This is a genomic window from Grimontia hollisae CIP 101886 (assembly GCF_000176515.1).
Classification (GTDB): domain Bacteria; phylum Pseudomonadota; class Gammaproteobacteria; order Enterobacterales; family Vibrionaceae; genus Enterovibrio; species Enterovibrio hollisae.
In genome coordinates this window covers 576,244-691,586 of record NZ_ADAQ01000011.1, presented here as the reverse complement: position 1 = coordinate 691,586, position 115,343 = coordinate 576,244, and the positions used below count along the sequence as shown (strand labels likewise).

The window sequence follows — 115,343 nt, the reverse complement described above, 5'->3', positions numbered from 1 at the left end:
GTGCTGACCGTGCTTGATGAAATGGACTAGCCCATAACAGCAAGCCAAACGGAAAAAGTGCCACGTCAGATAGCACTTTTCTGGTTTTGCCTGTTACTCGGCTGATGCAATAGCCATGGGGGTGTTTTCGTCTCTTTTCGTGATCACAGTGCCTGTTTGGGTAGCCGCACCGGCAGCGAGTTGTACTTGGGTGGCAACCAGACTTTCTACGATCTTCACCAGGTTGGTCCACGTCACTTTTTCTTCTTTTTTGAACAGGGACTCGAAGCTATCCGGCGTCCAGGCAATAAAGTGTCTTGGGTCCAGCGCGCGGCCCAGAAAACGGACCTCATAGTGAAGGTGAGGGCCGGTAGAGAGGCCGGTATTGCCTGACCAACCAATCAGGTCGCCTTTTTTAACGAACTGACCGGTATTAACGTTGAACTTGTCGAGATGTGCGTAAAGCGTCATAAAGCCAAAAGCATGGTCGATTTTCAGAAGGTTGCCATATCCTGTTTTGCGGCTGGGGCGCTTGTATTCCACTACGCCATCAGCAGGGGCATAGACCGGTGTGCCAATGTCTGCGGTTAAGTCCAGACCCAGGTGAAATTTTTTGTTGCCGGTAACAGGGTGGGTTCGCGAACCATAGCCTGATGAACGGCGATAGCTTTCAATCGGCTTACCGCTTGGGATCAGTTGCAACATAGTGGCACGTACAGCGGAGTTGATAGCAGCGACATCCAGACGCTCGGCAAGCGGCAGTGGTCCATCACTGTCTTGTTCCAGCCCCAGTACTTCTTCCACCGAAGAGACGCGTAAAGTGAGGTAGCTCAACTGACTGTCTTTTTCCTCGATGGTTTGCGCATATTCTTCTTCTTTGTTGTTGATCAGTTGCTCAAGTTGTTGTCGCTGTTGTTTCAGATCTTCTAACTGACCGACGAGCTCAGAGCGCTTCTCCGCCATGTCTTTCAGTGTTACTTCGGCAGTGGTTGAACGGTAGTTGAGGTAATAAATGGTGGCAATACTTGCCACAATGCCCGCCAACAGGGTAACGAAAAGTGAAAGCAACACTTTTTTCAGTGATGGGGAAAGTACAAAGTGGCGGGAACCATTTGTATGGGAAACAGCAATTCGGATGTTGTGAGGCATGGTACGACTACTTCATGTCTATGCGCGTTGTTTGCTCGCCGGGCTATACGGTATCTTTCAGGTCTGTCAGCTGCGCCAGTTCACGATGGAGCAAAGTGTCATTGCCGACGTTGAGTTCAACCAGACGTTTAAGGTGGCTGGCACTGTCGATATCGATGTGGTCTATCTGGAAACTCAGGTATTCACCTCTCTCCTGAACAAGCTTGAGATCCATCTCTAGCTCGATATCCGATTCATGCAGCCTAAAGCGCACATCGTAGTCTTGATCGTTTCCCGCTTCCCAGTCTTTTGGCATAGCAAGCAGTGCCCCTTTCAGCGAAAGATCGAGTACGTTACTTTCCCATGTTTGGTTTCCCTGACTGATAGTGGCCGGTGTGCGGTACACCACGCGGGAATATCTACGACGTTCTGCCATCTCATTTATCCTTAAATCCATTTACACCAAGTGTAGGAGAGTCGGCGATATATCTCTACTTCGACGTTTCGTCTCCGTGATGTTTTGCGTGTCTTAGCGGTGAGTTATTTGCGGTAAAGTTATAAGTTGATGATTTTTAAGTAAGAAAGGGTCGTGTGAACCGACCCTTTCTTCAACCGGAGTCCGTGATTATTTGGTCACGCGTTTGTACTTGATACGGTGTGGTTGAGCTGCCGCTGCGCCCAGGGTTTGTTTCAGCCACTCACTGTATTCTGCGTAGTTACCTTCGAAGAAGTTCACTTTACCTTCGTCACGGTAGTCCAGAATGTGAGTTGCGATACGGTCAAGGAACCAACGGTCGTGCGAGATAACCATGGCACAGCCAGGGAATTCAAGCAGCGCTTCTTCCAGTGCACGCAGGGTTTCTACGTCCAGGTCATTGGTTGGTTCGTCAAGAAGCAGTACGTTACCGCCTGCTTTAAGCAGCTTCGCCAAGTGGACACGGTTGCGCTCACCACCGGACAGCTCGCCGATACGTTTTTGCTGGTCACTGCCTTTGAAGTTAAAGCGTGAGCAGTATGCACGGGCAGGGATCTCAAAATTGTTGATGCGGATGATGTCGGCACCTTCAGAGATTTCCTGATACACAGTGTTGTTGTCATCCATATTGTCGCGGAACTGATCAACGGAGGCCAGCTGAACGGTTTCACCCAGCTCGATGGTACCGCTGTCAGGCTGTTCAGTGCCGCTCAGCATCTTGAACAGGGTAGATTTACCGGCACCGTTAGCACCGATGATGCCGACAATCGCGCCTTTTGGCACACTGAATGACAGGTCATCAATCAGTACACGATCACCGAATGACTTGGTCAGGTTTTTCACTTCGATTACCTTGTCACCCAGACGGTTGCCTGGCGGAATGAACAGCTCGTTGGTTTCGTTACGGCGTTGGTATTCCGTGGTGTTCAGCTCTTCGAAGCGCGCCAGGCGGGCTTTTGATTTTGCCTGACGGCCTTTGGGATTCTGACGAACCCATTCCAGCTCTTTCTCAATGGTTTTCTGGCGGGCTCTTTCAGACGCCGCTTCTTGTTTCAGGCGCGCTTCTTTTTGTTCCAGCCAGGAAGTGTAGTTGCCTTCCCATGGAATACCTTCACCACGGTCAAGTTCCAGGATCCAGCCAGCGGCGTTATCCAGGAAGTAACGGTCGTGCGTAATGGCAACCACGGTACCGCTGTAATCGACCAGGAAGCGCTCCAGCCAGCCCACGGATTCGGCATCCAGGTGGTTGGTCGGTTCGTCCAGCAACAGCATGTCAGGTTTTTCAAGCAACAGGCGGCAGATAGCGACACGGCGGCGCTCACCACCGGACAGGTGTTTGATTTTTGCATCCCATTCTGGCAGACGCAGTGCATCGGCGGCGCGCTCCAGCGCATTATCAAGGTTGTGGCCATCTTTCGCCTGGATCAATGCTTCCAGTTCACCTTGCTCTTTTGCCAGCGCATCGAAGTCTGCGTCAGGCTCTGCGTATGCGGCGTAAACGGCGTCAAGGCGCGCAAGGGCGTCAACCACATCAGCCACTGCTTCTTCGACGGTTTCACGCACGGTTTTCTCTTCGTCCAGTTTCGGTTCCTGAGGCAGGTAACCCACTTTGATGCCCGGTTGGGCGCGGGCTTCACCTTCAATATCGGTGTCGATACCCGCCATGATGCGAAGAAGGGTGGATTTACCTGCACCGTTCAGACCCAATACGCCGATTTTGGCTCCAGGGAAAAAACACAGGGAGATGTTTTTCAGGATCTGACGCTTCGGTGGCACAATTTTGCCAACGCGCGACATGGTATAAACGTATTCAGCCATTCTGCTCGCGTTCTCTTGTCACTAAATGGAAATAATCAGCCCATTATTCTACCTGCTTCGCTGGCGCATTGTAACAGTGCAAGCCCTCAGTACTCACTGGATGTGGTTGAAGTATAGTTTTTGGGAACCATTTGCCAGGAAGATAAACAAAAGGGAGAGAGCTGTGTTTCAATATCCTATACCTAATGTCCGGATTGTTACTTTTTGTCCGTGCTTCAGGGAGGAAACATAAAAGGATGGGTTATTTGACGGGGGATACCCCTAAATTCCGGTCGAATCAGGCACATTAGGTATAAGAAGCTTTACCCTAACCGCAAAGGTCATCAGGACCTTTTAGAAAAACCAATAACGAAGAAGTGTATAAAAAGTCAGTGGATAGAATTTACCGTTCAGTGCCCATCGGTGTGGCGTTGCTTCTTGGCAGCATTGCGCCGGCATCTGCGCTCTCGGTTGATGAGCAGCGCACCCGTTATGAAAAAGCCATAGCCGCTATTGAAAGAAATGATTTAGCCACCTTTTCCCGTTTGAAGTCCGACGTTACTGATTACCCGCTTTATCCGTATCTCGACTATCGCGATTTCATGCGTGACATTAACAATGTCAGCAGCGAAGAGGTGAATGCGTTTTTGGCGAAATATCAAGACTTGCCTTTTACCAGCACGGTCAGGGCTCGGTATATCAGTGCGTTGGCATCAAAGGGGAAATGGTCGCAGTTGTTGGCTTTCCAACAGAATGTACCGCGTGGTGAAAGTTATCAGTGCCATTATTATTATGCCCACAGTCAGGCTGGAGATAAGGCGCTGGCGCTTTCCGGGGCAAAATCCCTCTACCTGTCAGGCTCTTCGGTTGACAGCGCATGTGACAAACTCTTTGAATACCTCGATGATAACGGCAAGCTGACCGATAACCTGATCCTGGAACGCATGCTGCTGGCGTTTGAGAAGCGAAATAGCACCCTGATGCGTTATCTTGAAAAGACATTGGGCAGCGCATCCGCCAAGCGCCAGGCTAAAGATGTGATCGCGCTGTATGACAAACCACAGGGCGTGGCGGACTTTTCCAAAAAAAGCAAAGTGACGGCGTTCAACCGCCATCTGACCAAAATCAGTTTTGAGCGCCTGGCCAACAGTGATCCCGAAGAAGCCGTCAGGCAGTTTACGCGCACGGTGGAAGGGCAACATTACGACAGCCATGAGCGTCAGAAGATGGCGGATTATCTCGCCGGCCGTTTGATGTCCACTGATGACAACACACTGGCTGCATGGCGGGACAAGCAGCTTAAGCAGTCGGTGAACCCATCCCTGCTTGAACGCCGGGTAAGGGCGAGTCTGGTAGAAGCGGACTGGGATGAAGTCGGCCGCTGGATGGCGGTGATGCCTGAGAAACAACGCGCTCAACTGAAGTGGCGTTACTGGCAAGGGCGAGTGTTATTAGCACAAGGCAAAACGTCGCAAGCGAATGCTTTGTTTGAATCTATGCTGGGGGCGCGTAATTTTTACAGCGTTGCTGCTGCCAGACAGCTGGACCGGCCTATCGATATTCCCTATCAAACTACGCCCTTGAATGTTGATGTCCTTGCGCCATTTAATGATGCCCTGATGCGCGTCGGTGAACTGTTAAAGCAGGACAAGCTGACTGCCGCTAAACGGGAATGGCATTACATGCTCCAGCGTGCCAATCTGGCACAGAAAGCAAATCTTGCGGCTTATGCGTCTGATAAGCGGTGGTATCACTTGTCTGTGCAGGCGACGATTGCCGGTAAGCTTTGGGAGCACCTGGAGTATCGCTTCCCCGTTGCACACCGTTGGTGGTTTGAGTTTTTCAGCAAAGAGCGTGAGTTGCCCCTGACGACATTGCTGGCTCTCTCTCGTCAGGAAAGTGCCTTTTACACTGGTGCAGTGTCTCCGGTGGGGGCCCGTGGCCTGATGCAACTGATGCCGGCTACCGCCCAAGAAACGTCCCAAAAACTGGGTGTTCGCTACTTGGGGATACCGACCCTGCACGATCCAGGGGTCAACATCCGCCTCGGCAGTGGTTATTTGCGTATGCTGCTAGATGAGTTTGACCAGAACCGTATCCTGGCATTTGCTGGGTACAATGCTGGCCCACACCGCGTCAGGCGCTGGTTGGAAGAATCTGGCGGTAATCTCGATGCCATTGCGTTTATTGAAGCGATTCCCTTCCGGGAGACCCGTGGTTACGTCCAGAATGTGTTGATGTATGACATTTACTACCGGAAGCTGCTAGGGTTGCCATTGCAGTTTCTGACAGAAAGTGAGGCCAACCGTCGCTATTAGCACACGAAAGCTAAGACTCTGACGTAGATGGGGTATAATGCGCAGGTTGAGTAAACCTGATCCCCATGAGGTGACCATGAAAGCAACGCCGGAGTATTCGAACTGGCAAGACGTGCTGGATTTGATCCACAGAGCAAGTGAAACCGGGCGCGAAGCTGAATTGCTGAAAATGCTGCTGACCCAAGACGAACGTAATGCGTTGATCGCACGGGTAAACATCGTTAATGAGTTACTGAAAGGGGACATGAGCCAACGCCAACTCAGCCAGATGCTGGGTGTGGGCATCGCCACTATCACACGCGGGTCGAACGAGCTGAAACAACTGGATGATGCGCAAAAGCAATGGTTGCAGAAGCTGTTGGACAAGTAAAGTGCAGGAAGAGAAGGCCCTAGGAAAAGCAGGTCCTAGGGAAAAGAAAAATGCGGCAACTGTCTATTAGCAGTGTCGCTTTTTTATTCAATGTCGTCTGCAGGACCCAGGACCCAGGACCCAGGACCCTTGAGGTCTATTAGTGCTCTTCCGTTGGAAACAACCCCGGATTCATAAAGGGAATCAAGGCCAGGATCAGCGCCTGATGGTAGACTGAACTTCGGGTCAGCAGGTGACCGGTTAACATGCCAATAGCCCCGCCTTTCTGTTTTACGTTCTGTTCATTGAACATTTCATCCATCACATCGCCAAGCTCTTTTCCTTCTTCCAGCATTTTCAGGGCGGCCGGTGGCAGGGGAACTGACGCTGAACGTGACTCACCCACCCGGTTGGCTGATTCCACCACCACCCAGGCAAACGTGTAAGGGGCGTCTAAACCTGCTTCGACACCGACATAGAAGTTGCCGTCTATGACCTGTTTGGCGTTATGAACACGGTTACGTGCGCCTGCCAGCGTCTCTTCGCTGGTCATGGGCTGGTCGGCAACACCGCTGGGTACTGACACGCCTTCGAAGGTCATGTCATTGTTGGGAAACACGTCTTTGAAAGCAGCTTCAACGGCGGCGATTTTGGCCGGATTCAATGACGTGACGATCACTTTAGTCATGGGATTGTTGTCCTGATTTTGCGTGTTGTCCGTTTTTCGGGGAATGGCTGAATAGCCGAAAAGGCAGCACTAGCAAACCTGTCAGCCACACCACATGTTTTTCTTCCCGCTGGCTTTTTATGCCAATGGTCATGCCGTCGTGGCCGTCTTTGGGCTGTGCGCGGTAAGTGTTAAACAACCTGTCCCAGACAGCAAGATTAAAGCCGAAGTTGGAATCGCTCTCGTAACGATGGATAGAGTGGTGCACCCGGTGCATGTCAGGCGTCACAACTACTTTCCTCAGCCAGCGATCAACAGAAAGGGGCAGGGCGACATTGGCGTGGTTGAATAGCGCCATGCCGCTTAAAATGACTTCAAACAGGATCACCGCCACCGCTGGCACCCCCAGTATTGCGATGGCAGCAAATTTGATGACCATGGAAAGCAGGATTTCGAGCGGGTGGAAACGGGCGCCGGAGGTCACATCCAGATCGCGATCGGCGTGATGAACGGCGTGAAGCCGCCACAATACCGGAACAGTATGGAACAGTTTGTGCTGGAACCAGATCAGGCCATCCAGCAATACCACACTGAGGATGGCTGACAGCCAGAGAGGGAGTGAAATCCGATTAAAAAGGCCAATGTCCTGGTGTGTGCACCAGGCAGCAAAACTGGCTGCCGCCACTGGGAAAATGAGGCGGACGGCGGCGGTATTTAGCATCGTCAGTGCAAGGTTATTCAACCAGCGCTTTGCCTTACTGACCGTCAGGATACGTTTGGGAAACCACCATTCGGCACCTGCCATCACACCAAAAAGGATAAGAAAGGTTAACAGCCTGAAAACAGCTTCGTGTGATTCAATAAAACTTAGCACGGATGTACCTGCGTTTGGATATATTGGGCAGCTTAACACAGATACAGGAACGGAAAACAAAACGGGCACTTTCGTCCGTAGTGTTGGTGATTTTGACAGCGATATTGCCGACATGCGCAGTGAATGCGGAGCCCATTCCCCATCAGAGAAGTTCGTTTTTCATTTTTGCGCTATTGGGTCTGGTTGCTATCTAAGCCTTCTTGGAGACACGTCAGCTCAACATGGGTGACGACACGGTTCCGGCCCTGTTTTTTCGCCAGATATAGGGAGGAATCTGCAGCCTCTATCAGTGCCTCGACGGTGTCAAACTCCGGAAAAGTGGCTATCCCGGCGCTGAGTGTGGCGTAGAATGTTTCTGGGCCATTGGAAAACGGTGTTTTTGAGAAGGTGTTACGGAATTCATCAATCAGGCGCAGGGCGATGTCTGCTGGAGTGTCAGGCAAGATCAGAGCAAATTCTTCACCGCCGTAGCGGGCACTGGTATCGGTTTTTCGGAAACGGTAGTTGAGCAGACGGGCTACCCCTTTAATCACTTTGTCACCAACCGGGTGGCCGTACTGGTCATTGATTGATTTAAAGTGGTCAATATCAATCATCACAAAGCTTATCGGTTTTTTATGCCGGCACGCACGGGACAGTTCCCGTTCAAGCGCCATTTTCAGGTTGGAGTGATTCAATAATCCGGTCAGGCTGTCCCTGTCCATCATTGCACTTAATGCACGGAACCGGCGTACCCGGATAGAGACAGCCTGGGCCAGGTGGAGGTCATTGATGGGCTTGGTGAGGAAGTCATCAGCCCCGACCTGTAAGGCTTTCATCTGTAGTTTCAGATCTGTTTCGCCGGAAAGGTACACAATAGGCACATTGGTGTGTACGGCATGCTGGCGTATCACACTTGCTGCTTCCACTCCGGAGCAGGTCGGCATGTACAAATCCATCAGCACCAGATCGGGTTGGAATTCACTAAGCGCATTCAGCAGGTGCTCCGGATGGCTGACAACGCTGGTTTTTATACCAGCGCCTTGCAGCACTGTTGCGTAATGTTCCGCCAGTATGTGGTCATCCTCCACAATCAGCACCCGGTACTGCTCGTTGTGGGTGTCCCAAAGCGAGTCGAGAATGCTCAGTATGTCATCGTATTCCACCGGCTTTTGGAAGAAGGTAAATGCCCCTGCACGTGCTGCCTGGAGACGACATTCCCAGCAATCATTGGCACTCAACACCACCAGCGGAATACCGCTGCTTTTTCGCCACACCCTGGTGACGGCATCAAGCAGGGTGAAGTCGTCCAAATCCACAATCAGGACGGAAGGCAGTACCTGGTCGAGTGCCTCTTTGAGCGCCTCGGCGCTGTCCAGAAGCAGTACGTCGTAATCGATATATTGCAGTTGCTCTGCCATTTCCCTGGCATTGGCAGGGGTTTCGGCGACCACATAGATACGTTGCCTGGCGCGTTCTTGCTCATGGATCAGGTTGACTTCGCCATAGGTGAGATTTTCCGGGTAGTTAGGTTCGATTTTCGCAATGTCATCCATACTGTTAACCAGTCGGGTGATATGGCTGGCTTTCTTTGGATGAATAGGTAAACCGTTGTCTTCGATATGCGGTTTCAGCAAGACTTCAATATCACGGCTACATTCGCCAAGGTCGACAAACCCAAGGGTGGCGGCGGTGCCAGCCAGCTTGTGGGTTTCTATCAACAGCGCTTCAAGTGCATTACTGTGGGGATCGTCAGGGTATTGGATTTTTTGCCATAAAGTTTTGATCCGATCGGTCCGTTTGGTCACTCCCCGGGCAAACTTGGCTTGCTGGTTCTGAAACTTTTTTATCTGGGATGGTCTCATACACTGTGCCCTGCCATGAGGTTTCTAATGTCTTCTGCCAGTGACATAGGATCAAACGGCTTGCTGATTACGCCGATGGCACCGCAGTCATAGTATTCCGCCATTTCAGAGGATTGCACTTTTGCTGTCATGAAAATCGCCGGTGTGCTTTCAAGGTGTGGTATTTCCCTGAGGTATTTCAACGTGGTGGGGCCATCCATGTCCGGCATCATTACGTCCAGCAATATCAAATCCGGGGCCGAGAGTGCCGCCTTTTCGATGGCCTCATTGCCACTCACACAGGGCAGCAAGACGAAGCCTTCGTCTTCCAGTGCCATTTCGGCAATGTCGCGGATGTCTTCGTCATCTTCCACGTAAAGCACGGTTATTGGTTTATCCATCACATTGCCTTTCTGGGAACTTTTTTCTTAATTATAAGACGGAGTTCTGACTTGAGTCGGTTAAAGTTAAGTGTTTGTTTTTCGTAACAGGCCATCACAATATCGGGCAGTGAGATATCTATCTCCTGATCGGTGAGTAATACCGTGGGTATCTGCTTGTTCTGCAGATGATCCAAGGGATTTTTCACTGATTCAACAAAGGGATATTCAACGAAGGCGACATCAAAGGTCTGTTGCGTCATTGCGTGTTTGGCTTGAGAGAGGGTATCAACCCCTACAATATCTGCATGGTGACTGAACTGTGTTCTGAGCATTGCCAGCAGTGTGTCATCTGTACCAATAAAAAGGATTTGTTGTGCATTGAACGTGATGGTGCCTTCTGGCCTTATCTTTTCCGCTGCGTGGTTCTCATTCGGTACGGTGAAGAAAAACGTTGCGCCCTGTTTGGGGACAGAAAAAAAGTGCAGTTGTCCTTTATGTGCCTCAATGATGGATTTTGCGATGGCTAACCCTAATCCTGTCCCGCCTACACGGCGAGTGTCTGAGCTGTCAGCCTGAGAGAAGCGGGTAAAAAGGTGTTCATGAAACTCGGGGGGAATACCGGCGCCGTGATCTGTGATCTCAACGCGAAAACTGCTCCCGTTGTTCTCCAACGTGACGTTAACCTCTCCGCCGGACTTAGAGTATTTAATAGCATTAGACAGTAAATTAGCCATCACCTGTTGCATGCGCGTGGAATCAGCGTTGATATAGGCTGTTTCGGTGTCGCTCTCAAAGGTGACTGTGATCTGGTGATGTTTGGCATACCCGGTATTGTCTTCGATAGAGCGGGCAATGATGGAGTAGAGGTTGCAACGGTTAAAGTGATATAGCATGGCGCCGGATTCCAGCTTTTCGATATCGAGGATGTCGTTGATAAGCAAGGTCAGACGTTCACAGTTACGCAGTGCCAGGGTCAGCATTTTCTGGGTCTTATCCGGTAACTCCCCGCTGAATTTTCCGAGGATGATCCCGAGCGCTCCACGGATAGAGGTTAAGGGGGTGCGCAGTTCATGGCTGACGGTCGCAACGAATTCATTCTTCATGGCTTCGTCTTTTTTACGCGACGTGATGTCACGAATGATGCCAGTGAACATGGGGTTCCCTGAGACCCGCATTTCACTGACAGACAATTCAGCGGGAAAGATAGACCCATCTTTTCTCATGCCAACCACTTCACGACCGATCCCGATAATTTTTGCCTGTTTGCCATTCATAAAATTTTCGAGGTAACTGTCATGCTCGCTGGCAAAGGGGGGAGGCATCAATATATTGATTTTCTGGCCAATTACTTCTGTTGCGCGATAACCGAAAAGGCCTTCTGCGGCGGGGTTGAAGGTGGCGATGTAGCCATGGGCATCAATCGTAATAATGCTGTCTACAACAGTGTCAACGATGGCCTGTACCTGGCTTTGGCCTGAGAGGCGCTCCTCTTTGATGTTCTGTTCATTGATACGGTTTATTTCCTGTGTCGCCTGGTTGAAGGCATCAGCCAGTGTGGCGATCTCCTTATCAGCCTGCAGTGTGTTGATAGGATAATGTCCTTCTTTAACTTCTCTTGCCAACGCGACAATTGGCCATGCCATCTTGTTTCCAAGGCGACGGGTGATAACGACAGCAGGTATCAGGGCAATCAGGGCCAGAATGCTGAAGCTGGTCAGCCAGGATAAAGTTTCTTTCAGCAGGGCGGAATAGGGTTCGCTGAGTGTAACGGAAATACCAAACGGGCTTATCATCAGTCCGTCGGGTGGTTGTTGTGATACCTGAATGCCCGGTTTCGTCATGTCGCCACCTGATACCATCCAGCTCTCATTGATTACGATTTGGTAGTTGTGGCCGATACTTTCCAACACTGGGGCCGTGAGGGCCGCCATGTTGACTCTTGCGATAATTCCTCCTTGCACGGCACCGTAATAGACAATGGGCTCAACAATGTAGAAATTGTCATTTTGGAGCATGATTTCACCGGTTCCCATCGACAGGGTATTTGAGACCATCAGGGCATTAAACCAATCGGCCGGTTGAGCGCTTTGGGAAAGGAAATTTCCGGCGTAATCGAAGAGGTGAGCCTCTTCAATGGCAGTATGCAAGGTGAGATCTTCAAGAGCATGTTCGAAGTAGTAACCGCCACCATTAATATCAATCAGGCTGTTAATTGATAACTGGCTTTGTGCTGTGCGTGAGACAGCACGTTGCTGTGTTGAAAGTTGAAAGTTGAGTAACTGTAACGTATTGGAGGCATCGGCATTCAGATCCTGTTCGAGCTGGCGCTGAATCCGAAACAGCTCTATCACCGTTGTTGCCCCTACAACCAACAACAAAAAGATCACCAAAAGTGACAGGATAAGTTGTGAAAAGCGTGTTGAGATGCTTTGGTTGGCCGACATCAGCGAGAGGACTCCAGAGGATGTAACGTACCGTTTTTATAAAACGCAAACAGGTAGTCATCCTTAGTCAGCGCATCCTGGGTGCCTTTAAACGGAGAGCGATAGGTTTTCATCACCCCTTGGTAATACTCAAGCTGGGTCATTTCCTTTTGTATCGCAGCCATGTCCGTTGAACCGGCCTTGTTGGCTGCGATGGCCAGCATGTGCATCAGGTCGTAAGCATGCGCGGTGCCGGATGGGGCAAAGATATCTGTGCCTTTCGTCGTGCCATAGCGGTCGTGGTAGCGCGCCATTAATGCTTTAGCGGCAGGGTTGTCATTGCCGATAAAGGAAAAGGTTTGTAATACCCGAAGATCTATCTTTTCTAGGGCATTGGCAGAGCGTTCTGCAAACGTTGAGCCGGTGATCCCCCAGTGGGAATAAACCACCGGAGGATTTTCATACCTGGCTAATGCCGTCACAAATTTTTCTCCTTCCACGGCATTTCCCACAAAAATAATGGCCTTGGCACCTCTGTTAATCAGGTTTCGTATTTTGGTTTCCATGTTCTTTTCTCCCCAGTCGAACCACTGGACTCCTGTCGGCTGGTATTTTCGTTTTTCCATCTCCTTTGAAAGCCCCTCGAAATTGCTGCGTCCCCAGCCGTTATTGACTAAGAAAAAACCCACTTTGTCAGACGCTTTTAAGGCACCTTCAAGTAAAAACTGCGCGGCATATTCGTCTCTTACTGAGACACGAAAAACAAAATTGGGGGCATATCCATTACTGACAATTGGGGTTGCTGCAGCCCAGGGGACAAGCATCAGCATTTTTTTCTCATGCAGAAGATTGAGCTCGGCCAATACCACAGGGCTGCTGATGCCGCTGAATACCGCAAGCACATTGGGGAGCTTGGAGAGCAGCGCAATGTTGTCGAGGCCACGGGAAGGAACCATGGAGTTGTTTCTGACCATCAGCCGGACTTCCTTTCCGAGAATACCGCCTTGCTGGTTAATCTCTTCTAAGGCGAGTTCAATACCTCGGCGGATAGCCAGTCCTGATAAGGCAGCGCTGCCAAACATGTCGGCATCAAGGGCAACAATCAGGTTGTCCGGAGGGAGGTTTTCCCAGTCTGTTTTTGCCTGAATGACTTGCTCTAGCATCGCAGTGCCAAACTGCATTCTCTGGTGCTCAATCACATGGGCAGAGGCGGTTTTCATCCAGGCCAGCAGTGCGTTGGAGGGGACATTGATGACACCGTCTTCCCTCAGGCTGAGCAGTGCCAGTTTTTCTTTCTGGTACGCGATATCGTACTGGAACGTTGATGCAGTCTTCGCGGCACTGTCGATAATATGAATCAGCTGTTTGGGAAGTCTGTTTTTCGTTTTGGCAGACATCATCAGCAGAAGCGTTTGGTGCCCATGGCGGGTCAAATTCACCTGCAGATTTGACCTCCGATGGGCGGACAGTTGGGACAGCGTCATTTCCTCGCCATCTAAATCCCCATTGGCATAGGCTTCGCTGACCCTTGCTGTTGAAATGGGTAGGGTAAGCCCGCCCCAGCTCTTGAACTGCTCACGAAGCACGGTACTTTCCACGATCCTGAAGCGTTTGTTCAGAAACTGATCTTTGCTGCTGAGGGGGGCGTTGGTGACGAGTTGCTTGAATCCACCGTCCCAGAAAGCCAGCCCAACTAGGCCGTAATCCTGAAGTTTGGCCAGCATTTGGCGGCTGGCGTTACTGGCGTAGACACGTCGAACTTGATGATGTTCGGTGAAGAAAAAAGGCAGATCAAACAGCTCAATGCCCGGATACAGGTGCGACACCTTGGCGCTGGGGACGACGGTGAAATCAATGTCCCCTTTCTTTAGTGCAGCAACCCGTTCACGCTGGCCCAATGTTGCTTTGCCGTTCAGCACATTGAGGACAAGTTGTCCGTCGGATTGTTTTTCTATCAGTGACGCAAAATAGTTGACGGCTTCATATTCGGCAGCGGCGGAAGTAGAGGATAACGCAATGGTTAATCTGTGCTTGGTAGGCAGTGCTTCTGGCGTGTTTGAGCCCGGTTTCGTTTGACCATCGCAACCTGTTAATAATATCAACAGCGTGATCAGGGTGAAGGTGTATTTCCCCACGGCGATGTTTTTCATCCCATACCCTCTGATGGTTGCGTACTGGAAGTTGTTCAATCTTTTATCAAAGATTAGAAATGAGACAGGTGTTTTTCCAGTGAGGAGAATTGAACGCGGTACGGTATAAATTGTTGCTGGCTGGTGTTTCCATATATTTCCTGCATGGCAGGTGCATCCCGTGTCGCAAACCTGTGAACAGTGAGATCTGGGCTAGTATGTAAATGGGTGGTTAGTCATTAACCCATGGCGACAGTGAAATCACCCTTAGTCAGATGAAGGGGTGATGTATGCTTTACCAACTGAATGCGACTTACATGGATGCCATTAAACCACTGAACTCTTGGGTGAAATTCATCCGAGATGTGAATGCAGCACCATGGAATATCCTACGGACATCTTCCGTTACCCGCACACTGGATGCGTCTATGGAGCTGGTGGAACGCCTCACAGATTGCTATGACGAGCCTGCCTGGGAGCTGGATACCACGGTCATCAATGGCGAAAAGCTGGCAATCCAATACAATGTCATTGCCAATAAGCCTTTTTGTAACCTGCTGCATTTTCGCCGCAGCAAAGCCCAACCTAACCAGCCTAAAGTCTTGTTTGTGGCACCACTTTCCGGCCACTTTGCCACTTTGCTGCGGGGCACCATCGACGCTTTTCTGCCGGATCATGATGTGTATGTGACAGACTGGCGAAACGTTCGCGATGTGCCGTTATCGCAAGGGGAGTTCCATTTTGATGATTATGTGGATTATCTGGTGGAGTTTTTGGAACTGCTGGGGCCGGACACCCATGCCATTGCTGTTTGTCAGCCCTGTGTGCCACTGATGGTAGCCACCGCTTTGATGTCGGCAAAGAATAATCCTGCTGTACCGACGACCATAACCTTGATGGGTGGGCCGATAGATACCCGCATCAATCCGACTGACGTGAACGATTATGCCAGCGGTAAGGATTTGGAATGGTTTGAGTCCAACGTGATTTGTACTGTGCCGGAACAGTACCAAGGGGCAGGACAGCTTGTTTATCCCGGCTTCGTTCAATTATCCGGTTTTATGTCGATGAACCTGGATACCCATGTGCAAAAGCACTTTACGTTTTTTGGTGATCTGGTGAAAGGGGATGGGGAGAATGCCGAAGCGCACAGAAAGTTCTATAACGAGTATCTCGCGGTGATGGATTTGCCTGCCCACTATTACCTTGACACCATTCGCAAGGTGTTCCTCGAACACAAGCTTCCCAACAAAACCATGCTGTACCGTGGGGAACCTATCGATTTGGGTGCCATCACCCGCACCGCTATGTTGACCATTGAAGGTGAGCTAGATGACATCACAGGACGTGGGCAAACCTCCGCGGCACTGGATCTTTGTACCAGGCTGTCGGCATCGAAAAAAGTCCATTATGAGCAGAAGGGCGTGGGGCATTACGGCATCTTCAATGGCCGCCGTTACCGGGAAGCCATAGCGCCTAAAATCAAAGGTTTTATCAAAAAGTACAATCCAAAGGTGGTGAAGGCGGCATAGCCTATTTTCGTCTGCCGGTGGGGAAAACACTTTTGCTTCAGGCGTGATTCTGTTCCTTCCTGATCGTCGTTATAAAGAAACGAAACGGTTAGAGAAGGAACAGCGAATGTTACGAAAAATACTTCCCGTCATCGTGATGCTGACAGGCTTTGTTGGTATATCTACGGCCAATGCCCATGGGCCATCAAGACTTAAAGTCTCCGAGTCTGTCACCATTAATGCATCGGCAGACAAGGTGTGGGAAACGGTGGGCGCGTTTGACAGTCTTTCCTGGCTGCCACCGGTTACTAAAGTTGTTATGGAATCGGGAAATCCAACCGAAAAAGGTGCGGTTCGTGTGGTGTATGTGGGCGATCAAAGTGTGACGGAAGAGATCAAACGCTACAACGCTGATGCCATGATGATCAAATACAAAATCACCAAAAACAATACGGCCTTGTTGCCTGTTACCAATTACCAATCCACGATCAAGGTGAAGCCGGAGGGCGATAAGAGTGTGGTGACCTGGAATGCGGGTTTCTACCGTGGCTACCCTAACAATGATCCGCCGGAAAACCTCAATGATGCTGCTGCGATTGCCGCAATCTCTGGCCTCTACAAAGCCGGGCTGGATAACCTGAAAACAGAAATGGAAAAGTAGCGCTCACCCAATCTAACCCCATCCCGGCCTTCCTTTTTCAAAGGCGTCGATAACAAACCTGTCTTGGCGCATTGTCTTTTAAAGGGAAAGGCGAGGAAGGGGATAACTTTACACGTAACCTGACATGGATCCTGTCAGCTCAGTTCTTGCGAACCGCCACCGCTCACTGTCAGTACCTGACCGCTCACCCATGCCGCCGCTGGCGAGCATAGAAACAGTGCGGCCATGGCAATGTCGTCAGTTTTGCCAAGACGCCCAAGCGGCGTGTGTTTCAGCATCGCGCTTTCGATCTCCGGTGTCAGCACTTTCTCAAGAGCGGCGGTGCGGATGGCGCCCGGTGCGATGGCATTGACGCGGATGCCTTTGCTGCCAAGGTCAAAAGCCACGTTACGGGTCAGGTGGTTAACCGCTGCTTTTGATGAGCCATAAGAAGCCATCATCCAGTTTTTGTTTTCTCCCGCCATGGAGCTGATGTTCAGCACAGCACCGCCCCCGGCTTTTTCCATTTCCGGCGCGCAAAGCTGCATCAGACGGAATGGGGCGAAGACATTGAGCTGGTATGCCCATTCAAAATCAGACATTGGCATGTCAAACGGCTTGGGACCGCCGCCCCCGGCGTTGTTGGCAAGGATTGTGACTTTTCCGAAAGCAGTAATTGCCTGCTCTACCAGCGCAATGCGATCGTCTTCTTTGGTCACATTGCAGGCCACGGCAATGGCGTGTTGCCCAGTGGCGTTGATGGCAGAAGCCACCTCGTTGGCGGCGTCCAGATTCAGGTCACTGACCACAACCTTGGCACCGGCTTCGGCAAACACTTCTGCGATACGGCGGCCAATGCCTGCTGCTGCACCGGTCACGATAGCTACCTGATCTTTAAGGCTGAATTGATCAAGAATAGACAAGGGACTGTCCTCCTTCAGTTAAGATGGAATGAGCCTAGTTGCACCTACAACTTAACGCTGGTTCTTTCTTGATACAAGATTAAATAATGCATAGCGGCTTATAAAAACCGCGATATATTAATGAGTTAAGTTAATGAAGTGTTAACTGGCGTAGCGGAAGTAATCCAATCCTTCGACATTGCTGGTGATGTTGTTACCGATGATTTGCGCCAGTAGGTGACCGGAACCACAGGCCATGGTCCAGCCCAATGTGCCGTGTCCGGTGTTGGTGAACAGGTTGCTAAAGGGCGTTTTACCGATCAGCGGTGTGCCGTCTGGCGTCATTGGCCGAAATCCCGTCCAGAACTCTGCCTTGTCGAAATCCCCGCTGTTTGGGAACAAGTCTTTGACCACCATGGAAATCGTCGCTTTGCGCTTTTCCGGGATTGATGGGTCGAAGCCTGCCAGCTCTGCGGTGCCTGCAACACGGATACGATCGTCAAAGCGGGTCAGCGCGACTTTGTAGGTCTCATCCATCACGGTGGACGTCGGCGCTTGTGTTTCGTCAGTGATTGGCACCGTCAGTGAGTAGCCTTTTACCGGATAAACCGGGATGCTGAGACCAAGATCTGCCATAAATCGGGTGGAATAGCTGCCCATAGCGACAACGTAAGCATCAGCTTCCAGCTCGCCTTTGTCTGTCACCACGCTGACTATGCGGGTGCCTTCGCGTTTTACGTTTTTTACCTCGGTGTCGAACATAAATGTTACACCGTGGGCTTTGGCAAGTTCGGTCATTTGCTGGCAAAACAGGTAGCAATCCCCGGTTTCATCATCTGGCAGGTACAGACCACCGGTGAGCTTATGGCTTACTGCGGCAAGTCCTGGCTCCTGCTTAATGCAGTCTTCGACCGTCATGCGCTGGTAACGGGTGCCGCTTTGCTCCAGCAGGGCGATGTCTTTTTCCACTGCATCAAGCTGTTTTTCATTGCGGAAGATTTGCAGCGTGCCTTTCTGGCGACCCTGATATTCAATATTGTGTTTGTCGCGAAGCGCGATCAGGCACTCTCGGCTGTGGTTGGCAATGCCCAGCATGCGGGATTTATTGATCTTGTAGCGATCAAGCTGACAGTTTGACAGCATTTGTGTCGCCCACTTAATAAGCTGCGGGTCGAGGGACGGTTTCACTTTCAGCGGCGCATGTTCTTCGAGCAGCCAACGCACTGCTTTTTGTGGAATACCCGGCGCAGCCCAGGGGGATGAGTAGCCATAGGAGATTTGCCCGGCATTGGCGAAACTGGTTTCCTCGCCGGCTTTTGACTGACGATCCACAACCGTGACTTGATAGCCTGCCTGCTGTAAATACCAGGCGCTCATCAGGCCAACCACACCACTTCCCAACACCAATGCTTTCATGTTTGCTCTCCCTGTCATTAATGGCGTGAGTTTGCGGTGTTTACATAATGCTAACAATCGATATAAATTAATCGCTGTATGTAGAATTTCTAAAGGCAAATATGCAAATACTCAAAGGCCAGCACCTTGGCGCACTGTATACCTTCGCAGAAGTTGGCAAGCACAACACTCTCACCCATGCGGCTAAGGTCCTGCACCTTACGACAGGGGCGGTGAGTCAGCAGCTGCTACAACTGGAGCAACAATTAGGTTTTACTTTGCTTGAGCGCCATTCACGGGGTATTCGCCTGACTGAAAAGGGAAGACAGCTTCACCAGAATGTGAGTTTCCATTTAGCAGAGATTGATGCAGAAATCGCCAGTTTGCAGAAAGGAAGCGGAAAGAAACAGGAAATCCGCCTTAAGCTCACGCCTTCATTTGCGTTCAAATGGCTGGTGCCAAAGCTCGAAAGCTTCCATCAGGTTTACCCGGATATTCAGGTGCAGATTTTTGCCGAAAGCGCATTGGTGAATGCGGATACGCGGGATTTTGACCTTGCTATCGACTATCGACCGCACCCTTTCAAACACCCGAACGCCGAACTCTTGCTGGATGAATACCTGCTGCCGGTAATGAGTCCCAGGTATCTGGAACGTCACCCCTGGTTGCAAAATGACGCCGGGAATACGGCGCACTGGCAGGCTGTCACCCTGCTGCACGATGCCATGCCATGGGAAAAGGCCGGGAAGGACTTGGAATGGCGAAATTGGGCAAAGGAAATGCAACTTTCACTGCCGATTGAGCGCGGCCATTTTTTCAACCGTACCGACATGGCGATGTCTGCTGCTGAAGCAGGTGTCGGCATTGCCATGGCCCGTATGGCGCTTATCGACAATGAACTGGAAACCGGAAGGCTGGTTTCGCCGTTCTCGCCAATCAAAGCCAATGCTGGGTATTACCTTATCAGCAGTACCCAGAGTGACAGCAACGAAAAGTTCGTGGGCTGGCTGAAGCAAAATGCGTGTTCCCAAGCCTGTTGAAAATCAGGGGGCAGGCCGCGTATTCCCAGCACCTATAAAAACAAAACCCAAGGGCTTCCTTGGGTTTTAACGTTTTAGAAGGCCTTCATCAGCCGTTTGTATTCTGCGTCGTCCTCATACATTTTATGGAATACCCTGTACTTGGCATCGTAGAATTTTTTAATTTTCTCTGTTTGTGGCATCACGCTCTTGCTGATCCGGCTCATGGCATCCATGGCATCCGGGATATCACTGTAGAAACCGGCTGCGACTGACCCCAGCATTGCTGAACCCAGCAATACCGCTTCGCTTTCTTCCGGCAGGAGGATCATACAACCTGTGGCGTTGGAGTGCTCTTGCAGGAAGACGCTGTTTTTCGTTCCCCCACCGCATGCCATGATGGTGTCAATTTCATACCCGGATTCATTCATCACTTCGATAATATGGCGGGTACCAAGGGCGATTCCCTGGATTGTTGCCAGGTATTGCAGCGCCATATCATCCAGCGTTTTGGTCATTTTCAGCCCAGTAATGGTGCCGGTTAAATACGCATTTGCCCGCGGCGAACGGTTGCCATGGAAGTAAGGCAACACATGGATATCTTTAGTGAGAAAAGCGATGTCTTCCTTGCTTCCTGCCAGTGCCAGAAGATGGTCGTTTAGCAACTGGTAAACGGTTTTTCCCTGCTTATCTGCCAGCTCTTTTACGCCTTCATACAGTGGGTGGGAGGTAATAATATGGTCAATGAGCGCCCCTGTCGCTGACTGGCCACCTTCATTGAGCCAGTAACCCGGGATCATGGCGCTGTAATACGCGCCCCAGACGCCATCAATGAAGCGTGCCGTTTTGGAGGCAGCCATGTGGCAGGATGACGTTCCGCCGATCAGGGCCAGACGCTTATTGAAATCGGCTTTCTCGCCGGTCAGACCGGATGCACCGAGTACGCCGATACCACCGGCGTGAGCATCAATGATTGATGTGCCGACAGCCGTGCCAGGTGTCAGTCCCAGATCATTGGCTGCGTGAACCGTCAGGCCGTTTCCTACCGGCTGGCCCATCGGCAGTATCCGGTCACCAATGGTTTTGGCGTTGTTTTCCAGCAGCTCTTCAAGGCCAATCAGTTCGAAGAAACCTTTGTCCCATTTGTTTTCATGACCGAGATACGTCCACTTACATACTGTAGAGCACAAAGAGCGGCTGGCATCAAAGGTGGCTTTCCAGGTAAGGAAATCTGGCAGATCGAAAAAATAGCCAGCCTTGGCCCAGGTATTGGGCATGTTTTGTTTCAGCCAGAGCAGCTTGGGTGTTTGCATCTCGGGGGAGATACGGTTGCCAACGTAAGCCAGAACAGGGTGCCGGGTTTTGTTGATCCTGTCTGCCTGCGCGGTGGCACGGTGATCCATCCACATCACTATATTCTGTTCGCTGCGCCCTGTGGGGCTGACGGTTAATGGCTGGCCGCTTTTATCCAGCACAACCAGTGAACAGGTGGCGTCAAAACCGATACCTTTCACCTGAATAGGGTCGATATTGGCCTGTGACACGGCGTCTTTGACCGCAAGACAGACACTTTGCCAGATGTTGTCTGAAGATTGCTCGACGAAGTTGGCCTGGGGTTTGAACATCAGGGTGTCGCGTTTGGCTTCGCCGACTTTGCGACCTTCTGCGTTAAAGACGCCGGCCCGTGCACTGCCGCTGCCCACATCAACGCCGATAAAATAAATACTCATATGCCACTCCGTTAAGCCTTATTCTTTTGTAAGAAGATAAATAAGATCAAGATGCCGCCCCACAGCGCCATAGTGAGATAGCTGCTCACTCCCAGCAAATTAAGACCACTTTCCAGTGTCTGTAATACGATAAGCGCCAGGGCAATACCGATAATGCGTCCAAAGCCACCGTCTGGATTGATCCCGCCGAGCACGGAAGCAAGAATGGCAATAAGGAGGTAAGATTCACCGTAGCCTGCCTTGGCCGAGTTGAATTTTGCCATCATCACAATGGCGGCCACCCAGCAAAGCACTGACGAGATGATGTAAACGTACAGGGTGGCTTTTTGGGTGTTGATACCGGAAAAGCGGGTTGCTTTTTCATTCGATCCCATCAGGTAAATGGTCCTGCCCAATTGGGTGTGTTCCAACAGTGCCCACAGGCCGACGGCAAAGCCGGCAAAAAGAACCAGCGGCATGGGAATGCCCAATACCGAGCCATTACCCAGCGCCAGCAGCGCACCGGGGAAGCCGGAAATCACACTGCCGCCGGAGATCAACACGTTCAAACCGTTGATGAGGGTCATGGTGCCCAATGTTGCCAGTATCGGTGAGACACCGACGTAGGCAATCAATGCACCGTTCAGCCCCCCAACGATGGCGGCGGTAACCAGCCCTCCCAGCAGCGCCAGCATCAGCATGGCCGTAGAATCAGGGGCCTGTGTGATGATACTTGCCATCACCAGCCCACAGGCGTTGGTGGTTGCAATGATGGAAAGGTTTATCCCCCCGGTCAGCATGCAAACTGCCATGGCGAGAGCCAGCAAACCCAGCAGCGGCATCTGTGACGACATCGACTGCATGTTGTCTACCGAGAAGAAAGCCTGTCCGCTTGTGAATGCCATCACCGCAAGGATGCCAACCAGAATCACCAACAGGTAACGGATATTCCTGTCTGTGGGCAGTTTTAAACTGTTCAGTACGTCTCCCATCCTTATGCTCCCCTTAGCGCTTGTTTTTTCTCGTTAATCGCTGTCATGCTGATGCTGCAGACAATGATTAAGCCGGTCACGACGGTGTGCCAGTAAGACGGTACGCCAAGCAGTGTCAGACCGTTTTTGACCACCGCCAGCAAGATGACACCGAGCACGACACCAAACAGGGTGCCTTTTCCGCCTGTCATGCTGGTGCCGCCCAGCACCACAGCGGCGAGCACTGTGAGCTCGAAACCCATCAGCGAGTTGGGCGCGACTGATTGGGTGATTTGGGTTTGCACCACAGAGGCAATGCCGGCAAGGGCCCCCATGTAGCCATACACAAACAGGTTGATGCCGAAAAGGTTGATACCGATACGGCTCGCTGCATCCGCATTGCCGCCCACCGCATAAATCTGGCGGCCAAGGCGGGTTTTGGACATCAGGAATGCCGTGAGGGCAATCATGGCGATCAGGGTCAGGATGGGGAGTGACAGCCCGTAGTCGTACCCGTCGCTGCCGGTGAAAGTAAACAGTTCAATACCGTCCATAAACCAGTCGGGGAAGCCGTACAGCCATTCACCATTGCTGAAGTAAATCAGCAGCCCAAAGAAAACGTTCAGGGTGGAAATGGTAATGATGATTGCCGGCACTTTGAGTTTGTACACCAGCGTGGCGTTCACCATACCGAGCAACACGCCCACGACAGTGGCGATAGCAAATGCGACGATAAAGTTACCGCCCTCCGCCAGGATATAGGTCGCCGCGACATATTGTGCGATAGCTGCCGTGGCTGGGAAGGAGATATCAATGCCCCCGGAAATCAGCACCACAAACAGGCCGCAGGCCATAATGCCAAGCAGTGCGGAGCTGACTGACATATCGAAAATGTTGCCAAGGGTCAGGAAATCTTCTGAGATAACCGCGAGCACACTCACGATCAGCACAATGATCAATGAGAGGTAGAACTCATGGCGCTTGGTAAAGGAAGACAGAGAGCAACGAAACCGGTTAAGCATTGACTGCCTCCATGATCGCTTGCTCGGTTGAGTGAGCGGGTTGGAAGTCATGGGTGATACGTCCTTCTTTCATCACAAGCACGCGGTGGCTGTTATAAAACACTTCAGGGATCTCATCGCTGACCAGAATGATTGCCATCCCTTTTGCCGCGAGATCTTTGGCAATGGTGTAAATCGCCTCTTTGTTGGCGACATCGACGCCAACGGTCGGTGAATCCAGGATCAGGATTTCCGGTTCTACGGCAATCCATTTTGCAATTGAGATGCGCTGGGCATTACCGCCAGACAAACTGGTTACCGGTAATTTGGGGTCTGCCACTTTGATTGACAGGGAGGAAATCAGCCGATCGACCAGTTTGTTGGCTTTAAGGTGATCAAGAAACCCTGACGGTTTTTTTAACCGGTTCATTACCGATGCCGTGATGTTGTCCTGAATGGTCTGATCCATCACAAGGCCCGTCGACATCCGGTCTTCAGAGACATACCCAATACCTTTGGCAATCGCATCCCGGTTAGAATGGAAGGATACCGGCTCACCATTAATACGTATCACGCCGCTGTCAGGCTGGGTCATCCCAAACAGCGCCATACAAAGTTCAGTGCGCCCTGCACCAAGTAAACCCGTGATAGAGACGATTTCACCTGCCCTGACCTGAAAGGAGATATCCTCAAACTCCCCGTGTTTAGACAGCTTTTCGACTGCCAGCTTTACGTTGCCCTGCTGGTGGTAACTGGCAAGAGGGGTGAAACTGAAGCGCTGGCCGGTCATCAGGAAGGCCAGCTCGTCGCTGTCGACATCCTTTGCCTGATAGGTGCCGATTGTGCGGCCATCGCGAATCACGGTGATCCGGTCAGAGATTTCCATCACCTCATCAAGCTTATGGCTGACGAAAACGACGGTAACGCCTTTGGCTTTTAAATCTGCCACCACCTGAATCAGGTGATTCACTTCGGTGCGGGTTAATGACGCGGTAGGCTCATCCATGATCATCAGTTTCGCGTCTGAGGCCATCGCCCGGCAGATAGCCACAAGCTGGCATTCAGCGATAGAAAGCTGTTCCACGCGTTTATCAAGGGGCAGCGTTACCCCTACTTTTGCCATGGCTTGAATCGCAATATCCCGAATGCGCTTCTGCTGGACCAGCCCTTTGTGCCATTCCACATGATCCTGAATGGCAATGTTTTCCGCGACGGTCAGGTTTGGAAACAATGAGAGATCCTGATAGATAACCTGAATGCCGTGCTCTATGGACTGTTGCGGCGAGAGGCGGGAATAGCGTTTACCATCCAGTATGATTTCAGCCCCTTTTTCCGGTGCGTGAACGCCGGAAATGACTTTAAACAAGGTGCTTTTTCCACAACCATTTTTACCGGCGAGGCAATGCACTTCACCCTGATTGAAAGTGAGGTTGATATCATCCAACGCCTTAACGGAGCCGAAGTGCTTCGACACCTGTTTGAGGGTTATAAAAGGAGTACCAGGCATGACAAATTCCACAATGACAGGGCGGCATTGCGCCGCCCAATTTCGAACACAAAGCGCCGGTTTTAGAAACCCAGCTGACGGGCGTTGGTTTTATCGACTTCCAGAATCTTGTTGAATTTGATCACACGATTCTGTGTATCGATTTCTGCTTCGCCAAGGCCTTGGACGTTGACGCCTTCAGAGATGTCTTTGCCATCCAGCATTTGTTTGGCAACAGCGACCAGCGCGTATCCTGCATCGGCCGGGTTCCACAAGAAGCCTTTGTCTATTTCACCACGGGCAAGGTAAGGTGCTGCCTGGCTTGGCATCATGATGCCGACCACGCTGATTTTATCTTTCGCACGTTTTTTCTTGATGGCTTCCCCGGCACCAATACCGCCCAGCGAACCATAAGAGACAATACCGGCCATATCCGGGTGCGCTTTCATCAAATCGTTCGTTGCCGCATAAGACTGATCGATACTTTCAGCAACTGGCATACGGCTTGTTACTTCATACATCTCTGGGTAGGTTTGTTTCTGGTAATCAATAGCAAGGTTTGCCCAGTTGTTGTGAAGAGGCACCGTCAGTGAGCCAACGTAAACCACGTAACCCCCTTTCTTATCCATGTTCTTGGCCAGTTCATCCATGGTTGCTTTCGCATAGGCTTGGTTATCAATGGTTTCGATATCCCAATCTGCGCCATGCCCATCTGGAGATTCATGGGTTAACACAACGATGCCTTTCTCACGTGCTTTTTTAAACACAGGCTCAAGCACCGTCACATCGTTAGGGACAACCGTGATCGCATCCACGCCTTTGGCGATCAGATCTTCAATAATTTTTACCTGCTGTGCCGGGTCTGGTGTTGAAGGACCCAGTTGGCGGGCATTCACGCCGAAATCTTTTGCTGCCTGTTCAATACCCTTATCCATTTGATTGAACCAAGGTATACCAGACACTTTCACCACGTTTACGATTTCATAGTCTTTCGCTTGAGCGCCTACAGCAGCAAGGGCGAACGTTAAAGCCGCCGTTCCTAATAAGACCTTTTTCATCTTCATCAATCCTTTATTCATTATGAGTAGGGGTAAGGTGAGTCGACAAAATTATCTTAAGATGCATTTCAACCATTAATTGCCCATCAGTTGTTAAACTGTGATAGCGGCACATTGATGAAACCAGACATGATCATTTGTGTTAATTATTTGTGATCATGGAATGTAAGCGTAGTTTTAAGGTCAAAAAGAAGTCTTTAAAGGCACCAATTGTTTACATGTGGATCATTTATTTGACATTTTAAGTGTGCGAATTGTCTTCCTTACAAGGTTAAGCATCCTTAATGAGCTATTTGTTGATAGATGTTTTAGGTTGATCACGATTTTGGCGAAGATTCGACGTTTGCGCTTTGTGCTCTGGTGGTAAACGTCATCACGAGTTTGTCCTGAATCCAGCATGAAGCGCGTGGGGGTGTAATTAAATGACGAGGTTTTTGGGGCTTTAAGCAACTGCGGGTCGATTGAAAACTTAGGCACATTTATTTGAGTGTTGTCTCACTAAATGTTTGTTGATAAGAGCGTCATACTGCTGTTTTTAAGAAGTTTGAGATATCATTCAGAAATGAAGCTAATTATCTCGGGTATGGAATTTTGGACTTCAAACAAGCCCTCAGCATTCTCTCTAAATCCTCACCCTATGCGGTCAGTACAGAGAGAGAGCAAAATCAAGATCATCTTACTGAATACAAACGTTACATCTATATCAATACAGATATAGAGGCGGATTTTAAAAAAGCGCTGTTATCAGCCAAACCCAATCAAATCATATTCCTTTGTGGAAGTAGTGGTGATGGTAAGTCTGAGATCTTGACGCAGTACAGCCAAAAGCATAAAGCAACGCATGATTTTCATCTGGATGCGACGCACAGTTTTGACCCAAGCCAAACGGCGGTTCAGGCTCTTGACCAGCGTTTTACCGAATTCAAGCAAAGTGCAAAGCCACTCGTTGTTGGTATCAATGTGGGGATGCTGGGTAACTATGCTGAAGAAGGCTCTGAAGCGCATAGTGACATCAAAAAAGTGGTTAAAGACTTTCTATCTCGTCATCGCTCGGCGATCCCTGAGCAGTACATATTCTTGGATTTTGAAGACTATCCAAAATTCAGGTTTGATTCAGAGGGCTGTGCATCTGATTTTACAGAAAAGTTTCTTAAAAGGTTGACAGCACAGACCCTAGAAAACCCGTTTTATGCGCTTTATGACAGAGCGCTAAAGTCTCAAGGTCACACGAGGCTGACGGCAAACTTTGCCTTGTTGAGCCGCCCAGCAGTGCAGAAAAACCTCATCGGTTTACTGTTGAAAGCTCGTTTGATCAAAGATCAGTTTTTAACCGCGCGAGCGTTGCTGGATTTCATATTCCAATTGCTGGCCGCGGATGGTTATTTGTTTGATAACTTGTTTGCTGGCAGCGATAACGAGCTGTTATCCCGCATCCAGAGCTTTGACCCAAGCAACTTGCATACGCGCACAGTCGATGAGTTTGTGCTTCAGCACAGCTTAGGTATTGAACATGAAGATTTTGCGGCGTTTAAAGTCAAGATCAACTCGCTGGGAATTTTTGAGGTCACCGAAGCCACATCATTTCTACGCCTTTTCTACGTGCTCAGTGGCGACGATGAGCTCAGCAATGAGTTTGTAACGCCTATCCAAAACGAGTTTACAAACAATCTGGTAGAAACCTATGCATCTGTTTGGATGCTACATCGTGATTTCGATGGTTCTGGAAAGATGCGTAAAGAGCTTGGCAGTTTCTATAAGGAAACCCTGATCGCAGCGCTTCACCGCTATTGCAACCGTCATGCCCCAACACTCGATAAAGATGAGTATTTAGTCTCTGAGCTTAATGGCTACAAAACGGCGGTGTCTCTTGAAGTTAAGCCAGATTTTTCAGCAATACAAAACAGCGCACTCGAAAAAATAGGCACCTTCAATGCGTATTTGAAAGTCGATGATAAATCGCTTAAGCCAATGCCGATTAGTGTCAGGCTGCTAGAGCTACTCGTGAAAATTGGTCAGGGGTACCGCCCCAACAAGCATGACAAAAATGCTGTTCTCTTACTTGATGAAGCACTGGAGCAGATGCTGACCGTCGCTAAGCAAAAAGAGACCTTGTTTATCCTGAAGGGTGATAAGCGCTACAAAATCGTGAAAGAAGAAAGTGACTATTTTGAAGTGAGTGGTATGCGCTAATGACGACCGATAATTTTACATTACCGATAAAGGCTGGTTTGCCACAAACTGCCACTGATAAGTTCCAGAACAAGAATACACTGAACAGTTACATTCCCATTCGAACCAAAGGCAACGACTTTGATTGGTCTTCTGTTGTGGGGTTGGTGCTTCGCGGCTTACTTCGTAAAAAAATCGAAAAGTATACCTACCTAGATTTCGCGGCGGATTGTAAAGCCAACTTACAAAGCAAACTGGGCGAAGAAGATTTTTGGGAAGTACTGGAAGATATGTACTTCACCAATAACGCGATTTTCTCTGTAAGCCCTGAGTTTCTGTTATTTAAGAGCCAGAAAAGTGAGTGTAAAGCTGGCGATCTACGTGTGGCATCTCTCTTTATCAACCTGTTAAATGGTCGACAAATTGAGCAGTTTGATGCCAACTTGAACTTCATCGAACAAGAGCTGTTAGAAACCCTGCGTTCCAAAACCAAGCCAGATACTGACAAATCACTTCGTGCTTCGGAAGCGCCGTATTTGCCATACATGGCCGAGGCATTTAAACGTGATCTCGAATTTTTAACCACATACCCCAAATACCTGCTGGATGAGTTTGAACAATTCTTGGCATTTTACGGGTTTGCTTATACCGCCCAGCTAAGTCTATCGCTATCTGATTGGAAAACCGGTGAAGCCCCCAAAGCAAAACCGCTCTATTTCATCATGGATCATGAACGCGCCAGCGGTGAGCGAATTCACGTGAAAAAACACGGCTACAAGCTCTTTAGTGAGTCTTCTTTCAAGCTGTTTCCCGTCCTTTCTATGCTGGAAAACCTCCAGCCCAATCCGGACGAAATGAAGAAGCCGTTATGGCAGCTGGCGAAAAATATTGAAAACTCGCAAAGAAGCGATCTGGCTGAGCAAATTAAAAACTACGCGCTCATGTTCCGAGCTAATCGCAAACTGGATACCGAGATCCCTGGCGATGCAGTAACGGCCATTGATTGGTTGGAATACGCGCTAAAGCTAGCAGAAGAGCAGTTCCGGGACCCGAAAACAGACCGACCAGCCATTATCAAAAAGTACATGACTGAGGTTGAGAAGAACATGGCCGCTGACTTTGTGCAGGCTCGCGGTCGTTCAGGCCGAGTGCTTGTCCTTACACAGGACCACATTATTTTGCTGACAAACCTGGTGGTAGGCAAAGAGGAAAAACTTCGCTTCCATGAGCTAATTCTCGGCTTTCAGGATAGGGGAATATTTGTTGATAAGCAGACAGAACAAGAGCTTATCAAGTTCTATGAGCGAATTGGTAACGTTGAACGCATGAGTGATAGTGGAGATGCAGTGTATGTGCGCAAAACAATTTGAATCGTTTCTGGTTGAGCAGTTTTTACTGCATGCGAAAGGAAACATACGCGCAGGCTATCGCTATCAGTTTAACTCTCCTGATCATGATAACAGTCAGCGCTTGTTTGATGCGTTAATCGATCGTAAAGACGGTGAGATTGTCGTTGGTAACAAGGTGGCGTTGAGCTATCTAAGTGTTGAAGGCTGCAAAGTGGTTCCTGTGCTTCATGGCGAAGAAGACGGAGAAACCGGGTTTACCGAGAACTACATTTCTCACCTGCGTGATGAAATCGCAAGCCAAGAAGGTGCTCTGAAGGGCTGTGCGCTGGTGGTCATTCACAACAGTCGCCTTGATACCCTTATCAACTCAGCGGAAGACTTAGGTCAGCCTGGGCAAGTTTGGAGCCCAGAGAACATCAAAGTCGCACTTAGCGGTTTTATTGAACAAACTGACAAATCCCGAGATGTGTCGCTCTGCCTGCTGGATGACCAGTTTGACGCGATCCTAGAAGATGGCGCGACCATGTTTGGCTTCGAATCGCTGTACAAAGCGGTCGAAGATGGCGAGCTTTGTTTTAGCGAACTGGGAATGTTCGATGATCCTTTTGTCGCGGAGTTATCGGGTAATAAAAAACAGATCAAACAACGGCTGGAAGAAAACCGCGCGCTTTACCAAGAGTTGTCGTTTGAAGTCGAGCACTTTGGTCAGCAACTCGAAGAAAGACTGAAAGGCTTCAGCAGTAAGTTTATAAAAGAACATTTTTCTGATGATGGTTGGAAAGATGTGGAGTTTGAAACTTATCGAGAAGAGATAAAAAAGAACAAAATTCAGAACCTTAAGCACGAAAGTGAAGAAGAGCTTAACAATGCAGAGGTAATCGGCCGCTACCCAAAAGAAACCAAAGCGGGATTGCGTGACCGTCACCTGATCATTGCCCTTGAGGAAGGACAAAGTGAGTTTGAACTTAAACTGAGCTTTTCTGGCACCAGCGATTTAAGCAAAGAACAGTTTAAAGTCTCGCCAGCGAATGCACTAGGCAAACAAGAGATCATCAGTACGCGCCTAACCAGTAAAGGGGCGAATGCCACCCTAGCGGCCAGTTACGCGAATGAGCCTTTGTTTTTCACGCTGGCATTGAAACGTGACAATACCTCGGAAAATCATAACTTCCGTTGCTTGGTTGTCAGGAAAGGCGAGTTTGACCTCGAAGCATTCAAAAACATTTTCGTCGTTGAGCCTTCGAAAAAACGTCTTACTCTGCAAACAGAAGACAACAGCCTGGTTATCAACCCCGCGCTAACTGCAAACCGAAGCCTGGATGATGTCGGTGAAGTGGTTGACCGCGCAGAATTTGGTGTTGTCGATTTTGAAGCTTTGGCTAACGAGTCAGAAGATATCGGTTTTGTGGTGAAATCAGGTGATAACGCACTGGCATTTCGCATAGAGGGTGAAACGGTAGAAAGCAACCTGTCCTTCCCGCTGCTGCTTAACCAATCGCGCTTCCACAAGTTGTTTGATGATGATGTGTTTGGCGAGCTTTACCCGAGTAAAGACGTTGTCGCGATTGATAATAGCGAATTTCGCGTTATGGAGCCGCGCATTAGCTTACTTCGTTGGGAAGAACGTTTCGTTCAGCAAAAGCAAGTCTACCTGGCTGAATCTAACAGCATGGCGTTGGAACAGTTAAGGTCTATTGATTACAATCTCCACTCTGCATACCAAGCACTGTTTGACTATCTAGCTAGCCGAAGAACAACGATTTCGCTGGTGTCGTGGGGGCCTCAATTTACCGCACTCGTGAAAGCGACCGTGGATGCATTCCTTGATTATTTCAATGCGATCCCAACTGGCGGCATGCTCACCAAAGAGCAAAAGCAGGTGATGCAAATCGGTTTGGTTCGCGAGAATGGTGAAGAATACTACTCGCCTTTCCACCCGCTGTTGCTGGCGTACTACTTAAACCTTTGCGATGAAATGCAAAAAGATGACAGCTTTGCTGACTTGCCAACGGTTACATTCAATCGTTTGGGACCAAGCGGCTTGCTGCCGTATGTTTATCACCCCAAGCATGAATTTGCCTACAACCAGCAAGTGACCGAAAACGGATTCTGGGTTAAAAGTGTTCCGCATCAGAAAAGTTGTCTGAAGTTCGTTCGCAAGCTGGTTAAAGAGAAGATCAACGAGTTCCAGAAGGCGTTTCGCCACTTGTTTACTGGCTCAGAGAAGAGTGTGCTGGTGAATGCCGTCAATCAAGATCGTGCAGAGGAGCTATTCCTCGGTTTGGTCGATTATGTAAAAGACAACCTGGATAAAGCCGCGTCAATCCATGTCAACTTGTACGATGATGCGCTGGTTTTCAACGCATTTGATCAGTTTGCAGAAACGTCGAACTACGAAGAGCTAAAGTCTTGGCTGGAGCTGGACCGCGGAAAAGTACGTGAAAACGCCGACACCATTATCGACATTCTTCGTACCCGCCTGACTTACAGCAAGTTCACCAATGCCCACAGCGAACGCGAAGGGCAAGCTTACTCGCACCTGTCATTTTTCAGAAACAACGACAACGTGAAGTTAACGACCTTGAGCGTTGACGACATGCCGAGCGGCATTGCGTGTGATGGTCTGTTAACGGGCGACGCTTCCAAGAGTGATGAAGGCTCATACTTCACCGCATTTGGTTTGCAAAATGTTCAATACAGTAACCAACCGCACTTGGAAATGGCGAAGTATGTTGGTTCGTTAATGGAGCCAGCATTAAAGCCAAGCACACAATACACGGGCGCCAATGCTCCTGCGCTTGCGGTCAGTGAAGACTTTAAATCGCTGCTAGAGCGCTCTTATGACAGCTCGATTTGGACCACCATCATCGACCCTAAAGTGACGCTGGACTTCTTCCACGCCAATCAAGATGTTGTGCTTATCCATTACTCCGATCAGTACACCAGCTCTGCCAGTTACGATGCCATTACGGTAACCGCACAGCGCGGATTGTTCGAAAGAGTGGTAGCGCAAAGTGGCGGTGGTCAAATCAACGAGTTCAATGCCTTCAACGGTGATTGGCTGCTGAAGATGATGACCTGCAACGACACCATTCGTAAAGAGCGCACTGGCATTATCGGTGCCTATAAGTTTGCGACCTGTCTAGTGCATAAATCTGATATCACCTGGGTGCCGCTATCCGTCGGTGAGATGATCCGTGTATCAGGCAACATCGGCCTGAAAATGACCGACAGTGACTTCTCACGCAACGTGCAAGGATACAAAAAAGGCGCGATTTCAGATGATGTACTGCTGGTGGGCTTTAAAGAGGGCAACCTTTATCTGCTTCCTGTCGAAGTGAAAGCTGGCTCCACGCCAGACTACAAAAAAGCCGTACAGCAAGCGAATGAGCTTCGCCGCTATCTAACAGAGCTTTTGAGCGACGAGACACTGGCGTCGAAGCTATACCGAGGCTTATTTATCCGCCAGGTGTTGATGCAAATCGACAAATACCGTCTCTACAACGTATTCAGCAATGACTACTTTGAAGCCCTGCTGGCAGAGAAAGAAGAGTGGCTGCGTGGCAACTACACAATCGCAGAGCTTGAGAACTACCCGGTAGGTCTAGTGGTTAGCCACCTTGAAAGCGGAAGCTGCTTCGAGCCTGGATACAACATGCAAGATGGCGTATTGAAGGTTGACCTTCCGATGTCTTTGCTGCCTTCACTGGTGCAACACCCGCTTCAAGTGCTAATGAACGAAAAGGACATCGCGCAGATCTGCCATGTGCCAGCGGAGTATATGTTGGTGGGGCAGACAGCTTTGAAAAAAGGAGAGTCGCTCGTCCCATTAGACGTTATGGTCGATAAACCAGAGAATTTAAAACCGAACCTCCAAACTGAGGTTCCGTCAAAGTTAGCTGCAGAGCCAACCCCAGATTATGCGAGCGAATGCCGAGTGGAGATTGGCCAGAATACACTTACTGGCGAAAAAGTTTTCTGGGAGTATGGGCATAAAGATCTAGCAAACCGCCACCTAATCATTTTTGGTAGCTCAGGGCAGGGTAAGACCTACTGTATCCAAGGTTTGTTGATGAGCTTGGCTGATGCTCATATTCGATCGCTAGTGATTGATTATACAAACGGCTTCTTGCCGAATCACCTTGAGCAGGAGTTCATTGAAAGATTGAACCCTAAGTCCAACATCCTTTGTAATGAGCCATTCGGCATGTCGCCATTCAGAGCTCAGAAGCAAGATTTCGGTGGGATTTTCATTGAAGAGAAGCCTCACATGGTTGCTGGAAGGGTTGCCTCTGTTTTTAACAAGGTATATTCGACTATTGGCGAGCGCCAGATTGCGGTACTTAATGAAGTGATTGAATTTGGTGTTCAGCGGTATGGCAGTGCTTACAGCTTGCAGAACATGCTGGATGATTTAAACGAAGAGGAAACCGCAGGACCCGCGTTAGCCAGTAAACTTGCCCCTCTCGTTAAGTCCAACTTGTTTTCATCTGACAGCAATAAAAGCTGGAAAGAGGTGTTCGAGAGCGAAGCACACAACTCAACAATCATGCAGCTTGCGTCGCTTAACCACGATATTTCAATGCTCTGTACCGAGTTTTTGCTTTGGGATCTGTATTCCTACGCATGTAGTTATGGTAGCAAGGAAAACCCGCTTCCTATCGTATTAGATGAAGTACAGAACCTTGATCATCGGCTTGAGAGCCCGCTAGGTAAAATGTTGACGGAAGGGCGCAAGTTTGGAGTATCTCTGATTCTGGCGACTCAAACGCTAAGTATGTTGCGCAAAGATGAGCAAGACCGCTTGTTCCAAGCGTCTCACAAGCTGTTTTTTGCACCAGCGAAAACAGAGACAAAGACTTACGCGAAAATTCTTGAACTGAGCATGCCAGGAACAAAGCAAGCTGAGTGGGAAAAGCAACTCGGGGACCTATCCAAAGGACAGTGTTTATCAGTTGGTTACCATTTGGATAAAGGGCAGCTGAAGATGAGTGTGAAGAAAGTGAAGGTGTCTTCCATGTCATCCCGCCTGAACCGCTCTGAAGCTTGAACCGAGGTAAGTCGATGGAGCTTTCTGAAAAAATTCAGTTAATTTCACGCTGGCGGAGAGGAGACCAAAGGGCTCCTCATAAGCCTTTGATGCTGCTTTATGCCTTATCAGAGTACAAACAGGGTCACCAGCGCCTATTTCGGTTTGAGGATGAAGTAGACCAGCAAGTCAAAGACTTGCTGGTGCAATATGGCCCAACAAGAAAGGCATACCATCCTGAGTATCCGTTTTGGCGTTTAGCCAATGAAAAAGAGCCATTTTGGGAACTCATCAATGGTGAAGAGTGCATTCCAAGGAAGAGCAATACCGACCCCAAAAAGTCAGAGCTGATCAAATATAATGTGATGGCAGGGTTTGATGAAGAGTCATTTCGGACAATTCTCGCAAACCCAAAGCTGATTGATGATATTGCATCAAAAATCATTCAGGATAATTTCCCTGAGACACTGCAAGAAGAGCTGTTTGTGCGTTTTGGCTTTGAGGTTAATACCTCGACCAAGTCGAGAGACCCAGAATTTCGTAGGAAAGTGCTTCGTGCCTATAACTATAAGTGTGCCGTGTGCGGTTTTGATTTGGCATTGGATACAGTGCCACTTGCCATTGAAGCTGCTCACATCAAATGGAAACAATTTTTCGGTCCGTGTGAGGTTTCAAATGGTATTGCGCTTTGTAGCATTCACCATAAAGCACTGGATCGTGGCGCCATCACTTTAGATAGCCATTTCAAGGTCAACGTTTCTCCTTCCGTTACTGGTGGAGAGTTGGTTGAAAGGTTGATTTGGGATTTTGATGGTAAATCGATTAGGTTACCTAGAGATACTTATCAACATCCGGATGAGGATATGGTTGAATGGCACATAAGAGAGGTTTTTAAACCTTGATAAAATTATTTGATGATTTGGATTGTGAAATTAAAGGTGATTTTTGCGAAAATCCACTTGGTATTAATGAAGTTTACGATATAGCGTAAATCAAATTGAGTTGCCAAGAAAATATATGTAGTAACTAGGTTTGATAAAGTACAGCATGTATCTGATACGGAAACTTGTGATTTTTTGTGTTAGTGATTTAAAAATATAACAAATAAGGTTTTTATATATGAAGGTGGAACCAGATTATAAGTCAATTGGTGATCTTTTTCGTGATGCTAATGTGTTTCGAGTTCCAAAGTATCAACGTGGCTATGCATGGAAAGATAGTCAGTTGGAAGACTTCAAAGACGATTTGATTTTTATTCATGAAAATGGCGCGTATGAACATTTCTTTGGCTCTCTTGTTTGTGCTCAAGCTGAATCTATAGGTGGGCATGAAAAAATAAATCAACTAGTGGATGGGCAGCAAAGGCTTACTACTTTTGTTATATTGATTTGTTGTTTAATTAAAAAGTATGAAGCATTGAATCAAGGTGAAAATGAATATAAAGAATATATAGATGAAAAGATAAAGGAGCTCAAGGAAAGGTATTTGTTTTACAAGAAGTCGGTAAACAAAAAAACTGAATATATAAGAAGACTAGAGCTATCCAGAAGAGATGATGAGTTCTTTAATAACAAAATAAAATGTATTCCAGTTGAGGCTAGTCGAGATTCACACAAAAGATTAGATGCAGCATTTGGTTTCTTGACTAGCTTTATAGATGATCTTACTTCGCATAAAAGTATGAGTGATTCTCTAGATGAACTTGATGCATTAGAAAAAACAATTAATGAAAAATGCAATATCATTCATATGGTGACTGATAAAGTCGCAGATGCATACAAATTATTCCAAGTGATTAATGACCGAGGTGAGCAGTTAAATCATACTGACCTCTTAAGGGCTAAGACTCTTGGGATTACAGATGATAAGGATGATGAGCTAATATTTAATCAAGTAGAGAATATTTGGGATAAACTAGACGAAGACTATGGGTCTAGTCTAGAAAAACTGCTTGGTTATTATTATTCTAGCCATACTGGAGATAAAGTGAAAGGAGCTTCATTTTATGATCAATGTATGGATAGAATATTCTCTGTAGATAAAAAAACAAGTCCTCAGATAGTTTTTGACAAAATGAGGGATATAAAAAAATCATTGGAAAAAGCATCTTTGATAAGCCAAGGTGAATGGCCTTATACTAATTCAGTATTAAGCTCTTGGCAAAGAAGTCGTTTAAAGTTCTTGATTGTTTATTTAAAGCATACTCATTGCATCCCTTTATTGCTGGCTGCGACTAATCTCAAGGAAAAGCAGTTTTATGAAATTGTAAGAGTCTTGGAGATTTTTTTCTTTAGATATAAAAATGTTTGTGGGAATAAAATTGACTTGGCTACTACGAGATATTATAAGTCTTGTCGTGAAATCTCAGATGGTAAATTTACAGTTCAGGGGTTTAAAACTAGCTTAAGGGAGTTGGTTCATAAGCACGCATTTGACGAAGTGTTCAAATCTCGAATTGATGAGTTAGATTACTCTAAATCAAAAGTTAGTTTGCGATATCTACTGCTTGGCCTTGAAGATTCATGGTTATGGTATAAGTCAGGAATGAAAGAAGGAGTAAAAGGAAGGGAAGGAATGTTTGACTATTCGCTAATATTTGACTTTTCGTCAGCTACAGTTGAGCATATATACCCTCAATGCCCAGATGTTAAAGATGTCAATTTGGAACCGTTACTTAATAAGTTAGGTAATCTAACGATATTGGGGCCAAAGCATAATGAAGAGCTAGGTAATTTGCCATATAGTGAAAAAGCGAAAATCTATGTAAGTGATACTAAGTTAAAGATAAATAAAGAGTTCGAAAATTATCCTGTTTGGAATAAAGAAAGCTTACTTGAAAGGCGTGAGGAGTTGATGAACGCGGCTTGTTGTATTTTTAATTTCTAGTATAACAAACGCTGCCTAAGTATAGGCAGCGTTTGTGGTGGCAGTGCAAGAGGTCAAATAACCTTACTTGAGAATTTAGAAATTGATTTATGATTTCTTAAAGAAGCTATCCCATCCTCAACATGTGCAGCCCAGGCCTGCTGGTAGGCCTTAGCATCAAGCTCTGGGTAGTACATTTTTAACATCAATTCTGTAATGTCGCTTGTTTCACCCAACCAGGTGTACTTATCAAGCACCAGAGGCCCATCTAATTTTGCTGGCTGACCTTGGTATCTAAAATCACTCTCAATTGAGCGGAAAAACGCGATACGGGCGGATACATTGGGTGTAATGCCCGTATAGGCTTTTAGTTTCTTCAGTTGCTCTTCGGTAGAGCGCGATAAATTCATGCGATTAGGCAACATTAGGCGTGTACCTCTTCTGCTTGCTTCCAAAAATAGCCTTCGGCAACTTTCGACGATTTAGTCAGGCCGTCAAAACGGATCTCATAGGTACGAGCGATATCATCTTGAATTAAGTTGATATAGTTTTTATCGATTTCTGTGTCGGTAGACAGGATAACCACTTGGTGACTCGCTGTCGGGAAGTAATTCTCCACCAGCTTATCTCTGTGGTGCGAATCCAATCGACCTAGTGGCGTATCTATAATAATCGGCAGCTTGCGACCTGAAGTCCGGCCGAGAGCCTCGAGGATTGATATCGCATAGATTTGTTTTTCACCCGCAGACATGGCTTTGCGGTTGATCTTAATGCCATGGTTATCCATCAACTCAACATCAAATGTTGTAGGGTTGATTGCAGCTGAAAGCTGAAGATCTTCTTTGCGTGCTAGCTTTTTGTAAGATTGAACAAACTCATCTTCCAGTTGCTTAACGCGAGCTTTGGTTAACTGCTCTGCAAACTTATCGAGTAGTAATATGGCATTTTGAGCGTTGCTGATACTATGATCTTTGTTCGATTGATCGCGGTGTTTGTCATGCAAGCGTTGAATTTGACGAGCGGCTTCAAGCGCAGAGCGGGTTTCCCTTTTCGCGCTTTCGAGTAGGTCATGATACTCAATGATCAGTTTTTCTTTCTTCTTATCTAGCTTACGAACGTCAGCAAACAGCGTCTGGACCTGCTCTTCTTCAGGCGCACGTGCGATGTTGCTTGATGCGTTATCAATTTCTTCTTCAACAACTTTCAGGCGTTTTCTTGCCTTATCAAATTGCTTAAACGACTTCTTAGCTAGCGTGTTTACCTGGTATTGAATGGTATTCGCTTGGCGATCGGAGATATCTAGCAGCAAAGATTGGCTCGAGATGTCGCCCAAGTGCTCTTCAAGACTGTCTTTGATCGCATCCATCGCTGCGGGCGCAGACGCGCTCAGATTGAATGACAATTTTGCCCGAAGCGTATCAAGGAAACCGTCAAGCTCGCGGCCGAAGTTGAGCTTTTGTTTAGTCTCTTGCTCTTTCTCAATAGCGCTAAGCAGTGATTTCATCGCATTGGGAGCGAATGCAAATGGTAAGCTGCCTTCCATCTCAATGCGGATTTGTTTCTCTAGCTCGACCTTCTCTTTAAGCAGAGCGTCTACGCGAGTCTGTTCATCTTCACGTGTTTTCGCCCAAGCACCGCCACTTTGAGAGAGTTTGTTTTCGAGGTTTTGAATTTCTTTTGCGACCAAGCTAATGGACGCATCTACGATGTCGGCATCCCCCCGTAAACGCTCAGCTTTGGACTCATGATCCATACGAAGCGCATCGAGCGCATCCATCTCTTCACGAAGCGACTGAGCAAGTGCGCCTGAACCATGTTTCTTGAGGAAAATGTTCAGGTCCGCTTTGAGCTTGGCGATAACATCAATACCAAGAAGGCGTCTAACAGCCGTTTTTAGTACGGTGCCTGATTCATCTTCAGCAAGCTCTGCAATCTTTTCCCCATCGAAAAAGAAGAGATCGGCAATACCATTAGGAATCAGTTCATTTAAAAAGCCTTGGCATTGGTCATAGTTAAGCTCAGGAATTTGAACGCCATCTTTCTCTAAACAGAGTTGGTCTTTCTTCCCGCGTTTCCAGCCACGGATTACCTTATAGGTATTCTCTTCACCGTTTTGGCTGTAAACAAACTCAAGCTCTATTGAGGCGTTATCTTGAATACCACCGTGGCCCACTCCTTTGTGGATGAGCTCTGACAACGCTTCGATATACTCACCGTTATTGAGCAATGTACCGAAGGATTGGCGGCCGTAAAGAGCCAGCCTTACTGCGGTCAAGATCGATGTTTTACCCGCACCATTTAAGCCGCCAAACAGAATAATCGGGCGTTCAGTACCGGCAACTGGCCCACTAGCAGTTTCAGCCGCTGGCGCCGGGCGCAAGTCAATTTCGTGTACACCACGGAAAACACGAAAGTTATTGAGAGTTAGTTTTGTAATTAACATTTTTCTACTTAAAATTCTTTTTGCAGCAGCTTATCCAGCTCAACCAGTTGTTGGTTGTAGCGCTCGATTTCTAATTGGTGAACATCGTAAGCTGCCTTACTTTGCAGCGACGCATGCTTCTGCTTGATATCTTCAAGGCTTCCCCAATCTTGCTTCAGCAGCGATGCAATTTTGTTTGAGATGCCACTTCGGCGGCTTAAACCTTCCATCGACATTTCGAGCTCGATCAGCTTCATGATCATCTCAGGCTCTACATCAAAGTCATCGCAAAGCTCTTGAATTAACTGTGCGTCATCTTTACCAAAGCTGGCGTTATCGTCGTAAACCCAATCAAGGTCGAAGCCATAAACGTCACGGAAAATAGCAGGCAGCGAATCATCCCAATCCGGCTCGTTTGGATCGTGAATCCACTCTTGGCGAATCGCATGAAGCTCAGGCACTGTGATCAGTTCGATCTCGCGTCCCTCTGCTTTGAACTGCTTATCCAATTCCAGAAGCTCACGAATCCATTGTTTACGGTATTTCAGCCAGTATGGGCCTGGAACATGGCGGCGCTCAGCTGCAATGTCTTCACCTTCTTTGGCGTACTGGTAGCTAACCTTGCCAGTGCGGCGTTTGAAGTTGCGATACTCATCTTTGTTTGCAGGATCAGACGTCATTGCGAGTTTATTTCTAAACGTCAGCAAAGGTGCCATCCATTCTTCACCGTTTTGGATCAGGCTTTCCATAGCGCGGTCTTTTGTGACAACTGTGCACGTCCAACAACCAAATCGAGAATTACCACAAGAGGGGGTGGTTTCATCGATAACCATCGGGCATTCACCTTGGCCCGAAGAGTCTTTGTAAAGATTCCAAAGCGTCAGGTTTTTTCCGCCCCAAGGGTTTTCCCACTCAAGGTCATATTTGTCGCTCCAAACATTTTTAATGCCGTAAGGCGTTTGTTTGGTTTCGAGGTGACATAGGCGGAGAATTTTCCAAACGTCATCAACGCCCCAGGTGTCGATTGGCGTAAAGATAAACGCGTTACTTAGCGTGGTATGCCTCGCTAAACGCGAGCCGTCAATTTTGTGTTTGGCGATAACCTGCGCACGTGATGCACTTTCTTGGCTGCGTGAGCCCAACACGACGACAACTTCGTCATACTGTGAAACTTTCGAGGTAATGAAGTCGCTCACTGGATCAATCTTCATTCGCTCGGTACACCAACGGAAAGAGCGCGTAGGTGCTGGGTAACCTTTACCTAAAAGGCTAGTCCAAAACGTTTGGTCTGCTTTTGGCACCACTTTGTGGCTGGTGATTGGCAAGTTGTCACGTTTAGCGCCGCGCTCAATAGCAGCTAGCGAATCTTTGATGTGATTAACGACGACGGGGGTTTCCACCAGCGTATCGGATGACACAACAAACACGGGCTTATGGCGGTCTTTTGGAGACAAGCCAAGCAGCGCCATATAAACCAGTGACATGACTGCAGAGGAGTCTTTACCACCGCTGTAACCAATGACCCACGGGCGTTTATCCGCGCAATAGACGCGCTGCACGTCTGCGATGTAGTGGCTAAGCGGATGATTGGCGAATAGCTCGTTATTAATAAATTCTTCGTACTCGGCTAAATCTTCAGCCAATGTTAGTTCTTCAATCATTAGAGTGATTTCTCGAGTGTTTTCTCTTCAGGCGTAAGCGGCAGTCCAAGCTCTATTTTCAACGCATTTGCGGTGAGCTGAATGGCAGTGGTTGATTTGCTCAACTTGCCGTGGTTCATGCTGCGCTTCATCCATTCAGGGTTGGTCTTACGCCAGTTAATCTTCGATAGCTCTTTGAGCTTGTCTTTCCACGTGGTTGGCTCTTGGCAAAGAAGATGTTTCCCAAGAAGCCCAATGGCATGTAAGCCGACGCCGTGGCTGTGAATGTATTCTTGCCTCAGCTGTGCGGGCGAGACTTCTTTAGCAATCACCATCTGCCAGTCACGAATGTTATTGGTGACTTCTTGCCAAAACTCGATGGCCAGTGTTTGCTCTTCTTCGCTATAGCTTTCACGCGTCCCTTTACTAAGCAGTGTTCTGGTTGCTTGCTTAATACTGCTTAGGGTGAATAGCTTGTTGGATTTTGGACTGAGATTGGATTTCTCCATTTCCGTTAAGCCAACAAAGGGAGAGACCTCGGTTGCGAGTAATCTTGCAAGCTCTGAACTACCGTCACGATGATCGTAAAGCGTCCCTAAAGAAGGGCTAGGCTTCACCGCATATTTATTAAGGTCAGCAAACATTTGCTGGCTGCGCGATAACCCTTCATCGATAAAGAACAACACCGGAATGTTATCCTGACCGAGGTCGGGATTCTCTCTCAGTGCTTCTTCAATGGCCTTCCTACGATGTTGTCCGTCGTTGATCAATATTTGCGCATCCATCGGCACTTTGAGCGTGCCAAGATTGGGAGCACTTTCGTAATCTTCAAAGGCGATATCCACACCTACAGAGACCGTTAGCGCCGAAAAAACGTAGTCTTTAGGGTTGTCCAGCAGATACTTCACCATTTCAGGAATGCGCGATTTGTTCAGCGTGCGTTGAGCGCGAAGTTCAGGTGGAACGTCGTCTTCGTTGTAGCTGAAAATCTTTGGAATAATCCTAAGAGGGCAAGTAGCGATGTAAAATGGGCGTCCTGCTTGGATGCCTCTTACTGCTGGAAAAGAGTAGCAATAGCCTGAGTCTTGCGCTTGCATAACAGTCCCGTTTGAAAGTTTGTCATCTTATGACGTAAAACTTAGTAGGTATGTCAAAATTGGCAAACCAAAGTGAGTTTGGTTTGTTAAAAATTGATCTCGAGATTGCTATTCTGCAATTGAGCGGGGTATTTTAACGTATGTTAGGTGATGAAAACCATGCTTTGTATGTCATCTGATCACATAAATTTCCTTTTAGACGCAGATGGAAAAGTAATTGCTTGGTACATTTGAAAAATCGGCTAAGTAGTTTCGATTAACCTGAGTGCTTCATCAACCGATACCCTGCAATGGCTTTTCCTTCCTCCTGCAACCCGCGCTCAAACATCGCTCTTCCCATCAGCACTTCTTGCTGGTGGGTTATGCCGAGCAGCTCTGCTAGACGCTTATCAAACGAGCGCTGTTTCTCTTGCTGCTCGAAGTCATCCCCAAGCAATAGGCCTTTGTTTAGCAGCGGTGGGCGTTTGCTTTCCGCGACATAGTCAAAGAAGTCGATGTCTTGCTCGGCCATCTTTATCTTTACGCGTTCGACCAAAAGCGGCACCGCGCTGTTTTCAAAGTCGTCATAGGTAGTAAGGGTTAGCTTGCCTGACTGAATGTGGATTTTGACCAAATCGACCGTTTCCAAATCGCCATACATTTGAAGGGCTGCTCCCACGTAAATACGAAGAAGTTGCGGCAAGAATTCTGTGTATCGCTGGTGGAAGATGAAGGAGTGTCCTTCGTTCAAAATGCTGGCTGGCAATGTTTGGTGGGCGGTGTTGCAGGCTTTTTCAATTTCTTCTGAGTCTGCAATTTGGAATAGTAGGTCTTGCGCCAAGGTGAGGGCGGTTTTGTAATCCGCAAAGAAGGCTTTGATATCGCGCTTAAGTGCTTCGGGTTGTTGGGTGTAAGGTTTGCGCTTTTCAAACAATGCCATGGCGAAGTAGAGAAGTAAGTCTTCTCGCCGTGCCTGCTCAGAGGCTTCGAAATCAGCTTCGTCGTATATCTCACAAAGTAATTTGTGGGTCTTCTTGTGAGAGCCTATAAGCTCTCGAACCATTACAGATTGCTCAAATTCATCGTTGGCCGGAATGCGCCCCAGTACCAGGCACGTCATCCAAAAGGCTTCAAATAACTCAGCATGTTGGCTGATGGTCAGCTTGAGCTTTTCTTGCTGGCTAGGTGGCTTGGTGGCGGTTAATTGCTTCCACCCTTGGTGGCGGCGATAGCGGTTTTGAAGGTGGGCCTGTTCTTCAAGCTTGTCTTTGAATACGTAAAAAATGCCTGGCGCGACAGTAATGGCTTGTTCATCAAGGCTGCTCTCGATATAGGATTTGATTTCACTTTGTTGGTAGTACTTTTGAAAGGTATTACGCGAGGTGATCACGCCGTCTTTGTAGGGGGTAAATTGTGAGATAAATTGCTCAGTGCCAAGCATGACGCTCACCACTAGCAGCTTATCGGCCAGCTCCCAAGCGCCGAGTAGGGCATCTAGCCGCTCGTCGGTGTCTTCAATCACGTTCAGCACAAACCCTAAGTTCACGATGTCTGAGTGTGCTTTCTCACCATCAGGGTAGTGGTTTGGGTCCCAGCCAAGCACATCAATACCATGAGCCAGCAGCTCTCGCATGTCGTCGCCTCGGCCACATCCGTAATCACAAATTGAATAGTCGCCATTGAGGTAACTGTTTTTCGCCAGTGCCTTCATGGGGGCGGAGAGGGAGTGTCGCACTATCGCTGTTTTGTGCCGGTCAATGATGTGTTCATCGACTCCTTCCACCGTGGAAGCGCGAAATAACCTGCCATCGACCAAGGTATAGCCATGCTGCGCAATGAAGTTAAGCCAGGATTGCTTAAAGCCAATTACCCTAGCGTTTTCATAGAGGCCCGCGTTTTCACCCTCTTGGGTAATTTGCTCAAAGTCAGCGTAGGCGGGGTGGCTTGGTAATATCATCAATTCTTTGCGATGAAGGATTGGCGGGTTCTCGGTGGTTTCGTAATCCGTGACGCGATGCATCAGCTTGGTTAAATCGACCGTCACGCTTTGTTTGAGGCTTGGGTAGGCAGAGGTGTAAAACGTGGGGTAGCTCAGTAGCGAAAGGCGGAAATCGTTTTTACCCAGTTTGACGATGTGCCAATCGTTCTCGCTTATTTTTAAGGCTTTTGCAACGTTGTGAACAAACGAAGAGAGTGCGGTGGGAAGGGCATCGAAGGCGTCTTTATGCAGATATACAGCATCAGGAAGATGTTTGCCTGCGGTCGCTTCTGCCACCAGCTTTTGAAACTGCGCACTATCCATATTGCTCCTCGCTAGTCAAAAAGTTTAAGGCTATCAGTTCCTGTCGCTCGTCTTGTTGGGACTGCGTGTCCCGAGTCACTTGGCTTCATTATCTGAACAAATCGACTGTTTTCAGGACCAACACTGACGTGGATAGGCCTATCTTTGCCATAGAAATAGAGCCTGTCAAAAGGGAGCTGAGTAATAATGAACTTGGCAACCTCATCCATCATGTTTTCATAACCTTCCACCTGAAAGTCGCAGGCGGCACCTTGGCGTTTGCAGATCAGGTGCCCTTTTTCATTGCGCTCTAACGCTGCGTGCTGGTCAAGTGATGGAGCCATTTGGCCTGGATGATGTCGTTGAAGATAATTTTTGAGCCTGAAAGATGTGAAGCCGTAACTAATTGAAACAAAACCAAACTGGTGTTCGATTGGGGCAAGGACGGATGTTTCTAATTGACGAAGAGCGGCTAGACTTTCTTCTTGTTGTGGCGTGTTATCAATGTACTTGCTGATGTCTGGGTGCTTTTTTTTATACCAACTAATCAGACATTGCATTGTTAATCATCCTAATTATGATATTTGCAAAAAAGGGCGGTAACTCAAAAAGTTACCGCCCTTCCCAAACGTTTGGTGGAGCTGGCGGGAGTTGAACCCGCGTCCAAAATCAGTCTAACTAATGGCGCTACATGCTTAGTCTATCTTTAATCTCGCCAGTGTGCTGCGGGTAGACACGCCACACAAAGACATACCCGAATTATCTTTAGCGCTTCAGCTCTCGAGTCAAAGCATCCACGCGATCCTGTTTGGGTTTGACTGCCCTTGATCCCCGTCCTACAGGCGGAGGCTAGGGAGGGCAGGCTCTGAGCAGGTTATTAAGCTGCTAGTGCGTAGTTTTCGTCGTTTGCGACTATTTTTTTGCGGCTTTTTACGAGGCCAACCGCCCCTCGGCATGCTCCACGAGCCTTCTTGATCCTGTCGAATCCTAGATCAGCCCCGGAATGTGGACGCAGATACTAGCATAACATGCTGCTGCGTCAATGATTATCTGGCTGCGTTCTTCATGATTCGCGCTTTGTCGCGCTGCCAATCGCGATCTTTGGAGGCATCGCGCTTGTCATGAAGTTTTTTACCCTTCGCCAGACCAATCTTAAGTTTAGCCCATGACTTTTTCCAGTACAGGGACAGTGCGACCACAGTGTAACCTTCACGGTTCACTTTGCCGATCAGGGAGTCGAGTTCACGACGCTTGAGCAGCAGTTTTCGCACACGTGTTGGATCCGCCACAACATGTGTGGATGCAACGTTCAGTGGGGTAATGGTAGCGCCAGACATGTAAGCTTCGCCATCACGGAAGAACACGTAGCTCTCACTGATGTTGGCTTTGCCTGCACGAAGCGATTTCACTTCCCAGCCTTGTAGCTCCAGCCCGACTTCAATATCGTCTTCGATAAAGTATTCGTGGCGAGCCTGGCGGTTCTGAGCAATGGTATTGCTGCCCGCCTTATTCTTTGCGTTTTTCTTTGCCATAGTGGCGCCATTATACGTAGTGGTTATGGCGGACGAAACAAGTTTTTACCGTATTTTGAGGCCGTTGGGCAGCCAATGCGCGATTGGGCGATATTTGTTCAATGAAGCTGGCTTCAAGTCGATGTAAAATCGCTGGAAAAGGAAGGTGTTTGGGGAACAATGTGGTCTGGTGATATGATGCCGCAATCGACCTGAGAGGAGACGCTATGCCGCGAATTACCCGTTCTGCGTTGGTGCCGTATAGTGCAGAGCAGATGTTTAACCTTGTTAATGATGTAGAAGCTTACCCTTCGTTTTTGCCAGGGTGCGCCGGTTCTCGCGTGCTGGAAGCCAATGATAACTCCATGACAGCGTCAGTGGATGTGTCAAAAGCGGGCATCCGGAAAACCTTCACCACGCGCAATGAACTGGTGAATGGCCAGGCTATAAAAATGGAGCTGGTGGATGGCCCATTTCGTAAGCTGGTCGGTGGCTGGCATTTTACCTCGCTGGATGTAAATGCCTGTAAGATTGAGCTGAACCTGGATTTTGAGTTCACCAACAGTCTGGTAGAAATGGCATTCGGTAAAATCTTTAATGATCTGGCTGTTAACATGGTGAAAGCATTCACAGACAGGGCGAGAGCGATTTATGAGTGATGGTAATTTGCTGCACATTGAGGTGATGTATGCGTTGCCGCACGAGCAGCACGTATTTAAAGCGATTGTGACACCGGATACGCCAGTGGAGGAGATTATCCGTCACTCCGGTATTTTGGATGCTTATCCGGAAATCGACCTGAAAAAAAACAAGGTTGGCGTGTTCAGCCGTCTGGTGAAGTTGGATGCTACGGTGCACGATGGTGACCGCATTGAAATTTACCGTCCGCTGGTGGCCGATCCGAAAGAGATCCGCCGCCGCCGCGCCGAGCGCATGAAAGCGGAAGGCAAATCTGATCCGGTGACGGGTGGGAAAGTGAACCCACTTCGAAAAGGCGAGTAAACGAAAGAGCAGGCAACAAACCTGCTCCTTTTTCTGCAATTTTTCAGTCAAAAACGTAAATTCAGTTGGAAAGCACTAGCACCCAAGCGCCGCAATAGTGGCTCTAATTGTCTCAGGGTTGGTGACCGTAATGGTAAAATCGCTCTCGCCGTTGCCCATGGTGGCATTCTCGTTGCGAAAATCCATCAGCGAGTTGCGGGTGGTTTTGCCGGAAAGGTGAATTTCAGAAACACCTGTAGCAGACACTATAGATTGCGCATTGTGCGGAGAAACCCCTGCTCCTGGCATAATGCTGAGTCGTCCTTGGGTGAAGGCAACCATTTCTTTTAACGTGTTAATGCCGTCTTCTGCACGTTTGGCAAGGCCAGAGGTCAGTACACGTTCCACTTTGTTGGTCATCAGGAACTCCAGCGCATCAAAAGGCGCTGAGCAATGGTCAATGGCGCGGTGGAAGGTAATACCCATACCAGAGGCTGCCTTGATCATATCGCTCACCGCAGTTTTATCGATTTTCCCGTCTGCCTGAAGGGCACCAATCACCACACCATCAAGGCCTGCCTGCTTAGCGGTGTAAATGTCTGCCAGCATGATCTCCATCTCTTCCCCGGTATAAAGGAAATCACCTTCGCGGGGGCGGATAATGCCATAAACCGGAATCCCCGAGATGCGCGCCGCAGTTTTCATGTAGCCAGCACTGGCGGTCAGTCCACCTGTTGCCAGGGAACTGCAAAGTTCAATCCGTCCGGCGCCCGCTTTTTCAGCAATAGGCAGGGATTCAATACTGTCGATACACACTTCAACTAACACAGACATACAACACTCCTTGCGAATGGGACACTTCATCATCAATGAGTTGCATTCGGATGAGAAGGGTGAAAGGTGTAAAAGTTTGGTAAAAGTTGGGGGGGGAGAAGGAAGAGCGGACCTAGGACCTAGGACCTAGGAAGAGCGAAGAGCGGCTCTTGGCCCTGGGAAGAGCGGGTGGAGCAGAAGTGAGAAAGAGCAGACAAAAGCAAACAAGAGCAAACAAGAGCGGAGAAAATAAGGGTATAGACGCAGATATATGCGGAAAAGGAACTAAGAATGTGGAGGCAACAGAAGCAGATTCAAATAGATGATGTGAAGCTTTTCCCCAGAACCCAGAACCCAGAACCCAGAACCCAGAACCCAGATACAAAAAGGGCCCGGTGGTCCGGGCCTCGTTTGTTTTTATCGCTGACTTTTGGCTTTACGCTTACGCGCTGGGGGAAACAGCTTGCGCAGTTAACCTGTTATTACAGGTCGTCAGAGTGCTGAGACAGGAATGCTGCAACACCTTTTGGTGATGCGTCCATACCTGCTTTACCTTCTTCCCATTGAGCAGGACACACTTCACCGTGCTTCTGGTGGAAGTTCAGTGCGTCAACCATGCGCAGCATTTCATCGATGTTACGACCCAGTGGCAGATCGTTAACCACTTGGTGACGTACCATACCGTCTTCGTCAATCAGGAAAGAACCACGGAAAGCAACACCTGCTTCTGGGTGCTCAACATCATAGGCTTTACAGATTTCGTGTTTCACGTCTGCAACCAGCGGATATTTAACCTGACCGATACCACCGTTTTCTACAGCAGTGTTACGCCATGCGTTGTGAGAGAATTGAGAGTCGATGGAAACACCGATTACTTCAACGCCTTTAGCTTGGAAGTCAGCGAAACGCTTGTCGAAAGCGATCAGCTCAGAAGGGCATACAAAGGTGAAGTCCAGAGGGTAGAAGAACAGAACCGCTTTCTTACCTTTGGTGAACTCTTTGAAGTTGAAGTTATCTACGATTTCACCATTGCCCAGCACTGCTGCTGCAGTGAAATCTGGGGCTTGACGGCCTACTAGTACCATTTCTAAGCTCCTAAAATGTTTAGTTATCAGGCGAAAATGCCTTGATTCATCTATGAACGAGACAAACTATAATGGAACTGATAGATTGGAAAAAGTGAATTTAATAGATTAACCTAATCGGAAAAATCGATGACAAAATTCCCTTCTCTCAAACAGCTCCACTATTTGGTTACACTGTATGAAACGCGCCACTTCGGTGAAGCAGCGAAACAGTGCTTCGTTAGTCAGTCTACACTAAGTTCTGGAATTCAGAACCTCGAAGAGCTAATTGGATCTCAGCTTATCGAGCGCGATAACAAAACGCTGGTGTTTTCGGCGGTGGGGGAAGATGTAGTTTCCCGAAGCCGGGAAATTCTTGCCCGCAGCCAGGACCTGATGGAGCTGACACAAATCAGCGAAAACCCGATGCAAGGAAAGCTGCGGGTTGGCTGTATTCCGACCATTGCTCCATTTTTGCTCTGTGATTTGGTGCAGGCGGTAAACCAGCGCTTCCCCGACCTCGACTTGCTGCTGCGTGAAGACACTACAGCCAATCTGCTAATGGCCCTGAAAAGTGGTGAAATGGATGTGCTGATTCTGGCATTGCCTGTGGATATCGGCGGAATGCAAAGCCGTATCGTTGGTAAAGATGCCTTCAAGATGGTACTGAGCAGCGCGCAGGCGAAGGGGATAAGTCTCCCTGTCCATTACTCAGACCTGCCGGATGAATCGGTCTTCCTCCTTGAGCGTGAACACTGCCTAACCGACCATGCGGTATCTGCCTGTCAGTTGACAAGCTCAGAGAAAATTAACCCTTTTTCTGCCACCAGTCTTCACACTCTGGTTCAGATGGTTGCCAACGGACTTGGGACCACGTTTATCCCGCAAATGGCAATCAATCATGGGCTTATCGATAACCTCGATTTGGTGGTGATGGAACCACCCGGTCGTGAGGCATACCGCGAGATAGGCTTGGTGTGGCGGCCTACTTCGAGCCGCAAATCGACGTTTGAAGCGTTGGCTGATTTGGTCGAAACCCTGCTTTAGAGGTTCTTTCTGTTGCCAAAATCCGGGCGAATATTCATCGCTGACACGTGCTCAGGCGTAGAAAACGATGAAATTCCCTCTGATTTTTGAAGATTCTTTACCTCTCATTAGGTTTATTAATAACTTTGGTTATATATTCCGGACATTGACCCATAATTGGTTATATCTTCTGTTTACAATTTGGTAACCCTCCTGCATTTCTGAAATTAAATTCTGTCGGTATCTGTATATATTTCTCGTCAATAATTAAGTGGTTAGCCCGAATAGTGGCTAATTTAAATTGGTGCTTTTACTGTTAAGCTTTTGTTGTGAAAAGATTTTATGCAGAAATATGTATTGACTGCTACGTTTAAAACTCATGGTATTTATATTTCTTTGATTGCACCTTGATGTAATTTAATTCCGTAAGTGGTTACAAAAACAGTGCCATTAGACAATAAAGCCATAAACGGAAGAACAATCTGATAATCGTTTCAATTCAGTGTTTTGAGTTAAAGCTCTATATTTTTTAACTTGTTGATATGTATCAATTTTTGTGATTTTAGACTTAAGTCTAACACTTTGGGAAGTGTTGACGGACCCAAATAAATGCGCCAGTTTAGTGGGGGTGTTTCGGCGAGTAGAAAGCAATCGAAGCAGTAAAAGATTAATTGATATTGTTGTGATTAAGTTACAAATGGAATTGGAGGCTTTTTATGGAATCACAGGCACAACATACGTTAAAGGAACTAGCATTTGTTCCGCCGATCACTGAGAGGGAATCTGATGTCCTGACCGATGAAGCGCTCTCCTTTATCCAAAAACTGGCTACCCGCTTTGCCCACCGAGTCCCTGAACTTTTAAACGCCCGGGAAGTTCGCCAGGCCAAATTTGATCAGGGCGAATTACCGGACTTCCTGCCAGAAACGAAAGCTATCCGTGATGGAAACTGGCAAATCCGCGGTATTCCTGAAGACTTGCAGGACCGCCGTCTGGAAATTACCGGTCCACCTGAGCGCAAAATGGTCATTAACGCCCTGAATGCAAATGTAAAAGTATTCATGGCTGATTTTGAAGATTCTTTTTCACCGGTATGGGGGCCTGTTCTGCAAGGGCAGCGTAACCTGACCGATGCCATCAACCGCACCATTTCCTACAACAATCCGGCGACGGGTAAGCATTATACGCTGGGCGAAGACCCTGCCGTGCTGGTTTGCCGTGTACGCGGTCTTCACCTGAAAGAAAAGCACATCCTGCTGGATGGCACGCCGATTCCGGGCGCCTTGCTGGATTTCGGCTTGTACTTCTTCCGTAACCATAAAGCGTTGCTGCAAAACGGCTCTGGGCCTTACTTTTATCTGCCGAAGCTGCAGGCACATCAGGAAGCGGCGTGGTGGAATGATGTGTTCTGTTTTGCTGAAGATGAATTTGACCTGCCGCGCGGCACCATCAAGGCGACAGTGCTGATCGAAACCCTGCCAGCAGTGTTTGAAATGGATGAAATTCTCCATGCACTGAAAGATCACATTGTGGCGCTCAACTGCGGTCGCTGGGATTACATCTTCAGTTACATCAAAACGTTCCGTAACCATCCTGATCGCGTATTGCCAGATCGTCAGGTGGTGACCATGGACAAGCCTTTCCTAAATGCCTATTCGCGCCTTCTGGTGAAAACCTGTCACCGCCGTGGGGCGATGGCAATGGGCGGCATGGCGGCGTTCATTCCATCGAAAGATCCGGAACAAAATGCCAGGGTGCTGGAAAAAATTAATGCTGACAAATCGCTGGAAGCCAATAACGGACACGATGGCACCTGGGTAGCGCACCCGGGCCTTGCGGACACAGCAAAAGCGGTGTTTGATGCAGCGCTCGGTGAGCGTAAGAACCAACTTGATGTGCTGCGTGAGCAGGATGCGCCTATTACGGCGGCTGAACTCACAGAGCCCTGTGACGGTGAGCGAACCGAAGAGGGCATGCGCCACAACATCCGCGTGGCGGTGCAATACATCGAAGCCTGGATTTCGGGCAATGGCTGTGTGCCGATTTATGGCCTGATGGAAGATGCGGCAACGGCGGAAATCTCCCGCGCGTCTATCTGGCAGTGGATAAAACACGAAAAATCGCTCAGTAACGGCAAGACCGTCACTGCTGACTTCTTCCGCCGCTGTCTGGCTGAGGAGATGGCGGTGCTGAAGCAGGAGCTGGGGGACACTGTATTCAACGGCGGAAAATATCAGCAGGCGGCCAGTTTGATGGAGCAACTGACCACCAGTGATGAGCTGGCAGATTTCTTGACGTTATCTGGATACGAATTGCTGGACTAATCACCGATTTAACAAACATTGAGAGAGGGAAGCACAATGACTATGACAAGACAGCAACAAATTGAAGCACTGAAAAAAGACTGGGCAGAAAATCCACGCTGGAAGCACGTGAAGCGCCCTTATACCGCGGAAGAAGTGGTAGCCCTTCGTGGCTCGTTCGTACCGGAGCAGACCATTGCTCAGCGCGGCGCTGACAAATTATGGGAACTGGTGAACGGCAGCGCCAAAAAAGGCTACGTGAACTGTCTTGGTGCACTGACCGGCGGTCAGGCTGTTCAGCAAGCAAAAGCGGGTATTGAAGCCATTTATCTCTCTGGTTGGCAGGTAGCGGCAGATAACAACACAGCCTCTTCCATGTACCCAGACCAGTCGCTGTATCCGGTAGATTCTGTCCCGGCAGTGGTTAAGCGTATTAACAATGCCTTCCGCCGTGCAGATCAGATTCAGTGGTCGAAAGGGGCAACGCCGGAAGAAGGTACTGACTACTTTTTGCCTATCGTTGCGGATGCAGAAGCCGGTTTTGGCGGTGTACTGAATGCGTATGAACTGATGCGTCATATGATTGAGGCGGGGGCAGCCGGTGTGCACTTTGAAGACCAGCTGGCATCAGTGAAAAAATGCGGCCACATGGGTGGCAAGGTACTGGTTCCTACCCAGGAAGCGGTTCAAAAACTGGTTGCAGCGCGCCTTGCGGCGGATGTTGCCGGCACCACCACCCTAGTGATTGCGCGGACGGATGCAAATGCGGCGGATCTGCTCACTTCTGACTGCGACCCGTACGATAAAGACTTTATCGAAGGCGAGCGCACCGCAGAAGGATTCTACAAAGTGCGTGCAGGTATTGACCAGGCGATTGCCCGTGGCTTGGCTTACGCGCCGTATGCTGACCTCATCTGGTGTGAGACAGCGACGCCGGATCTGGAAGAAGCACGCCAGTTTGCAGAAGCGATTCATGCTCAATACCCGGATCAACTGCTGGCGTATAACTGCTCGCCATCGTTCAACTGGGAGAAAAACCTGGATGCTGACACCATTGCAAGGTTCCAGCAGGCACTGTCAGACATGGGCTACAAGTACCAGTTCATCACCCTCGCGGGTATTCACAACATGTGGTACAACATGTTCGATCTGGCCCATGCGTATGCGCAGGGCGAAGGCATGCGCCACTACGTTGAGAAAGTCCAGCGTCCTGAGTTTGAAGCAGCAGAGCGTGGTTACACCTTTGTGGCGCATCAGCAGGAAGTGGGTACCGGTTACTTCGACAAGATGACCAACACTATCCAAGGGGGCAACTCGTCAGTCACGGCACTGACCGGCTCTACGGAAGAAGACCAGTTCTGACCTGCGCTAGATAACATGCAATAACCTAGCTCTTCGGGGGCCACTGAGCCCCAATATCCACGCTTTGGGCGACCTTCGGGTCGCTTTTTTTATCTTTGTTTTTCAGTTTGTTGCTGTCGGCGATGAAAAAGGTAAGCTGCATCAAGCACATCCTCATAGATGGAAGGGAAGGCTTCTAAAAGGGTATGGCGATGGGTCAGCAATGTGTCGGCCGTCTCTGCAAGGGGCGCCATTCTGGGGCTGCGGGAAGACATCCGTTTGAGAGCAAAAGGCAGGGTTTGGATATCTGCATAAGACGGGATCCAGCCTTCACGCCACATTTTATCAGAGAGGTATAGGTATCTTTCCGGTAGAGGGTTAGGCTCGTCTTGGGTTTGTTGCCGACAGCTTGCCTCAGCCAGCATCAGGAACTGTTCAAGCGGCTGTTTGTTGAACTGATCCCAGTGAACCACCAATGCATGATCCCAGAACATGTCTAAGGCTATCGAACTAAAGCGGTATAAATGGCGGGGGAAGAGTGCTCTGTAGGGTTTTATGGCGTCAAGGTTATCAATATAGCCGTCAATAAAGCGGTGAAGATAGATTGCCCGGGTTGTTTCTGGCAGGAATTTGCTATCCGGTTTTCCCCGTACAAAATCAGCCATTAGGTTTCCCATCAACTGGCTGTTGCAGTGTGTGGCGATGTGTAAATGTGCCAGATAGTTCACGCGCCCTCGGTGTCATTCCTCTCAAGCAGAAGGCATAGCCTAACGCAGCAGCGTTCACTTGTCGCAAGGTTTCTCCGACTCAGACACTATCCTCGTCCTGTTCCATCGGCTCTGTTTCTTCCTGAATTTCGAGCAGGGTGATGGCGATAGCGACAAAATCACTGTCAGTAATAATGCCAACCAGTTTGTCATTTTTAATCACCGGCAGGCAGCCAATCTTGTGCTCTTGCATATACAGTGCTGCGGCTTTGAGCCCCGCGCACGGTGACACTGTATACAGGGAACGTTGGAGGAAGCGTGAAAGCGGTGTCATCATCGGATCATTGTCACCTACAGCCTTTTCCAGACTGGACGTTTGCGCCGCAAGTACGTCTCGCTGGGTGACCAGTCCTTCCAGCTGACCTTGTTCATTAACGATAGGAACATGCCGGATCCGGTGTGATTCCATCAGGCACTTTGCGTCAGATATCGTATTCTTAGAAGTGAGAGTGATGACATGGGTACTCATCATATCTTGAACGGTAAACATATGGCCTCCAGAAACACACGGAATGATTAAGGCTATATACCGAATGTAGCGAAAAAAATCGGTAGTTTAGGTGACCGCACTCAAACTTCCACTTGTGAGACAGAAACGGTTTCACTTGCGTTTTGTGCAGTAGAAACATGCGGATGTGTAAGCATCACAGTGCGCATCATGGTTAAACGGAGATAAGCGCGATGGGTAAGACACTTGTTGTTACACTTTTTATGCTGTTTTCTGGATTCAGTCAGGCTTTAGAGTTTTCTCCCCGTGTGGTGGGGGGAACAACGGCAAGCATTTCAGACGCTCCGTGGCAGGCGTTTATCCGGGTAGGCAGTTATTTTTGCGGAGGGGTGGTCATAGCTCCCCGCTGGATACTGACTGCTGCCCATTGCCTGGATACGGCGGGAGATAATGAAAAATTCTCACTGGCATCGGTGGGCTCCGTGTCGGTGTATACGGGGACTGCTGAACTTTCTGGCGTAAACCTCCTTGACTTCCAGTCTGCCGTTGAGTCGGTTTACGTCAATAACCATTACGATAAAAACGCCTACGTCAATGATATTGCGTTGATAAAACTCTCTACAAATGTCCATCCCAACGCGGTGGTAATCACCTTGGCCAGCAGCAGCGATCAGGCAACAGTGGATGCGGGCGCCAATGCGGGCAACAATGATCTTCAGCTCAGTGGCTGGGGATTCAAAGATACAGACCGGACAGTGGATACGAACACATTACAAAAAGCCAACCTGTCGGCAGTGTCTGATGCGACCTGCGGTTCTTTATGGGGAACAACGGTCACCAATGTTTCTGGCTATCAGGGAAAATATCTCTGCGCACTGGAAAGTGGCATTGGTGCCTGCAACGGTGATTCTGGTGGCCCGTTAGTCTGGTTTGATCCGTTAAAAGCCGGTGATATTGATGGTGGTGCAAGGCTGGTGGGGCTGGTGAGTTTTGGGGTGGCCTCCCAGTGTGCCTCTCCCATCTATCCCGATGTATATACCCAGGTCGCCAGTTACCTCAGCTGGATAGCCAGTTGCCAGCAAGGAAATTGTGTCGCACAGGCATCTACCGTGATAGGGGAGACGAGTGGTGGGGGCAATTTGTCCTTGTTATTTTACATACTGCTGGCGGTCATCTTTCGCCATCTATTTGTATTAAAATAAAATATCCCCGCAAATATCAAGCATGAATTGTTGCCTCAAGTTTGACACTTTTACTGCATATTTATCTTGAGTTGCTTTGCCTTGTCCGATTGAATGAGATACGGTTTCGTTAATTCAATAACAAAGGGTTGGCAAAGGATATGCCTAACAATAAATACGCAATGGCTGCGGTCATTCTCTTTGCAGGATGGGCGTCATCTGCAAGTGCCGGAAATGAAATCAGTCCTCGGATTGTGGGTGGGCAGGATGCCGTGCTTTCAGACGCGCCCTGGCAGGCTGCTATCACTATCCGGCGTTCCGGCGGCACGGCTTTTTGTGGTGGTGTCGTGATAGGTACCCGCTGGGTACTGACGGCAGCGCACTGTCTGGATTTGGCTAGCGATAACGCGGCCTATTCTCTGGCTCCCGCCAGTGCCGTTTCTGTTTATACCGGCACAGCCATGATCAATGGCGCTGATTTCGGTGATTTCCGCTCTGGTGTCGCAACCACGTTTGCTCACAGAGACTACAACAAATCTAATTTTTCTAATGATATTGCGCTGATACAACTTAGCAGTGACATCCATGCTAATGCTTCAACAGTGCCGTTGGCAAACACGACAGATCAGGCGGTTTTAGATAGCAATGCTGGTAACAATATCCAAGATCTCCAGTTAAGTGGCTGGGGATTCATCAATACATTTGGGACCATTAATACCGATGTTCTTCAAAAAGCGACCCTGACAGCCGTTCGTGACGATGTATGTGCAACGAACTGGGCGACAGAGACAAATTTGGATATTTCTACCGTGGATGGCTATGAAAACCATCATCTCTGTGCAGAGCAAAGTTTTACCACTGTGTGTAATGGTGACTCCGGTGGCCCCTTGGTTTGGAATGATAATGGTGTTTCAAAACTTGTTGGAATCGTGAGCTTTGGTGTGAGAACCGAGAACGAAAGTTGTCCGATCAGTCAAGTGCCTGATGTGTTTACACAGGTCTCCCATTATGCAAACTGGATAGGCCGTTGCCAGGCTGGCGATTGCTACAGTTTTACGTCACTCGTCAGCAATGAAGGTAATGGCGGTGGTTCACTCGGCTGGCTTTCTCTTATCCCATTCGGGGCTCTGGCATTGCGGCGCCGGCTGTCATAGCTCTTCACAATTTGCCCGTTGGATTTACAGCGGGCAGGCCCCATCTTGCTTGATATTGCAGCACAGCAGCCTATACTAGCGGGCTGCTGTAGAATGGGGCTTTTTCAATGCAAGTATCCGATTTCCATTTTGACCTTCCAGATTCACTGATTGCGCGTTATCCGCAGCCTGATCGCACTGCGAGCCGTTTGTTGCAACTGAATGGCAATACCGGTGAACTGAGTCATAGGCAATTCACTGACATCCTTGACCTTGTCGAGCCTGGCGACCTGATGGTGTTCAACAACACCCGTGTTATCCCAGCACGTGTGTATGGCCGTAAAGCATCCGGTGGCAAGATTGAAGTGCTGGTGGAGCGTATGTTGGATGAGAAGACCATTCTTGCACATGTGCGTTCATCTAAATCCCCTAAACCGGGCACCCAGCTTTTCCTCGGTGAAAATGACGAGTTTGAAGCCGAAATGGTGGCACGCCATGATGCCCTGTTTGAAATCCGGTTTGTCGGTGAACAGGCGGTTCTTGATATCCTGAATCAGGTTGGCCATATGCCGTTGCCACCTTATATCGACCGCCCGGATGAAGATTCAGACAAAGAGCGCTACCAGACGGTTTACAACGAAAAACCGGGTGCGGTAGCTGCCCCAACAGCAGGCTTGCATTTTGATGAAAATATTCTGGCGGCACTGAAAGAAAAAGGTGTACAAACTGCGTTTGTCACCCTGCATGTGGGTGCCGGCACTTTCCAGCCTGTGCGTGTCGAGAACATCAATGATCACGTGATGCATGCTGAATATGCCGAAGTGCCACAGGAAGTGGTGGATGCGGTTCTGGCGACGAAAGCGCGTGGAAACCGTGTGATTGCGGTGGGTACAACGTCAGTACGTTCGCTGGAAAGTGCAGCGCAGCATGCGAAAAAAGAAGGCACTGAGCTTCAGCCTTTCTTTGATGATACCCAGATCTTTATTTATCCGGGTTATGAATGGCAACTGGTGGATGCACTGGTAACCAACTTCCATCTGCCAGAATCGACTCTTATCATGCTGGTTTCATCTTTTGCCGGGTATGATCATGTCATGAATGCTTATAAAGAAGCAGTCAGCAATGAATACCGCTTTTTCAGTTACGGTGACGCGATGTTCGTTACCCGCCAGAGTGAGGTATAATCAAGGGCTGGCATAATCACACTGCTGTTGTTCATGGCAGGGTGACTCCAATTTTAACTGGCTGTCGGCGATAGAGCAGACAGCCAGTTTTGTCTCTGTGCAACAGGCACATTAGCGCCAGACTGTTTCTCTGGCATCTCGGAGGTATTGTGAAATTCGAATTGATCAAGAAAGAAGGCCGTGCACGTCGTGGCCGTCTGGTTTTTGAACGTGGTACCGTAGAAACACCGGCATTTATGCCTGTGGGTACTTACGGCACCGTAAAAGGGATGACGCCGGAAGAAGTGGCCGATACCGGTGCACAAATCCTGCTGGGTAACACTTTCCACCTTTGGCTGCGTCCGGGTCAGGAAGTGATGCGCGCCCACGGTGACCTGCACGATTTTATGAACTGGCAGGGACCTATCCTGACAGATTCTGGCGGTTTCCAGGTATTCAGCCTGGGTAAAATGCGCAAAATCACGGAAGAGGGCGTGCATTTCCGCAACCCGGTTAACGGTGACAAGATTTTCATGGACGCAGAGAAGTCGATGGAAATCCAATACGATCTGGGCTCTGACATCGTGATGATCTTCGACGAATGTACGCCTTATCCGGCGACACACGAGGAAGCGAAGAAATCGATGGAAATGAGCCTGCGCTGGGCACAACGCAGCCGCAGCCACTTTGACAAACTGGGAAACAAAAATGCCCTGTTTGGTATTGTTCAGGGTTCTGTATATGAAGACCTGCGTGATATCTCTGTCGAGGGCCTGACCAAGATTGGTTTTGACGGTTATGCTGTCGGTGGTCTGGCAGTGGGTGAGCCAAAAGAAGATATGCATCGCGTTCTGGAACATACCTGTCCAAAACTGCCGGAAGATAAGCCACGTTACCTGATGGGTGTGGGCAAACCGGAAGATCTGGTGGAAGGGGTACGTCGTGGTATCGACATGTTCGACTGCGTGATGCCAACACGGAATGCGCGCAACGGCCACCTGTTTGTGACCGGTGGTGTGATCAAGATCCGTAATGCGAAGTATAAAAACGACACAACTGCACTGGATCCAGAGTGTGACTGTTACACTTGCCGCAACTACAGCAAGGCGTATTTACATCACCTTGATCGTTGTAACGAAATTCTGGGCGCTCGCCTTAACACTATCCATAACCTGCGCTACTACCAGCGCCTGATGGAGAGTTTGCGTAACGCTATCGACGAAGGTAGATTAGAGACCTTTGTGAAAGAATTCTATGAACGCCGTGGCCGGGAAGTGCCACCGCTGAAAGAAGACTAAGACTGTTCACCCTCCGCAACGCTGTTTGCGGGGGGCGACAATCTGGAAAATGTTCAAATTGATACGAGGACGTTACTGAATGTTTATTTCTCAAGCGCATGCAGCAGCAGAAGGCGCACCACAAGGTGGCGGTATGCAGCTATTTATCATGCTTGGCCTGTTTGCCGTTATCTTCTATTTCATGATCTACCGTCCACAGGCGAAACGTGTGAAAGAGCACAAGAACCTGATGGCATCGATGGGCAAGGGCGACGAAGTGCTGACCGGTGGCGGCCTGGTAGGTAAAATCACCAAGATTTCTGACGACAATGACTTCATTGTTATCGCACTGAGCGACAACAACGAAGTGACCATCAAAAAGGATTTTGTGACTGCTGTTCTGCCAAAAGGCACTATCCAGTCACTGTAAACCCACAACCATAAAGGATCCTAGCAGTGCTAAACCGTTATCCTTTGTGGAAGTATATTATGGTGGTGTTGGTACTTTTTGTCGGCGCCCTGTATGCACTTCCCAATATTTACGGTGAAGATCCAGCGGTTCAAATCACCGGGGCGCGAGGCGCCTCGGTTGATCTCTCCACTCTGGACACCGTCAAATCTTCCCTCGAAAAAGACAATATTCCTTACCAATCCATTGCGCTCGAAAACGGCACTGTACTGGTTCGTTTCTCCGACACTGATAATCAGATTGAAGCCCGTGATGCTTTAAACGACAAACTGAAAGACAATGATCTGGTTGTGGCGCTCAACCTTGCTCCTGCAACACCTGACTGGCTGGAAGCGATTGGCGCTAATCCGATGAAGCTGGGGCTGGACCTGCGTGGTGGTGTGCACTTCCTGATGGAAGTGGATATGGATGCCGCGATGGAAAAACTCCTTACGCAGCAGGAAGACACTTTCCGTACTGAGCTTCGTGAAGCCAAAATCCGTTATCGTGGTATCCGTGTGGGTGGCGATGACAACATTGAAGTGATGTTGCGTAATGACGCGGACATGGAAAAGGCAGAGAGTGAGCTGGCAAGGCTGCACCCTGATATGGTGTTCACCACTGACAGCGCCCGTTTTGCTGTTTCCGGAAAATTCACTGAGGAGCGTTTTCAGGAAATCCGAAACTATGCGGTTGAGCAAAACATCACTATCCTGCGTAACCGTGTTAACGAGCTGGGTGTTGCTGAGCCATTAGTCCAGCGTCAGGGCGCAAGCCGTATCGTGGTTGAGCTGCCGGGTGTTCAGGATACTGCACGTGCGAAAGAAATCCTTGGCGCAACTGCAACACTGGAGTTCCGTGAAGTCGATGACAGCGCTGACTTGGCGGCAGCTGCCGCAGGCCGTGTGCCGCCGGGCAGCGAAATCAAATACACCCGCGACGGTCGTCCGGTTGTGTTGAAAAAGCGCGTGATTCTGGGCGGTTCAAGCATCACAGATGCGAGCTCAAGCTTCGACGAATACAGCCGTCCGCAGGTTAATATCTCGCTGGACAGCGACGGCGGCAGCAAGATGGCAGCGTTCAGTAAGAACAATGTCGGCAAGCTGATGGCGACCGTGTTTGCGGAATATAAAGACAGTGGTAAGCGTGATGAAAACGGCAAAGTGATCCTCTCCAAGCATGAAGAAGTGATCAACCAGGCAACGATTCAAACTGCACTGGGCCGTAACTTCCGTATCACCGGTATTGATTCACAGGCAGAAGCGCACAACCTTGCCCTGCTGCTGCGTGCCGGTGCTCTGATTGCGCCAATCTCCATTGTTGAAGAGCGCACTATCGGTCCATCGATGGGTCAACAGAATATCGATATGGGTATCAAAGCCTGTATCTGGGGTTTGCTGGCGGTCATGCTGTTCACGCTGGTTTACTACCGTCGCTTCGGTTTGTTTGCGAACTGTGCGCTGGCGGCGAACATTGTGCTGATTATCGGTGTGATGTCGATGATCCCGGGCGCGACGATGACGCTACCGGGCATTGCCGGTATCGTCCTGACCGTCGGTATGGCCGTTGATGCTAACGTGCTTATCTTTGAGCGTATCCGCGAGGAGCTCAACGAAGGGCGCAACCCGCAGCAAGCAATTCACCAGGGATACGCGAACGCATTCAGTACCATTGCCGATGCGAACATCACCACACTGATCACCGCTATCATCCTGTTTGCGGTGGGCACCGGCGCGGTGAAAGGCTTCGCCGTGACCCTGTCTATCGGTATTCTGACGTCTATGTTTACTGCAATTATCGGTACCCGTTGCCTGGTTAACCTGGTGTACGGCGGTAAGCGCATTAACAAGCTGTCGATTTAAGGAGGCATTGACATGTTTCAACTATTAAAGCCTGACCTTAGCATCGACTTCATGCGTTGGTCGAAGCCGGCATTTTTCCTGTCGGCACTGATGATTGCAGCCTCTATTTTCAGCCTCTCGACCAGGTGGCTAAACTGGGGCCTTGATTTCACCGGCGGTACGCTGATTGAAGTAGGTTTTGAACAGCCAGCTGATTTGCCACTGATCCGTGAATCCCTTCAGGCGAAAGGCTTTGGTGATGCCATCGTCCAGAACTTTGGTACGGCACGTGATGTCATGGTGCGCCTGCGTCCCCGTGACGATGTGCAGGGGGAATTGCTTGGCAACCAAATCCTTAATGCCATCAAAGCAGGGACTGGCCAGGCAGTCGAAATGCGCCGTATCGAGTTCGTGGGTCCTAACGTGGGCGATGAACTGACGGAAGCGGGTGGCTTGGCTATCCTGGTGTCGTTGCTCTGTATCCTGCTGTACGTTTCCCTGCGCTTTGAATGGCGTTTGGCGGCGGGGGCTGTGGTTTCCCTCGCACATGATGTCATTATCACGCTCGGTATCTTCTCTTTCCTGCAGATTGAAGTGGACCTCACCATTGTAGCGGCGCTGTTGACGGTTGTCGGTTATTCACTTAACGATACCATCGTGGTGTATGACCGTATCCGTGAGAACTTCCGCAAGATGCGCAAGGGTGATGCGTCCGAGATCGTGAATGCATCGGTATCGCAAACATTGAGCCGTACCTTGATCACGTCCGGTACTACCTTGTTTGTGGTGATCGCTCTCTTCTTACAGGGGGGGGCGATGATCCACGGCTTTGCGACTGCGTTGCTGATTGGTATTACGATCGGTACTTACTCTTCTATCTATGTGGCATCTGCGCTGGCGCTCAAACTGGGTATTACCCGGGAGCACCTGCTACCACCGCCACCGGTGGAAAAAGAAGGTGAAGAGTTTGACGCAATGCCTTAGTGGCTAGCTGAAATGACGAAATGAAAAACGGAGCTGAAAGGCTCCGTTTTTGTTCTGGGGGACTAGAGGTTAGGAAAATAAGGTCCAAGGGGTTAAAGAGCGGCCCTAGGAATATAAAAAGCGGACCTAGGTCCTAGGCAGAGCAAAAAGCTTGACGCTATTGTGGCACCATCCAAAATCTTGCAGCACCCAGCACCCAGCACCCAGCACCCAGCACCCAGCACCCAGCACCCAGCACCCAGCACCCAGCACCCAGCACCCAGCACCCAGCACCCAGCACCCAGCACCCAGTACCCAGCACCCAGTACCCGGCTCTTCCAATCCCAAAAAAACGGCGTCCCAAAGGACGCCGTTTATACATTCAGAAGACTCTTACTTTTTCATTGCTTCATTCGCATTGTCGCGAATTTTTGCCAGAATACCTTTCAGTACCCGTGGGTTAGCGGCAACGATATTGCCTGACTGAATGTAATCAGTACCGCCGGTGAAGTCTGTACACAGTGCGCCAGCTTCACGGGCGATGAGTTCACCTGCTGCGATGTCCCAAGGCTTCAAGCCCAGCTCGAAGAAGCCATCTACACGGCCCGCAGCGACGTAACACAGATCCAGCGCCGCAGAACCGGTGCGGCGGAAGTCTGCACAGTCGATGAACAGTGCGCTAAGCACTTTCATAAAGCCTTCAGAGTGTTGCTTCGCTTTGAATGGGAAACCGGTTGCCAGAATGGTGCCGGACAAATCTTTGGCTGTACCCACACGGATACGCTTGCTGTTCAGCTGCGCACCTGCACCACGCTGGGCAGAAAATAGTTCGTTACGGATAGGGTCGTAAACACACGCAATTTCAGTGCGGCCCTTAATGCGCAGGGCAATAGACACTGAGAAGTGCGGGAGACGTTTAACGAAGTTAGTGGTGCCATCCAGTGGGTCGATGATCCATTGGTAATCTTTGTCTTTACCTGTAACCACACCGGCTTCTTCCGTCACGATGTTGTGTTCAGGGTAAGACTTCTTGATGACGTCGATGATGATTTGTTCAGCGGCTTTGTCGATATTGGTAACAAAGTCGTTAGAGCCTTTCTGAACGGTTTCAACGTTATCAGCGTTTTCAGCAGATTTAGCGATAAAGTCGCCAGCCTTTCGCGCAGCGCGAATGGCAATATTTAGCATAGGATGCATACGATTTTCCCAACGGATGTTAAAGAACGAAAAGCGGCGAGGAGTATATCAGAGCTGTGTTAAAAGGGAAGCGGTTGTTTTTTGTTCGTCTGTGTTTGTTGCCGCGTGTAAAAAGGGCAAAACAAAAGTGATTATGTTAGAATCCGGCCGCTTTAATTTACAAACCACAGCGTAACGCGGTTTGAATCCCCTTTCTTCGATGAAAATTAGCGATAGTTAAATGTTAGAAAATATTCGTATTGTGCTGGTAGGTACCACGCATTCGGGCAACATTGGCTCTGCCGCTCGCGCAATGAAAGTGATGGGGCTTAAACACATGGTGCTGGTTGCCCCTGAGTGTAAAGTGGACGGGCAGGCCATTGCGCTCGCTGCCGGTGCCAGCGATATTGCTAACAATGCACGAATTGTCGATACCGTGGAAGAAGCGGTGGCTGACTGCGCTCTGGTTATTGGTACCAGCGCGCGTAACCGTTCACTGGAATGGCCAATGCTGGATCCGCGTGAGTGTGGTATCAAGGCGATTGAGGAAGCCCCACAGCACCCGGTGGCCTTCGTGTTTGGTCGTGAGCGAACAGGCCTGACTAATGAGGAGTTACAGGCGTGCAACTTCCATGTTGCGATTCCAGCAAACCCAGCATACAGCTCACTGAACCTGGCGATGGCGGTACAAACGCTCTGTTACGAAGCGCGCATGGCCTGGATCGACAGTCAGGCCTATAAAGGTGAGGTTAAAGAGCAGTCCTATCCGTTGGCCGAAGATCTGGAACGTTTTTACGTGCACCTTGAGCAGGTATTGGACAAAACGGGGTTTATCAATAAATCCCACCCCGGTATGGTGATGACCAAGTTGCGTCGCCTGTTCAACCGGGCAAGGCCGGAAAGCCAGGAGCTGAATATTCTTCGTGGCGTACTTTCTTCGGTTGAAAAACAGATGAAAGAGGCGCAAAAATAACCTTTTTTACTCTGAGGTTAAAAGCCTGACTAAAATGGTAAGGTAAATACTTGACCATAATGGTCGGGTATGTCAGACTCTGGGCATTACTCGCTCACAGGTAGGATGTTATGAGACTGACTTCCAAAGGTAGATATGCCGTTACTGCGATGCTCGATGTCGCGCTGCACTCCGAGGCGGGGCCTGTGCCTCTTGCTGATATTTCAGAGCGTCAGGGGATCTCTCTGTCATATCTGGAGCAACTGTTTTCCCGTCTTCGTAAAGCGGGTTTGGTATCCAGTGTGCGTGGTCCCGGTGGCGGTTACCGCTTAGGCGTCAGTGCCAACGAAATAGCCGTTGGTATGGTGATTGCCGCTGTTGATGAATCGGTCGATGCGACCAAGTGTCAGGGGAAAGGCGATTGCCAGGGGGGAACCCGTTGCCTGACTCACACACTATGGCGTGACTTGAGCGCCCGCATCAGCAGCTTTTTAAATGACATCACGCTCGGTGAACTGATGCAAGACAATGAAGTTAAGCAAGTGGCCGATCGTCAGGACTCTTCACTGGAGTCCCCTACGATTGTTAGACATGGTTTGAACACCAATGGCAGCACATTGCCAGCTACCAATCTGGGTGTAAATTTTCGCTCTTGATCTGTCGTGCCGGAGTACTTGGAGACACAAATGAAATTGCCAATCTATTTTGACTATTCAGCAACTTGCCCAGTGGATCCACGTGTTGCTGAGAAAATGATGCAGTATCTGACACTTGACGGTGTCTTTGGTAACCCAGCATCTCGCTCTCACCGTTTCGGCTGGCAGGCGGAAGAAGCCGTAGACACAGCCCGTGAGCACATCGCGAATTATCTGAATGCTGACCCACGTGAGATAGTGTTCACCTCAGGCGCGACAGAATCAGACAACCTGGCAATCAAAGGTGTGGCGCATTTCTATGGTAAGAAAGGCAAACACATCATTACCTGTAAGACCGAGCATAAAGCGGTTTTGGACCCATGCCGTCAGTTAGAGCGTGAAGGGTTTGAGGTGACTTACCTTGAGCCAGAATCTAACGGCATTATTGACCTGAACAAGCTGGCGGATGCGATTCGCGAAGACACTATTCTGGTCTCTATCATGCACGTGAACAACGAAATTGGTGTGATTCAGGATATCGCCGCTATCGGTGAGCTGTGCCGCGAGCGCAAAGTGATTTTCCATGTAGACGCAGCCCAGTCTGTGGGTAAGCTTCCGCTGGATACTCAGGAAATCAAAGTTGACCTGATATCCATGAGCGCGCATAAAGCTTACGGTCCGAAAGGCATCGGTGCATTGTATGTTCGCCGCAAACCACGTATTCGCCTTGAAGCACAAATGCACGGTGGCGGTCATGAGCGTGGTTTCCGCTCCGGTACCCTGCCAACCCACCAGATCGTGGGGATGGGTGAAGCATTCCGTATCGCTAAAGAAGAGCTGGAAAAAGACATGGCGCATGCGCTGGCACTCCGTAACCGTTTCTACGAAGGCGTGAAAGATTTGGAAGCGGTCTACGTTAACGGCGATCTTGAGCAGCGTGTGGCATCTAACCTGAACGTAAGTTTTGCCTTTGTTGAAGGCGAATCATTGCTGATGGCATTGAAAGATCTGGCCGTTTCTTCTGGTTCTGCATGTACATCTGCAAGTTTGGAACCTTCTTATGTGCTGCGTGCTCTGGGGCTGGATGATGAGCTGGCACACAGTTCAATCCGCTTCTCTTTTGGCCGCTTTACCACTGAAGAAGAAGTGGATCATGCGATAGAGCAGATACGCAAAGCGGTGACCAAGCTGCGTGAAATGTCACCCCTGTGGGACATGTACAAAGAAGGTATTGATTTGAGCACTGTTGAGTGGGCACACCACTAAGCGGTTTCAGGATTTTGAGGATAAGATCATGGCTTACAGCGAAAAAGTAATCGATCATTATGAAAATCCACGTAACGTGGGTGCGTTTGACAAGAATGATCCAAGCGTAGGTAGCGGCATGGTTGGCGCGCCGGCGTGTGGTGACGTCATGAAGCTGCAAATCAAGGTGAACGATCAGGGCATCATTGAAGATGCGAAGTTCAAAACTTACGGTTGTGGTTCCGCGATTGCGTCAAGCTCTCTGGTCACAGAGTGGGTGAAAGGCAAGTCCCTGGATGAAGCTGCAGCAATCAAAAATGCAGAAATCGCCGAAGAGCTTGAACTGCCACCGGTAAAAGTTCACTGCTCAATCCTCGCTGAAGATGCTATCAAAGCAGCCGTCAGCGACTACAAGAAAAAACACCAAGCTTAATACGTAAAAAAGGGTTGTTGTACATATGGCCATTACTATGACTGACGCGGCGGCATCTCGCGTTCGCACTTTCTTGGAAAACCGCGGAAAAGGCATCGGTCTTCGCCTGGGGGTCAGGACCTCAGGGTGCTCAGGAATGGCTTATGTACTGGAGTTCGTAGATGAGCTTCAGGAAGAAGATCAGGTCTTTGACTACGACGGGGTGAAAATCATCGTCGACAGCAAGAGTATGCTGTATCTTGATGGTACGGAGCTCGATTTTGCTAAAGAAGGCTTGAATGAAGGCTTCAAATTCAACAACCCCAACGTAAGCAGCGAGTGTGGTTGTGGCGAGAGCTTTAACGTTTAACTCGTGAGATGAAATGAATCATTTCGAACTATTCGGGCTATCATGTCAGTTTGAGCTGGATGGTAGCTCTCTTTCTTCGCAGTACCGCGAACTTCAGCGACGCTTTCATCCCGACAAATTTGCGACAGCGTCTGAGCAAGAGCGCCTGCAAGCGGTACAAAAAGCTGCGCAAATTAATGATGCTTACCAGACACTGAGTGAGCCGGTGCGCCGGGCAGAGTATCTGCTTTCCCTCAATGGCATTGAGCTTCGCGATGAGCAGCAAACCATGCAAGATCCCGAGTTTTTGATGCAGCAAATGGCGCTGCGTGAAGAGCTGGAGGAGATTGCAGACAGCGACGAGCCGGATGTATTGTTGTTTGACTTCGAGCAGGGCGTGGAGAAACTCCACCGGGCGCTACTGGCTGAACTGACTGAACAGCTTAACGGTAAAGCATGGCCGGAAGCCGCCGTCAGTGTTCGCAAACTCAAGTTTTTGGTCAAACTTAAACAAGAAATCGAACGAATCGAAGATCGGCTGCTGGGTTAACAAGCGCGGCTGGTCAGGCTACAGGAACCAACATGGCACTGTTACAAATCGCAGAACCCGGTCAGAGTGCTGCGCCGCATGAACACAAACTTGCGGTCGGTATCGATCTTGGGACAACCAACACGCTGGTGGCTTCTGTACGAAGCGGCACCGCGACGACCCTGAACGATCTGGATGGCCGCGCGCTCATCCCATCTGTTGTACACTACGGCGAAAAAATTACGGTCGGTTACGATGCCAGGGCAATGTCTGAAACGGACAGTGCAAACACCATTTCTTCGGTAAAACGCATGATGGGACGCTCGCTGGCAGACGTCCAGTCGCGTTATCCCAATCTCCCTTACTCACTGTCAGCGTCTGAAAATGGTCTGCCGCTAATCAATACGCGCGCGGGCAAGAAAAACCCCATTGAAGTTTCTGCAGAGATCCTGCGTGCCGTAAACACGCGGGCAGAAGAATCGCTGGGCGGAAAGCTGGAAGGCGTAGTGATCACCGTGCCGGCTTACTTTGACGATGCTCAGCGTGCCGGTACCAAAGATGCGGCCAAACTGGCTGGCCTCAATGTACTGCGTCTGCTGAACGAACCAACAGCTGCGGCGATCGCCTATGGCCTTGATTCAGGTCAGGAAGGCGTGATTGCTGTTTATGATTTGGGTGGCGGCACGTTCGACATTTCTATTCTTCGCCTGTCCAAAGGCGTGTTTGAAGTGCTGTCTACCGGCGGTGATTCTGCGCTGGGTGGTGACGACTTTGACCATCTGGTGGCTGACTGGATTATCGAGCAAGCGGGTTTCAGTGCGCTATCCGGTGATGACCGTGCGCGGCTGATGAACGCAGCCAACAGTGCGAAAGTGGCGTTGAGTGACGGCGACAGTGCAGAGATTGACGTGCTGGGCTGGAAAGGCTCATTGGGCCGTGCGCAGTTTGATGATCTGATTGGCGCCTTGGTAAAGAAAACCCTGATGTCTTGCCGTCGCGCGCTGAAAGATGCCGGCGTTTCTGCTGAAGACGTGCTGGAAGTGGTGATGGTGGGCGGTTCAACCCGTGTACCTCTGGTGCGTGAAAAGGTTGGTGAGTTCTTTGGCCGTACACCACTGACCAGTATCGATCCGGACAAAGTGGTCGCGATTGGAGCTGCGACGCAGGCGGATATTCTGGTGGGTAACAAGCCAGATGGCGAAATGTTGCTGCTGGATGTGATCCCGCTGTCCCTCGGCATTGAAACCATGGGCGGTCTGGTGGAAAAAATCATTCCACGTAACACCACCATTCCTGTGGCTCGCGCACAGGAGTTCACCACCTTCAAAGATGGCCAGACTGGCATGAAAGTGCACGTGGTTCAGGGTGAGCGTGAAATGGTGGATGACTGCCGTTCACTGGCGAATTTCACCCTGAAAGGCATTCCGCCAATGGCGGCAGGCGCGGCACATATCCGCGTGACCTATCAGGTTGACGCAGACGGTCTGCTGTCTGTCACCGCGATGGAAAAAAGCACCCAGGTGCAGGCATCGATTCAGGTGAAACCGTCTTACGGCCTGAGTGACACAGAAATCGCTGACATGATCAAATCTTCCTTTACCCATGCCAAGGAAGACAAAGATGCCCGTTATCTGGCGGAGCAACGTGTTGAAGCTGACCGCGTGATAGAAGGTTTGCTGGTCGCCATGCAGGCTGACGCTGAAGCGCTGCTGTCTGAACAGGAACAGCAGGAGTTGGTGAAAGCGATTGAAGCGCTGATTGCCCTGCGTAACGGTGATGATGCTGCTGCCATTGAGCAAGGCATTAAAGATACAGATAAAGCGAGTCAGGAATTTGCCTCACGCCGTATGGACAAATCCATCCGTGAAGCGCTGGCTGGCCATTCGATTGACGAGGTGTAAACATGCCAAAGATTGTTGTTCTGCCACATCAGGATCTCTGTCCGGAAGGTGCAGTGCTGGAGGCAAAGACGGGCGAAACCGTGCTGGATGTGGCGCTGCGCAACGGTATTGCGATCGAGCATGCGTGTGAGAAATCGTGCGCTTGCACAACGTGCCATGTGGTTATCCGTGAAGGATTTGATTCACTGGATGAGAGTGATGAGCTGGAAGACGACATGCTGGATAAAGCCTGGGGACTGGAGCCTGAATCCCGTCTTGGCTGTCAAGCGAAGGTGGCAGATGAAGATCTGGTTGTTGAGATCCCGCGCTACACGCTGAACCACGCTGCTGAAAACCATTAAGCACGAAAACGGAGTAAACACGATGAGCCTGACATGGACTGATTCGCGTGATATTGCGATTGAGCTGGTAGAGAAATTCCCGGATACCGACCCAAAAACCGTGCGTTTCACTGACCTTCACCGTTGGGTGACAGAGCTTGAGGATTTCTCGGACGACCCAAATCGCTCCAACGAGAAAATTCTGGAGGCAATCATCCTGTGCTGGATGGAAGAAATGGATTAAAGCGCTTGTCTTAGGGCGTTAATACAGGCAAATTGCAGTTATCCAAGCGGGCGTTATGCCCGCTTTGCTTTATGGCTCATGTCACTGTTGTCCCTATGACAAGGTGATGGAACCTTTCTGATAAAACGTCATAACGATGGCGTAGTCTAAAAGAAAATATCAGCCTAAATTATATGCCTCGCAACGAAGCCGGGGTGACAGGAAAAAGGAGTTCAGCATGACTGACAAAATGCATGTGATGTTATCCCACGAACCAGCTGGTGATGTCTGGGGGACGAATGCGGTGGTTTCATTTGATCAGCACGGTGCCGTGGTTCATGCCACGGGGGATGACAGGCTGACGTTGGTACAGCAAGCGGCACGTAAGCTGGATTCACAGGGCATTCGCAACGTGACTCTTGAGGGGGACAACTGGGATCTGGAAACTGCCTGGGCATTTTATCAGGGATTGCGCGGACCAAAGCCCGGTTTTGAGTTTGCGGCTCCAGGTTTGGATGATGCGGCGCAGAAAATACTGAACGACCGCATGACGGCCACTGATTGGGTCCGCAAAATCATCAATGAACCCGCAGAGGACGTCGGGCCGCAACAACTCGCGGTCCGTGCCGGTGAGTTTATCAAGTCGCTGGCGCCCAATCCTGATCATGTCACCTATAAAATTGTGTCCGGTGCTGATCTGCTGGAGCAAGGCTGGGTGGGCACTCACACGGTTGGCCGTGGCTCGGCACGTAAGCCGGCAATGTTGCAGCTTGATTATAACCCAACCGGTGATGAAAACGCGGAAGTGTTTGCCTGTATCATTGGTAAGGGCATCACCTTTGACTCTGGCGGTTACAGTATCAAGCAATCCAGCTTTATGGATGCGATGAAAGCAGACATGGGCGGGGCGGCTATGGCAACTGGCGGTCTGGGGCTGGCCGTGGCGCAGGGTCTGAATAAACGCGTGAAACTGATCCTTTGTTGCGCAGAAAACATGATCTCCAGTAATGCCTACAAGTTGGGCGATATTATTACTTACAAAAACGGGGTAACCGTAGAAGTGCTTAACTCAGACGCAGAAGGTCGACTGGTGATGGCCGATGGTCTGCTGTACGCGAACGAGTTCAAACCGGCGTTGACCATTGATTGTGCGACACTGACCGGTGCCGCGAAAATGGCATTGGGTAACGATTACCATGCCCTGTTCAGTTTTGACCAGGCACTGGCACAGCGTTGTCTGAAGGCGGCAGAGGCGGAAAATGAAGGCATGTGGCAACTGCCACTGGCGGAATTCCACCGCCAGATGTTGCCATCAAGCTTTGCCGATCTGGCGAATGTCAGTGCGGGACAATATTCACCAGGTGCCAGCACGGCGGCGGCATTCCTGTCATATTTTGTTGAGGATTATCATAAAGGCTGGGTTCACCTTGATTGCTCCGGCACGTACCGTAAAACAGCAAGCGACAAATGGGCGGTGGGCGCGACAGGCATGGGGGTGAAGACCCTTGCCCGTATCCTGATCGATGAATCAAGCGATTAATCGCAACAAAAACCAAGTGTTTTATCAACACAGTTAACGGTTCCGCAATGTCAGTGTGGGGGCTGGCATTGCGCTCTGATAGGCTACCTTTGTGAATACAAACAGATAACAGACCCTAATACCTATTATCTGAAAAATATAAAAGGAAGAGAGAATGACTGTTGAGCGCACTTTTTCGATCGTTAAGCCTGATGCCGTGAAACGCAATCTGATAGGCGCGATCTATCAGCGCATAGAAACTGCGGGACTGCAAATTGTCGCTGCGAAAATGCTTCATCTGACCAAGGAACAAGCGCAAGGTTTTTATGCCGAGCATGAAGGTAAACCTTTCTATGAGGGGTTAGTGGCGTTTATGACCTCGGGCCCAGTGATGGTACAGGTGCTGGAAGGGAGAGATGCCATTATCCGCTACCGTGAACTGATGGGGAAAACCAATCCGGATGAAGCCGCATGCGGTACCCTGCGTGCGGATTTTGCTGAAAGCATGAGTTTTAACTCGGTACATGGTTCAGACAGCCCAGCATCGGCAGAACGTGAAATTGCCTACTTTTTTTCCGCTGATGAGATTTGCCCACGTACAGCGTAATCATCTCACAAACATGATAAAAGGAGAGCGTTGGCTCTCCTTTTGCGTATCTGGTACTGATAACGACAACAAAACCCTGTCGGTAACAGGTGGAATCCAGATCACAAAGGCTGTACAATTTCGCGCCTTGATTTGAGGCGAATCGCCATTGACCAGTCAAATAAAGTGAGAGGCTGGTGTGATTCCTGATTTACTGTTCACGAGGCAATCTGATGACAACAGAAAAAATCAATCTGCTGGATTTCGATCGACAGGCGCTGCGTGCGTTTTTCGCCGAAGAGTTAGGCGAAAAGGCGTTCCGTGCCGATCAGATCATGAAGTGGATGTACCATTTTGGTGTTGATGATTTCGACCAGATGAGCAATATCAATAAAGTGCTTCGTGAAAAACTCAAAGCGCGTTGTGAAATCCGTGCGCCGGAAGTCAGTGCCGCCCAGTATTCTGCTGATGGCACCATCAAATGGGCGATGCGTGTCGGCAACCAGGATGTTGAAACGGTGTACATCCCGGAAGATGACCGCGCCACCTTGTGCGTGTCTTCTCAGGTAGGCTGTGCGCTGGACTGTAAATTCTGTTCAACCGCACAACAGGGTTTTAACCGCAACCTGAAGGTGTCTGAAATCATCGGACAGGTTTGGCGTGCGGCAAAAGAAATTGGCGTGGAAAAAGAGACCGGCCGTCGTCCTATTACTAACGTTGTGATGATGGGGATGGGTGAGCCGCTGCTGAACATGAAAAACCTGATCCCAGCATTGAACCTGATGCTTGATGACCTAGGTTATGGCCTGTCCAAACGCCGTGTAACCGTATCAACCTCCGGTGTGGTGTCAGGATTGGAGCAGATGATTGGCAAGATTGACGTTGCACTGGCGATTTCGCTGCATGCGCCGAATGACGAACTGCGCAGTCAAATCATGCCTATCAACGATCGCTATGATATTGAAACGTTTTTGGCGTCGGTTCGCCGCTATATTGCATCATCAAATGCCAACCGTGGCCGCGTGACAGTTGAGTATATCTTATTGGATCACGTGAACGATGATATGGAGCATGCGCGTCAACTCGCAGAGCTGTTAAAAGATACGCCAGCGAAGATAAACCTGATTCCTTTTAACCCTTATCCTGGGTCACCATATAAGAAACCGAGTAATTCCCGCATTGACCGTTTCCAGAAAACGCTGATGCAATACGATTACACGGTCATCGTTCGTAAGACCCGTGGCGACGACATCGACGCGGCATGCGGCCAGCTTGTCGGCGATGTGATTGACCGAACTAAACGCACGCAAAACAGACTGAATATTGAGGAGCAAATTCCTGTCAAATCAGTCTGATTGCACAGATTGACAGGATGGAATGATGGCAAGGACGCTTAGCGCTCTGTTATTGATAGGATTATTATCTGGTTGTGTCACAGTAACGGAGAAGCAAAACAACACGAAGTTTGATAGCATTGATGCAGCAGAATCCAGAATTACGCTTGGGTTGGCCTATTTGAAAGCCGGTCAATGGGAGCGGGCAAGGCAAAATCTTGAAACAGCCGTACAGTTTGCCCCTAAATACTATCGCTCCCGTATCAGTTTTGCCTACTATCTTCAGGAGGTCGGCGAATACGACCAAGCGGAAGAACAATACAAAACAGCGTTGCGGCATTCACCACAAAATGGTGACGTTCGGAATAATTACGGCGTATTCTTGTGTCGTCAGGAACGTTATGACGAAGCGCAACGGGCGTTTGCCAAGGCTATTGAGCAGCCATACTATTACAAGTTATCCGGCAGTTATGAAAATGCCGCCCTTTGTGCGTTGAAAGAGGGGGATCGCGATAGCGCTAAAGTGTGGTTTGCCAAAGCCATTGATCATGAGCCAAACAGGCCTTTGTCTTCTGTAAAACTCGCCCAAATGGAAGTGGAAGATAATCAGCTCAACGAAGCTAGAATTCGTTTATTCCATTTCCATAAACGCTACGGCTATAAGCCAGCGACGCTGTTAATACTGACTGAATTGGAAAATAAAGCAGGACGGCCAAGCCAGGCAGAGCGTTACGCAAACCTGTTGGCCAACACGTTTCCCGAATCAAGAGAATATAGACAGTACCTAACGAATGAATAATGAATACAACGAAGAACAACCGATAAACGTAGAATCCACGCACCCAGGTATGGCCTTAAGAGAAGCCCGTGAAGCGATTGGGCTGTCTGATCAGGATGTTGCAGATCGCTTGAGACTTCGTGTTTCCGTTATTCAAGATCTGGAAGAAAATTGCTGTGATGACGAGAAGGTCACAACGTTCACACGTGGGTACATCCGATCTTATTCCAAACTTGTCGGTCTTAATGCCGATGAATTGCTGAGCACGTTTAATCCCGTCACCGATGTGGAAGACAGTACGCAGAAAATGCAAAGCTTTTCGCGCAAAACCCGTCGTGACCAGCATGACAGCCGGGTAATGGGGCTGACCTGGGTGATCCTGGCTATTGTGATAGGGTTGACGGCCTTCTGGTGGTGGCAGAACCAACAAAATGATCTTTTACTCTCTCTGCCGGAAAGCAGCGGCCTGTCGATGTCTTCTACTACTGAAGCCGCCCCTGCTACTGAAGCCGCCCCTGCGGTCGCGAAGACCGATGACGACACGCGTCAGTCTGCATCGGTAGCAAAAAGTACTGATGCGCCAGCGTCTGCCCCTGATGTGATGACCCGCGAACCTACTGACACGCTTGTTGAAAACACGGCCCCTGATGTGACAGATGCAGAGCCGGTAGCGGCAGAACAGGTTGATGTGATTGAGCCTCCGCAGCCGGAGGCTGCGGTAGTTGAGGATGTTGCTGTTACACCTGTTACCGCCTCATCCAACATGACGTTGTCATTCAGTGGTGATTGTTGGGTGGATATCCGCGATGCCAGTGGCAAACGTTTGTTGACAGGGATAAAATCCAGTGGCGAAACTGTTGAACTGTCCGGTGATGCGCCGTTTTCGTTGGTGCTGGGTGCACCGACGGCAGTAAATCTTGTCTACAATGGCGAGCAAGTTGATCTGAGTGGCTACCCATCAGGGCGGGTAGCACGTTTAAGCCTTCCGAAGTAATCCAGAGTACACCGAATGCATACCGAATCTCCCATTAAACGTCGCCCGTCTACGCGTATTTATGTGGGCGACGTGCCCATTGGCGATGGCGCACCAATCGCTGTCCAGTCGATGACCAACACGCGCACAACCGATGTTGACGCAACGGTTGCACAAATTAAGGCACTGGAAAAAGTGGGTGCAGACATCGTCCGTGTCTCTGTGCCCACCATGGATGCAGCTGAAGCATTTAAGCTCATCAAGCAACAATGCACCGTTCCTTTGGTTGCTGATATTCATTTTGATTACCGTATCGCCCTGAAAGTGGCGGAATACGGGGTAGATTGTCTTCGCATTAACCCGGGTAACATTGGAAACGAACAGCGTATTCGCTCGGTGGTCGATGCGGCCCGTGATAGAAACATCCCGATCCGTATTGGCGTAAACGGCGGTTCACTGGAGAGAGACCTTCAGGAAAAATATGGCGAACCAACACCAGAAGCACTGGTAGAGTCTGCGATGCGCCATGTTGATATTCTTGACCGCCTAAACTTTGACCAGTTCAAGGTGAGCGTCAAAGCCTCAGATGTTTTCCTGGCCGTAGAGTCATACCGCCAGTTGGCAAAACGTATTGATCAGCCGCTGCACCTTGGGATCACCGAAGCCGGTGGTGCGCGTGCCGGCGCCGTGAAATCAGCGGTGGGTCTTGGCATGCTGCTAAGCGAAGGCATTGGTGATACCCTGCGTATTTCCCTGGCGGCAGATCCGGTAGAGGAAATCAAAGTCGGCTTTGACATTTTAAAATCGCTGCGCATTCGTTCGCGTGGGGTGAACTTTATTGCCTGTCCGACCTGCTCCCGTCAGGAGTTTGATGTCATTGGCACCGTAAATGCGTTGGAGCAGCGTCTGGAAGATGTTGTTGTGCCGATGGATGTGTCAGTGATTGGTTGCGTGGTTAACGGTCCAGGTGAAGCGGAAGTGTCACATATCGGCGTGGCTGGGGGCAACAAGCGTAGCGCGTATTACGATGATGGCAAGCGCCAGAAAGAGCGTTTTGACAACGACAACCTGATCGATCAGCTGGAAGCAAAGATTCGGGCAAAAGCAGCAATGCTGGATGAGCACAACCGTATTGACATCAAAACACAAGGGTAAGCGCCAGCTTACTGATAGCAAGAACAAACAGATCGGTGACGAGAGTTAACGTGGCAAAAACTATTCAAGCAATCCGAGGCATGAACGACTGCCTTCCCACACAGTCTCCACTTTGGCAAAAAGTTGAAGGCACGGTGAAAGACGTTATCAGCGCATACGGCTACAGCGAAGTGCGCATGCCGATCGTGGAAATGACCCATCTGTTCAGCCGCGCCATCGGTGAAGTGACCGACGTGGTTGAAAAAGAAATGTACACCTTTGAAGATCGCAACGGTGACAGCCTGACCCTGCGTCCTGAAGGCACCGCAGGCTGCGTGCGTGCAGGTATCGAAAACGGTTTATTGTATAACCAGGAACAGCGCCTGTGGTACCTTGGCCCTATGTTCCGTCACGAACGTCCCCAAAAAGGCCGTTACCGCCAGTTCCATCAGTTTGGCGTGGAAGTTTTTGGCCTCAATGGCCCTGACGTTGATGCAGAGCTTATCATGATGACGGCTCGCCTGTGGCGTAAGCTGGGTATCTATGAGCATGTGCGTCTTGAGCTAAACTCGATTGGTTCACTGGAAGCACGTGCAAACTATCGTGAAGCATTGGTTGACTTTCTGATGCAACACGAGGCGATTTTGGATGATGATTGCAAACGCCGCATGCACACTAATCCATTGCGGGTACTGGATACCAAAAACCCAGACATCCAGGCAGTTCTGAGCGATGCACCTAAGCTGTCAGCCTATCTGGATGAAGATTCTAAACAACATTTTGCAGGTCTTTGTGAACTGTTGGACGCAGCAGGTATCCAATACACGATAAATGAGAAACTGGTTCGCGGTCTGGATTATTACAACCGCACTGTTTTCGAATGGATCACCGACAGTCTGGGGGCTCAAGGTACAGTCTGTGGTGGTGGCCGCTACGATGGTCTGGTTGAGCAGCTGGGCGGTAAAGCGACACCGGCAGTTGGTTTTGCCATGGGGGTTGAGCGTCTGGTGCTTCTGATGGAAACCCTAGCGCTGGATGAAACCCGCCCTGCGGTTGATGTATACATGGTTACTGCAGGTGAAGGCACACTGATTGCGGGTATGAAACTGGCAGAGGCATTGCGTGAGCAGGTGCCAGGCCTTCGTGTCATGACCCACTTTGGTGGCGGTAACTTTAAAAAGCAATTCAAACGTGCAGACAAGGTTGGTGCGTCGGTGGCACTGGTATTGGGCGAAGATGAAGTCGCCAACAACCAGGTAACTTTTAAAGATCTTAAAGGCGGCGAACAGCTGACCATTTCTCAGGATGAAGTAGCCGACAAACTGGCTCAACGAGTTTAAGAGAGGACAAAACGTGGACGTCTACACCACAGAAGAACAACAAGTTGAAGCGATTAAAAAGTGGTGGCGGGACAATGGCAAGGCCGTTGTCCTCGGCGCAGTAATCGGTTTGGGTGGCCTGTACGGGTGGCGTTATTATCAGGCAGAAATGGAAACCGGCCGTGAGCAAGCTTCAGATGCGTACACCCAAGTAGTGAGTGCCTTGGTTGCAGGCGATGCGCAGGCGGAAGAAAAAGCAGCAACGTTTATCAAAGACCACGAGGGCGCGTATACCTCCCTGTTGGCGTTGCAGCTGGCGAAATCGTTTGTTGAAGCGGGTGATTTAACTCTGGCAGCTGAACAACTGCGTCGTGTACAGTCATCAAAAGACGACACACTGAAAACACTGGCAACGGTTCGCCTGGCTCGTGTTGAAGCGGAGCTTGGCAACTACGATGCCGCACTGTCACAGCTTAATAGTGTGACTACAGACAGCTGGAAAGCCCAGGTTGAAGAGTTGCGTGGCGATATCGAACTGCGTCGAGGAGATGAGGCTGCAGCACGTTCTGCTTATGCTGCATCTATTGCCGCAGCAACTAATCCTGTTGTTCAAATGAAACTGGACAACCTGTCCCAATAAGGCCTGACTATGATTCACAAGGGATGGAAACGTGTTGGTGCAGTGGCATTGCTGGGAGTACTTCTGACGGGGTGTGCCGGTGAGGAGGACTCTATCCAGATGGCGCCTGTACCAGCGGTAGACAGTGAGTTTACGCCTGCACAGGTTTGGAAAACCCGCGTAGGTGATGGCGTCGGAAACTATTTTACTAACCTGTCTCCGGTTGAGGCATACGGTAAGATTTTTGCAGCAGATCGTGAAGGAGTGGTTCAAGCCATCAACGTCGAAGAGGGATCTCTACTTTGGCGTGTTGATTTGGGTGATGTTACCCCGGCACTGCTGTCTGGCGGATTAACGGCAGCATACAGCAAGGTCTATGTCGGTACTGAAACCGGGAATCTTATCGCTCTGGATGAAGAAACCGGTGAGACAGTGTGGCAGGTCAATGCAGGTGGGGAGATCCTTTCCAAACCACTGGCTGACGAAAGCCTGGTGATCGTCAACACCAGCCGTGGTGAGTTGGCGGCGTTTGACGCAGAAAGTGGAGAAGAACGTTGGCGTATTTCCAGTGACGTACCAAACCTGACGCTGCGCGGTGACAGCTCTCCAGTATCTACTGCTGGTGGTGTGTTCTGGGGCATGGCAAATGGCCGCCTCGGGGCTGCATTTATTGAAAACGGTAACATTATCTGGCAACAGCCTATCGCGAGCCCGAAAGGGGCAACCGAGATTGATCGGTTGGTGGATGTTGATGCGACACCTGTGATTGACGGCGCATTGCTTTATGCGGTGGGGTATAATGGCCAGCTGGTGGCTATCGATCTGCGTTCAGGCCGTTCGGTCTGGAAGCGTAATTACAGCTCATCGACAGATTTTCTGGTGGCGGGTAGCTACCTTTTCCTGATTACCGATAAAGACCACGTGATCGCCGTGGATGTACGCAGCGGCACTGAGATTTGGCAAAACCGCGAACTAGAGTATCGTCAGCTGACTCCGCCTGCTTCGATTTCAGGGTATGTGGTTGTTGGTGATGCAGAAGGTTATCTGCACTGGATGGATCCCAGCTCTGGTGAATTTGTCGCTCAGCAGAAAATAGACAGCAGCGGTATCGCCGTAAGCCCACTCAATGTGGAGGATGGCTATATTGTGATTACACGTGACGGCACAATAAGTAAAAATCAAACACTGTAATGCCAGTTGTTTGCCCATTATTCGGCTCCTGATCCTGATCGGTCAGGAGCCGCTGTTATTAATGAATTTGAGATGTTAAGAGGTCAGTATGATTCCTGTCGTAGCCCTGGTTGGGCGTCCTAATGTGGGGAAGTCGACACTCTTTAACCGGCTGACAAGGACGCGCGATGCGCTCGTTGCCGATTTTCCAGGTTTGACCAGGGATCGTAAATACGGAAAAGCGTTACTGGGTGAACACGAGTTTATTGTTGTTGACACCGGCGGTATTGACGGCACCGAAGAGGGTGTAGAAACCAAAATGGCGGAACAATCGCTTGCGGCGATTGAAGAAGCAGATGTGGTGCTGTTTATGGTGGATGGCCGCGCAGGCCTGACAGTAGCCGATGAAGCGATTGCCCAGCACCTTCGCAGTCGCCAGAAAAAAACGTTCTTGGTGGTAAACAAAGTTGACGGTATTGATCCGGACGCTGCCAGTGCGGAGTTTTGGCAATTGGGTATGGAAGAGATGTACCAGATTGCAGCGGCTCATGGCCGTGGTGTACTGGCATTGATTGATCGCGCCCTGAAACCGTTTGCCGAAGAATTGGCCGGTAATGAGGAAGATGACGGTAAAGAAGGTCTGGTTGACCTTACCGGAGAGCAGGACGAAGACAAAGACGAGAAAGATCTGACGGAAGAAGATGCGGAATCTGCGTTGGAACGTCTGCGTAACCTGCCGATTAAATTCAGTATCATTGGCCGCCCAAATGTGGGTAAGTCAACACTGACCAACCGCATTCTGGGTGAAGAGAGGGTGGTGGTCTATGACATGCCGGGGACCACGCGCGATTCTATTTATATTCCAATGGAACGTGATGGTCGCGAGTACGTCATTATTGATACTGCGGGTGTCCGTCGCCGTAAGCGCGTGAATGACAAAGTGGAGAAGTTCTCGGTCGTCCAGACACTGAAAGCGATTGAAGATGCAAACGTAGTGCTTCTGGTTATCGATGCGCGTGAGAACATTTCCGATCAGGATTTGAGCCTGCTGGGTTTTGCATTGAATGCAGGCCGTTCAATCGTTATTGCGGTGAACAAGTGGGACGGTCTGGACAGCGACGTCAAAGAGCGTGTGAAGTCGGAGCTTGACCGCCGTCTTGGCTTTGTGGATTTTGCCCGTATCCACTTTATCTCGGCATTGCACGGCACCGGTGTCGGTCACCTGTTTGAGTCAATCCAGGAAGCTTATGAGTCAGCGACCCGGCGTATCAGCACCTCGATGCTGACCCGTATTATGAAGATGGCGCAGGATGATCATCAGCCTCCGATGATCCGAGGTCGACGCGTGAAGCTGAAATATGCACACGCGGGTGGTTACAACCCGCCGATTATCGTGATCCACGGTAACCTGGTTCGTGAACTGCCAGATTCATACAAACGCTATCTGATGAACTACTACCGTAAATCACTGGAAATCATGGGAACACCGATCCGCATCCAGTTCCAGAACAGTGAGAACCCGTTTGAGGGCAAGAAAGAGAAGCTGACCATTTCTCAGGCACGTCAACGCAAGCGACTGATGGACATGGTAAAAAACCGCAGCAAGAAGTCATAGTTCACGGACAGGTGTCAATATACTTTAGGGCAGATACCGAACAGTTAAGACCCGGATCCGTTGAAGACCCTACTTAGAGAGTGAAAAATGCCCTCAGTACATCAAGGACTGAGGGCATTTTTTTATGTGGACGCATTGATGCCGATGACTTTGCCGTCCTCCCTACTCATTGTCCAGTTGTAACCTTGTGTGCACTTTTCCCGCTACTGTTGTTGATGCATCAATAGCACACCACATAACGGTCGGGCCTGTGATTCATGGCCAGTACCAGATTCAGAACAAAGGCACCAACGACAGAACAAGCGAGAAGCCAGGGGGATACGTAGAAAAAAGAGGCCAGCAGGATGGTAATGTCGATTCCCATCTGTACGTTACCGGCACGGATACCAAATTTATCCTGGCAATACAATGCCAGCACATTGAAGCCGCCAAGGCTCGCGTTGTGACGGAAGATCATTAGCATACCCACCCCCATTAACAGACCACCAATCAGGCCGCAGTAAAGGGGTTGTAGCCACCCGATAGTGAATACGTGAGAGATATGGTCGACAATCAATGACACCATGCCACCAGCTAAGACACTCCGAAGTGCAAACTGGGCACCAAAACGCTGCCACCCCATCACGTAGAAAGGTATGTTAAACAGGAAATACAGCGTACCGAAAGAGAGATCTGTAAATTGGGTGATCAAAAGGGCCAGACCTGTCGTACCGCCTGTGAGTAGCCCTGCTTGCTGGAGAAAATAAACACCCTGCGCCACAACGAACGCACCAGACAAGATAGCAACCATGTCTTCAAACTGTGAATGTCGGGGTTGGTGATTCAATGAAATGACTCCTGAAATGGGTGGCGTTTTTACATTTGATAACGACGCAACCAATGGTAATTGAAAATAAAAAGCAAGGCATCTTAATGAGATTCTGTTGCTGGCGAAAGAGGTCGTGTTAACGGGTTTTTGTACCTGTGTCAGCAAGTGCGTACGGTGTGTAAATACGCGTCTGAAAATAGCACCGGCACGCCCCAAATTGGCGAGTGTGGCGACGTGTGATATCGGTCAACGTGAATTCAGTTCATGATTGGAATGAGAAAAGACCATGTCCGATCAGGCAAAAAAAATGTGATTGCTACTACCTGTTGCGCAACAAATTTTGTAAAATCACTGCCATTAATAATTTAATGACGAAAACGTTTGCGTCCGCATGGATACTGGTGTTTTCGATGTGGTAAAAATCAACCCAACCAGGTTGACCCGGTAATTTGCCTCCACGAGTTATCTGGTCAACTTGGTACCTAGGGTCTGTTGACCTTTGGTGGTTAAATTTTGTTCTAGCCATAAGCGCTTTAGGCGCGGCGAGGTGTGTGCCGCCTAGTCATTCTAAGCAAATACACCTCAACAAAGCATAAAACGCTTAGGGCAGAACCCTTCGGGCAGCGTTTGTGGGGACTTTCTCCTGCGTTATCGGCTTCTCATGTAGGCTAGCTACACATCAAAGCCTCTGCCTTGTATAAAGCCCCCACAAACTGCTGCAAAAATCATCACCAAAGGTCAACAGACCCTAGGGAACTATCTGAATCAGGAGATACAGATGCTAAAGCGTGACATGAACATCGCTGATTACGATCCGGAGCTGTTTGCCGCGATCCAAGAAGAAACTGCGCGTCAGGAAGAGCACATTGAACTCATCGCGTCAGAAAACTACACCAGCCCTCGCGTAATGGAAGCGCAAGGTTCCCAACTGACTAACAAGTATGCGGAAGGTTATCCGGGCAAGCGTTACTACGGTGGTTGTGAATACGTAGACAAAGCCGAAGCACTGGCGATTGAGCGTGCCTGCCAGCTGTTTGGCTGCGAATACGCAAATGTGCAGCCTCACTCTGGCTCACAGGCAAACAGTGCGGTTTACATGGCACTGCTTCAACCGGGTGACACGGTTCTGGGGATGAGTCTGGCACATGGTGGCCACCTGACACACGGTTCACCGGTTAACTTCTCCGGAAAGCACTACAATGTCATCCCTTACGGCATTGATGAAGCAGGACAGATCAACTATGACGAAATGGAAGCATTGGCGCTGGAACACAAGCCTAAGATGATCATCGGTGGCTTCTCGGCGTATTCCCAAATCGTTGACTGGGCACGTATGCGTGAAATCGCGGACAAAGTGGACGCATACCTGTTTGTAGACATGGCACACGTTGCAGGCCTGATTGCTGCGGGTGTATACCCTACGCCGATCCCTCATGCACACGTTGTGACAACGACGACACACAAAACCCTGGCGGGCCCTCGTGGAGGTCTGATCCTGTCGAATGCAGGAGAAGACATGTACAAAAAGCTGAATTCTGCGGTATTCCCGGGTGGTCAGGGTGGTCCTCTGATGCACGTTATCGCGGCGAAGGCGGTGGCGTTCAAAGAAGCGATGGAGCCAGAGTTCAAGGCGTACCAACAGCGCGTTGTTGATAACGCCAAAGCGATGGTGAGTCAGTTCCAGGAGCGCGGCTATAAGATTGTCTCCAATGGTACAGAAAACCACCTTTTCCTGGTTGATCTGATTGACAAGAACATCACGGGTAAAGATGCGGATGCCGCACTCGGCGCAGCGAACATCACCGTCAACAAAAACAGCGTGCCAAATGACCCACGCAGTCCGTTTGTGACCTCGGGTATCCGTGTGGGTACACCAGCAATCACCCGCCGTGGTTTTACCCAGGATGATGCGAAAGCACTGGCGAATTGGATGTGTGATGTGCTGGATAACATCGACAACCCAGAGGTTATCGAAGCGACCAAAGCCAAGGTTCTGGAAATCTGTAAACGCCTGCCAGTATATGCATAATCTGGTTTGGTTTAAAAAAGCACCTCAGGGTGCTTTTTTTGTGCCTGTTTTCACCACTTTCGCAGTTTCCCAGGTCTGCAAATCAGGTACACTGTTTACCTATTGTTTAAGGAGGCGAGATGCACTGTCCATTTTGTGGTGCGAATGACACCAAAGTCATTGATTCACGGCTGGTCGCAGACGGTCACCAAGTGCGTCGTCGTCGCCAGTGTTTAGCCTGTAGTGAACGTTATACCACGTTTGAAACAGCAGAGCTGGTGATGCCGCGTATCATCAAAACTAATGGTAACCGTGAGCCATTCAACGAAGATAAACTGCGTGGCGGTATCCAGCGAGCATTGGAAAAACGCCCGGTAAGCACCGACGATATCGAAAAGGCGATCAACGCCATCAAATCGACAATTCGGGCGACGGGTGAACGTGAGGTGTCATCAACGCTGGTAGGCAATCTGGTGATGGACGCGCTGAAAGAGCTCGATAAAGTGGCCTATATCCGTTTTGCATCCGTATACCATAGCTTTGAAGATATCCGGGATTTCGGTGAAGAAATTGCCCGCCTGGAAAAATAAGCGGTTACATGTTCTCAATTTTTGATTCCCAAATGATGCTGCGGGCCATTGAACTGGCAAAACGCGGCATTTACACCACCGCCCCTAACCCAAACGTTGGCTGTGTGATCACCCAGGGTGATGATATTGTCGGCGAGGGCTTCCATTTCCGGGCCGGTGAGCCTCATGCAGAAGTCTATGCCTTACGCGCCGCTGGCGAGAAAGCCTGCGGCGCAACTGCCTATGTCACCCTGGAACCCTGTTCCCATCATGGCCGCACGCCTCCCTGTGCAGATGCATTGATTGCCGCCGGTGTCAGCCGTGTGGTCTGCGCCATGGTTGATCCCAATCCGAAGGTGGCCGGGCGTGGTATCCAGCGCATGCGCGATGCAGGCATTCAGGTCGATGTCGGCTTGATGCAGGCACAGGCAGAGGCACTTAATCCTGGCTTTATCAAAGTGATGAAAACCGGCTTGCCGTTTGTCCAGTTAAAGTTGGCTTCCAGCATTGATGGTCGCACGGCGCTGGCCAACGGACAGAGTCAGTGGATAACCGGGGCAGAAGCCCGTGCCGACGTTCAGGTATTCCGGGCTCAGGCGGGGGCTATTCTCTCGACCAGTCAGACGGTATTGGATGACAACCCATCCCTGAATGTACGCTGGGCGCAACTACCGGAAACAGTAAAGTCTGTATATCAACAGGATGATGTACGCCAGCCGGTTCGTGTGATTTTAGATACTCACAGAAAAGTCAGCGACAGTGCGACGCTGTTTTCGCTCGACGGGGACATTATCATAGTGACGGCAAAAGATGATAAGCCGTCAGTGAATGAGTCAGTAACGGTACTGACCGTTGAACAACAAGACGGACACCTGAATCTTAATAGCACATTGCGTGCGCTGGCGGCGAAGGGCATTCATCATATCTGGGTTGAGGCGGGTGCGACGTTGGCGGGGAGTTTGCTCAATGCCGGTCTGGTGGATGAAGTGATTGTCTATCAGGCACCTAAACTGATGGGCAGTGACAGCCGGGGGTTGGTGAAGCTTGAAGGGTTGACCAGTATGAGTCAGGTGCCAACCTTTACGTTGACTGACGTCACCCGGATTGGCGACGATGTGCGGTTTCGCATGCAAAAGCCGCAGCCCGATTAATATTGGAAGCGAAAAATTATGTTTACAGGAATTATCGAAGCGGTTGGTCATATCCAGAAAATCACCCCTAAAGGCGGGGATATTTCACTGACCGTCGATAGCGGGAAGCTGGATTTGTCAGACGTGAAGCTGGGCGACAGTATCGCGACCAACGGTGTCTGTCTGACGGTTGTTGCACTGACTGGTAGCGGTTATGTGGCAGACTTGTCTGGGGAAACGCTCAAGCGTACTGCATTTGCAACGTACAAAGCGGGCCACAGAGTGAACCTGGAAAAAGCCATGTTACCCACCACACGCTTTGGCGGTCACATGGTGTCTGGCCATGTTGATGGGGTGGCTACTGTGGTTTCCCGGACCCAAGCCGGACGTGCCATTGAGTTCTGGCTGGAAGCCCCGGCAGGGCTTGCCAAATACCTGGCTGAAAAAGGTTCAGTGACCATTGATGGTATTAGCCTGACCATCAACGCAGTAGATGGTAACCGCTTTAAACTGACTATCGTGCCGCACACGGCACTGGAAACCACCATCGAAGGTTTCAGCGTAGGACATCAGGTCAACATTGAAGTGGATGTGATTGCCCGCTATCTGGAACGACTTATGATGGGCGATCGCGCGGCACAGCAATCGGGTGCAGGTGGTTTGACCATGGCAAAGCTCGCTGAGTCGGGCTTTTTGAGATAACTGAACTGAAAACGGTAAAAACAGGGACAGAACGATGCCAATCAGCAGCGCAGAAGAGATCATTGAAGATATCCGTCAGGGCAAAATGGTCATCCTGATGGATGATGAAGATCGTGAAAATGAAGGTGATATCATTATCGCCGCCGAACGGGTTACGCCGGAAGCCATTAACTTTATGGCGATGTATGGCCGGGGCCTGATTTGTCTCACCATGACCAAGGAACGTTGCCAACGCCTCGGGTTGCCGTTGATGGTGAGGGACAACAATGCCCAGCATTCCACCGCATTCACTGTGTCGATAGAAGCTGCTGAGGGGGTAACCACCGGTATTTCGGCGGCAGACCGTGCCCGCACTGTGGAAGTTGCGGTTGCACCGGATGCGGTAGCCGCTGATCTGGTACAGCCGGGGCATATCTTCCCATTAATGGCTCAGGACGGCGGTGTACTGACCCGGGCTGGCCATACGGAAGCAGGCTGCGATCTGGCTCGTCTTGGCGGATATTCCCCTGCCGCAGTCATTGTCGAAATCCTGAATGAAGACGGCACCATGGCGCGTCGTCCGGATTTGGAAAAATTCGGTGAGAAACATGGTATCAAGCTTGGCACTATTGCGGATTTGATTGAGTATCGTAATAACAACGAGACCACGATTGAGCGTGTGGCGGAATGTAAGCTGCCGACAGAATTTGGTGAGTTTGACCTTATCACTTACCGCGACACCATCGACAATCAGGTGCATTATGCGCTGCGCAAAGGGGAAGTGAATAACCAACCGACGCTGGTGCGTGTTCACCTTCAGGATACCTTTACCGATTTGCTGCACTCCGACCGCTCTGCCGAGCGCAGTTGGTCACTCAGTGATGCGATGAAGCGCATCAATGCCGAAGGCGGGGTGCTGGTGATCTTGGGTAAAGAAGAATCTTCTGCATCGATCATCGACAAGGTTCGCCGCTTTGAAGCCCAGGATAAGGGCGAGCAACCTGCAGCGGCGAAATGGCAGGGTACCAGCCGTCGAGTCGGTGTAGGTTCACAAATCCTGGCAGATCTCGGTGTTACCGATATGCGCCTGCTGTCATCGGCCAACAAACGCTACCACGCGCTCTCGGGGTTTGGTCTTAAAGTGGTCGAATACGTTGTCGACTAAACGAAAACCTGCCGCAAGAGAAACGCAGCCCTCCGCTGCGTTTTTCTTCCTAAACAGGCGTGGGCCTGAATCACCTGCCTGCAAGGTTTAACCGCTGGCGGCTTTGCAGAAAAGTGTGATAGAATCCCGCGGTTTCTCAATCCGGATAAAATACGTCACAGGAAGGCCCATGAAGGTAATTGAAGGTGCGTTCGCAGCACCCAATGCGCAAGTTGCAATCGTTATCTCCCGTTTCAACAGCTTCATTAACGAAAGTCTGCTGGAAGGTGCTATTGATGCACTGAAGCGTCAGGGCCAGGTAAGTGAAGACAATATTACCGTAGTACGTTGCCCAGGTGCTTATGAGTTGCCACTGGTGGCGCAACGTGTTGCAAAAAGCGGCCGTTACGACGCTATTATCGCGCTGGGATCAGTGATCCGAGGCGGTACGCCACACTTTGACTATGTGGCCGGAGAATGTAACAAAGGTCTGGCACAGGTTGCACTGGAGTTTGATACGCCTGTGGCATTTGGCGTGCTGACCGTAGACACCATTGAACAAGCCATCGAACGCGCGGGTACCAAGGCTGGTAATAAAGGGGCAGAGGCTGCACTAAGCGCGCTTGAAATGGTAAACGTACTGTCCCAAATCGAATCCTAAACGGGGGTTATCGTGAAACCAGCCGCAAGGCGCAATGCGCGCCATTTTGCATTGCAAGCCATTTACTCTTGGCAACTGACGAAAGACAATGTTGCTGATATCGAAGCGCAGTTCCTTGCTGCAGATAACTATGAAGAAGAAGAGCATCAAGCGGAGGAACCACGTCTGCGTCAACCAGAAACTGACGTGGAATACTTCCGCGATCTGCTGTCTGGTGTTGTACTGAACTATCAGGAACTGGACAGCAAAATGCGTCCTTATCTGTCCCGTCCCCTACAGGATTTGGATGAAATGGAGCATGCAATTCTTCGCCTGTCTATGTATGAGCTGTGCAAGCGTGAAGACGTTCCTTACAAAGTTGTTATCAACGAAGCGATTGAACTGGCGAAGCGTTTTGGTGCGGAAGACAGCCACAAGTTTGTGAACGGTGTGCTGGACAAAGCAGTACCAACGCTGCGCAAAAAGTAATCGACATTAAGATTTGAAAGGCCGGCCTCGCTGGCCTTTTTTCTTAGGAAGGAATCATGGCCGGTAACGAATTTGAACTGATAAACCGTTACTTTAAGTCGCAGCCTGTCACGCGCCGCGATGTGGACTTGGGCATTGGTGATGATGCTGCGCTGATTGCTGTCCCGGAAAACTGCCAGTTGGTGGTCACCACGGACACCCTGGTCGCTGGTAATCACTTTTTGGTGGATGCTGACCCGGTGATGGTGGCGCATAAAGCACTGGCGTCTAATCTGAGCGATCTGGCTGCGATGGGGGCAATACCTGCCTGGTGTTCCCTTGCCCTGACATTGCCAGAGTCCAATGAATCCTGGATCGCGGCTTTCTGTGAGGGGTTCTACAAGCTGGCTGAATACTATCAGGTACAGTTAGTCGGTGGTGATACCACTAAAGGGCCACTCAGTATCACGATAACTCTTCAGGGATTTGTGCCATCAGGTAAGGCAATACGCCGTGATACCGCAAAAGCCGGTGACTGGCTGTATGTCACGGGTAAACTTGGTGACAGCGCGGCAGGGCTGGCCGTGATTTTAAACGGCAATGCGCCGAAAAATGACCTGGAAAACACCTTGTTGCACCGTCACTATTACTCTGAACCCCGGGTTCTGGCTGGGCAGGCGCTGCGTGGAATTGCCTCTTCTGGGCTTGATATCTCTGATGGTCTGGTGGCCGATCTTCGCCATATTTTGAAAGCCAGTGGTGTGTCAGCGGTGATTCATGCCGATGCGATTCCCGTCTCAGATGAACTGCTGGCCTTCAGTGGTAGTGCAGAAGCCGCGGCGAAATTGGCGCTGTGTAGCGGTGAAGAGTATGAGCTTTGCTTTACGGTGCCGGAAAGTCACCGCGGGGCAGTGGATGCTGCACTTTCCCACACCAATACGCCCGTCAGCTGTATTGGGCAGCTGCGTCACGGTGAAGGGGTGACGGTCATGTGGCAGGGAGAGTCTGTCGATTGGCCACTGAATGGCTGGGATCATTTTTCAGAGTGATGTATGGATAATCCAATTAAAAAAATCCGTCTGGGCAACCCGGTACACTTGTTAGCGACGGGGTTTGGTGCTGGTCTTTCGCCTTGGGTGCCGGGCACGGTGGGAACCCTGGCTGCGGTGCCTTTTTATTTGCTTTTCATTTCCCTGTCAAGCTGGGCGCTGCCTGTGGCGGTGGTGATCGGGGCATTAGCGGGTATTTTCCTTTGTGGGCGAACATCATCAGACATGGGGGTTCACGATCATGGTGGCATTGTCTGGGATGAGTTTGTCGGCTTTTGGATCACCATGTTACTGGTGCCGTCGGCAGACTGGCAGGTGGTACTGGCCGGTTTTGTTATTTTCCGCTTTTTTGACATGGTGAAGCCGTGGCCAATCAGTTGGCTGGACAAGAAAGTTCACGGAGGGCTTGGGATTATGCTGGATGATATCGTGGCCGGTGTGATGTCGATGTTGGTGTTGTGGGCCGGGATTCGTTGGTTAAACGGCGCCTGAGGCGCCGTTCAGATTGCTGACTAACCCCGCTTTTTCAAGCGGGGTTTTCTTTTGTTAGCGGCCGAAGGCCGCGATCACGCTATTTTTCCATATTGTTATGTTCAGGCTGCTTTTAGCCCATAGACGCTAAATTGCGTCACTATCTGGACTATTTGGCGCGCATTGAGCCCAGTTTTGCGAAGATAAGCCTCCATCAGGGCTATCTTCTTGATGTTCTGTGCCGCTGCCGCCAGAAAGCACTGGATTTGTACTTTCAACAAGCCTCGGAATCTCGCATAGCGATGACCATGGTGCTGTTTGGCATCCGCGAAGCTGCGCTCCACCGTCTCTGCCCGTCGTCGGTACACTTTCTTTCCCCAGGCAGTCAGTCTCAGAGCGTTGGCATTCTCAACCGATTTCTCGAACAGGTGCCGGGTTATCACCCGTTTGTGGTTTTTACTCTTGGTGCAATCCTCACGCAGTGGGCAGGTTTTGCATGTCTGCGGATCAGAGTGATATTCACGGTATGCCTGACGGTTGGTGGTCTTGTAAATCAGCTCCTGTCCCTGAGGACAGAGATAGCGGTCCGTCTCTTTATCGTAATGAAAGTGCTTTTTCTTGATAGGATTCTTCGTACGGTGAGGCCGGCGGTATCCCATCACCGGCAGGATTTGGCGCTGCTCCAGTTCATGGCAGATAGTCGCGGTGAAGTAACCGGCATCAAGCCCGGCGGCAACAGGCGAGAGCGTAAAGCGCGCTAACGTGGTATCCAGACGAGCGATATACGGTTGGGCATCATTCACATTGCCTGGCGTGACATGGGTGTCGAGGATGATGCCGTGTTTGCCGTCGACGGTGCGATGGTCAAGGTAGAAGAAGCCCTGTGGTTTTTGGTCCCGTGTCATGAACCCGCTGTCTGGGTCGGTGGTGCTGACTTTGGTGTTTTTCTCAATGTGACCATCTTTCGGCTTGAGTGGGCGTTTTCCTTCTGCTGCGCGGTCAGCGTCAACCGCTTCATCCAACAGCTCGGCATAAGCACTGACGTTTTGTTTCACTAGTTCGTTACGGTATTTACGCTTGTTGGCATTGGCTTTCAGGTGAGTGCTGTCGGTAAACAAGGTACGTCCATCGACCATGCCTTTGCTCATCGCCTGTTCGACGATACGGATGAAGATGCGTTCGAACACGTCGGTATCGTTGAAGCGACGGCGGCGATTCTGGCTCAAGGTGGACGCATCAATCACCTTTTCAGTGAGTGACATTCGCAGGAACCAGCGGTAAGCGACATTGACCTCGATGTCTTTGACGAGCTGGCGTTCACTTTTGACGCCGAAGAGGAAGCCAAGGAGCAGGATTTTGAACAGGCGAACGGGGTCTATCGCAGGGCGGCCATTGTAGTGGCAATAGAGGTGGGCGACCTCGTCGCGGATAAATTCAAAGTCGACGGCAGCATCGATTTTGCGAACGAGATGGTTTTTGGGGACCAACTGTTCGAGTGTCACCATCTCGATTTCATATTGCTGAGGGCCAGGGTCTTTAAGCATGTCACCACATCCATGATTGGTTTGCTTATCCCTTATTAGATCAAAGCCCCAGCCAAATGGCCAGGGCTTTGTCAGCAGTCTGAACGGCGCCTGAGGCGCCGTTGTTTTAAGGTAGTTAGTTAGCAAGGTAGCGGCGGATTTGTGCTTCAATGCCTTTTCCGTCGATTTCCAGCTCGGCGTGCAATTCTTGTTGGGTGCCTTGGTGGATAAATTTATCCGGCAGACCAATTTGCAACACCGGTTTGATTTGGCGAGATTTCATCAGGTATTCAATGACCCCTGATCCCGCACCGCCCGAAATGGCGTTTTCTTCTACGGTCACCAGCACGTCGTGGGTTGCAGCCAGCTCATCAATCAAGGCTTCATCCAAGGGTTTCACAAAACGCATGTCTGCGACGGTGGCGTTGAGCTTTTCTGCTGCCTCCATGGCATAGGGCATCATGGTGCCAAAGTTCAGGATGGCGATTTTCTCGCCCTGGCGACGCAGTACACCTTTGCCGATAGGGAGCGCAGTCATGGTTTTTTCTACTGTCACACCACAGCCTGTGCCTCTGGGATAACGCACTGCACTCGGACCTTGGTGGAGATGGCCAGTATAAAGCATCTGGCGGCACTCGTTTTCATCGCTTGGGGCCATGATCACCATATTAGGGATACAGCGCATAAAGCTGAGATCGAACGCGCCCTGATGGGTCTGACCATCAGCGCCGACAAGCCCCCCACGGTCGATAGCAAACATCACCGGCAAGTTCATGATGGCAACATCATGGATAAGCTGGTCGTAGCCCCGTTGCAGGAAAGTGGAATAAATAGCAACGACAGGATGGTAGCCACCAATGGCCATCCCCGTTCCGAGTGTCACGGCATGTTGTTCCGCGATGGCTACATCAAAATAGCGGTCAGGGAAGGTTTTCGAAAACCTCACCATACCTGAGCCTTCACGCATGGCAGGCGTGATGGCCAGAAGCTTCTCATCTTCCGCAGCCATGTCGCACAGCCAATCCCCAAATACCTGCGAGAAAGTAGGCCCAGAGGACTGCGCTTTAGGGAGAGTGTGCTCTGCTGGGTTGAATTTGGGCACGGCGTGATAGCCGATAGGGTCTTTCTCTGCCGGTGCGTAGCCTTTGCCCTTTTTGGTCATTACATGCAGGAATTGCGGGCCTTTGAGGTTTCGCATGTTCTTGATGGTCTTGACCAGCTCCTCCACATCGTGGCCGTCGACGGGGCCGATGTAATTAAAGCCCAACTCTTCGAACAGAGTACCCGGAACCACCATCCCTTTGAGGTGCTCCTCGGCACGGCGAACCAGCTCTTTAATTGGCGGTGCGCCAGACAACACTTTTTTGCCACCTTCACGGATTGAGGTGTAGAAATTGCCGGAGAGCAACTGTGCCAGATGATTGTTCAGGGCGCCCACGTTTTCCGAGATCGACATTTCGTTGTCGTTCAGGATAACCAGCATATCCGCATGCACATCCCCGGCGTGGTTCATGGCTTCAAAGGCCATCCCTGCAGTAATAGCGCCATCGCCGATAACACTGACCACCTTACGATCACGGCCTTCCTTTGCAGCTGCAATGGCTAAACCCAGGCCAGCACTGATGGAGGTCGAACTATGGCCGACAGAAAGCACGTCATATTCGCTTTCTTCCCGCCAGGGGAAAGGATGAAGGCCGCCTTTTTGGCGAATAGTGGGCAGCTTTTCGCGGCGTCCGGTCAGGATCTTATGGGGATAAGCCTGATGGCCGACATCCCAGATCAGGTGATCAAATGGCGTGTTATACACATAGTGAAGCGCCACAGTCAGTTCGACCGCACCAAGACCAGAGGCAAAGTGGCCACTGGAATGGCTGACTGAGTTGAGGAGATAAGTTCTAAGTTCGTCGCACAGCTTTGGCAGGACGTCGCGGGGCAACGATCTGAGTTCGTCAGGCGTGTTTGCCAACGCGAGCGTTGGATATTTTGCGATATCGAGAGTCATAAATTCGTTTTGGCGCTGCTTATTTTAATTCTTGCGCTCGATGATATACCGGGCGAACATTTCCAATTGCTCTGTATTGTAGGGGATTGCATCCAGCGCTTGTAGTGCTTCTTGATAAAGAAGCATTGCTTTCTGTTGCGCGCCCTCCAGCCCCAACAGTGCGGGGTAGGTGCTTTTCTCCGCTGCGATGTCGGAACCTTGCGGTTTTCCAAGTGTTTCTGTGTCACTGATGATGTCAAGAATGTCATCTTGCACCTGAAACGCAAGGCCAATGGCGTTGGAAAAGGTATCCAGCTGTGAAAGGTATGTGGCCCCTTTTTTACCGGCAGCCAATGCCCCGAGTCTCACGGCACAGCGGATCAGGGCACCTGTCTTATTGCGATGGATGGTTTCCAGTGTGTCCACATCGACTTTTTTGCCTTCAGCAGACAAATCGAGCGCCTGACCCAGACACATACCTGCCGCACCGGAAGCGGCCGCTAATTCTTTGACCATCTGGATTCGGTACGCCTCACCTTCGGGTGAGAGATCACCTTCAGCCAGAATGGTAAACGCCAGAGTTTGCAGCGCGTCACCTGCAAGAATGGCGCTGGCTTCATCGAATGCTACGTGGCAGGTCGGCTGGCCGCGGCGCAGATCATCGTTATCCATGGCTGGAAGATCGTCATGGATTAACGAGTAGGCATGGATGCACTCGACGGCGGCAGCTGGGGTATCCAGTGCCTCGTCAGGTGCACCAAACAGTTTTCCTGTCATGTAGGTCAAAAACGGCCGTACCCGTTTTCCGCCAAGCAGGGCGCCATGCTTCATGGCTTGAATTAGCGGTTGTTCCTGATGCCCGAGAGAAGCAAGCCAGTAGGCCAGCTTGTCATTGTTTCGCGTTTGGTAATGAAGAAGTGTGGAGGTTAGGGCGGTATCACTCATCGCGCGTATCTTCAAAAGGTTCCAGGGGAGCATTGTCGTCTTGCGCAAGCAGGATTTCGACGCGCTGCTCTGCATCGGACAGGGTTTTCTGTCCCTGACGCGCGAGAGAAATTCCGCGTTCGAACTGTTTCAGCGCTGTGTCCAGAGGTAACTCACCACTTTCTAGGCCATTAACAATCGTGTCCAGCTCTTTGAGGGTTTCCTCAAAGTTCATGTTTTCAGGTTTTTTGGCAGCCATGATAATCCCAGAGTTATCAGAATGCGGGAGAAGTTAACCCAGCGCCTGTTAGGGGTCAAACGCTTGAGTGAAAATCTGCGCTGCCGGGGAGATTTTCCGGGGCTTGCAACGATTTCGGCTTGATTTTTGTCTGTGTTTCTGTCGGTGACATGTCTCTGAGACTGCCAAGAGTTAGCCGCTATAGAATTCACGAAACCGGACATTGGGCTTAAACTTGAGACATAAATCCGTACCTTGAGAAGCGTTACGTATAAAATCTAAGAGATACGCTAAATCTATCGCTGTTGCTGCCGTTAACGGAAAGGCAGGTAGCGAATTCATTGATACCTATACCTACATACTGTTTAGGTATCCGACTCTTCTGGCTGGAAAAATTTTAAGGGGATCGTTCTGTGGATCTGGCGACACTCATAGGCATTTTGGGCGCCTTTGCCTTCATCGTGATGGCGATGTTGCTTGGCGGCACCATCAGTATGTTCGTAGATGTTCCATCTACCCTGATTGTTTTCGGCGGCAGCTTGTTTGTTGTGTTGATGAACTACACCCTCGGCCAGTTTTTTGGGGCATTTAAAATCGCCGGCAAGGCGTTCATGTTCAAAGCTGACGATCCGGAAGACCTGATTGCCAAAATTGTTGAAATGGCAGACGCTGCGCGTAAAGGGGGTTTTTTGGCCTTGGAAGAGATGGAAGTGCCGAACACCTTCATGAAAAAAGGGGGGGATATGCTGGTGGATGGACACGATGCGGAAGTGGTAAAAATGACCTTACAAAAAGACATTACCATGACCGATGAACGCCATGATGCCGGCGCGCAATTCTACACGGCATTGGCGGATGTTGCACCCGCCATGGGGATGATCGGTACCCTGATAGGTCTGGTTGCCATGCTGTCGAATATGGATGATCCGAAGGCCATTGGCCCTGCAATGGCTGTCGCCTTGTTGACTACCTTGTATGGCGCCATGCTCGCCAACATGGTCGCTATTCCCATCGCCAATAAACTCCGCTTGCGTAAAGATCAGGAAAAAATGAACCGCCGGTTGATCATGGATGGTTTGCTGGCGATTCAGGACGGCCAGAATCCACGCGTTATTGACGGCTATCTGAAGAACTACCTCAACGAGAAGAAACGCTCTGTTGACGTAGACGGATAAGGAGTCAGGTATGGATGAAGAATGCAAATGTCCCCCCCCCGGCTTGCCAGCCTGGATGGGAACGTTCGCCGACCTGATGTCATTGTTGATGTGCTTCTTTGTACTTTTGCTTTCCTTCTCGGAAATGGATGTTCTGAAGTTTAAGCAGATTGCAGGTTCGATGAAATTTGCGTTTGGTGTACAAAACCTGCTCGAAGTAAAAGACATCCCGAAAGGAACCAGTGTGATTGCGCAGGAATTCCGCCCAGGACGGCCGGAGCCGACACCGATCGAAGTGATCATGCAACAAACTATCGATATGACCCAGCGTACCCTCGATTTTCAGGAAGGGGAATCGGATCGCGCCGGTGGCGCACAACGTGATTCTGCTGAACTGGAGGGAGGGTCAGCAGCCAGTGAAGCCTCCATGCAAGAGATGGAACAGGATACCGAGCAGATGTCCAGTGTCGCTCAGATGGTGGTTCAGGCACTCGAACGAGAAGTGGAAGAAGGGGCCGTAGAGGTTGAAAACCTAGGTCAGCAACTGATTATCCGCATCCGTGAAAATGGCGCTTTCCCAGCGGGCTCTGCGTTCTTGCAACCTAAATTCCGGCCATTGGTGCGACAGATTGCCGATTTGGTGAAAGATGTGCCGGGCATTGTCCGCGTGTCCGGCCATACGGATGACTCGCCGCTGGACTCAGAGCTTTACCGCTCTAACTGGGATTTATCCGCACAACGCGCTGTGTCTGTGGCCCAGGAGATGGAAAAGGTCGAAGGCTTCGATCCGATGCGCATGCGCGTTGAAGGCTTGGCAGGGTCATCACCACGTGTACCTAACGACACACCGGAAAACCGTGCACAGAACCGACGGGTAGAGATTGCCATCATGCAGGGCAAGGCCCGTGAGTCTGATGAGTTGTCAACCAATGCGCCAGTCGCACCTATTCAGGAAAATTAATACTGCTATTTTAAGTTAACCCTCAGAAAGATAAGGCAGTGCAACGGCACTGCCTTTTTGCATGTAATGTGGGGTTATTTCGCATACGGCCTGCTTGAGGTATAATCCGCGCCTTTGTAAGAGCCGCAGCGAAACCTGTTATGAAATTTATCGTCAAAATTCATCCTGAGGTGATGGTTAAAAGTGAATCTGTACGGAAGCGCTTCACGAAAATTCTGGAATGTAACATCCGAAATATTCTTAAGCGAAAGTCAGATGCAATGGCGGTGTTCAACCGTCGTGACCATATCGAGGTTTCGCTTAAAGATGACGCAGAGCGAGATATCGCACTCAGCGTGCTGACGGCAACGCCCGGCATTCACCATGTACTGGAAGTTGAGCAAACGCCTTTTACTGACCTTCACAGTATTTATGAAATTGTGTTGCCTGCGGTACGCGAACAGATTGAAGGTAAAAGCTTCTGCGTGCGCGTGAAACGCCGTGGATCTCATGACTTCACGTCGATTGATGTTGAGCGCTATGTCGGCGGTGGCCTGAACCAGAGTGTGGAATCTGCCCGCGTTCAGCTGCGTAATCCTGAAGTCACCGTTAATCTGGAAGTTGACCGTGAAAAGGTGAACGTTGTACGCCAGCGTCATAAAGGTCTGGGCGGTTTCCCTCTGGGTACGCAGGAAGATGTGCTTAGCCTGATCTCAGGCGGTTTTGACTCAGGAGTTTCCAGCTACCTGCATATCAAACGCGGCAGCAAGGTGCATTACTGCTTCTTTAATCTGGGCGGTGCCGCGCATGAGATTGGCGTGCAACAAACCGCTTATTATCTGTGGGAGAAGTACGGCTCTTCTGCCAAGGTGAAATTTGTCAGCGTCGATTTCGAGCCGGTAGTGGCAGAAATTCTGGAGAAAGTGGACGACGGCCAGATGGGCGTGATCCTCAAGCGCATGTTTATGCGCGCCGCCTCCATGCTGGCGGAGAAGTTTGGCATTCAGGCGTTGGTTACCGGTGAAGCACTGGGCCAGGTCTCCAGCCAGACCCTGACTAACCTGCGCCATATCGACAATGTGTCTGACACCCTGATCCTGCGACCGCTGATCAACTGGGATAAAGAGGACATCATTAATCTGGCCCGTGAAATTGGTACTGAAGACTTTGCCAAGACCATGCCGGAATACTGTGGTGTGATTTCACGCAAACCGACCGTGAAAGCGGTGAAAGAGAAGCTGGAAGCGGAAGAAGCCAAGTTCGATTTCAGCATTCTGGAGAAGGTGGTTTACGACGCACGTATCATCGATATCCGTGATATCGAAAAACAGAGCAAAGAAAAGGCCCCCGAAGTTGAACTGGTGGATGAAATCGCCAAGGATGCTGTAGTGCTGGATATCCGCAGTCCGGAAGAAGAAGATGACAAGCCGCTGGAAATCGATGGCGCGGAAGTGGTTCATATTCCTTTCTTCAAACTGGCAACCAAATTCGGTGATCTTGACCAGAGTAAAACTTACCTGCTCTATTGTGAGCGTGGTGTGATGAGTCGCCTGCAGGCGCTTTACTTGCAAGAAAATGGCTATGCCAACGTCAAGGTTTATCGCCCGTAAGGCCGATGCCAGAGCGAGCAGTGACGAGGCTTGAGATGCCAAAAACCGACCATCTTAGGTCGGTTTTTTTCGTTTCTCAGAGAATGGATAGTCGACAGGCTTGAATGCAGTGATTTGCTGTGAAATCAGCCCGCATCTCGCTATGCAAATTTCTTCTCATAGTGAAGGTTTGGGATGATCACCATCGGTTCCACCACTTCACGGGCTTTGTCTTTTCCTGCCAGTTGGTACACGATTTCTACCGCAAACTCTAAGGCTGTACCTGGGCCCTGACTGGTGATGAGCTTATGGTCATGGTCGGTAAATACCCGGCGGCTGTTTTGTTTTTCTGCCGGAATGCGATCGATAAAGGCAGGGTGACAGGTTTTATACGCATCCGGGAACAGTTTGTTCTTCTCTATCACCAATGCCGGGGCGGCACAAATCGCTGCAACCCATTTCCGGTCGCATTGCTGTTGGCGGATCATTTCAACCACCAGAGCACTTTCTCCCAATCGCGTTGCACCCTCTACACCACCGGGGATCACAATACAGTCAAACTCGTCATCAGCCACATTGACCAGTGGAATATCAGCGGTCAGTTTCACCCCACGGGAACAGGTGAGGGTCAGTTGCCCGTCTTCGGCAGCGCTTGCGGTAGTGACGTTAAAACCTGCCCTGACCATCACATCAATGACGGTCACCGCTTCGATTTCTTCTGTGCCCGGTGCCAGGCAGACCAATATGCTAGGCGTTATCATAGGATTGCTCCAGATCTTTGATTGCGTGATACAGCGCCCGGTTTTCCGGGACTGCAATATCGTGGAATTCTGCGCGGCTGATAAGGTAGCCGGTAATAAAGTCAATTTCTGAGCGACGCTTAAAGTGTACATCCCGGTTCATTGAAGAATGGTTTTCCGCCGTTGCCTTTGCCACTTGTAGTGCCTTCTGTAAAACCTCTTCCGGTGATGTTGCCAAGCCTTCAGCCTGCATCACCCTGGCGATTTCATCACTTAATCTTGTGAGCTGCGTTTGCCGGTGATCTGAAAGCAGTGCACCATTTTTGCATTGATGCAGCGCCGTGATGGGGTTGATCATACAATTGACGGCAAGTTTATTCCAAAGCGCTGTTTGGATATTCGTTTCCCAGTAGCACGGGGCAAGGGCGTGGTTGAACACGTCCGCCATAAACCTGCATTGCTTGCCGGTTGTGTTGATCCCCCCAAGCCGTGTTTCACCCAGTCCGGTATGGCGGATCCATGATTCAGTGAGTCTCAGGCTGCCATGTGACGTGGTCGCGATTAACAGGGGATTATGTCTGAGCAACTTCAGTGCTACCGCCGCTGCCCCCATGCCGTTGTGCATCAGGACAACGGGGGTGTCAGGGTGTAGGTGGCATTTTATGAGTTGGATGGCATCATCAATCTGAAAGGCTTTTACACATACCAAGAGGCAATCACTTTCCTCGATAAGTACGGGTCGGTTGGCGGGAAAAGTGTGGAGGTTTTGATGTTCGAAACCAAGCGCAACCTTAGAGACGTCCTTGCGGGTGACAACATGGACCTGATGGCCAGCTTCAAACAGCTTGAGTCCCCACAACGAGCCGATCGCACCGGCACCGACAAGCGTAAAACGCATGTTTCTTCCTTTATTGGTTACGTGCTGAAAGCATACCATTGTTACGCAGGCTGCCGAATGAGGAAACGTAAAAAGGCAGCCTTTGGGGCTGCCCTTGCTGTCTATGCGCAATGAATGTTCGGCAATTAGAACTTGTAGGTTACGGCGAAGTAGTGACCGATGCCTGAAGACTCTGCAATTGGATTACCAATGATCGTAGGAATTGCTCTACCATCTTCAAAACCGTATACATTGTGGTAGGCTTTGAGGCCGTAACCTACAGCGTAGCGATCTGAGTGCCAGTAGATACCGTTAAACATTGCGCCACCGTGGCTTGCAGTTGCGCCTAGCTCTTCTTTCATACCAAACTGGTAATCAATGTAACCCTGGTAAGAAATGAATGAACCGTTGTCGAAGAAGTAGAAAGGTTTGAACCAGTTAGTAGAAACTTGGTAACCGTTCCAGTCTTTATTATTGCTGTCGTAAGTTGCGTAAGCGTTCAGGCCAACAGTACCAAACCAAGGCAGTTCAACGTTTGAACCCAGACCGATCTTTTGTGTGTTGATACCGCTGTTACCACCCCATTCAACGACAGAAGCAACAAACAGTTCCTGAACTGGGCCAAATGACAGGTCAACGCCGGTCATTGCATCCAGAGAAGCACGTGGCGCAAACTTCATGAACATTTTCTCGGCGCCAGCTTTATCACTGCCTGGATCAGAAGTCAGGTTGAATACATCAACATAACCGTACAGATCGAAGATACCTGAGCGGCCACCAAATTCCATTTCCAGATAGTCATGTGATGACTCACTGACGCCCTTCTCATTCACAGCAGCCATCAGGTTGAACTGCAGGAATTTGAAATCATTCTTGTGGATGTCACCGTCTGAGTAATCAGCAGCCATTGCTGGGGTAGAAGTAGCAGCCATTAGACCTAGAGCGAGAAGTGATTTACGCATTTTTCTGTTCTCTTTATATCGTGAGAAAGGAGCGGCAAAGACATTCGTTGGTTGGACCTCCGCCGGGATGAGCGCCATTTTATGGAAAAGTTCAAAAAAGAAAATGCAATGAAACTGAAAACATTTTCCGATTGTGATTTTGATCGTCTTGAAATGGATTGCATTCGCGATGAATGTTTCAAAAGATGATCCAGGAAAAGGTTTAAACAGAATACGTGTGAATAATCCGCGACATTGGTCGCGGATTAAACAGGGGTTAAGCGGTCTCTTGCCTATCCTGAAGCATTTTGAAGTGTTTTCTGAGCCCGACAATCATGGCAAGGCTTGGGAGCACCATTATGGTGGTGAGGATAAAGAAGAAAGACCAGGGATCGAGCCAGGTGATCTTGTGAATCCACTCGAACTGATCAATCCAGTCAACCAATGACCCGCTGAATGATGACAGTGTAGTGCGGCCAAGGTTACCGAGTGAGGCCAAAAGTGCATATTGTGTTGCCGAAAATGCCCGCCCGGTCAGGAAGGTCAGGAAGGAGACAAAAGCAATCGTGGCGAAGGCGCTGGTGAAGTTATCGACGATAATAGTGGCAAGGAACAGATGTTCGTTAGGCCCTACATGCGCCATCATAGCAAACATCAGGTTGCTGGCTGCCATCGCGATACCACCAATCAACAGCCCTTTCACCACGCCAAAGCGGACATTTATTGCGCTGCCAATCAAGGTGAAAACAACGGTCGCTCCCCAACCGATCAGTTTGGAGTATTGACCGATTTGTTCATTACTGAATCCCACTTCTTTGTAGAACACAATCGACATACGTCCAAGGAAGGCCTCACCCACTTTAAACAGGAAGACAAACAGAAGCAGGGTCAGTGCGACCTTGACACCGTTGCGTCGGAAAAACTCGGCAAAAGGCTCCACAATAGTGACAGAAAACCACACGAGAATACTGTTTTCGCCTTGGTTCAAACGCTTGGCATAGCGGGTTTCTGCTTCCGCCTGGAGTTTGTCCCGTTTCGAATCTGGCTCTCCAATAAACAGCGTAAACAGGATCAGAAGCCCAATAAAGGCCGCCATTCCGTAATAGACCCCATTCCAACCGATAGTATCGGCATTGATAAAGGCAAAATAGCCCGGCAGGCTGTAACCGGTCCACCAACCGATCACTGCCATAGCCGCCGCCTGGGGCATTTTGGACTTTTCCTGCTCTCCAAAACTGTCGATACGGAATGCATCGATGGCAATATCCTGGGTGGCTGATGCCAAGGCGATAGTAAGAGCAAGCATGGATGTCAGCCAGAGATTAAAAGACGGATCAGTATTGGCAATAAACAGCGTACAGATGAGCATGATAACCTGCATCAACAAGATCCAACTGCGGCGCTGACCTAAGGTGCGGTGAAGCACAGGCAGTTTAACGCGGTCAATCAGAGGCGCCCACATCCAGTTAATGGCATAAACAGCAAAAATCGATCCAAACAGGCCGATGGCTGTGCGGGTAAGGCCCGCGTCCTTGAGCCAGCCAGACATGTTTGAGCCAATCAAAAGCCATGGAAAGCCGCTTGCGCAACCGAGGAGAAACACCCAAAGAAGTCTGCGGTCAAGATAACTGGCCAGCGTTTCCCGCCAGGAAGGAGTGGAAAGTTGGGACATGGCGCAATGCCCTGTTATTGATGTAAGGTAAAACAATGCTACCGTGCTTCAGGGGCGAATACCACGCGCAAAGCGAGGGAGTTTTCCTTTGTTGATCAAATAACAAGCGCATTCTTTGAGACGTCGGTTCACAAACCGGTTGCCAATTAATTCGTCTTCACGGCGGGATTCGATGAGGTAGACCAAATACCAGTATACCGATTCATAGTCATCATCGGGGGAACCACTGGGAAGCGATGATTTCCACCATTCAAGAAACTGATTGCGGCAGGCGGTGTTGAGCTCTTCATAGGAGGACTGCCGTAGGATAAAACGGATAACTTGTGCAGCAAACGCCGGGGCATGCGTTTTAACATGCTCTCCGACGAGTTCGTTGTGGTGCTGTTCAGTGTTGTCTACAACGAGTTTTAGCATCCCTTTTAACCTGCTACTTACTGGTAATGATAATCTTCTCGATAAGTATAGGTTGCTGGGGGACATCACGCATGCGCGTTTCAGGTACTGTGACGGTTTTAACCTTTGCCATCTTCTCGACGGTGTTAAACCCTTCAATGACTTTCCCAAAAACGGTATAGCCATATTTATAGCTATTGCCATTCAGGTTACTGTTATTTTCGAGGTTAATGAAGAACTGGCGTGTCGCTGAATCTGGTGATTGTCGGCGCGCCATGGCAATCGTGCCTCGTTCGTTACCAAGGCCGTTTTTCGATTCGTTTATGATCTCGCCATAGGTGTTAGGGCGAGGTTGGAAGGACGCATCGTAGCCACCACCCTGAGCAACGAAACCAGGGATCACTCGGTGAAACTGGGTACCGACATAGCTGCCGTCTTCCACATACTTAAGAAAGTTTTCGACGGTTTTTGGGGCTTTTTCCGGGTACAGCTCCAGTGTGAAATCGCCGACACTGGTTTCAACACTGACAACCGGGTTGGCGGCCATTGCATTGGCCGCAAACAGGGAAGCAGTAACAAGTATCGTTCTGAAAAAGGTGTTCATCAGAAGTTCTCGTTCATGAAGGTTATCAGTTGCTGGTCACGTGCAATATCCTGAAGTACGGCTTCAAGCAGACTGTTCAGGGCCAGCTCCATGTCTTCAACCGATGCACTGGTCGCCCCTTCAGTGGTGGACTTCCCAGTGTAGCGTTTCACAAATTTATGCTGGCCGTTTTCTGCCACCAACTGGATTTGCACGTTGGTGCTCATGGTATGTGAGAACACGCTGTGATCCACTTTTACTAAGGCATCAAGCAGATCCATACGTAGTTTGCCTTTACTGTCGGTTACGACTTTGTAGCCCTGGGCGTTGAGCTGTCGAATCAATGCATCTTCCAGTACAACACGGACATTTGATGTGGCCTGAATCGGCTGAACATTTTTACGGCCATTGTCTACCACGGCGACAAACTGGGCAGTTCTCAGATCGCGGCTTTCTACTGTCACAGGTTTACTTTGTGCCACAGGCACTGATGAAATCGCAGGCTGTGGTGCGATTGTTAACTGGGGTTCACGGGGGGATGAGCAAGCACTCAGGCCCAGGACCAGTCCAGAAACAAGCAGAAGTTTTTTCATACGTTAATGCATCCCTTTTTAATCAGGCTGTTTATAAGCTTCGACAATAACAAACTTACGGTTAGAAGCAATGACTTGCGCATTACCAAAAAGACGTTTCAATTTAGCATGGTAGCCGAGGTGACGATTACCAATCACTACAATACGTCCCTTGGGCTCAAGAACCCGTCTGGCATCACAAAACATTTGCCAGGCGATGTGATCTGTCACCGTATTCATTTGATGAAACGGCGGATTACACAAGACGAGATCGGCGCTGTTTTTTTCAAAACCGTCCAGACAGTTGTTCACCTTACAATGTATGCGCGCAGGCTCAATCCCATGGCTGAGCAAATTGGTTGTGGTTGAGGCGACAGCCATATGGCTTTCATCTACGGCTGTGATAGTGGCTTGTGGGTTCCGCCGTGCAGCTTCTACGGAGAGCACACCGTTGCCACAACCCAAATCGATAATGTGTTTTATCTTTGTGGATACTGGAATATGTTTCAGCATCAGGTATGCCGCAATGTCCAGACTTTCTGATGAGAAGACATTGGCATGGTTGTGAAGTGTCATGCCAAAATCAGGAACCTCAAAGGAGGTGGTTTCTGTTGGTGCCGCATCACGTTGCTTTTCCTTGCTGCAAAAAATCAGACGGGCTTTTTTCTTCGCCAGGGAAGTGTGCGTTGCACCAAGGTGCTTCTCAAAAAGTTTAAGTGTTGATGTATGAATATCTTTCACTTTTGCACCGGCGATAACCTGTACACTCATCGCACCATACAAGGCGATTTGTTGTAATTGCCACACTAAGAACCGGTTGTTCTTTGGCAGCTTCATGACCACAATGTCTGCATCGGTCGGTAGTGTTTCCGTGGATGAAAGAAAAGTAACGCCGGACAGGTTGTTTTCTTTGAGGTTAGCGTTAAGGCTGAGGTGAGAGAGGTGCGAATCACTGGTGGTTGTGACGCGGTAGCCTTTTGCTGCAGCCCAGCAGCTTAATGCACCGAATCCATCATTGAGGATAAGGATGTGCGCCCCTTTGGGGAGTTCTGAATCTTCTAACTGCTGTATCAGGTATTCATCTGCCGCATCCCATGCCTGCAGAGTCTCGTTTTTCTGAATGGGGTAGCGACGCAAAGAAAATGTCTTACCACCTAGTTCTAATGTTGTTTTCATGGGAAGTATCAGCGAACTGCTTGTGAGAATAGCGTATATTGGCGCAGATAATATACTGAAAAAGACGCAAGATGCAGACTGTCGAAGCATTTATTTGTCATAACTTGCTTGAGCCTGGCTCCCTGATAGGTCATAACTGTATGCCTTGATTTGAATACGTGGGCCATTTGGACCGAGTTACATTTTGCGTTATGGGCAGAGGAAAGCATGAGTGTTCAAAAAATCATTGAGCAAAAGCTCAGTACCACATTTTCACCGTTATATCTGGACGTGAAAAACGAAAGTTACATGCATAATGTTCCGGAAGGTGCAGAAAGCCATTTTAAAGTGACTATCGTGAGCAGGCAGTTTGAAGGCCTACGCCTTATCAGCAGACATCGTGCTGTAAACCAAACCCTGAGTGATGAATTGCAAAATGCTATCCATGCACTTGCGATTCATACGTATACTGAGGGTGAGTGGCATGATTTGAATGGACAAGCACCCATGTCCCCACCGTGTCATGGCGGGTCGATGGTAGACACTAACTAAATGATAAAAAGGCTGTTTTAAACAGCCTTTTTGATGAATTAAAGGTGACAAACTCTCAACAAGGTGATTAAAAAAACAAAATGAAATGAAACCACCCACCGAAAAATGAGACGGAAATGTTAACAAAGGTGTGTGTTAGCACTTTATTTAGTGTGGCATAGGTATGATTGCAATGTCGCTTTTGTAACCATAGGTCCATATCATGTTTGCATGACAAATTGTGCTCCGGTTCATAGTTATTGGTTACAATTGGGCATAGTTTGCCCAGTTGCTGAAAATTAAGGGTGTATCACGGTGTTTGCCGTGGAATAGCGACTTTGGTTGATGGTAGAATCCACCGCTTGAAAACTGACCCCAAGCCTTGAATTGTTGCGGGTTGGTAATGAGGACGTTGCGGAGGTGGGTGGAAGAGTCACTCACTAGACAGTGGAAGGTCGTATTAAACTGCGCAATAACAGAATTTTTTCCCGTTAATGTAGTGCAAGTGCGTATGATTACAATAAAAAAGGGTTTGGATATCCCAATTGCCGGGACTCCAGCTCAGGTGATAAATGATGGCCCAGCCATCAAAAAAGTCGCCTTGCTTGGCGAAGAGTACGTTGGCATGCGTCCAACGATGCATGTTCGTGTTGGGGATGTAGTGAAAAAAGGTCAGATTCTTTTTGAAGATAAAAAGAATCCCGGCGTGAAATTTACTGCACCTGCAGCCGGTACTGTGGTTGAAGTCAACCGCGGTGCAAAACGTGTTCTTCAGTCAGTTGTCATCGAAGTAGAAGGCAACGAGCAAGTCACTTTCAACAAATATGAAGCCTCAGAGATCGCAGGTCTGGATCGTCAAGTGATTGTTGATCAACTTGTCGAATCCGGCATGTGGACTGCGCTTCGCACCCGCCCATTCAGTAAGACGCCGGCCGTTGACGCCAGTCCAGCAGCTGTCTTCGTCACCGCAATGGACACTAACCCACTGGCTGCGAATCCTGAACTGATCATTAATGAACAGCAAGAAGCGTTTGTTGCAGGTCTTGACGTAGTATCCCGTCTGACCGAGGGCAAGGTGTTCGTATGTAAAGGCGAATCCAGCCTGCCGCGCAGCAAGCAATCCAACGTCGAAGAGCATGTGTTTACAGGTCCTCACCCAGCAGGTCTGGTGGGCACTCACATTCACTTCCTCCGTCCTGTTGGTCTGGGTGTTCAGGTATGGCATCTGAACTATCAAGATGTTATTGCATTCGGCAAGCTGTTCCTGACTGGTGAGCTTTTCACTGACCGTGTTATTTCCCTGGCGGGCCCGGTTGTCAATAACCCACGCCTCGTTCGTACACAGATCGGTGCATCGATTGCTGAACTCACTGACAATGAGTTAATGCCTGGTGAAATCCGTATCATTTCTGGCTCCGTACTAAGTGGTACCAATGCTGGTGGTGTTCATGGTTATCTCGGTCGTTTCCATCTTCAGGTAAGTGCACTTCGTGAAGGCCGTGAGAAAGAGCTGTTTGGTTGGATCGCACCGGGTAAGAACAAGTTTTCTGTTACCCGCGCATTTTTAAGCCAGTTCTTTAAAGGCCAGCTGTTCAACATGACAACCACTACCAACGGTAGTGAGCGCTCCATGGTGCCAATCGGCAACTATGAGCGTGTGATGCCTCTGGACATCGAGCCAACACTGTTGCTGCGTGATATCTGTGCAGGTGATCTGGACAGCATGTCTCAGCTGGGCGCACTGGAACTGGATCCTGAAGATCTGGCACTGTGCACATTTGTTTGCCCTGGCAAGTACGATTTTGGCCCTATGCTCCGCGAGTGCCTGGATCAAATTGAGAAGGAAGGGTAAGCAATGAGCCTGAAGAAATTTCTTGAAGATATCGAACATCACTTTGAGCCGGGTGGTAAGCACGAAAAATGGTTTGCACTGTATGAAGCAGCGGCAACCCTGCTGTACACCCCTGGCACAGTCACCAAGCGTGGTGCTCACGTTCGTGACAGTATCGATCTGAAACGCATCATGATCATGGTGTGGTTCGCGGTATTCCCTGCCATGTTCTTTGGTATGTACAACGCGGGTGATCAGGCGATCATGGCGCTGAACGCCCTGTACGGTGCTGAGCAACTGACAGGTGTTATCGGTAATAACTGGCATTACTGGCTAACGGAAATGCTGGGTGGAACCCTGTCGGCAGATGCTGGCTGGGGCAGCAAGATGTTGCTGGGTGCGACTTACTTCCTGCCTATCTACGCGACGGTCTTTATCGTTGGCGGTTTCTGGGAAGTGCTGTTCTGTATGGTGCGCAAACATGAAGTTAACGAAGGCTTCTTCGTCACTTCTATCCTGTTCGCACTCATCGTCCCGCCGACACTGCCACTTTGGCAAGCTGCACTGGGTATTACCTTCGGTGTGGTTGTTGCAAAAGAAATCTTCGGTGGTACAGGTCGCAACTTCCTGAACCCGGCACTGGCTGGCCGTGCATTCCTGTTCTTTGCATATCCTGCACAGATTTCAGGTGACCTGGTGTGGACCGCTGCTGACGGCTTCTCTGGTGCAACGGCGCTAAGCCAGTGGGCACAAGGTGGTCAAGGTGCGCTGGTGAACAATGTGACCGGGCAATCTATCACTTGGATGGACGCGTTTATCGGCCATATTCCAGGTTCGATTGGTGAGGTCTCTACGCTGGCGATCCTTATCGGTGGTGCAATGATTGTTGCGATGGGCATTGCTTCATGGCGTATTATCCTTGGCACCATGATTGGTCTGGTGGTAACGGCAACGCTGTTTAACATCATTGGTTCTGATACCAACCCGATGTTCAGCATGCCATGGCACTGGCACCTGGTTCTGGGTGGCTTTGCATTCGGTATGATGTTCATGGCGACCGACCCGGTTTCTGCATCGTTCACGAACAAAGCAAAATGGTGGTACGGCATCCTGATTGGTGCGATGGCAGTAATGATTCGTGTGGCTAACCCCGCATACCCAGAGGGTATGATGCTGGCTATCCTGTTCGCGAACCTGTTTGCACCGCTGTTCGACAACCTGGTAATTCAGGGCAACATCAAACGGAGACTGGCTCGTGTCAAGCAATAACGATAGCATTAAAAAAACGCTGACCGTAGTTATCGCGCTGAGCCTGGTGTGTTCAGTTGTGGTATCTTTCGCGGCTGTTTCTCTGCGTCCTATGCAAGAGAAGAATGCCGTGCTGGACGTACAGCGCAACATCCTTTCTGTTGCTGGTATCGATGCGAACGGCAACATCACGGAGACCTTTGACAAATTCATCGAACCACGTCTGGTTAGCCTGGAAACAGGTGAACTGGTTGGCACCGTTGAAGAAGCGAAGGTTTTTGACCAGCGCATTGCATCTTCTGATCCTTCCCAGTCGCAGAAACTGCCTGCCGACAAGGACATTGCGAAGATTGGTCGTTTGGCAAACACCGCCAAGGTTTACCTGGTGAAGAATGCAGCGGGTCAAACTGAGCGCCTGATCATGCCAGTATATGGCAGTGGTCTGTGGGGCATGATGTACGCGTTTGTCGCACTGGATACAGACGGCAAAACGATTTCAGATATCGCTTACTACCAGCACGGTGAAACCCCGGGTCTGGGTGGCGAAGTAGAAAACCCTCGCTGGCGTGCACAGTTTGAAGGCAAAATGCTGTTTGATGACCAGGGTAACCCTGCTCTGAAAGTCGTTAAAGGCGGCGCACAACCTGGAGACGTTCACGGTGTGGACGGTCTGTCAGGTGCGACACTGACCTCTAATGGTGTACAGCATACCTTTGACTTCTGGTTTGGTGACAACGGCTTTGGCCCATTCCTGAAGAAAGTTCAACAGGGAGAGCTGATCAATGGCTGATACTAAAGAACTGAAAAAGAATCTTTGGGCGCCAGTACTGGACAACAACCCGATTGCCCTTCAGGTACTGGGTGTGTGTTCTGCGCTGGCAGTAACCACCAAGCTGGAAACGGCGTTTGTAATGACCCTTGCGGTAATTTTCGTAACGGCATTCTCGAACCTGTTCGTTTCACTTATCCGTAACCACATTCCAAACTCTGTACGTATCATCGTGCAGATGGCGATCATTGCATCGCTGGTAATCGTGGTAGACCAGATCCTGAAGGCATTTGTGTACGACATCTCCAAGCAGCTGTCGGTATTCGTTGGCCTCATCATCACCAACTGTATCGTTATGGGTCGTGCAGAAGCGTACGCAATGAAATCTGCGCCACTGCCATCATTCATTGACGGTATCGGTAACGGTCTGGGTTACGGTTTCGTACTGATCTCTGTCGGTTTCTTCCGTGAACTACTGGGTTCAGGCAAGCTGTTTGGTGTGTCTATCCTGCCTTTGACATCAGAAGGCGGCTGGTATCAGCCAAATGGTCTGATGCTTCTGGCTCCATCAGCGTTCTTCCTGATCGGCTTCCTGATCTGGATTGTGCGTACCTTCAAACCTGAACAAGTAGAAGCGAAGGAGTAAGGACGTAATGGAACATTACATTAGCCTATTGGTTCGTTCGATTTTCATCGAAAACCTGGCACTGTCTTTCTTCCTGGGGATGTGTACTTTCCTGGCAGTGTCCAAGAAAGTAAAAACCTCGTTCGGTCTGGGTGTTGCGGTTACCGTAGTACTGTCTGTGTCCGTTCCGGTTAACAACCTGATTTACAATTTGGTACTGAAAAACGGTGCAATTGTTGAAGGCGTGGACCTCAGCTTCCTGAACTTCATCACTTTCATCGGTGTTATTGCGGCGCTGGTACAGATCCTGGAAATGGTTCTGGACCGCTTCTTCCCGCCGCTATACAACGCACTGGGTATTTTCCTGCCACTGATCACGGTTAACTGTGCGATCTTCGGTGGTGTCTCTTTCATGGTTCAACGTGACTACAACTTTATGGAGTCTGTGGTTTACGGTTTCGGCTCTGGTGTGGGCTGGATGCTGGCGATTGTTGCGTTGGCAGGTATCCGTGAAAAGATGAAATACTCTGACGTACCGCCTGCACTTCGTGGTCTGGGTATTACCTTCATCACTGTAGGTCTGATGGCGTTAGGCTTCATGTCTTTCTCCGGTGTTCAACTGTAAGTCGGGTAAACCGCGAATTAAGGAATAGTCAATGGACATTATTCTTGGTGTAGTGATGTTTACTCTTATCGTACTGGCACTGGTTTTGGTGATTCTGTTCGCCAAATCCAAGCTGGTACCATCAGGTGACATCACCATCTCTGTAAACGGTGATCCAAATCTTGCGATCACCACTCAACCTGGCGGGAAGCTGCTGGGTGCACTGGCAGGTGCCGGTGTGTTCGTATCATCCGCGTGTGGCGGTGGTGGTTCATGCGGCCAGTGCCGCGTGAAAGTAAAATCAGGCGGCGGTGACATTCTGCCAACTGAACTTGACCACATCACAAAAGGTGAAGCGCGCGAAGGTGAGCGTCTGGCATGTCAGGTTGCGATGAAAACTGACATGGAAATCGAACTGCCTGAAGAAATCTTCGGCGTGAAGAAGTGGGAATGTACTGTTATCTCTAACGATAACAAAGCCACCTTCATCAAAGAGCTGAAGCTGCAAATTCCTGATGGTGAGTCGGTACCGTTCCGTGCAGGTGGTTACATCCAAATCGAAGCGCCACCTCATCACGTTAAGTATGCAGATTACGATATTCCAGAAGAATACCGTGAAGACTGGGAGAAGTTTAACCTGTTCCGCTACGAGTCCAAGGTTAACGAAGAAACCATTCGTGCGTACTCAATGGCGAACTACCCAGAAGAGTTTGGCATTATCATGCTGAACGTACGTATTGCAACACCGCCACCTAATAACCCAGACGTACCACCGGGTATTATGTCCTCGTACATCTGGTCTCTGAAACCAGGTGACAAATGTACAATCTCTGGTCCGTTCGGTGAGTTCTTTGCGAAAGACACCGATGCTGAAATGGTATTTGTGGGCGGTGGTGCAGGTATGGCACCTATGCGTTCTCACATCTTTGACCAGCTCAAGCGTCTGAAGTCTAAGCGTAAGATGTCTTTCTGGTACGGTGCGCGTTCTAAGCGTGAAATGTTCTACGTTGAAGATTTCGACATGCTGCAAGCAGAAAACGAAAACTTTGTATGGCATTGTGCGCTGTCTGATCCGCTGCCAGAAGATAACTGGGATGGCTACACCGGCTTCATTCACAACGTGCTGTATGAGAACTATCTCAAAGATCACGAAGCGCCAGAAGATTGTGAGTACTACATGTGTGGTCCTCCAATGATGAACGCAGCCGTGATTGGCATGCTGAAAGACCTGGGTGTTGAAGATGAAAACATCCTGCTGGATGACTTCGGTGGCTAACCGCCCCACACTCTGAAAGAGACAATGGCTGGCCCACGGGCCAGCCATTTTGCATCTGGTCAGACAGAATCGCTGTTTTCTCAAAGGGCGTTTCGTTCTTTCGGCGGGGAAAGTGATTCTTTCTGATCCCTTTTATCATCAACTGGATAATCTAATGAAAAAGTTCCTGTTGTCGGTCGGTCTTCTTATAGGCAGTTTGTTGACGCTGACAGGCTGTGAGCAAGCGCCGGCGCAAGTGCACCTCACCGGTTCAACCATGGGCACCTATTACTCGGTGAAATACATTGCTGAGGGTGATCTCCCAAACCAGACAGCCGTTCAGTCGGAGATTGATGCTCGTCTTGAGTTGGTTAATGATCAGATGTCTACGTATCGGAAGGACTCAGAATTGAGTCGGTTTAATCAACTGACTGACAGTCGTCCTTTTACTGTTTCCAAAGACACGGCAAAAGTGGTGAAAGAAGCGATTCGGCTGAATCAGCTATCTGGTGGGGCGCTTGATGTGACGGTGGGGCCTCTGGTTAATCTTTGGGGGTTTGGTCCCGAAGGCCGGCCTGACCGTGTTCCAACCGATGCGCAAATTGCTGAGCGTCGTGCGTTGACCGGCATTGAATTCCTTGCGGTTGATGGCAATAACCTGATTAAGACCAATCCGGGCCTGTATGTCGATTTATCATCGATTGCTAAAGGGTTTGGAGTCGATGTGGTTGCAGAATACCTAGCTTCACTTGGCATCGACAATTATCTGGTGGAAATTGGGGGAGAGCTGCAGCTAAAAGGGGTAAATGGTGAAGGGCATCCATGGCGCATTGCGATAGAAAAACCGAGCAATGAGCAGCAAACTGTCCAGGAAATCATTGCGCCGGGCGACATGGCGATCGCAACATCTGGCGATTACCGTAACTACTTTGAAGAGAATGGGGTGCGTTACTCCCACACGATTGACCCAACGACGGCAAAACCGATTAATCACCGTCTGGTGTCAGTGACCGTGCTGGATAAATCCTGTATGACTGCCGATGGCCTGTCAACGGCCTTTATGGTGATGGGGCCGGATAAAGCACTGACCTTGGCGAATCAGGAAAATATCCCTGCATTTTTCATCGTAAAGACGGATAATGGTTTTCAAGAAGTCGCATCGGATGCGTTTAAACAATACCTAACACATTAAGGGTAATAAGATGTCTGTGTATCTGATTACGTTTGCAGTATTCATGCTTGTGATTGCCGGTATGGCAATTGGCTTTATTGTTCAGCGAAAAACCATTAGCGGCAGCTGTGGGGGACTGGGTTCAATCGGTATCGAAAAAGAGTGTGATTGTCCAGAGCCATGTGATGCACGCAAAAAACGCGAAGCGCGTGCGGCAAAAATGCAAGAGTGGAAAAACAACCAAATCGTCTGATTTTGCTTGTATTTATTACCTGAAGGCCAGTCTCTGACTGGTCTTTTTGTATCCAGCCTTTGTTCATGAAGACGTTGACATGCCATACGTGTGCTGTATATATAAACAGTATTTATGTATGTGAACGAGTTTATGAAAAAGATAATCCACATTGACATGGATTGCTTTTTTGCCGCAGTGGAGATGCGTGATAGCCCTGCATTGCGCCATATCCCTTTTGCTGTTGGCGGGTCTGAAAAGCGTCGAGGCGTGATCTCGACCTGTAATTATATTGCCCGCGAGTTTGGTGTCCGCTCGGCCATGGCAACTGCCCATGCGTTGAAGCTCTGCCCAAAGCTGACAGTGATCAGCGGTGACATGGGCAAATATAAACGCGTTTCGGGCCAAATCCGCGCTATTCTTGAGCGCTACACCGACAAAATTGAACCCCTTTCCCTGGATGAAGCTTACCTGGATGTCAGTGACTGCTCACTGTTCAAAGGTTCTGCCACGATGATTGCTGAAGACATTCGGCGGGCTATCCGTGAAGAGCTTGGTCTGACAGCCTCGGCAGGCATTGCCCCCGTGAAGTTTGTGGCAAAGGTTGCCTCTGATCTGAATAAACCCGACGGTATATATGTGGTGACACCGGATGAGGTTGATGCGTTTGTCAAAACCTTGCCACTGGAGAAAATCCCTGGGGTGGGTAAGGTGACGCTTGGCAAACTTCATCAGTTAGGGTTATACAGGGGTGAAGATGTTCAGCGGTTTGACAAACATGTTTTGCTACAACGGTTTGGGAAGTTTGGACAGACGCTCTGGAAACGTTGCCATGGTATCGATGACAGAGATATTGAAACTGAACGGGTTAGGAAATCTCTCGGTGTTGAACGTACACTGCCCGAAGATC

General features: G+C 49.7%; 106 protein-coding genes and 1 other RNA gene (2 of these 107 only partly in view). 64 read left to right on the top strand and 43 right to left on the bottom strand.

Annotation, left to right across the window (positions count from 1 at the left end; genetic code table 11):
• Window positions 1-30, top strand: partial view of a DNA repair protein RadA gene (radA, locus tag VHA_RS09495; RefSeq protein WP_005503829.1) — the final stretch only. 1,350 nt of this gene lie to the left of the window's left edge; only the last 30 of its 1,380 coding nucleotides appear in the window; the start codon falls outside the window, past its left edge; its stop codon occupies window positions 28-30.
• A gap of 63 nt (window positions 31-93) precedes the next feature.
• Here radA and VHA_RS09490 read toward each other — a convergent pair whose 3' ends face one another.
• The 3 genes from VHA_RS09490 to ettA form a co-directional block, all read right to left on the bottom strand.
• Window positions 94-1,128: a M23 family metallopeptidase gene (locus VHA_RS09490; protein WP_005503828.1), complete on the bottom strand. Its 1,035-nt coding sequence runs from the start codon at window positions 1,126-1,128 to the stop codon at window positions 94-96.
• Window positions 1,129-1,171: 43 nt separating this feature from the next.
• Window positions 1,172-1,543 carry a PilZ domain-containing protein gene (locus tag VHA_RS09485; RefSeq protein WP_005503827.1) on the bottom strand — a complete coding sequence of 124 codons (372 nt, stop codon included), beginning with the start codon at window positions 1,541-1,543 and terminating at the stop codon, window positions 1,172-1,174.
• Window positions 1,544-1,732: 189 nt separating this feature from the next.
• Window positions 1,733-3,400 carry an energy-dependent translational throttle protein EttA gene (ettA, locus tag VHA_RS09480; RefSeq protein WP_005503826.1) on the bottom strand — a complete coding sequence of 556 codons (1,668 nt, stop codon included), beginning with the start codon at window positions 3,398-3,400 and terminating at the stop codon, window positions 1,733-1,735.
• A 371-nt stretch (window positions 3,401-3,771) separates the two neighbouring features.
• Here ettA and sltY point away from each other — a divergent pair, with 371 nt between their 5' ends.
• Both sltY and trpR read left to right on the top strand, forming a co-directional pair.
• Window positions 3,772-5,697: a murein transglycosylase gene (gene sltY / locus VHA_RS09475; RefSeq protein ID WP_226926515.1), complete on the top strand. Its 1,926-nt coding sequence runs from the start codon at window positions 3,772-3,774 to the stop codon at window positions 5,695-5,697.
• 76 nt (window positions 5,698-5,773) lie between these two features.
• Window positions 5,774-6,067: a trp operon repressor gene (gene trpR, locus VHA_RS09470; RefSeq protein WP_005503824.1), complete on the top strand. Its 294-nt coding sequence runs from the start codon at window positions 5,774-5,776 to the stop codon at window positions 6,065-6,067.
• Between the two features lie 139 nt (window positions 6,068-6,206).
• Here trpR and yjjX read toward each other — a convergent pair whose 3' ends face one another.
• From yjjX to dctP, 6 genes are all read right to left on the bottom strand, one after another.
• Window positions 6,207-6,734, bottom strand: a complete 528-nt coding sequence (gene yjjX, locus VHA_RS09465; protein WP_005503823.1) for an inosine/xanthosine triphosphatase — start codon at window positions 6,732-6,734, stop codon at window positions 6,207-6,209.
• The gene (locus tag VHA_RS09460) at window positions 6,727-7,587 is read right to left on the bottom strand and encodes a sterol desaturase family protein (RefSeq protein ID WP_005503822.1); all 861 of its coding nucleotides are present in this window, start codon (window positions 7,585-7,587) and stop codon (window positions 6,727-6,729) included. Before VHA_RS09460 ends, yjjX begins: the two co-directional genes overlap by 8 nt.
• 170 nt (window positions 7,588-7,757) lie before the next feature.
• Window positions 7,758-9,431, bottom strand: a complete 1,674-nt coding sequence (locus VHA_RS09455) for a GGDEF domain-containing response regulator (RefSeq protein WP_005503819.1) — start codon at window positions 9,429-9,431, stop codon at window positions 7,758-7,760.
• On the bottom strand, window positions 9,428-9,811 hold the full coding sequence (locus VHA_RS09450) for a response regulator (RefSeq protein ID WP_005503818.1): 384 nt from the start codon (window positions 9,809-9,811) through the stop codon (window positions 9,428-9,430). Before VHA_RS09450 ends, VHA_RS09455 begins: the two co-directional genes overlap by 4 nt.
• Window positions 9,811-12,237, bottom strand: coding sequence for an ATP-binding protein (locus VHA_RS09445; protein ID WP_005503817.1), 2,427 nt, complete (start codon window positions 12,235-12,237; stop codon window positions 9,811-9,813). Before VHA_RS09445 ends, VHA_RS09450 begins: the two co-directional genes overlap by 1 nt.
• Window positions 12,237-14,366, bottom strand: coding sequence for a TRAP transporter substrate-binding protein DctP (gene dctP, locus VHA_RS09440; protein ID WP_005503816.1), 2,130 nt, complete (start codon window positions 14,364-14,366; stop codon window positions 12,237-12,239). The genes VHA_RS09445 and dctP overlap by 1 nt, the downstream gene beginning before the upstream one ends.
• Before the next feature lie 269 nt (window positions 14,367-14,635).
• On the opposite strand from dctP, the gene VHA_RS09435 reads away from it, so the two are divergent.
• Window positions 14,636-15,877 (top strand): polyhydroxyalkanoate depolymerase, encoded by a 1,242-nt coding sequence (locus VHA_RS09435; RefSeq protein ID WP_005503815.1) that lies wholly within the window; start codon window positions 14,636-14,638, stop codon window positions 15,875-15,877.
• A gap of 106 nt (window positions 15,878-15,983) precedes the next feature.
• Window positions 15,984-16,517, top strand: a complete 534-nt coding sequence (locus VHA_RS09430) for an SRPBCC family protein (protein ID WP_005503814.1) — start codon at window positions 15,984-15,986, stop codon at window positions 16,515-16,517.
• Window positions 16,518-16,651: 134 nt separating this feature from the next.
• Here VHA_RS09430 and hdhA read toward each other — a convergent pair whose 3' ends face one another.
• Complete coding sequence (gene hdhA / locus VHA_RS09425) at window positions 16,652-17,419, bottom strand: 7-alpha-hydroxysteroid dehydrogenase (RefSeq protein ID WP_005503813.1); 768 nt, start codon at window positions 17,417-17,419, stop codon at window positions 16,652-16,654.
• 141 nt (window positions 17,420-17,560) lie between these two features.
• Window positions 17,561-18,814: a D-amino acid dehydrogenase gene (locus VHA_RS09420; protein ID WP_005503812.1), complete on the bottom strand. Its 1,254-nt coding sequence runs from the start codon at window positions 18,812-18,814 to the stop codon at window positions 17,561-17,563.
• Between the two features lie 101 nt (window positions 18,815-18,915).
• Between VHA_RS09420 and VHA_RS09415 the strand changes: the two genes are divergently transcribed.
• Window positions 18,916-19,833: a LysR substrate-binding domain-containing protein gene (locus VHA_RS09415; protein ID WP_005503810.1), complete on the top strand. Its 918-nt coding sequence runs from the start codon at window positions 18,916-18,918 to the stop codon at window positions 19,831-19,833.
• A gap of 74 nt (window positions 19,834-19,907) precedes the next feature.
• Here VHA_RS09415 and VHA_RS09410 read toward each other — a convergent pair whose 3' ends face one another.
• The 5 genes from VHA_RS09410 to VHA_RS09390 form a co-directional block, all read right to left on the bottom strand.
• Entirely contained in the window at window positions 19,908-21,542 is a 1,635-nt protein-coding gene (locus tag VHA_RS09410) for an FGGY-family carbohydrate kinase (RefSeq protein WP_005503808.1), read from the bottom strand.
• Window positions 21,543-21,553: 11 nt separating this feature from the next.
• Window positions 21,554-22,513, bottom strand: a complete 960-nt coding sequence (locus tag VHA_RS09405; RefSeq protein ID WP_005503806.1) for an ABC transporter permease — start codon at window positions 22,511-22,513, stop codon at window positions 21,554-21,556.
• Between the two features lie 2 nt (window positions 22,514-22,515).
• Window positions 22,516-23,514: an ABC transporter permease gene (locus VHA_RS09400; RefSeq protein ID WP_005503804.1), complete on the bottom strand. Its 999-nt coding sequence runs from the start codon at window positions 23,512-23,514 to the stop codon at window positions 22,516-22,518.
• Window positions 23,507-25,000 carry a sugar ABC transporter ATP-binding protein gene (locus VHA_RS09395; protein WP_005503803.1) on the bottom strand — a complete coding sequence of 498 codons (1,494 nt, stop codon included), beginning with the start codon at window positions 24,998-25,000 and terminating at the stop codon, window positions 23,507-23,509. The genes VHA_RS09400 and VHA_RS09395 overlap by 8 nt, the downstream gene beginning before the upstream one ends.
• Before the next feature lie 62 nt (window positions 25,001-25,062).
• On the bottom strand, window positions 25,063-26,037 hold the full coding sequence (locus tag VHA_RS09390) for an autoinducer 2 ABC transporter substrate-binding protein (RefSeq protein ID WP_005503802.1): 975 nt from the start codon (window positions 26,035-26,037) through the stop codon (window positions 25,063-25,065).
• Between the two features lie 591 nt (window positions 26,038-26,628).
• Here VHA_RS09390 and dptF point away from each other — a divergent pair.
• The 5 genes from dptF (at window position 26,629) to VHA_RS09365 (ending at window position 37,470) form a co-directional block, all read left to right on the top strand.
• Window positions 26,629-28,227 (top strand): DNA phosphorothioation-dependent restriction protein DptF, encoded by a 1,599-nt coding sequence (gene dptF / locus VHA_RS09385; protein WP_005503801.1) that lies wholly within the window; start codon window positions 26,629-26,631, stop codon window positions 28,225-28,227.
• Window positions 28,227-29,576, top strand: coding sequence for a DNA phosphorothioation-dependent restriction protein DptG (gene dptG / locus VHA_RS09380; protein WP_005503800.1), 1,350 nt, complete (start codon window positions 28,227-28,229; stop codon window positions 29,574-29,576). Before dptF ends, dptG begins: the two co-directional genes overlap by 1 nt.
• Entirely contained in the window at window positions 29,557-34,605 is a 5,049-nt protein-coding gene (gene dptH / locus VHA_RS09375) for a DNA phosphorothioation-dependent restriction protein DptH (protein ID WP_005503799.1), read from the top strand. The genes dptG and dptH overlap by 20 nt, the downstream gene beginning before the upstream one ends.
• A 14-nt stretch (window positions 34,606-34,619) precedes the next feature.
• Entirely contained in the window at window positions 34,620-35,486 is an 867-nt protein-coding gene (locus VHA_RS09370) for a phosphorothioated DNA-binding restriction endonuclease (protein WP_005503798.1), read from the top strand.
• 217 nt (window positions 35,487-35,703) lie between these two features.
• Window positions 35,704-37,470, top strand: a complete 1,767-nt coding sequence (locus VHA_RS09365) for a DUF262 domain-containing protein (protein WP_005503797.1) — start codon at window positions 35,704-35,706, stop codon at window positions 37,468-37,470.
• Between the two features lie 53 nt (window positions 37,471-37,523).
• On the opposite strand, the gene dndE is transcribed toward VHA_RS09365, so the two are convergent.
• From dndE to smpB, 8 genes are all read right to left on the bottom strand, one after another.
• Window positions 37,524-37,874, bottom strand: coding sequence for a DNA sulfur modification protein DndE (dndE, locus tag VHA_RS09360; protein WP_005503796.1), 351 nt, complete (start codon window positions 37,872-37,874; stop codon window positions 37,524-37,526).
• Entirely contained in the window at window positions 37,874-39,892 is a 2,019-nt protein-coding gene (dndD, locus tag VHA_RS09355; protein ID WP_040528584.1) for a DNA sulfur modification protein DndD, read from the bottom strand. Before dndD ends, dndE begins: the two co-directional genes overlap by 1 nt.
• 8 nt (window positions 39,893-39,900) lie before the next feature.
• Complete coding sequence (locus tag VHA_RS09350) at window positions 39,901-41,532, bottom strand: DNA phosphorothioation system sulfurtransferase DndC (protein ID WP_005503792.1); 1,632 nt, start codon at window positions 41,530-41,532, stop codon at window positions 39,901-39,903.
• Window positions 41,532-42,608, bottom strand: a complete 1,077-nt coding sequence (dndB, locus tag VHA_RS09345; protein WP_005503791.1) for a DNA sulfur modification protein DndB — start codon at window positions 42,606-42,608, stop codon at window positions 41,532-41,534. Before dndB ends, VHA_RS09350 begins: the two co-directional genes overlap by 1 nt.
• A 256-nt stretch (window positions 42,609-42,864) precedes the next feature.
• Window positions 42,865-44,889 (bottom strand): DNA phosphorothioation-associated putative methyltransferase, encoded by a 2,025-nt coding sequence (locus VHA_RS09340; RefSeq protein WP_005503788.1) that lies wholly within the window; start codon window positions 44,887-44,889, stop codon window positions 42,865-42,867.
• 11 nt (window positions 44,890-44,900) lie between these two features.
• Window positions 44,901-45,428: a hypothetical protein gene (locus tag VHA_RS09335; protein ID WP_040528581.1), complete on the bottom strand. Its 528-nt coding sequence runs from the start codon at window positions 45,426-45,428 to the stop codon at window positions 44,901-44,903.
• Window positions 45,429-45,501: 73 nt separating this feature from the next.
• Window positions 45,502-45,868: a transfer-messenger RNA gene (ssrA, locus tag VHA_RS18665) on the bottom strand.
• Window positions 45,869-45,914: 46 nt separating this feature from the next.
• A complete protein-coding gene (gene smpB, locus VHA_RS09330; protein ID WP_005503787.1) occupies window positions 45,915-46,400 on the bottom strand; it encodes an SsrA-binding protein SmpB in 486 nt (161 codons plus the stop codon).
• 206 nt (window positions 46,401-46,606) lie between these two features.
• On the opposite strand from smpB, the gene VHA_RS09325 reads away from it, so the two are divergent.
• A complete protein-coding gene (locus VHA_RS09325) occupies window positions 46,607-47,038 on the top strand; it encodes an SRPBCC family protein (protein WP_005503786.1) in 432 nt (143 codons plus the stop codon).
• Entirely contained in the window at window positions 47,031-47,381 is a 351-nt protein-coding gene (locus VHA_RS09320) for an RnfH family protein (protein WP_005503785.1), read from the top strand. Before VHA_RS09325 ends, VHA_RS09320 begins: the two co-directional genes overlap by 8 nt.
• A 75-nt stretch (window positions 47,382-47,456) precedes the next feature.
• On the opposite strand, the gene VHA_RS09315 is transcribed toward VHA_RS09320, so the two are convergent.
• On the bottom strand, window positions 47,457-48,194 hold the full coding sequence (locus VHA_RS09315; RefSeq protein WP_005503784.1) for a copper homeostasis protein CutC: 738 nt from the start codon (window positions 48,192-48,194) through the stop codon (window positions 47,457-47,459).
• A gap of 461 nt (window positions 48,195-48,655) precedes the next feature.
• Window positions 48,656-49,258: a peroxiredoxin C gene (locus VHA_RS09310; RefSeq protein ID WP_005503783.1), complete on the bottom strand. Its 603-nt coding sequence runs from the start codon at window positions 49,256-49,258 to the stop codon at window positions 48,656-48,658.
• A gap of 129 nt (window positions 49,259-49,387) precedes the next feature.
• On the opposite strand from VHA_RS09310, the gene VHA_RS09305 reads away from it, so the two are divergent.
• The 3 genes from VHA_RS09305 (at window position 49,388) to aceA (ending at window position 53,928) form a co-directional block, all read left to right on the top strand.
• Window positions 49,388-50,284 carry a hydrogen peroxide-inducible genes activator gene (locus tag VHA_RS09305; protein WP_040528579.1) on the top strand — a complete coding sequence of 299 codons (897 nt, stop codon included), beginning with the start codon at window positions 49,388-49,390 and terminating at the stop codon, window positions 50,282-50,284.
• 695 nt (window positions 50,285-50,979) lie between these two features.
• Complete coding sequence (gene aceB, locus VHA_RS09300) at window positions 50,980-52,587, top strand: malate synthase A (protein ID WP_005503781.1); 1,608 nt, start codon at window positions 50,980-50,982, stop codon at window positions 52,585-52,587.
• Between the two features lie 36 nt (window positions 52,588-52,623).
• Window positions 52,624-53,928, top strand: coding sequence for an isocitrate lyase (gene aceA, locus VHA_RS09295; RefSeq protein WP_005503780.1), 1,305 nt, complete (start codon window positions 52,624-52,626; stop codon window positions 53,926-53,928).
• 89 nt (window positions 53,929-54,017) lie between these two features.
• Here aceA and VHA_RS09290 read toward each other — a convergent pair whose 3' ends face one another.
• A complete protein-coding gene (locus VHA_RS09290) occupies window positions 54,018-54,635 on the bottom strand; it encodes an acyl carrier protein phosphodiesterase (RefSeq protein WP_040528577.1) in 618 nt (205 codons plus the stop codon).
• A 79-nt stretch (window positions 54,636-54,714) separates the two neighbouring features.
• The gene (locus tag VHA_RS09285; protein WP_040528575.1) at window positions 54,715-55,164 is read right to left on the bottom strand and encodes a CBS domain-containing protein; all 450 of its coding nucleotides are present in this window, start codon (window positions 55,162-55,164) and stop codon (window positions 54,715-54,717) included.
• Between the two features lie 191 nt (window positions 55,165-55,355).
• Between VHA_RS09285 and VHA_RS09280 the strand changes: the two genes are divergently transcribed.
• From VHA_RS09280 to secF, 7 genes are all read left to right on the top strand, one after another.
• On the top strand, window positions 55,356-56,324 hold the full coding sequence (locus tag VHA_RS09280) for a S1 family serine peptidase (RefSeq protein WP_005503776.1): 969 nt from the start codon (window positions 55,356-55,358) through the stop codon (window positions 56,322-56,324).
• Between the two features lie 140 nt (window positions 56,325-56,464).
• Window positions 56,465-57,457, top strand: a complete 993-nt coding sequence (locus VHA_RS09275) for a trypsin-like serine protease (RefSeq protein ID WP_005503775.1) — start codon at window positions 56,465-56,467, stop codon at window positions 57,455-57,457.
• Between the two features lie 107 nt (window positions 57,458-57,564).
• Window positions 57,565-58,620: a tRNA preQ1(34) S-adenosylmethionine ribosyltransferase-isomerase QueA gene (gene queA / locus VHA_RS09270; RefSeq protein WP_005503774.1), complete on the top strand. Its 1,056-nt coding sequence runs from the start codon at window positions 57,565-57,567 to the stop codon at window positions 58,618-58,620.
• Window positions 58,621-58,769: 149 nt separating this feature from the next.
• Window positions 58,770-59,897 (top strand): tRNA guanosine(34) transglycosylase Tgt, encoded by a 1,128-nt coding sequence (gene tgt / locus VHA_RS09265; RefSeq protein ID WP_005503772.1) that lies wholly within the window; start codon window positions 58,770-58,772, stop codon window positions 59,895-59,897.
• Between the two features lie 79 nt (window positions 59,898-59,976).
• Entirely contained in the window at window positions 59,977-60,306 is a 330-nt protein-coding gene (gene yajC, locus VHA_RS09260) for a preprotein translocase subunit YajC (RefSeq protein ID WP_002536925.1), read from the top strand.
• A gap of 26 nt (window positions 60,307-60,332) precedes the next feature.
• Window positions 60,333-62,186 (top strand): protein translocase subunit SecD, encoded by a 1,854-nt coding sequence (gene secD / locus VHA_RS09255; protein WP_081456012.1) that lies wholly within the window; start codon window positions 60,333-60,335, stop codon window positions 62,184-62,186.
• A gap of 12 nt (window positions 62,187-62,198) precedes the next feature.
• On the top strand, window positions 62,199-63,149 hold the full coding sequence (gene secF, locus VHA_RS09250) for a protein translocase subunit SecF (RefSeq protein ID WP_005503770.1): 951 nt from the start codon (window positions 62,199-62,201) through the stop codon (window positions 63,147-63,149).
• 157 nt (window positions 63,150-63,306) lie between these two features.
• On the opposite strand, the gene VHA_RS18885 is transcribed toward secF, so the two are convergent.
• Both VHA_RS18885 and suhB read right to left on the bottom strand, forming a co-directional pair.
• Window positions 63,307-63,510 (bottom strand): hypothetical protein, encoded by a 204-nt coding sequence (locus VHA_RS18885; protein WP_155808537.1) that lies wholly within the window; start codon window positions 63,508-63,510, stop codon window positions 63,307-63,309.
• 11 nt (window positions 63,511-63,521) lie between these two features.
• Window positions 63,522-64,325 carry an inositol-1-monophosphatase gene (suhB, locus tag VHA_RS09240; RefSeq protein WP_005503768.1) on the bottom strand — a complete coding sequence of 268 codons (804 nt, stop codon included), beginning with the start codon at window positions 64,323-64,325 and terminating at the stop codon, window positions 63,522-63,524.
• 220 nt (window positions 64,326-64,545) lie between these two features.
• On the opposite strand from suhB, the gene trmJ reads away from it, so the two are divergent.
• The 19 genes from trmJ (at window position 64,546) to der (ending at window position 81,917) form a co-directional block, all read left to right on the top strand.
• Window positions 64,546-65,277, top strand: coding sequence for a tRNA (cytosine(32)/uridine(32)-2'-O)-methyltransferase TrmJ (gene trmJ, locus VHA_RS09235; protein ID WP_005503767.1), 732 nt, complete (start codon window positions 64,546-64,548; stop codon window positions 65,275-65,277).
• A 110-nt stretch (window positions 65,278-65,387) separates the two neighbouring features.
• Window positions 65,388-65,912, top strand: a complete 525-nt coding sequence (iscR, locus tag VHA_RS09230; protein WP_005503765.1) for a Fe-S cluster assembly transcriptional regulator IscR — start codon at window positions 65,388-65,390, stop codon at window positions 65,910-65,912.
• Between the two features lie 30 nt (window positions 65,913-65,942).
• Window positions 65,943-67,157: an IscS subfamily cysteine desulfurase gene (locus VHA_RS09225; RefSeq protein WP_005503763.1), complete on the top strand. Its 1,215-nt coding sequence runs from the start codon at window positions 65,943-65,945 to the stop codon at window positions 67,155-67,157.
• A gap of 28 nt (window positions 67,158-67,185) precedes the next feature.
• Window positions 67,186-67,569: a Fe-S cluster assembly scaffold IscU gene (iscU, locus tag VHA_RS09220; RefSeq protein ID WP_005503761.1), complete on the top strand. Its 384-nt coding sequence runs from the start codon at window positions 67,186-67,188 to the stop codon at window positions 67,567-67,569.
• Window positions 67,570-67,594: 25 nt separating this feature from the next.
• Window positions 67,595-67,918, top strand: coding sequence for an iron-sulfur cluster assembly protein IscA (iscA, locus tag VHA_RS09215; protein WP_040528569.1), 324 nt, complete (start codon window positions 67,595-67,597; stop codon window positions 67,916-67,918).
• A gap of 13 nt (window positions 67,919-67,931) precedes the next feature.
• Window positions 67,932-68,447, top strand: coding sequence for a co-chaperone HscB (hscB, locus tag VHA_RS09210; protein WP_005503758.1), 516 nt, complete (start codon window positions 67,932-67,934; stop codon window positions 68,445-68,447).
• Between the two features lie 32 nt (window positions 68,448-68,479).
• The gene (gene hscA / locus VHA_RS09205) at window positions 68,480-70,327 is read left to right on the top strand and encodes a Fe-S protein assembly chaperone HscA (protein WP_005503757.1); all 1,848 of its coding nucleotides are present in this window, start codon (window positions 68,480-68,482) and stop codon (window positions 70,325-70,327) included.
• A 2-nt stretch (window positions 70,328-70,329) separates the two neighbouring features.
• The gene (gene fdx / locus VHA_RS09200) at window positions 70,330-70,668 is read left to right on the top strand and encodes an ISC system 2Fe-2S type ferredoxin (protein WP_005503756.1); all 339 of its coding nucleotides are present in this window, start codon (window positions 70,330-70,332) and stop codon (window positions 70,666-70,668) included.
• Between the two features lie 28 nt (window positions 70,669-70,696).
• On the top strand, window positions 70,697-70,891 hold the full coding sequence (gene iscX, locus VHA_RS09195) for a Fe-S cluster assembly protein IscX (protein ID WP_172465037.1): 195 nt from the start codon (window positions 70,697-70,699) through the stop codon (window positions 70,889-70,891).
• Between the two features lie 217 nt (window positions 70,892-71,108).
• Window positions 71,109-72,410, top strand: coding sequence for an aminopeptidase PepB (gene pepB, locus VHA_RS09190; protein ID WP_005503754.1), 1,302 nt, complete (start codon window positions 71,109-71,111; stop codon window positions 72,408-72,410).
• A gap of 154 nt (window positions 72,411-72,564) precedes the next feature.
• Window positions 72,565-72,996, top strand: a complete 432-nt coding sequence (gene ndk, locus VHA_RS09185) for a nucleoside-diphosphate kinase (RefSeq protein ID WP_005503753.1) — start codon at window positions 72,565-72,567, stop codon at window positions 72,994-72,996.
• Window positions 72,997-73,208: 212 nt separating this feature from the next.
• Entirely contained in the window at window positions 73,209-74,330 is a 1,122-nt protein-coding gene (gene rlmN / locus VHA_RS09180) for a dual-specificity RNA methyltransferase RlmN (protein ID WP_005503752.1), read from the top strand.
• Window positions 74,331-74,355: 25 nt separating this feature from the next.
• Complete coding sequence (pilW, locus tag VHA_RS09175) at window positions 74,356-75,108, top strand: type IV pilus biogenesis/stability protein PilW (RefSeq protein ID WP_040528567.1); 753 nt, start codon at window positions 74,356-74,358, stop codon at window positions 75,106-75,108.
• Entirely contained in the window at window positions 75,101-76,081 is a 981-nt protein-coding gene (gene rodZ / locus VHA_RS09170; RefSeq protein WP_040528565.1) for a cytoskeleton protein RodZ, read from the top strand. The genes pilW and rodZ overlap by 8 nt, the downstream gene beginning before the upstream one ends.
• A gap of 15 nt (window positions 76,082-76,096) precedes the next feature.
• The gene (gene ispG, locus VHA_RS09165) at window positions 76,097-77,215 is read left to right on the top strand and encodes a flavodoxin-dependent (E)-4-hydroxy-3-methylbut-2-enyl-diphosphate synthase (protein ID WP_005503747.1); all 1,119 of its coding nucleotides are present in this window, start codon (window positions 76,097-76,099) and stop codon (window positions 77,213-77,215) included.
• 50 nt (window positions 77,216-77,265) lie between these two features.
• Window positions 77,266-78,534 (top strand): histidine--tRNA ligase, encoded by a 1,269-nt coding sequence (hisS, locus tag VHA_RS09160; protein WP_005503746.1) that lies wholly within the window; start codon window positions 77,266-77,268, stop codon window positions 78,532-78,534.
• Window positions 78,535-78,547: 13 nt separating this feature from the next.
• Window positions 78,548-79,153, top strand: coding sequence for a YfgM family protein (locus VHA_RS09155; protein ID WP_005503745.1), 606 nt, complete (start codon window positions 78,548-78,550; stop codon window positions 79,151-79,153).
• Between the two features lie 9 nt (window positions 79,154-79,162).
• Window positions 79,163-80,323 (top strand): outer membrane protein assembly factor BamB, encoded by a 1,161-nt coding sequence (gene bamB, locus VHA_RS09150; protein WP_005503743.1) that lies wholly within the window; start codon window positions 79,163-79,165, stop codon window positions 80,321-80,323.
• Between the two features lie 88 nt (window positions 80,324-80,411).
• Entirely contained in the window at window positions 80,412-81,917 is a 1,506-nt protein-coding gene (gene der / locus VHA_RS09145; RefSeq protein WP_005503742.1) for a ribosome biogenesis GTPase Der, read from the top strand.
• Between the two features lie 220 nt (window positions 81,918-82,137).
• Here der and VHA_RS09140 read toward each other — a convergent pair whose 3' ends face one another.
• Entirely contained in the window at window positions 82,138-82,707 is a 570-nt protein-coding gene (locus VHA_RS09140) for a DUF6198 family protein (protein ID WP_050778546.1), read from the bottom strand.
• 796 nt (window positions 82,708-83,503) lie between these two features.
• Between VHA_RS09140 and glyA the strand changes: the two genes are divergently transcribed.
• From glyA to pgpA, 9 genes are all read left to right on the top strand, one after another.
• Window positions 83,504-84,754, top strand: coding sequence for a serine hydroxymethyltransferase (glyA, locus tag VHA_RS09135; protein WP_005503740.1), 1,251 nt, complete (start codon window positions 83,504-83,506; stop codon window positions 84,752-84,754).
• Between the two features lie 119 nt (window positions 84,755-84,873).
• Window positions 84,874-85,323, top strand: coding sequence for a transcriptional regulator NrdR (nrdR, locus tag VHA_RS09130; RefSeq protein ID WP_005503739.1), 450 nt, complete (start codon window positions 84,874-84,876; stop codon window positions 85,321-85,323).
• An 8-nt stretch (window positions 85,324-85,331) separates the two neighbouring features.
• Window positions 85,332-86,453 carry a bifunctional diaminohydroxyphosphoribosylaminopyrimidine deaminase/5-amino-6-(5-phosphoribosylamino)uracil reductase RibD gene (ribD, locus tag VHA_RS09125; RefSeq protein WP_005503738.1) on the top strand — a complete coding sequence of 374 codons (1,122 nt, stop codon included), beginning with the start codon at window positions 85,332-85,334 and terminating at the stop codon, window positions 86,451-86,453.
• Window positions 86,454-86,471: 18 nt separating this feature from the next.
• Window positions 86,472-87,134: a riboflavin synthase gene (locus tag VHA_RS09120; protein WP_005503737.1), complete on the top strand. Its 663-nt coding sequence runs from the start codon at window positions 86,472-86,474 to the stop codon at window positions 87,132-87,134.
• 34 nt (window positions 87,135-87,168) lie between these two features.
• Complete coding sequence (gene ribBA / locus VHA_RS09115) at window positions 87,169-88,278, top strand: bifunctional 3,4-dihydroxy-2-butanone-4-phosphate synthase/GTP cyclohydrolase II (protein WP_005503736.1); 1,110 nt, start codon at window positions 87,169-87,171, stop codon at window positions 88,276-88,278.
• Window positions 88,279-88,447: 169 nt separating this feature from the next.
• The gene (ribH, locus tag VHA_RS09110; protein ID WP_005503735.1) at window positions 88,448-88,918 is read left to right on the top strand and encodes a 6,7-dimethyl-8-ribityllumazine synthase; all 471 of its coding nucleotides are present in this window, start codon (window positions 88,448-88,450) and stop codon (window positions 88,916-88,918) included.
• 12 nt (window positions 88,919-88,930) lie between these two features.
• A complete protein-coding gene (gene nusB, locus VHA_RS09105; protein ID WP_005503734.1) occupies window positions 88,931-89,386 on the top strand; it encodes a transcription antitermination factor NusB in 456 nt (151 codons plus the stop codon).
• Window positions 89,387-89,442: 56 nt separating this feature from the next.
• Window positions 89,443-90,414 (top strand): thiamine-phosphate kinase, encoded by a 972-nt coding sequence (gene thiL, locus VHA_RS09100; RefSeq protein ID WP_005503733.1) that lies wholly within the window; start codon window positions 89,443-89,445, stop codon window positions 90,412-90,414.
• Window positions 90,415-90,417: 3 nt separating this feature from the next.
• Complete coding sequence (gene pgpA, locus VHA_RS09095; RefSeq protein WP_005503732.1) at window positions 90,418-90,906, top strand: phosphatidylglycerophosphatase A; 489 nt, start codon at window positions 90,418-90,420, stop codon at window positions 90,904-90,906.
• Window positions 90,907-91,007: 101 nt separating this feature from the next.
• On the opposite strand, the gene VHA_RS09090 is transcribed toward pgpA, so the two are convergent.
• The 4 genes from VHA_RS09090 to xseB form a co-directional block, all read right to left on the bottom strand.
• Entirely contained in the window at window positions 91,008-92,429 is a 1,422-nt protein-coding gene (locus VHA_RS09090) for an IS1182-like element ISGho1 family transposase (protein WP_005503731.1), read from the bottom strand.
• A gap of 115 nt (window positions 92,430-92,544) precedes the next feature.
• Complete coding sequence (dxs, locus tag VHA_RS09085; RefSeq protein WP_005503729.1) at window positions 92,545-94,410, bottom strand: 1-deoxy-D-xylulose-5-phosphate synthase; 1,866 nt, start codon at window positions 94,408-94,410, stop codon at window positions 92,545-92,547.
• A 24-nt stretch (window positions 94,411-94,434) separates the two neighbouring features.
• Window positions 94,435-95,334: a (2E,6E)-farnesyl diphosphate synthase gene (gene ispA / locus VHA_RS09080; protein WP_040528563.1), complete on the bottom strand. Its 900-nt coding sequence runs from the start codon at window positions 95,332-95,334 to the stop codon at window positions 94,435-94,437.
• Entirely contained in the window at window positions 95,327-95,572 is a 246-nt protein-coding gene (xseB, locus tag VHA_RS09075; protein WP_005503727.1) for an exodeoxyribonuclease VII small subunit, read from the bottom strand. The genes ispA and xseB overlap by 8 nt, the downstream gene beginning before the upstream one ends.
• Before the next feature lie 392 nt (window positions 95,573-95,964).
• On the opposite strand from xseB, the gene pomA reads away from it, so the two are divergent.
• The 3 genes from pomA (at window position 95,965) to thiI (ending at window position 99,255) form a co-directional block, all read left to right on the top strand.
• Window positions 95,965-96,726: a flagellar motor protein PomA gene (gene pomA / locus VHA_RS09070; protein ID WP_005503726.1), complete on the top strand. Its 762-nt coding sequence runs from the start codon at window positions 95,965-95,967 to the stop codon at window positions 96,724-96,726.
• A 10-nt stretch (window positions 96,727-96,736) separates the two neighbouring features.
• Window positions 96,737-97,666, top strand: coding sequence for a flagellar motor protein MotB (locus VHA_RS09065; RefSeq protein ID WP_005503725.1), 930 nt, complete (start codon window positions 96,737-96,739; stop codon window positions 97,664-97,666).
• Window positions 97,667-97,806: 140 nt separating this feature from the next.
• Window positions 97,807-99,255 carry a tRNA uracil 4-sulfurtransferase ThiI gene (gene thiI, locus VHA_RS09060; protein WP_005503724.1) on the top strand — a complete coding sequence of 483 codons (1,449 nt, stop codon included), beginning with the start codon at window positions 97,807-97,809 and terminating at the stop codon, window positions 99,253-99,255.
• A 140-nt stretch (window positions 99,256-99,395) separates the two neighbouring features.
• On the opposite strand, the gene VHA_RS09055 is transcribed toward thiI, so the two are convergent.
• The 8 genes from VHA_RS09055 to VHA_RS09020 all read right to left on the bottom strand — a co-directional run bounded on the left by VHA_RS09055 (window position 99,396) and on the right by VHA_RS09020 (window position 106,188).
• Window positions 99,396-99,995 carry a DJ-1 family glyoxalase III gene (locus VHA_RS09055; protein ID WP_040528561.1) on the bottom strand — a complete coding sequence of 200 codons (600 nt, stop codon included), beginning with the start codon at window positions 99,993-99,995 and terminating at the stop codon, window positions 99,396-99,398.
• The gene (locus VHA_RS09050) at window positions 99,982-100,872 is read right to left on the bottom strand and encodes a 2-dehydropantoate 2-reductase (protein ID WP_040528559.1); all 891 of its coding nucleotides are present in this window, start codon (window positions 100,870-100,872) and stop codon (window positions 99,982-99,984) included. Before VHA_RS09050 ends, VHA_RS09055 begins: the two co-directional genes overlap by 14 nt.
• Window positions 100,873-100,997: 125 nt before the next feature.
• Entirely contained in the window at window positions 100,998-101,813 is an 816-nt protein-coding gene (locus VHA_RS09045) for a nucleoside-specific channel-forming Tsx family protein (RefSeq protein WP_040528558.1), read from the bottom strand.
• Between the two features lie 256 nt (window positions 101,814-102,069).
• Window positions 102,070-103,464, bottom strand: coding sequence for an AmpG family muropeptide MFS transporter (locus VHA_RS09040; RefSeq protein ID WP_005503717.1), 1,395 nt, complete (start codon window positions 103,462-103,464; stop codon window positions 102,070-102,072).
• Between the two features lie 48 nt (window positions 103,465-103,512).
• Window positions 103,513-103,878: a hypothetical protein gene (locus tag VHA_RS09035; RefSeq protein ID WP_005503716.1), complete on the bottom strand. Its 366-nt coding sequence runs from the start codon at window positions 103,876-103,878 to the stop codon at window positions 103,513-103,515.
• Window positions 103,879-103,891: 13 nt separating this feature from the next.
• Window positions 103,892-104,461, bottom strand: a complete 570-nt coding sequence (locus VHA_RS09030) for a peptidylprolyl isomerase (protein WP_005503715.1) — start codon at window positions 104,459-104,461, stop codon at window positions 103,892-103,894.
• A complete protein-coding gene (locus tag VHA_RS09025) occupies window positions 104,461-105,033 on the bottom strand; it encodes a YajG family lipoprotein (RefSeq protein ID WP_005503714.1) in 573 nt (190 codons plus the stop codon). The genes VHA_RS09030 and VHA_RS09025 overlap by 1 nt, the downstream gene beginning before the upstream one ends.
• An 18-nt stretch (window positions 105,034-105,051) precedes the next feature.
• Window positions 105,052-106,188 (bottom strand): methyltransferase, encoded by a 1,137-nt coding sequence (locus VHA_RS09020; RefSeq protein ID WP_005503709.1) that lies wholly within the window; start codon window positions 106,186-106,188, stop codon window positions 105,052-105,054.
• 207 nt (window positions 106,189-106,395) lie between these two features.
• Between VHA_RS09020 and VHA_RS09015 the strand changes: the two genes are divergently transcribed.
• From VHA_RS09015 to dinB, 10 genes are all read left to right on the top strand, one after another.
• Window positions 106,396-106,719, top strand: coding sequence for a BolA family protein (locus VHA_RS09015; RefSeq protein ID WP_005503708.1), 324 nt, complete (start codon window positions 106,396-106,398; stop codon window positions 106,717-106,719).
• Window positions 106,720-107,209: 490 nt separating this feature from the next.
• A complete protein-coding gene (locus tag VHA_RS18880) occupies window positions 107,210-108,550 on the top strand; it encodes a Na(+)-translocating NADH-quinone reductase subunit A (protein ID WP_005503707.1) in 1,341 nt (446 codons plus the stop codon).
• Between the two features lie 3 nt (window positions 108,551-108,553).
• Window positions 108,554-109,798, top strand: a complete 1,245-nt coding sequence (locus VHA_RS18875; RefSeq protein ID WP_005503706.1) for an NADH:ubiquinone reductase (Na(+)-transporting) subunit B — start codon at window positions 108,554-108,556, stop codon at window positions 109,796-109,798.
• Window positions 109,785-110,567 (top strand): Na(+)-translocating NADH-quinone reductase subunit C, encoded by a 783-nt coding sequence (locus VHA_RS09000; protein WP_005503705.1) that lies wholly within the window; start codon window positions 109,785-109,787, stop codon window positions 110,565-110,567. The genes VHA_RS18875 and VHA_RS09000 overlap by 14 nt, the downstream gene beginning before the upstream one ends.
• Window positions 110,560-111,192: an NADH:ubiquinone reductase (Na(+)-transporting) subunit D gene (locus VHA_RS08995; RefSeq protein ID WP_005503704.1), complete on the top strand. Its 633-nt coding sequence runs from the start codon at window positions 110,560-110,562 to the stop codon at window positions 111,190-111,192. The genes VHA_RS09000 and VHA_RS08995 overlap by 8 nt, the downstream gene beginning before the upstream one ends.
• A gap of 7 nt (window positions 111,193-111,199) precedes the next feature.
• Entirely contained in the window at window positions 111,200-111,796 is a 597-nt protein-coding gene (nqrE, locus tag VHA_RS08990) for an NADH:ubiquinone reductase (Na(+)-transporting) subunit E (protein WP_005503703.1), read from the top strand.
• 31 nt (window positions 111,797-111,827) lie between these two features.
• Window positions 111,828-113,051 (top strand): NADH:ubiquinone reductase (Na(+)-transporting) subunit F, encoded by a 1,224-nt coding sequence (gene nqrF / locus VHA_RS08985; protein WP_005503702.1) that lies wholly within the window; start codon window positions 111,828-111,830, stop codon window positions 113,049-113,051.
• A 154-nt stretch (window positions 113,052-113,205) separates the two neighbouring features.
• Window positions 113,206-114,222 (top strand): FAD:protein FMN transferase, encoded by a 1,017-nt coding sequence (locus VHA_RS08980; protein ID WP_040528557.1) that lies wholly within the window; start codon window positions 113,206-113,208, stop codon window positions 114,220-114,222.
• 10 nt (window positions 114,223-114,232) lie between these two features.
• Window positions 114,233-114,454, top strand: a complete 222-nt coding sequence (gene nqrM, locus VHA_RS08975) for a (Na+)-NQR maturation NqrM (protein ID WP_005503700.1) — start codon at window positions 114,233-114,235, stop codon at window positions 114,452-114,454.
• Between the two features lie 132 nt (window positions 114,455-114,586).
• Window positions 114,587-115,343: the 5' portion of a DNA polymerase IV gene (dinB, locus tag VHA_RS08970; RefSeq protein WP_040528738.1), read on the top strand. It continues 302 nt past the right edge of the window; only the first 757 of its 1,059 coding nucleotides appear in the window; it begins with the start codon at window positions 114,587-114,589; its stop codon lies beyond the right edge, outside the window.

Coding starts and splice junctions, on each gene's coding strand:
- VHA_RS09490 (WP_005503828.1), bottom strand. CDS start 1,128: ATGCCTCACAACATCCGAATTGCTGTTTCCCATACAAATGGTTCCCGC.
- VHA_RS09485 (WP_005503827.1), bottom strand. CDS start 1,543: ATGGCAGAACGTCGTAGATATTCCCGCGTGGTGTACCGCACACCGGCC.
- ettA (WP_005503826.1), bottom strand. CDS start 3,400: ATGGCTGAATACGTTTATACCATGTCGCGCGTTGGCAAAATTGTGCCA.
- trpR (WP_005503824.1), top strand. CDS start 5,774: ATGAAAGCAACGCCGGAGTATTCGAACTGGCAAGACGTGCTGGATTTG.
- yjjX (WP_005503823.1), bottom strand. CDS start 6,734: ATGACTAAAGTGATCGTCACGTCATTGAATCCGGCCAAAATCGCCGCC.
- VHA_RS09455 (WP_005503819.1), bottom strand. CDS start 9,431: ATGAGACCATCCCAGATAAAAAAGTTTCAGAACCAGCAAGCCAAGTTT.
- VHA_RS09450 (WP_005503818.1), bottom strand. CDS start 9,811: ATGGATAAACCAATAACCGTGCTTTACGTGGAAGATGACGAAGACATC.
- VHA_RS09445 (WP_005503817.1), bottom strand. CDS start 12,237: ATGTCGGCCAACCAAAGCATCTCAACACGCTTTTCACAACTTATCCTG.
- dctP (WP_005503816.1), bottom strand. CDS start 14,366: ATGAAAAACATCGCCGTGGGGAAATACACCTTCACCCTGATCACGCTG.
- VHA_RS09435 (WP_005503815.1), top strand. CDS start 14,636: ATGCTTTACCAACTGAATGCGACTTACATGGATGCCATTAAACCACTG.
- VHA_RS09430 (WP_005503814.1), top strand. CDS start 15,984: ATGTTACGAAAAATACTTCCCGTCATCGTGATGCTGACAGGCTTTGTT.
- VHA_RS09420 (WP_005503812.1), bottom strand. CDS start 18,814: ATGAAAGCATTGGTGTTGGGAAGTGGTGTGGTTGGCCTGATGAGCGCC.
- VHA_RS09415 (WP_005503810.1), top strand. CDS start 18,916: ATGCAAATACTCAAAGGCCAGCACCTTGGCGCACTGTATACCTTCGCA.
- VHA_RS09410 (WP_005503808.1), bottom strand. CDS start 21,542: ATGAGTATTTATTTTATCGGCGTTGATGTGGGCAGCGGCAGTGCACGG.
- VHA_RS09405 (WP_005503806.1), bottom strand. CDS start 22,513: ATGGGAGACGTACTGAACAGTTTAAAACTGCCCACAGACAGGAATATC.
- VHA_RS09400 (WP_005503804.1), bottom strand. CDS start 23,514: ATGCTTAACCGGTTTCGTTGCTCTCTGTCTTCCTTTACCAAGCGCCAT.
- VHA_RS09395 (WP_005503803.1), bottom strand. CDS start 25,000: ATGCCTGGTACTCCTTTTATAACCCTCAAACAGGTGTCGAAGCACTTC.
- VHA_RS09390 (WP_005503802.1), bottom strand. CDS start 26,037: ATGAAAAAGGTCTTATTAGGAACGGCGGCTTTAACGTTCGCCCTTGCT.
- dptG (WP_005503800.1), top strand. CDS start 28,227: ATGACGACCGATAATTTTACATTACCGATAAAGGCTGGTTTGCCACAA.
- dptH (WP_005503799.1), top strand. CDS start 29,557: ATGTGCGCAAAACAATTTGAATCGTTTCTGGTTGAGCAGTTTTTACTG.
- VHA_RS09370 (WP_005503798.1), top strand. CDS start 34,620: ATGGAGCTTTCTGAAAAAATTCAGTTAATTTCACGCTGGCGGAGAGGA.
- VHA_RS09365 (WP_005503797.1), top strand. CDS start 35,704: ATGAAGGTGGAACCAGATTATAAGTCAATTGGTGATCTTTTTCGTGAT.
- dndE (WP_005503796.1), bottom strand. CDS start 37,874: ATGTTGCCTAATCGCATGAATTTATCGCGCTCTACCGAAGAGCAACTG.
- dndD (WP_040528584.1), bottom strand. CDS start 39,892: ATGTTAATTACAAAACTAACTCTCAATAACTTTCGTGTTTTCCGTGGT.
- VHA_RS09350 (WP_005503792.1), bottom strand. CDS start 41,532: ATGATTGAAGAACTAACATTGGCTGAAGATTTAGCCGAGTACGAAGAA.
- dndB (WP_005503791.1), bottom strand. CDS start 42,608: ATGCAAGCGCAAGACTCAGGCTATTGCTACTCTTTTCCAGCAGTAAGA.
- VHA_RS09340 (WP_005503788.1), bottom strand. CDS start 44,889: ATGGATAGTGCGCAGTTTCAAAAGCTGGTGGCAGAAGCGACCGCAGGC.
- VHA_RS09335 (WP_040528581.1), bottom strand. CDS start 45,428: ATGCAATGTCTGATTAGTTGGTATAAAAAAAAGCACCCAGACATCAGC.
- smpB (WP_005503787.1), bottom strand. CDS start 46,400: ATGGCAAAGAAAAACGCAAAGAATAAGGCGGGCAGCAATACCATTGCT.
- VHA_RS09325 (WP_005503786.1), top strand. CDS start 46,607: ATGCCGCGAATTACCCGTTCTGCGTTGGTGCCGTATAGTGCAGAGCAG.
- VHA_RS09320 (WP_005503785.1), top strand. CDS start 47,031: ATGAGTGATGGTAATTTGCTGCACATTGAGGTGATGTATGCGTTGCCG.
- VHA_RS09315 (WP_005503784.1), bottom strand. CDS start 48,194: ATGTCTGTGTTAGTTGAAGTGTGTATCGACAGTATTGAATCCCTGCCT.
- VHA_RS09310 (WP_005503783.1), bottom strand. CDS start 49,258: ATGGTACTAGTAGGCCGTCAAGCCCCAGATTTCACTGCAGCAGCAGTG.
- VHA_RS09305 (WP_040528579.1), top strand. CDS start 49,388: ATGACAAAATTCCCTTCTCTCAAACAGCTCCACTATTTGGTTACACTG.
- aceB (WP_005503781.1), top strand. CDS start 50,980: ATGGAATCACAGGCACAACATACGTTAAAGGAACTAGCATTTGTTCCG.
- aceA (WP_005503780.1), top strand. CDS start 52,624: ATGACTATGACAAGACAGCAACAAATTGAAGCACTGAAAAAAGACTGG.
- VHA_RS09285 (WP_040528575.1), bottom strand. CDS start 55,164: ATGTTTACCGTTCAAGATATGATGAGTACCCATGTCATCACTCTCACT.
- VHA_RS09280 (WP_005503776.1), top strand. CDS start 55,356: ATGGGTAAGACACTTGTTGTTACACTTTTTATGCTGTTTTCTGGATTC.
- VHA_RS09275 (WP_005503775.1), top strand. CDS start 56,465: ATGCCTAACAATAAATACGCAATGGCTGCGGTCATTCTCTTTGCAGGA.
- queA (WP_005503774.1), top strand. CDS start 57,565: ATGCAAGTATCCGATTTCCATTTTGACCTTCCAGATTCACTGATTGCG.
- yajC (WP_002536925.1), top strand. CDS start 59,977: ATGTTTATTTCTCAAGCGCATGCAGCAGCAGAAGGCGCACCACAAGGT.
- secF (WP_005503770.1), top strand. CDS start 62,199: ATGTTTCAACTATTAAAGCCTGACCTTAGCATCGACTTCATGCGTTGG.
- VHA_RS18885 (WP_155808537.1), bottom strand. CDS start 63,510: ATGTATAAACGGCGTCCTTTGGGACGCCGTTTTTTTGGGATTGGAAGA.
- suhB (WP_005503768.1), bottom strand. CDS start 64,325: ATGCATCCTATGCTAAATATTGCCATTCGCGCTGCGCGAAAGGCTGGC.
- trmJ (WP_005503767.1), top strand. CDS start 64,546: ATGTTAGAAAATATTCGTATTGTGCTGGTAGGTACCACGCATTCGGGC.
- iscR (WP_005503765.1), top strand. CDS start 65,388: ATGAGACTGACTTCCAAAGGTAGATATGCCGTTACTGCGATGCTCGAT.
- VHA_RS09225 (WP_005503763.1), top strand. CDS start 65,943: ATGAAATTGCCAATCTATTTTGACTATTCAGCAACTTGCCCAGTGGAT.
- iscU (WP_005503761.1), top strand. CDS start 67,186: ATGGCTTACAGCGAAAAAGTAATCGATCATTATGAAAATCCACGTAAC.
- iscA (WP_040528569.1), top strand. CDS start 67,595: ATGGCCATTACTATGACTGACGCGGCGGCATCTCGCGTTCGCACTTTC.
- hscB (WP_005503758.1), top strand. CDS start 67,932: ATGAATCATTTCGAACTATTCGGGCTATCATGTCAGTTTGAGCTGGAT.
- hscA (WP_005503757.1), top strand. CDS start 68,480: ATGGCACTGTTACAAATCGCAGAACCCGGTCAGAGTGCTGCGCCGCAT.
- fdx (WP_005503756.1), top strand. CDS start 70,330: ATGCCAAAGATTGTTGTTCTGCCACATCAGGATCTCTGTCCGGAAGGT.
- pepB (WP_005503754.1), top strand. CDS start 71,109: ATGACTGACAAAATGCATGTGATGTTATCCCACGAACCAGCTGGTGAT.
- ndk (WP_005503753.1), top strand. CDS start 72,565: ATGACTGTTGAGCGCACTTTTTCGATCGTTAAGCCTGATGCCGTGAAA.
- rlmN (WP_005503752.1), top strand. CDS start 73,209: ATGACAACAGAAAAAATCAATCTGCTGGATTTCGATCGACAGGCGCTG.
- pilW (WP_040528567.1), top strand. CDS start 74,356: ATGGCAAGGACGCTTAGCGCTCTGTTATTGATAGGATTATTATCTGGT.
- rodZ (WP_040528565.1), top strand. CDS start 75,101: ATGAATAATGAATACAACGAAGAACAACCGATAAACGTAGAATCCACG.
- ispG (WP_005503747.1), top strand. CDS start 76,097: ATGCATACCGAATCTCCCATTAAACGTCGCCCGTCTACGCGTATTTAT.
- bamB (WP_005503743.1), top strand. CDS start 79,163: ATGATTCACAAGGGATGGAAACGTGTTGGTGCAGTGGCATTGCTGGGA.
- der (WP_005503742.1), top strand. CDS start 80,412: ATGATTCCTGTCGTAGCCCTGGTTGGGCGTCCTAATGTGGGGAAGTCG.
- VHA_RS09140 (WP_050778546.1), bottom strand. CDS start 82,707: ATGGTTGCTATCTTGTCTGGTGCGTTCGTTGTGGCGCAGGGTGTTTAT.
- glyA (WP_005503740.1), top strand. CDS start 83,504: ATGCTAAAGCGTGACATGAACATCGCTGATTACGATCCGGAGCTGTTT.
- nrdR (WP_005503739.1), top strand. CDS start 84,874: ATGCACTGTCCATTTTGTGGTGCGAATGACACCAAAGTCATTGATTCA.
- ribD (WP_005503738.1), top strand. CDS start 85,332: ATGTTCTCAATTTTTGATTCCCAAATGATGCTGCGGGCCATTGAACTG.
- VHA_RS09120 (WP_005503737.1), top strand. CDS start 86,472: ATGTTTACAGGAATTATCGAAGCGGTTGGTCATATCCAGAAAATCACC.
- ribBA (WP_005503736.1), top strand. CDS start 87,169: ATGCCAATCAGCAGCGCAGAAGAGATCATTGAAGATATCCGTCAGGGC.
- ribH (WP_005503735.1), top strand. CDS start 88,448: ATGAAGGTAATTGAAGGTGCGTTCGCAGCACCCAATGCGCAAGTTGCA.
- thiL (WP_005503733.1), top strand. CDS start 89,443: ATGGCCGGTAACGAATTTGAACTGATAAACCGTTACTTTAAGTCGCAG.
- pgpA (WP_005503732.1), top strand. CDS start 90,418: ATGGATAATCCAATTAAAAAAATCCGTCTGGGCAACCCGGTACACTTG.
- VHA_RS09090 (WP_005503731.1), bottom strand. CDS start 92,429: ATGCTTAAAGACCCTGGCCCTCAGCAATATGAAATCGAGATGGTGACA.
- dxs (WP_005503729.1), bottom strand. CDS start 94,410: ATGACTCTCGATATCGCAAAATATCCAACGCTCGCGTTGGCAAACACG.
- ispA (WP_040528563.1), bottom strand. CDS start 95,334: ATGAGTGATACCGCCCTAACCTCCACACTTCTTCATTACCAAACGCGA.
- xseB (WP_005503727.1), bottom strand. CDS start 95,572: ATGGCTGCCAAAAAACCTGAAAACATGAACTTTGAGGAAACCCTCAAA.
- VHA_RS09065 (WP_005503725.1), top strand. CDS start 96,737: ATGGATGAAGAATGCAAATGTCCCCCCCCCGGCTTGCCAGCCTGGATG.
- thiI (WP_005503724.1), top strand. CDS start 97,807: ATGAAATTTATCGTCAAAATTCATCCTGAGGTGATGGTTAAAAGTGAA.
- VHA_RS09055 (WP_040528561.1), bottom strand. CDS start 99,995: ATGATAACGCCTAGCATATTGGTCTGCCTGGCACCGGGCACAGAAGAA.
- VHA_RS09050 (WP_040528559.1), bottom strand. CDS start 100,872: ATGCGTTTTACGCTTGTCGGTGCCGGTGCGATCGGCTCGTTGTGGGGA.
- VHA_RS09045 (WP_040528558.1), bottom strand. CDS start 101,813: ATGCGTAAATCACTTCTCGCTCTAGGTCTAATGGCTGCTACTTCTACC.
- VHA_RS09040 (WP_005503717.1), bottom strand. CDS start 103,464: ATGTCCCAACTTTCCACTCCTTCCTGGCGGGAAACGCTGGCCAGTTAT.
- VHA_RS09035 (WP_005503716.1), bottom strand. CDS start 103,878: ATGCTAAAACTCGTTGTAGACAACACTGAACAGCACCACAACGAACTC.
- VHA_RS09030 (WP_005503715.1), bottom strand. CDS start 104,461: ATGAACACCTTTTTCAGAACGATACTTGTTACTGCTTCCCTGTTTGCG.
- VHA_RS09025 (WP_005503714.1), bottom strand. CDS start 105,033: ATGAAAAAACTTCTGCTTGTTTCTGGACTGGTCCTGGGCCTGAGTGCT.
- VHA_RS09020 (WP_005503709.1), bottom strand. CDS start 106,188: ATGAAAACAACATTAGAACTAGGTGGTAAGACATTTTCTTTGCGTCGC.
- VHA_RS09015 (WP_005503708.1), top strand. CDS start 106,396: ATGAGTGTTCAAAAAATCATTGAGCAAAAGCTCAGTACCACATTTTCA.
- VHA_RS18880 (WP_005503707.1), top strand. CDS start 107,210: ATGATTACAATAAAAAAGGGTTTGGATATCCCAATTGCCGGGACTCCA.
- VHA_RS18875 (WP_005503706.1), top strand. CDS start 108,554: ATGAGCCTGAAGAAATTTCTTGAAGATATCGAACATCACTTTGAGCCG.
- VHA_RS08995 (WP_005503704.1), top strand. CDS start 110,560: ATGGCTGATACTAAAGAACTGAAAAAGAATCTTTGGGCGCCAGTACTG.
- nqrE (WP_005503703.1), top strand. CDS start 111,200: ATGGAACATTACATTAGCCTATTGGTTCGTTCGATTTTCATCGAAAAC.
- nqrF (WP_005503702.1), top strand. CDS start 111,828: ATGGACATTATTCTTGGTGTAGTGATGTTTACTCTTATCGTACTGGCA.
- VHA_RS08980 (WP_040528557.1), top strand. CDS start 113,206: ATGAAAAAGTTCCTGTTGTCGGTCGGTCTTCTTATAGGCAGTTTGTTG.
- nqrM (WP_005503700.1), top strand. CDS start 114,233: ATGTCTGTGTATCTGATTACGTTTGCAGTATTCATGCTTGTGATTGCC.